This is a genomic window from Actinocorallia aurea (assembly GCF_054783995.1).
Window position 1 is genome coordinate 112958 of the sequence record NZ_BAAGPQ010000002.1, and the last position, 111458, is coordinate 224415.

General features: G+C 71.8%; 103 protein-coding genes and 1 pseudogene (2 of these 104 running past the window's edge). 55 read left to right on the forward strand and 49 right to left on the reverse strand.

Annotation, left to right across the window (positions count from 1 at the left end):
* From ACYVOM_RS00725 to ACYVOM_RS00735, 3 genes are all read right to left on the reverse strand, one after another.
* On the reverse strand, nucleotides 1-501 hold the 5' portion of the coding sequence (locus ACYVOM_RS00725) for a carbohydrate ABC transporter permease (protein ID WP_460301205.1). 333 nt of this gene lie to the left of the window's left edge; the window shows 501 of its 834 coding nt (coding positions 1-501); its start codon is at nucleotides 499-501; its stop codon lies off the left edge, out of view.
* Nucleotides 498-1403 carry a carbohydrate ABC transporter permease gene (locus ACYVOM_RS00730; protein WP_460301206.1) on the reverse strand — a complete coding sequence of 302 codons (906 nt, stop codon included), beginning with the start codon at nucleotides 1401-1403 and terminating at the stop codon, nucleotides 498-500. The genes ACYVOM_RS00725 and ACYVOM_RS00730 overlap by 4 nt, the downstream gene beginning before the upstream one ends.
* Before the next feature lie 85 nt (nucleotides 1404-1488).
* Complete coding sequence (locus ACYVOM_RS00735; protein WP_460301207.1) at nucleotides 1489-2784, reverse strand: ABC transporter substrate-binding protein; 1296 nt, start codon at nucleotides 2782-2784, stop codon at nucleotides 1489-1491.
* A gap of 192 nt (nucleotides 2785-2976) precedes the next feature.
* On the opposite strand from ACYVOM_RS00735, the gene ACYVOM_RS00740 reads away from it, so the two are divergent.
* The gene (locus tag ACYVOM_RS00740; protein WP_460301208.1) at nucleotides 2977-3135 is read left to right on the forward strand and encodes a hypothetical protein; all 159 of its coding nucleotides are present in this window, start codon (nucleotides 2977-2979) and stop codon (nucleotides 3133-3135) included.
* A gap of 47 nt (nucleotides 3136-3182) precedes the next feature.
* Entirely contained in the window at nucleotides 3183-4226 is a 1044-nt protein-coding gene (locus tag ACYVOM_RS00745; protein ID WP_460301209.1) for a thiolase C-terminal domain-containing protein, read from the forward strand.
* Between the two features lie 118 nt (nucleotides 4227-4344).
* On the opposite strand, the gene ACYVOM_RS00750 is transcribed toward ACYVOM_RS00745, so the two are convergent.
* Nucleotides 4345-5007: a TetR/AcrR family transcriptional regulator gene (locus tag ACYVOM_RS00750; protein ID WP_460301210.1), complete on the reverse strand. Its 663-nt coding sequence runs from the start codon at nucleotides 5005-5007 to the stop codon at nucleotides 4345-4347.
* Between the two features lie 99 nt (nucleotides 5008-5106).
* The gene (locus ACYVOM_RS00755; protein WP_460301211.1) at nucleotides 5107-5400 is read right to left on the reverse strand and encodes a Dabb family protein; all 294 of its coding nucleotides are present in this window, start codon (nucleotides 5398-5400) and stop codon (nucleotides 5107-5109) included.
* Nucleotides 5401-5532: 132 nt separating this feature from the next.
* On the opposite strand from ACYVOM_RS00755, the gene ACYVOM_RS00760 reads away from it, so the two are divergent.
* Nucleotides 5533-6591 (forward strand): LLM class flavin-dependent oxidoreductase, encoded by a 1059-nt coding sequence (locus ACYVOM_RS00760; protein ID WP_460301212.1) that lies wholly within the window; start codon nucleotides 5533-5535, stop codon nucleotides 6589-6591.
* 30 nt (nucleotides 6592-6621) lie between these two features.
* Nucleotides 6622-8160 carry an AMP-binding protein gene (locus tag ACYVOM_RS00765; RefSeq protein WP_460301213.1) on the forward strand — a complete coding sequence of 513 codons (1539 nt, stop codon included), beginning with the start codon at nucleotides 6622-6624 and terminating at the stop codon, nucleotides 8158-8160.
* A gap of 221 nt (nucleotides 8161-8381) precedes the next feature.
* Here the strand turns inward: ACYVOM_RS00765 and ACYVOM_RS00770 are convergent, their stop codons facing one another.
* Entirely contained in the window at nucleotides 8382-9317 is a 936-nt protein-coding gene (locus tag ACYVOM_RS00770) for a cyclase family protein (RefSeq protein ID WP_460302325.1), read from the reverse strand.
* A 27-nt stretch (nucleotides 9318-9344) separates the two neighbouring features.
* Between ACYVOM_RS00770 and ACYVOM_RS00775 the strand changes: the two genes are divergently transcribed.
* Nucleotides 9345-10499 (forward strand): serine hydrolase domain-containing protein, encoded by a 1155-nt coding sequence (locus ACYVOM_RS00775; protein ID WP_460301214.1) that lies wholly within the window; start codon nucleotides 9345-9347, stop codon nucleotides 10497-10499.
* Nucleotides 10500-10524: 25 nt separating this feature from the next.
* Here ACYVOM_RS00775 and ACYVOM_RS00780 read toward each other — a convergent pair whose 3' ends face one another.
* The gene (locus tag ACYVOM_RS00780; protein WP_460301215.1) at nucleotides 10525-11268 is read right to left on the reverse strand and encodes an SDR family NAD(P)-dependent oxidoreductase; all 744 of its coding nucleotides are present in this window, start codon (nucleotides 11266-11268) and stop codon (nucleotides 10525-10527) included.
* Nucleotides 11265-11903 carry a cysteine hydrolase family protein gene (locus tag ACYVOM_RS00785; RefSeq protein WP_460301216.1) on the reverse strand — a complete coding sequence of 213 codons (639 nt, stop codon included), beginning with the start codon at nucleotides 11901-11903 and terminating at the stop codon, nucleotides 11265-11267. Before ACYVOM_RS00785 ends, ACYVOM_RS00780 begins: the two co-directional genes overlap by 4 nt.
* Nucleotides 11904-11979: 76 nt before the next feature.
* Here ACYVOM_RS00785 and ACYVOM_RS00790 point away from each other — a divergent pair, with 76 nt between their 5' ends.
* Genes ACYVOM_RS00790 through ACYVOM_RS00810 form a run of 5 tightly spaced genes read left to right on the forward strand, consistent with a single transcriptional unit; the run spans nucleotide 11980 to nucleotide 17261 of the window.
* Entirely contained in the window at nucleotides 11980-12369 is a 390-nt protein-coding gene (locus ACYVOM_RS00790; RefSeq protein ID WP_460301217.1) for a Zn-ribbon domain-containing OB-fold protein, read from the forward strand.
* Nucleotides 12366-12704, forward strand: a complete 339-nt coding sequence (locus ACYVOM_RS00795; RefSeq protein ID WP_460301218.1) for a VOC family protein — start codon at nucleotides 12366-12368, stop codon at nucleotides 12702-12704. The genes ACYVOM_RS00790 and ACYVOM_RS00795 overlap by 4 nt, the downstream gene beginning before the upstream one ends.
* Nucleotides 12705-12741: 37 nt before the next feature.
* Nucleotides 12742-14307 (forward strand): class I adenylate-forming enzyme family protein, encoded by a 1566-nt coding sequence (locus tag ACYVOM_RS00800; RefSeq protein WP_460301219.1) that lies wholly within the window; start codon nucleotides 12742-12744, stop codon nucleotides 14305-14307.
* Complete coding sequence (locus ACYVOM_RS00805; protein ID WP_460301220.1) at nucleotides 14308-16500, forward strand: acetate--CoA ligase family protein; 2193 nt, start codon at nucleotides 14308-14310, stop codon at nucleotides 16498-16500.
* Entirely contained in the window at nucleotides 16500-17261 is a 762-nt protein-coding gene (locus ACYVOM_RS00810) for a glucose 1-dehydrogenase (protein ID WP_460301221.1), read from the forward strand. Before ACYVOM_RS00805 ends, ACYVOM_RS00810 begins: the two co-directional genes overlap by 1 nt.
* A 77-nt stretch (nucleotides 17262-17338) precedes the next feature.
* Here the strand turns inward: ACYVOM_RS00810 and ACYVOM_RS00815 are convergent, their stop codons facing one another.
* Entirely contained in the window at nucleotides 17339-18214 is an 876-nt protein-coding gene (locus ACYVOM_RS00815; protein ID WP_460301222.1) for a hypothetical protein, read from the reverse strand.
* A 60-nt stretch (nucleotides 18215-18274) separates the two neighbouring features.
* On the opposite strand from ACYVOM_RS00815, the gene ACYVOM_RS00820 reads away from it, so the two are divergent.
* A complete protein-coding gene (locus tag ACYVOM_RS00820; protein WP_460301223.1) occupies nucleotides 18275-18976 on the forward strand; it encodes an endonuclease V in 702 nt (233 codons plus the stop codon).
* A 10-nt stretch (nucleotides 18977-18986) separates the two neighbouring features.
* On the opposite strand, the gene ACYVOM_RS00825 is transcribed toward ACYVOM_RS00820, so the two are convergent.
* Nucleotides 18987-20378 (reverse strand): amidase, encoded by a 1392-nt coding sequence (locus ACYVOM_RS00825; protein ID WP_460301224.1) that lies wholly within the window; start codon nucleotides 20376-20378, stop codon nucleotides 18987-18989.
* 95 nt (nucleotides 20379-20473) lie between these two features.
* Here ACYVOM_RS00825 and ACYVOM_RS00830 point away from each other — a divergent pair, with 95 nt between their 5' ends.
* A complete protein-coding gene (locus ACYVOM_RS00830) occupies nucleotides 20474-21067 on the forward strand; it encodes a TetR/AcrR family transcriptional regulator (RefSeq protein WP_460301225.1) in 594 nt (197 codons plus the stop codon).
* Here the strand turns inward: ACYVOM_RS00830 and ACYVOM_RS00835 are convergent.
* From ACYVOM_RS00835 to ACYVOM_RS00855, 5 genes are read right to left on the reverse strand one after another with little or no spacing between them, the layout of a single operon-like run.
* Nucleotides 21040-21900 carry a TIGR03619 family F420-dependent LLM class oxidoreductase gene (locus ACYVOM_RS00835; protein ID WP_460301226.1) on the reverse strand — a complete coding sequence of 287 codons (861 nt, stop codon included), beginning with the start codon at nucleotides 21898-21900 and terminating at the stop codon, nucleotides 21040-21042. The two genes, ACYVOM_RS00830 and ACYVOM_RS00835, sit on opposite strands and share 28 nt — an antisense overlap.
* 13 nt (nucleotides 21901-21913) lie before the next feature.
* Entirely contained in the window at nucleotides 21914-23512 is a 1599-nt protein-coding gene (locus ACYVOM_RS00840) for a hydantoinase B/oxoprolinase family protein (RefSeq protein ID WP_460301227.1), read from the reverse strand.
* Entirely contained in the window at nucleotides 23509-25665 is a 2157-nt protein-coding gene (locus tag ACYVOM_RS00845; protein WP_460301228.1) for a hydantoinase/oxoprolinase family protein, read from the reverse strand. The genes ACYVOM_RS00840 and ACYVOM_RS00845 overlap by 4 nt, the downstream gene beginning before the upstream one ends.
* Nucleotides 25662-26603 carry an acyl-CoA dehydrogenase family protein gene (locus ACYVOM_RS00850; RefSeq protein WP_460301229.1) on the reverse strand — a complete coding sequence of 314 codons (942 nt, stop codon included), beginning with the start codon at nucleotides 26601-26603 and terminating at the stop codon, nucleotides 25662-25664. Before ACYVOM_RS00850 ends, ACYVOM_RS00845 begins: the two co-directional genes overlap by 4 nt.
* A complete protein-coding gene (locus tag ACYVOM_RS00855; protein ID WP_460301230.1) occupies nucleotides 26600-27721 on the reverse strand; it encodes an acyl-CoA dehydrogenase family protein in 1122 nt (373 codons plus the stop codon). Before ACYVOM_RS00855 ends, ACYVOM_RS00850 begins: the two co-directional genes overlap by 4 nt.
* A 44-nt stretch (nucleotides 27722-27765) precedes the next feature.
* Between ACYVOM_RS00855 and ACYVOM_RS00860 the strand changes: the two genes are divergently transcribed.
* Nucleotides 27766-28539: an SDR family oxidoreductase gene (locus ACYVOM_RS00860; RefSeq protein ID WP_460301231.1), complete on the forward strand. Its 774-nt coding sequence runs from the start codon at nucleotides 27766-27768 to the stop codon at nucleotides 28537-28539.
* Nucleotides 28540-28635: 96 nt separating this feature from the next.
* Here the strand turns inward: ACYVOM_RS00860 and ACYVOM_RS00865 are convergent, their stop codons facing one another.
* Complete coding sequence (locus ACYVOM_RS00865) at nucleotides 28636-29034, reverse strand: CBS domain-containing protein (protein ID WP_460301232.1); 399 nt, start codon at nucleotides 29032-29034, stop codon at nucleotides 28636-28638.
* A 487-nt stretch (nucleotides 29035-29521) separates the two neighbouring features.
* On the opposite strand from ACYVOM_RS00865, the gene ACYVOM_RS00870 reads away from it, so the two are divergent.
* The gene (locus tag ACYVOM_RS00870; protein WP_460301233.1) at nucleotides 29522-29752 is read left to right on the forward strand and encodes a hypothetical protein; all 231 of its coding nucleotides are present in this window, start codon (nucleotides 29522-29524) and stop codon (nucleotides 29750-29752) included.
* Between the two features lie 45 nt (nucleotides 29753-29797).
* On the opposite strand, the gene ACYVOM_RS00875 is transcribed toward ACYVOM_RS00870, so the two are convergent.
* Nucleotides 29798-30898 carry an alcohol dehydrogenase catalytic domain-containing protein gene (locus ACYVOM_RS00875; RefSeq protein ID WP_460301234.1) on the reverse strand — a complete coding sequence of 367 codons (1101 nt, stop codon included), beginning with the start codon at nucleotides 30896-30898 and terminating at the stop codon, nucleotides 29798-29800.
* Nucleotides 30899-31015: 117 nt separating this feature from the next.
* Between ACYVOM_RS00875 and ACYVOM_RS00880 the strand changes: the two genes are divergently transcribed.
* The 4 genes from ACYVOM_RS00880 to ACYVOM_RS00895 are packed head-to-tail and all read left to right on the forward strand — an operon-like array spanning nucleotide 31016 to nucleotide 36512.
* The gene (locus tag ACYVOM_RS00880) at nucleotides 31016-32254 is read left to right on the forward strand and encodes an ABC transporter substrate-binding protein (protein ID WP_460301235.1); all 1239 of its coding nucleotides are present in this window, start codon (nucleotides 31016-31018) and stop codon (nucleotides 32252-32254) included.
* Nucleotides 32255-32303: 49 nt separating this feature from the next.
* Nucleotides 32304-35045, forward strand: a complete 2742-nt coding sequence (locus tag ACYVOM_RS00885; RefSeq protein ID WP_460301236.1) for an ABC transporter permease subunit — start codon at nucleotides 32304-32306, stop codon at nucleotides 35043-35045.
* Nucleotides 35042-35785 (forward strand): ABC transporter ATP-binding protein, encoded by a 744-nt coding sequence (locus ACYVOM_RS00890; RefSeq protein WP_460301237.1) that lies wholly within the window; start codon nucleotides 35042-35044, stop codon nucleotides 35783-35785. The genes ACYVOM_RS00885 and ACYVOM_RS00890 overlap by 4 nt, the downstream gene beginning before the upstream one ends.
* A 55-nt stretch (nucleotides 35786-35840) precedes the next feature.
* The gene (locus ACYVOM_RS00895) at nucleotides 35841-36512 is read left to right on the forward strand and encodes a PaaI family thioesterase (RefSeq protein ID WP_460301238.1); all 672 of its coding nucleotides are present in this window, start codon (nucleotides 35841-35843) and stop codon (nucleotides 36510-36512) included.
* Here ACYVOM_RS00895 and ACYVOM_RS00900 read toward each other — a convergent pair whose 3' ends face one another.
* Nucleotides 36513-37391, reverse strand: coding sequence for a TIGR03619 family F420-dependent LLM class oxidoreductase (locus tag ACYVOM_RS00900; protein WP_460301239.1), 879 nt, complete (start codon nucleotides 37389-37391; stop codon nucleotides 36513-36515).
* A gap of 44 nt (nucleotides 37392-37435) precedes the next feature.
* Between ACYVOM_RS00900 and ACYVOM_RS00905 the strand changes: the two genes are divergently transcribed.
* The 6 genes from ACYVOM_RS00905 (at nucleotide 37436) to ACYVOM_RS00930 (ending at nucleotide 43126) form a co-directional block, all read left to right on the forward strand.
* Nucleotides 37436-38260 (forward strand): alpha/beta fold hydrolase, encoded by an 825-nt coding sequence (locus ACYVOM_RS00905; RefSeq protein WP_460301240.1) that lies wholly within the window; start codon nucleotides 37436-37438, stop codon nucleotides 38258-38260.
* Nucleotides 38261-38364: 104 nt separating this feature from the next.
* On the forward strand, nucleotides 38365-39051 hold the full coding sequence (locus tag ACYVOM_RS00910; RefSeq protein WP_460301241.1) for a hypothetical protein: 687 nt from the start codon (nucleotides 38365-38367) through the stop codon (nucleotides 39049-39051).
* A gap of 127 nt (nucleotides 39052-39178) precedes the next feature.
* The gene (locus ACYVOM_RS00915; protein ID WP_460301242.1) at nucleotides 39179-40249 is read left to right on the forward strand and encodes a hypothetical protein; all 1071 of its coding nucleotides are present in this window, start codon (nucleotides 39179-39181) and stop codon (nucleotides 40247-40249) included.
* A gap of 211 nt (nucleotides 40250-40460) precedes the next feature.
* Nucleotides 40461-41711 (forward strand): LLM class flavin-dependent oxidoreductase, encoded by a 1251-nt coding sequence (locus ACYVOM_RS00920; protein ID WP_460301243.1) that lies wholly within the window; start codon nucleotides 40461-40463, stop codon nucleotides 41709-41711.
* A 27-nt stretch (nucleotides 41712-41738) separates the two neighbouring features.
* Entirely contained in the window at nucleotides 41739-42620 is an 882-nt protein-coding gene (locus ACYVOM_RS00925) for a TIGR03619 family F420-dependent LLM class oxidoreductase (protein WP_460301244.1), read from the forward strand.
* Nucleotides 42621-42676: 56 nt separating this feature from the next.
* Nucleotides 42677-43126 carry a hypothetical protein gene (locus ACYVOM_RS00930; protein ID WP_460301245.1) on the forward strand — a complete coding sequence of 150 codons (450 nt, stop codon included), beginning with the start codon at nucleotides 42677-42679 and terminating at the stop codon, nucleotides 43124-43126.
* 14 nt (nucleotides 43127-43140) lie between these two features.
* Here the strand turns inward: ACYVOM_RS00930 and ACYVOM_RS00935 are convergent.
* A pseudogene (locus ACYVOM_RS00935) lies at nucleotides 43141-44339 on the reverse strand (RNA-guided endonuclease InsQ/TnpB family protein).
* Nucleotides 44340-44475: 136 nt separating this feature from the next.
* On the opposite strand from ACYVOM_RS00935, the gene ACYVOM_RS00940 reads away from it, so the two are divergent.
* From ACYVOM_RS00940 to ACYVOM_RS00965, 6 genes are all read left to right on the forward strand, one after another.
* Nucleotides 44476-45222, forward strand: coding sequence for a HipA family kinase (locus ACYVOM_RS00940; protein ID WP_460301246.1), 747 nt, complete (start codon nucleotides 44476-44478; stop codon nucleotides 45220-45222).
* Nucleotides 45219-45587, forward strand: a complete 369-nt coding sequence (locus ACYVOM_RS00945) for a DUF3037 domain-containing protein (RefSeq protein ID WP_460301247.1) — start codon at nucleotides 45219-45221, stop codon at nucleotides 45585-45587. Before ACYVOM_RS00940 ends, ACYVOM_RS00945 begins: the two co-directional genes overlap by 4 nt.
* On the forward strand, nucleotides 45584-46396 hold the full coding sequence (locus ACYVOM_RS00950) for an SDR family oxidoreductase (protein ID WP_460301248.1): 813 nt from the start codon (nucleotides 45584-45586) through the stop codon (nucleotides 46394-46396). Before ACYVOM_RS00945 ends, ACYVOM_RS00950 begins: the two co-directional genes overlap by 4 nt.
* A 176-nt stretch (nucleotides 46397-46572) precedes the next feature.
* Entirely contained in the window at nucleotides 46573-47619 is a 1047-nt protein-coding gene (locus tag ACYVOM_RS00955) for an iron-siderophore ABC transporter substrate-binding protein (protein ID WP_460301249.1), read from the forward strand.
* Nucleotides 47620-47628: 9 nt separating this feature from the next.
* Nucleotides 47629-48666 carry a FecCD family ABC transporter permease gene (locus ACYVOM_RS00960; RefSeq protein ID WP_460301250.1) on the forward strand — a complete coding sequence of 346 codons (1038 nt, stop codon included), beginning with the start codon at nucleotides 47629-47631 and terminating at the stop codon, nucleotides 48664-48666.
* Nucleotides 48663-49721, forward strand: a complete 1059-nt coding sequence (locus tag ACYVOM_RS00965) for a FecCD family ABC transporter permease (RefSeq protein WP_460301251.1) — start codon at nucleotides 48663-48665, stop codon at nucleotides 49719-49721. Before ACYVOM_RS00960 ends, ACYVOM_RS00965 begins: the two co-directional genes overlap by 4 nt.
* Before the next feature lie 11 nt (nucleotides 49722-49732).
* Here the strand turns inward: ACYVOM_RS00965 and ACYVOM_RS00970 are convergent, their stop codons facing one another.
* A complete protein-coding gene (locus ACYVOM_RS00970; RefSeq protein WP_460301252.1) occupies nucleotides 49733-50860 on the reverse strand; it encodes a hypothetical protein in 1128 nt (375 codons plus the stop codon).
* A gap of 140 nt (nucleotides 50861-51000) precedes the next feature.
* Between ACYVOM_RS00970 and ACYVOM_RS00975 the strand changes: the two genes are divergently transcribed.
* Nucleotides 51001-51495, forward strand: coding sequence for a hypothetical protein (locus ACYVOM_RS00975; RefSeq protein ID WP_460301253.1), 495 nt, complete (start codon nucleotides 51001-51003; stop codon nucleotides 51493-51495).
* Nucleotides 51496-51556: 61 nt separating this feature from the next.
* On the opposite strand, the gene ACYVOM_RS00980 is transcribed toward ACYVOM_RS00975, so the two are convergent.
* Nucleotides 51557-52390 carry a class I SAM-dependent methyltransferase gene (locus tag ACYVOM_RS00980; RefSeq protein ID WP_460301254.1) on the reverse strand — a complete coding sequence of 278 codons (834 nt, stop codon included), beginning with the start codon at nucleotides 52388-52390 and terminating at the stop codon, nucleotides 51557-51559.
* A gap of 87 nt (nucleotides 52391-52477) precedes the next feature.
* Here ACYVOM_RS00980 and ACYVOM_RS00985 point away from each other — a divergent pair, with 87 nt between their 5' ends.
* Nucleotides 52478-53140, forward strand: coding sequence for a winged helix-turn-helix transcriptional regulator (locus ACYVOM_RS00985; RefSeq protein ID WP_460301255.1), 663 nt, complete (start codon nucleotides 52478-52480; stop codon nucleotides 53138-53140).
* 61 nt (nucleotides 53141-53201) lie between these two features.
* The gene (locus ACYVOM_RS00990; protein WP_460301256.1) at nucleotides 53202-53456 is read left to right on the forward strand and encodes a hypothetical protein; all 255 of its coding nucleotides are present in this window, start codon (nucleotides 53202-53204) and stop codon (nucleotides 53454-53456) included.
* A 22-nt stretch (nucleotides 53457-53478) separates the two neighbouring features.
* Here ACYVOM_RS00990 and ACYVOM_RS00995 read toward each other — a convergent pair whose 3' ends face one another.
* On the reverse strand, nucleotides 53479-54057 hold the full coding sequence (locus tag ACYVOM_RS00995; RefSeq protein ID WP_460301257.1) for a hypothetical protein: 579 nt from the start codon (nucleotides 54055-54057) through the stop codon (nucleotides 53479-53481).
* Nucleotides 54058-54152: 95 nt separating this feature from the next.
* On the reverse strand, nucleotides 54153-54701 hold the full coding sequence (locus ACYVOM_RS01000) for a hypothetical protein (RefSeq protein WP_460301258.1): 549 nt from the start codon (nucleotides 54699-54701) through the stop codon (nucleotides 54153-54155).
* Between the two features lie 132 nt (nucleotides 54702-54833).
* Here ACYVOM_RS01000 and ACYVOM_RS01005 point away from each other — a divergent pair, with 132 nt between their 5' ends.
* Genes ACYVOM_RS01005 through ACYVOM_RS01015 form a run of 3 tightly spaced genes read left to right on the forward strand, consistent with a single transcriptional unit; the run spans nucleotide 54834 to nucleotide 58205 of the window.
* Nucleotides 54834-56030 carry a sensor histidine kinase gene (locus ACYVOM_RS01005; protein WP_460301259.1) on the forward strand — a complete coding sequence of 399 codons (1197 nt, stop codon included), beginning with the start codon at nucleotides 54834-54836 and terminating at the stop codon, nucleotides 56028-56030.
* A gap of 2 nt (nucleotides 56031-56032) precedes the next feature.
* Nucleotides 56033-56743 (forward strand): response regulator, encoded by a 711-nt coding sequence (locus ACYVOM_RS01010; protein ID WP_460302326.1) that lies wholly within the window; start codon nucleotides 56033-56035, stop codon nucleotides 56741-56743.
* 43 nt (nucleotides 56744-56786) lie between these two features.
* Nucleotides 56787-58205 (forward strand): aldehyde dehydrogenase family protein, encoded by a 1419-nt coding sequence (locus ACYVOM_RS01015; RefSeq protein ID WP_460301260.1) that lies wholly within the window; start codon nucleotides 56787-56789, stop codon nucleotides 58203-58205.
* 68 nt (nucleotides 58206-58273) lie between these two features.
* On the opposite strand, the gene ACYVOM_RS01020 is transcribed toward ACYVOM_RS01015, so the two are convergent.
* Nucleotides 58274-59203, reverse strand: a complete 930-nt coding sequence (locus ACYVOM_RS01020) for a trypsin-like serine peptidase (protein WP_460301261.1) — start codon at nucleotides 59201-59203, stop codon at nucleotides 58274-58276.
* Between the two features lie 81 nt (nucleotides 59204-59284).
* Between ACYVOM_RS01020 and dxr the strand changes: the two genes are divergently transcribed.
* The 3 genes from dxr (at nucleotide 59285) to ACYVOM_RS01035 (ending at nucleotide 62641) form a co-directional block, all read left to right on the forward strand.
* A complete protein-coding gene (dxr, locus tag ACYVOM_RS01025) occupies nucleotides 59285-60532 on the forward strand; it encodes a 1-deoxy-D-xylulose-5-phosphate reductoisomerase (RefSeq protein ID WP_460301262.1) in 1248 nt (415 codons plus the stop codon).
* A gap of 4 nt (nucleotides 60533-60536) precedes the next feature.
* Nucleotides 60537-61712: a flavodoxin-dependent (E)-4-hydroxy-3-methylbut-2-enyl-diphosphate synthase gene (gene ispG, locus ACYVOM_RS01030; RefSeq protein WP_460301263.1), complete on the forward strand. Its 1176-nt coding sequence runs from the start codon at nucleotides 60537-60539 to the stop codon at nucleotides 61710-61712.
* Between the two features lie 86 nt (nucleotides 61713-61798).
* Nucleotides 61799-62641 (forward strand): GNAT family N-acetyltransferase, encoded by an 843-nt coding sequence (locus ACYVOM_RS01035; protein WP_460302327.1) that lies wholly within the window; start codon nucleotides 61799-61801, stop codon nucleotides 62639-62641.
* A 6-nt stretch (nucleotides 62642-62647) separates the two neighbouring features.
* On the opposite strand, the gene ACYVOM_RS01040 is transcribed toward ACYVOM_RS01035, so the two are convergent.
* The 3 genes from ACYVOM_RS01040 to ACYVOM_RS01050 form a co-directional block, all read right to left on the reverse strand.
* Complete coding sequence (locus ACYVOM_RS01040; RefSeq protein WP_460301264.1) at nucleotides 62648-64264, reverse strand: alpha/beta hydrolase; 1617 nt, start codon at nucleotides 64262-64264, stop codon at nucleotides 62648-62650.
* Nucleotides 64265-64374: 110 nt separating this feature from the next.
* Nucleotides 64375-65757, reverse strand: coding sequence for a serine/threonine-protein kinase (locus ACYVOM_RS01045; protein ID WP_460301265.1), 1383 nt, complete (start codon nucleotides 65755-65757; stop codon nucleotides 64375-64377).
* Nucleotides 65758-65842: 85 nt separating this feature from the next.
* Complete coding sequence (locus ACYVOM_RS01050; RefSeq protein ID WP_460301266.1) at nucleotides 65843-67198, reverse strand: PucR family transcriptional regulator; 1356 nt, start codon at nucleotides 67196-67198, stop codon at nucleotides 65843-65845.
* Nucleotides 67199-67306: 108 nt separating this feature from the next.
* Between ACYVOM_RS01050 and gabT the strand changes: the two genes are divergently transcribed.
* Nucleotides 67307-68653 carry a 4-aminobutyrate--2-oxoglutarate transaminase gene (gene gabT / locus ACYVOM_RS01055; protein ID WP_460301267.1) on the forward strand — a complete coding sequence of 449 codons (1347 nt, stop codon included), beginning with the start codon at nucleotides 67307-67309 and terminating at the stop codon, nucleotides 68651-68653.
* 476 nt (nucleotides 68654-69129) lie between these two features.
* On the opposite strand, the gene ACYVOM_RS01060 is transcribed toward gabT, so the two are convergent.
* Both ACYVOM_RS01060 and ACYVOM_RS01065 read right to left on the reverse strand, forming a co-directional pair.
* On the reverse strand, nucleotides 69130-70302 hold the full coding sequence (locus tag ACYVOM_RS01060) for an extracellular solute-binding protein (RefSeq protein WP_460301268.1): 1173 nt from the start codon (nucleotides 70300-70302) through the stop codon (nucleotides 69130-69132).
* Between the two features lie 241 nt (nucleotides 70303-70543).
* A complete protein-coding gene (locus ACYVOM_RS01065; protein ID WP_460301269.1) occupies nucleotides 70544-70846 on the reverse strand; it encodes a hypothetical protein in 303 nt (100 codons plus the stop codon).
* 233 nt (nucleotides 70847-71079) lie between these two features.
* Here ACYVOM_RS01065 and ACYVOM_RS01070 point away from each other — a divergent pair, with 233 nt between their 5' ends.
* Complete coding sequence (locus ACYVOM_RS01070) at nucleotides 71080-72414, forward strand: CoA transferase (RefSeq protein ID WP_460301270.1); 1335 nt, start codon at nucleotides 71080-71082, stop codon at nucleotides 72412-72414.
* Nucleotides 72415-72639: 225 nt separating this feature from the next.
* A complete protein-coding gene (locus ACYVOM_RS01075; RefSeq protein ID WP_460301271.1) occupies nucleotides 72640-73752 on the forward strand; it encodes an RlpA-like double-psi beta-barrel domain-containing protein in 1113 nt (370 codons plus the stop codon).
* Nucleotides 73753-73757: 5 nt separating this feature from the next.
* On the opposite strand, the gene ACYVOM_RS01080 is transcribed toward ACYVOM_RS01075, so the two are convergent.
* Nucleotides 73758-75365 carry a PucR family transcriptional regulator gene (locus ACYVOM_RS01080; protein WP_460301272.1) on the reverse strand — a complete coding sequence of 536 codons (1608 nt, stop codon included), beginning with the start codon at nucleotides 75363-75365 and terminating at the stop codon, nucleotides 73758-73760.
* A 107-nt stretch (nucleotides 75366-75472) separates the two neighbouring features.
* Here ACYVOM_RS01080 and ACYVOM_RS01085 point away from each other — a divergent pair, with 107 nt between their 5' ends.
* Both ACYVOM_RS01085 and ACYVOM_RS01090 read left to right on the forward strand, forming a co-directional pair.
* Nucleotides 75473-76756: an aspartate aminotransferase family protein gene (locus ACYVOM_RS01085; protein WP_460301273.1), complete on the forward strand. Its 1284-nt coding sequence runs from the start codon at nucleotides 75473-75475 to the stop codon at nucleotides 76754-76756.
* Nucleotides 76756-78246, forward strand: a complete 1491-nt coding sequence (locus ACYVOM_RS01090) for a CoA-acylating methylmalonate-semialdehyde dehydrogenase (protein WP_460301274.1) — start codon at nucleotides 76756-76758, stop codon at nucleotides 78244-78246. The genes ACYVOM_RS01085 and ACYVOM_RS01090 overlap by 1 nt, the downstream gene beginning before the upstream one ends.
* A 39-nt stretch (nucleotides 78247-78285) precedes the next feature.
* Here ACYVOM_RS01090 and ACYVOM_RS01095 read toward each other — a convergent pair whose 3' ends face one another.
* Complete coding sequence (locus tag ACYVOM_RS01095; RefSeq protein ID WP_460301275.1) at nucleotides 78286-79449, reverse strand: alpha/beta hydrolase family protein; 1164 nt, start codon at nucleotides 79447-79449, stop codon at nucleotides 78286-78288.
* Between the two features lie 183 nt (nucleotides 79450-79632).
* Here ACYVOM_RS01095 and ACYVOM_RS01100 point away from each other — a divergent pair, with 183 nt between their 5' ends.
* From ACYVOM_RS01100 to ACYVOM_RS01120, 5 genes are all read left to right on the forward strand, one after another.
* Nucleotides 79633-80679 carry a GDSL-type esterase/lipase family protein gene (locus ACYVOM_RS01100; protein ID WP_460301276.1) on the forward strand — a complete coding sequence of 349 codons (1047 nt, stop codon included), beginning with the start codon at nucleotides 79633-79635 and terminating at the stop codon, nucleotides 80677-80679.
* Between the two features lie 231 nt (nucleotides 80680-80910).
* A complete protein-coding gene (locus ACYVOM_RS01105; protein ID WP_460301277.1) occupies nucleotides 80911-83013 on the forward strand; it encodes a serine/threonine-protein kinase in 2103 nt (700 codons plus the stop codon).
* A 32-nt stretch (nucleotides 83014-83045) separates the two neighbouring features.
* Complete coding sequence (locus ACYVOM_RS01110) at nucleotides 83046-83990, forward strand: PP2C family protein-serine/threonine phosphatase (protein WP_460301278.1); 945 nt, start codon at nucleotides 83046-83048, stop codon at nucleotides 83988-83990.
* Nucleotides 83987-85432, forward strand: a complete 1446-nt coding sequence (locus ACYVOM_RS01115; RefSeq protein WP_460301279.1) for a hypothetical protein — start codon at nucleotides 83987-83989, stop codon at nucleotides 85430-85432. Before ACYVOM_RS01110 ends, ACYVOM_RS01115 begins: the two co-directional genes overlap by 4 nt.
* A gap of 101 nt (nucleotides 85433-85533) precedes the next feature.
* Nucleotides 85534-86355 (forward strand): glutamate ABC transporter substrate-binding protein, encoded by an 822-nt coding sequence (locus ACYVOM_RS01120; protein ID WP_460301280.1) that lies wholly within the window; start codon nucleotides 85534-85536, stop codon nucleotides 86353-86355.
* Here ACYVOM_RS01120 and ACYVOM_RS01125 read toward each other — a convergent pair.
* From ACYVOM_RS01125 to ACYVOM_RS01155, 7 genes are all read right to left on the reverse strand, one after another.
* Complete coding sequence (locus ACYVOM_RS01125) at nucleotides 86352-86942, reverse strand: GTP-binding protein (protein WP_460301281.1); 591 nt, start codon at nucleotides 86940-86942, stop codon at nucleotides 86352-86354. The two genes, ACYVOM_RS01120 and ACYVOM_RS01125, sit on opposite strands and share 4 nt — an antisense overlap.
* Nucleotides 86923-87312 carry a DUF742 domain-containing protein gene (locus ACYVOM_RS01130; protein WP_319816947.1) on the reverse strand — a complete coding sequence of 130 codons (390 nt, stop codon included), beginning with the start codon at nucleotides 87310-87312 and terminating at the stop codon, nucleotides 86923-86925. Before ACYVOM_RS01130 ends, ACYVOM_RS01125 begins: the two co-directional genes overlap by 20 nt.
* Nucleotides 87309-87716, reverse strand: coding sequence for a roadblock/LC7 domain-containing protein (locus tag ACYVOM_RS01135; RefSeq protein ID WP_460301282.1), 408 nt, complete (start codon nucleotides 87714-87716; stop codon nucleotides 87309-87311). The genes ACYVOM_RS01130 and ACYVOM_RS01135 overlap by 4 nt, the downstream gene beginning before the upstream one ends.
* Nucleotides 87716-89950, reverse strand: coding sequence for a sensor histidine kinase (locus tag ACYVOM_RS01140; RefSeq protein ID WP_460301283.1), 2235 nt, complete (start codon nucleotides 89948-89950; stop codon nucleotides 87716-87718). The genes ACYVOM_RS01135 and ACYVOM_RS01140 overlap by 1 nt, the downstream gene beginning before the upstream one ends.
* A gap of 241 nt (nucleotides 89951-90191) precedes the next feature.
* Nucleotides 90192-91706 (reverse strand): prenyltransferase/squalene oxidase repeat-containing protein, encoded by a 1515-nt coding sequence (locus ACYVOM_RS01145; RefSeq protein WP_460301284.1) that lies wholly within the window; start codon nucleotides 91704-91706, stop codon nucleotides 90192-90194.
* A complete protein-coding gene (locus ACYVOM_RS01150; protein ID WP_460301285.1) occupies nucleotides 91703-92545 on the reverse strand; it encodes a terpene synthase family protein in 843 nt (280 codons plus the stop codon). Before ACYVOM_RS01150 ends, ACYVOM_RS01145 begins: the two co-directional genes overlap by 4 nt.
* Nucleotides 92546-92579: 34 nt before the next feature.
* Nucleotides 92580-93830, reverse strand: coding sequence for a cytochrome P450 (locus ACYVOM_RS01155; protein WP_460301286.1), 1251 nt, complete (start codon nucleotides 93828-93830; stop codon nucleotides 92580-92582).
* A gap of 449 nt (nucleotides 93831-94279) precedes the next feature.
* Between ACYVOM_RS01155 and ACYVOM_RS01160 the strand changes: the two genes are divergently transcribed.
* On the forward strand, nucleotides 94280-95299 hold the full coding sequence (locus tag ACYVOM_RS01160; protein ID WP_460301287.1) for a polyprenyl synthetase family protein: 1020 nt from the start codon (nucleotides 94280-94282) through the stop codon (nucleotides 95297-95299).
* A gap of 56 nt (nucleotides 95300-95355) precedes the next feature.
* On the opposite strand, the gene ACYVOM_RS01165 is transcribed toward ACYVOM_RS01160, so the two are convergent.
* The 3 genes from ACYVOM_RS01165 to ACYVOM_RS01175 form a co-directional block, all read right to left on the reverse strand.
* Nucleotides 95356-95736 carry a DUF742 domain-containing protein gene (locus ACYVOM_RS01165; protein WP_460301288.1) on the reverse strand — a complete coding sequence of 127 codons (381 nt, stop codon included), beginning with the start codon at nucleotides 95734-95736 and terminating at the stop codon, nucleotides 95356-95358.
* Nucleotides 95723-98023 carry a nitrate- and nitrite sensing domain-containing protein gene (locus ACYVOM_RS01170; protein ID WP_460301289.1) on the reverse strand — a complete coding sequence of 767 codons (2301 nt, stop codon included), beginning with the start codon at nucleotides 98021-98023 and terminating at the stop codon, nucleotides 95723-95725. The genes ACYVOM_RS01165 and ACYVOM_RS01170 overlap by 14 nt, the downstream gene beginning before the upstream one ends.
* A gap of 320 nt (nucleotides 98024-98343) precedes the next feature.
* Nucleotides 98344-98802: a winged helix-turn-helix domain-containing protein gene (locus ACYVOM_RS01175; protein WP_460301290.1), complete on the reverse strand. Its 459-nt coding sequence runs from the start codon at nucleotides 98800-98802 to the stop codon at nucleotides 98344-98346.
* A 73-nt stretch (nucleotides 98803-98875) separates the two neighbouring features.
* Here ACYVOM_RS01175 and ACYVOM_RS01180 point away from each other — a divergent pair, with 73 nt between their 5' ends.
* The 3 genes from ACYVOM_RS01180 (at nucleotide 98876) to ACYVOM_RS01190 (ending at nucleotide 101236) form a co-directional block, all read left to right on the forward strand.
* The gene (locus ACYVOM_RS01180) at nucleotides 98876-99409 is read left to right on the forward strand and encodes a PH domain-containing protein (RefSeq protein ID WP_460301291.1); all 534 of its coding nucleotides are present in this window, start codon (nucleotides 98876-98878) and stop codon (nucleotides 99407-99409) included.
* Nucleotides 99410-99521: 112 nt separating this feature from the next.
* Nucleotides 99522-99956 carry a hypothetical protein gene (locus tag ACYVOM_RS01185; RefSeq protein ID WP_460301292.1) on the forward strand — a complete coding sequence of 145 codons (435 nt, stop codon included), beginning with the start codon at nucleotides 99522-99524 and terminating at the stop codon, nucleotides 99954-99956.
* Nucleotides 99956-101236: a hypothetical protein gene (locus tag ACYVOM_RS01190; protein ID WP_460301293.1), complete on the forward strand. Its 1281-nt coding sequence runs from the start codon at nucleotides 99956-99958 to the stop codon at nucleotides 101234-101236. The genes ACYVOM_RS01185 and ACYVOM_RS01190 overlap by 1 nt, the downstream gene beginning before the upstream one ends.
* Before the next feature lie 111 nt (nucleotides 101237-101347).
* On the opposite strand, the gene ACYVOM_RS01195 is transcribed toward ACYVOM_RS01190, so the two are convergent.
* The 5 genes from ACYVOM_RS01195 to ACYVOM_RS01215 all read right to left on the reverse strand — a co-directional run bounded on the left by ACYVOM_RS01195 (nucleotide 101348) and on the right by ACYVOM_RS01215 (nucleotide 106808).
* Nucleotides 101348-102757 (reverse strand): NAD(P)/FAD-dependent oxidoreductase, encoded by a 1410-nt coding sequence (locus ACYVOM_RS01195; RefSeq protein WP_460301294.1) that lies wholly within the window; start codon nucleotides 102755-102757, stop codon nucleotides 101348-101350.
* A gap of 87 nt (nucleotides 102758-102844) precedes the next feature.
* A complete protein-coding gene (locus ACYVOM_RS01200; protein ID WP_460301295.1) occupies nucleotides 102845-103630 on the reverse strand; it encodes an ABC transporter permease in 786 nt (261 codons plus the stop codon).
* Entirely contained in the window at nucleotides 103627-104481 is an 855-nt protein-coding gene (locus ACYVOM_RS01205; RefSeq protein WP_460301296.1) for an ABC transporter permease, read from the reverse strand. The genes ACYVOM_RS01200 and ACYVOM_RS01205 overlap by 4 nt, the downstream gene beginning before the upstream one ends.
* A 1-nt stretch (nucleotide 104482) precedes the next feature.
* Nucleotides 104483-105694 (reverse strand): polyamine ABC transporter substrate-binding protein, encoded by a 1212-nt coding sequence (locus ACYVOM_RS01210; RefSeq protein ID WP_460301297.1) that lies wholly within the window; start codon nucleotides 105692-105694, stop codon nucleotides 104483-104485.
* A gap of 4 nt (nucleotides 105695-105698) precedes the next feature.
* The gene (locus tag ACYVOM_RS01215) at nucleotides 105699-106808 is read right to left on the reverse strand and encodes an ABC transporter ATP-binding protein (protein ID WP_460301298.1); all 1110 of its coding nucleotides are present in this window, start codon (nucleotides 106806-106808) and stop codon (nucleotides 105699-105701) included.
* A 104-nt stretch (nucleotides 106809-106912) separates the two neighbouring features.
* Here ACYVOM_RS01215 and ACYVOM_RS01220 point away from each other — a divergent pair, with 104 nt between their 5' ends.
* Nucleotides 106913-108154 carry an RNA-guided endonuclease InsQ/TnpB family protein gene (locus tag ACYVOM_RS01220; RefSeq protein ID WP_460301299.1) on the forward strand — a complete coding sequence of 414 codons (1242 nt, stop codon included), beginning with the start codon at nucleotides 106913-106915 and terminating at the stop codon, nucleotides 108152-108154.
* Between the two features lie 152 nt (nucleotides 108155-108306).
* Here ACYVOM_RS01220 and ACYVOM_RS01225 read toward each other — a convergent pair whose 3' ends face one another.
* Nucleotides 108307-109743, reverse strand: a complete 1437-nt coding sequence (locus ACYVOM_RS01225) for a gamma-aminobutyraldehyde dehydrogenase (RefSeq protein WP_460301300.1) — start codon at nucleotides 109741-109743, stop codon at nucleotides 108307-108309.
* 226 nt (nucleotides 109744-109969) lie between these two features.
* On the opposite strand from ACYVOM_RS01225, the gene ACYVOM_RS01230 reads away from it, so the two are divergent.
* Entirely contained in the window at nucleotides 109970-110440 is a 471-nt protein-coding gene (locus ACYVOM_RS01230) for an Lrp/AsnC family transcriptional regulator (protein WP_460301301.1), read from the forward strand.
* Here ACYVOM_RS01230 and ACYVOM_RS01235 read toward each other — a convergent pair.
* Nucleotides 110437-110865, reverse strand: coding sequence for an HIT family protein (locus tag ACYVOM_RS01235; protein WP_460301302.1), 429 nt, complete (start codon nucleotides 110863-110865; stop codon nucleotides 110437-110439). The two genes, ACYVOM_RS01230 and ACYVOM_RS01235, sit on opposite strands and share 4 nt — an antisense overlap.
* Before the next feature lie 39 nt (nucleotides 110866-110904).
* Nucleotides 110905-111458 carry the 3' portion of a DivIVA domain-containing protein gene (locus ACYVOM_RS01240; protein ID WP_460301303.1) on the reverse strand. Its footprint extends 142 nt past the window's final position, so only the last 554 of its 696 coding nucleotides appear in the window; its start codon lies off the right edge, out of view — the gene reads right to left on this strand; it ends in the stop codon at nucleotides 110905-110907.

A 111458-nucleotide genomic window follows, 5' to 3' on the forward strand; every position in this document is an offset into this window, starting at 1 on the left:
GATCGCCTGCTCGGCGTACTGGCGCATGAAGAAGACGCCGAACGCGTTGACCAGGAAGGGCAGGATGACGGCCTGCAACTGGTCGGTCCAGCCGAGCTTCACCATCATGATGTAGAGCGGGATGATGCCCATCTGCTGGAGCGGCACCGCCATCGTCAGCAGGACGGTGACGAGCAGCCCGTCGCGGCCCTTGAACCGCAGCTTCGCGAACGCGAAGCCGGCGAGGGTGCTGAGCACGACCACCGAGACCGTCACCGTGGTGGCGATGATCGCGGAGTTGGTGAGGCCGAGGACGAAGTTGGCGTCCCGCATGTCCCACAGGCGCTCGAGGTTCTCGCCCAGGTTGCCGCCCGGCAGCAGCGGCGGCGGCACCTGGCCGACGACGTCGTTGCCCCGGGTGGCGATGATGAACATCCAGTAGATCGGGAACGCCGAGAGGATCAGCGCGAAGGCGAGCGCGATCCGCGTGAGCACCGTCGCCTTGGGGAGGTTGTCTTTCACTTGGTGCCCCCGATCCGGCGGGTGAACGTGAAGCTGATGAGGGAGACCAGGACGATGAGCAGGAACAGCATCCAGGCCACCGCCGAGGCGTAGCCGTATTCACGCTCGCGGAACGCCATCTCGTACATGTACATGGCGATCGTCTGGAACTGACCCAGCGAGCCGCCGCCGACGTCGCCCTGCGCGAACATGACGGGCTCGGTGAACAGCGACAGTCCGCCGATCGTCGAGGTCAGCGTCGTGAAGATGATCGCGGGCTTGAGCATCGGGATCGTGATCTGCCAGAACTGCCTGCGCGAGGAGGCTCCGTCGATCGACGCGGCCTCATAGAGGTCGCGCGGAATGGCCTGCATCGCGGCCAGGTAGATGAGCGCGTTGTAGCCGGCCCAGCGCCAGTCGACCATCACCGAAATGGCGGTCCACGACGACCACTTCTCGGCCTTCCAGTCGAGGCCCTCCGTGCCGAGGAGCCAGTTGAAGGCACCGTAGTCACGGGCGAAGAGCTGGCCGAAGACCACCGCCACGGCGACGATCGAGGTCACCATCGGGACGAGGACGCCGAGCCGGTACAGCAACCGGAACCGCATCCGCTTGTTCAGCGCGTTGGCCAGCATGAGGGCCAGGAGGAGCTGGGGGATCGTCGCCATGACGAACATGCCCAGCGTGTTGATCACCGAGTTCCAGAAGTCGGCGTCGCCGATCAGCTCGGTGTAGTTCTCGAACCCGATCCACTCCCGGTCTCCGGCGAGTTCCCAGTCGTGCAGCGACACCCAGACGGTGAAGCCGAGCGGGAAGAGCCCGAAGATGGAGAAGAGGATGAAGTACGGGGAGACCAGGAAATACGGTGCGGCCTTCAGGTCGAACCAGGTGGTGACCCGGGCCAGGGGCCGGTTCTGCGTCATCGGCATGCCTTTCGCGGACATGAGAAACGGCGCCGCCCTTCATCGAGGGGAGTGGGGCGACGCCGTCTCTCAGGGGCCGGGAGTGTTACTCAGACTTCTTCCGGCCGTCCTCGATCGCCTTGGTCCAGCCGTCGGCAGGCGAGACCTGCCCCTGGCCGATGGCGATCAGGATGTCCTCGAAGACGGTCCGGACCGAGACGTTCTCGACACCGAGCTGGACCGGCTGGAGGTTGCTGGCGCCCGCGGCGAAGATCTGGCCGACGGGGGCGTCGTTGAAGTAGTCGTTCTTGGCGTCGGCGACCTGCGGGTCCTTGAGGGCCTCAGGAGAGGTCGGCAGCGCGTTGACGGCCTTGAACGCGGTGATCTGCGACTCGGGGCTGGTCAGGAACTTGGCCAGCTCAGCGGCCTCCTTCGGGTGCTCGGACTGCTTGGGCACCGCGAGGTAGGAGCCGCCCCAGTTGCCGCCGCCGCCGGGAACCGAAGCGACGTCCCACTTGTCGGCGTAGGCGTCGCCGGAGTTCTCCTTGATGACGCCGAGCATCCAGGCCGGGCAGGCCATGGTCGCGAAGGAGTCCTTCTTGAAGCCGGTCTGCCACTCGGGGGTGAACGCCTTCAGGCCCGCGGACAGGTCCTTGAGGCCGTTCACGGTGTCGAACGCGGTCCTGACGGCCGGGTTCTTGTCCGCGACGTAGGCGTTCGCGTTGTCGAAGTAGGTGTAGTTGCCGTTCTTCGGCGCCTCCTGCGACAGGATCGCGTTGTACAGCGCGGCCGGGCCGTCGACGAACTTGGTGCCTTCGACCTTGCCCTGGAACTTCTCACCGGTCGACTTGTAGTCGGCCCAGGACGGCCAGAGCTTGCTGACCTCGTCGCGCTCGGTCGGCAGGCCGGCCTTCTCGAACAGGTCGGTGCGGTAGCACATCGCGAGGCCGCCGACGTCGGTGCCGAGCGCCATCAGGCTCTTGCCGTCGAGGCTCTTGCCGAGGTCGTACTTCCACTTGATGAACTTCGACTCCAGCTCGGCGCCGCCGTAGGAGTTGAAGTCGATGAACTTGTCGGCCTGGCCGCGGAGGCTGGTGAGGATGCCCTCCTCCAGCGCCACGACGTCGCCCGCGCCGCTGCCGGTCTCCAGGTACTGCAGGAGCTTGGGCACGTAGACCTTCTCGTGCTCCTTCTCGTTGCGGTGCTCGATCTTGATGCCGGGGTGCGCGGCCTCGTACTGCGTGAACAGCTCGTCGTAGCCGAAGGCGCCGAAGGTGTCGACGGTCAGCGTGATGTCGCCGCCGGAGGCCGAGTCGTCGTCCGACCCGCCGCAGGCGGTGCCGGCGACCAGGACGCCCGCGAGCACCGCGGCGAACGCGGCGGATTTACGGCTGAACTTCATGGGGGTGTTCCTCCCGGGGTGGGGATGAGGGGTGGTGGTCTGTGGGAGCGCTCCCACGCATCTCAGCCCCACATCACCCGTGGCGTCAAGTGTCCGATATGTAAACGTTACTTTTCGTTTCATCGCAGGGCCGACGGTTATTCACCCAAGCAAGCGCTTGCCCCAAGAACCTTTTCGCGTTAGCGTGCTGGCATGCCCTCGGGACTGTTCTTCCAGGTGATCGCGAAGCTCTCCCGGACCCGGGCCCGCCGCCCGCGGTGGATGGATCGCGCCCCTTCCGCCGCGGGCGGCGTCAGTTCCACCGCGGACGCACGCCGCGTCTCCGCTTTCGCGTCCGGCCGGCTCCCGTGACCGCGCGCCAGTCCTTTTCGGACAGGGCTGCGGTGACCGGAATCGGCATGTCAGAAATTACCCGCAGTTCGGGAGTGACTCCGCTCGCGCTCGCGCTCACCGCCTCCCGGGCCGCCCTCGCCGACGCCGGGATCGACCGCCCCGACGCGATCTTGAGCTACCACCTCGGCGACTCCGCGCCGGTCCTGTACGTGGCCCGTGAGCTGGGGATCTCCGAGATCGGCTGGCACAACGAGCTTTACGGCGGAGGCACCCAGTGCGCCTCGATCCTCGGCGACGCCGCGCAGCTCGTCGCGTCCGGGATCGCGAGGTCGGTGCTGGTCTACCGGGCGCTCAACGGGCGGTCGGGCAAGCGGATGAACAACCTCGGCCTGAAACTGGGCGAGGGCGCCGAAGAGCAGTTCACGCACCCCTACGGAATGGCCGGCCCGGTCCACCAGTTCGCGCTCGCCGCCCAGCGGTATCTGCACGAAAGAGGGCTGACCGAAAACCATCTGTCCGCGGTCGTCCGGCGCTCGCGCGCGAACGCGCTGGGCAATTCCCGGGCGCTGGTCCGCAAGGACTTCAGCCACGCCGACTACCTCGCGGAGCCGGTGATCGCCTCACCGCTGCGGCGCGCGGACTGCTGCCAGGAGACCGACGCGGCGTGCGCGCTCGTGGTCTCCGCGCCGCGTCCCGGCGCCCCGCTGATCCGCGCCGTCGTGCGCGGCGGCGGCCCCGGCTGCTCGACGATGGACCGCGCCGAGGACGTCACCCGCACCTTCGGCCACTACCTGGCCGGGCCGCTGTACGAGGCGGCCGGCATGAAGCCGTCCGACATCGGCGTGGGACTGCTCTACGACGCCTACAGCTGGCTCGTGCCGCGCCAGCTGGAGGACTTCGGCCTCCTCGCCCGCGAGGACCTCGCCGACGGCCTGGAGGACGCCCTGGACCGCGTCAACCCGCACGGCGGCCTCCTGTCGGAGGGGTACGTGCACGGGCTCAACAACACCGCGGAGGCGGTGCGGCAGGTGCGCGCAGGCGCGGGCCCCGCCCTGGTGACGGGCTTCGGCGGCTCCTACGGCTCGGCCGCGATCCTCGTCCCGGGCTGACCGCCCGCGGACTCAGCCTGCGGGCTCGGCATGCGGAGACTCGGGAGAGCCCTGCCGCGGACGCGCGAAGTCCTGCCGCCGGATCGGCGACGGGACCGCGAAGCGCGCGAGCGAATCGTCAGTGCGTGACGATGCCGTCGAAGAGGACCTTGAGGTAGTGCTCGGCGAGGCCCTCGGTGTCGAGGCGGCCGCCGGGCTTGAACCAGCGCACCGCGACCCAGATCGTGTCGCGGATCATCCGGTAGGTGAGCTTGGGGTCGATGTCCTCGCGGAACAGGCCGCTCTTCTGACCCTCGGCCAGGGCGGTGACCCACATCTTCTCGACGTCGTCCTCGGCCTTGGTGAGGTAGGCGAAGCGCTCCTGGTTCTTCAGGTAGTTCCAGTCGTTCTGCATCACCGTGATCGCCGCGCGGTGCGGCTCCAGGGTGCCGAACGCGATGCGCACCAGCGCGGAGATCACCTCGCGCGGGGTGCCGCCCCGCTCGATCGCCGCGCGGTTGGCCGCCATCAGCTCGTCGAAGAAGGAGGACAGGATCTCGTCCACGATCGACTCCTTGGAGTCGAAGTGGTGGTAGAGGCTGCCCGACAGGATGCCCGCCTCGTCGGCGATGTTCCGGACCGTCGTGGCCTGGAAACCCTTCCTGGCGAACAGCTCGGCCGCCAGGCGCACCAGATGCTCGCGCCTCTCGGAGGCCAGCGCCTGGCCGCCCCGCGCCCGCCGGCGTCCGCCGGACGCCTCGCCGGAGCCCTTGGCGCGTCCGCTGCTCGTCGTCGTAGTCACCCCCTCATTATGCCGCGATGGCCAAGTGCTTGTTCGGGAACACAGATTGTCATCATGTTAAATCCAGAGCAAGCGCTTGTTAAGAGGTGTCAGGGTGTCTCAGGAAACTACTTCGTACTGGACCCTGGCCAGGTCCGCCGCGATCGGCGCGACGCACGCCTCGATGAACGCCTGGTGGGCGGGATGGTCGCGGTAGGTGACGAAGCTCTCATCGTCGTCGAAGTCGGCGACCAGGACGAAGTCCTTGTTCCCCGGGTTGCGGCCCGGCCCGAACTCGTAGCGCCGGATCTGCGGGATCCGCTCGGGCAGCTTGGCGAGCTCGGCCGGGACCGCCGCCTTCTGCTCGTCGGTGGCCTCGGGCTTCCAGGTGAACATCACAACGTGCCTGATCATGCGTCCAAGCGTAGGACCCGCGCGCGCATCGGCCGCACGCCCCGGGGCTCGCGGAGCCTCGCCGGGAGCCCCACCGACTGCTACGCTACCAAGCGAGCGCTTGTTTATTCACCGTAAGGAGCGTCCAGACCCATGAAGTTCTCGACCTTCCATCTCTTTCACCGCTTTCCCGGGCAGAGCGCGAAGGAGGTGTACGACTACCAGATCGAGGTGGTCGAACTCCTCGAGGAGCTGGGGTTCGACGGCGTGTGGGTCGCCGAGCACCACTTCCGCGACTACGGCCAGGTCAACAACATCTTCACGCTGCTGGCCAACCTCGCCGCGCGGACCGAGAAACTGCGGCTCGGCACCGGGATCGTCGTGCTTCCGCTGCACAACCCGATCCACGTGGCCGAAGAGGCGGCGATGGTCGACCTGCTGTCGAACGGCCGGCTCCAGCTCGGCGTCGGACGCGGGTACCAGAGCGTGGAGTTCGAGTCGTTCGGGTTGTCCCTCAGCGAGGCGCGCGACAGGTTCGACGAGGCCCTGGCGATGATCCTTGACCTGTGGACCGGCGAGGACGTCCACTTCCAGGGCAAGTACTACGGGTCGGGCAACCCGATCACCCTGCAGCCGAAGCCCTTGCAGACCCCGCACCCGCCCGTCCACGTCGCCGCGGTCTCCCCCGACACCGTCGAGATCTACGCGGCCCGGGGCCTGCCCATCCTCGCCGACCCCGCCGCGCCCTTCCGCAAGATCGCCAAGGCCGCCGAGACCTGGCACGCGACGGCCGCCGCCAACGGCGTGGACACCTCCGCCGTCGAACTCGTCGCCTCCCGCGCGGTGTACGTCGCGCCGACGATCGAGCAGGCCAAGGCCGACCAGGCGCGGTTCGAGGAGGGCTTCGACCGCAGCCGGATCTTCAACGCGCAGAGCGCCCCCATCGACTCCAAGACCGGCGAGGTCGCCAAGGGCTTCGAGTTCTGGCAGGACAAGTACCTCAAGGGCGGCTCGGTCGGCAACGACTTCCGCTGGGAGCAGCTGGAGGTCATCGGCGACCCCGAGCGCGTCATCGCCCAGATCCAGATGGTCAAGGAGATGGGCTTCTCCAACCTCATGTGCGACTTCGGCTCCACCCGGCAGGTCCCGATCGAGGACATGCGCAAGACCCTGCGCTTCTTCGCCGCCGAGGTCATGCCGGCGTTCCGGTAGCCCGTCCCTTCACGCGCGAGGAGGCGCTCCTTGTCCAACCCCCAGAAGGCTCCCGTCCACGAGCTGACCCTCGGCGACGTCCTCGGCGAGCACCGGCGCGGCAGGCCCTTGGGCGACGCGGCCGTCGACGGCGCCGTCCGCCTCACCTATCCCGCCCTGGACGCCCGGGTGAACCGCCTCGCCGGAGCACTGGCCGGGGCCGGGGTGCAGCGCGGCGAGCGGGTGCTGTGGCTCGGCCAGAACTCGTTCCGGATCCTTGAGCTGCTGCTGGCCTGCGGCAGGCTCGGCGCGGTCCTGTGCCCGGCCAACTGGCGGCAGACCGCCGACGAGATGGCGTTCATCCTCGCCGACCTGGAGCCGAAGGTCGTCGTTTGGGAGGACTCCCAGGCGAACTCCGAGGCCGTCGCGCAGGCGCGCGAGGAGAGCACGGGCAAGGCCGTGTGGGTGCAGGCGGGGCTGGAGTACGAGGAGTTCCTCGCCGCCCACCCGGACGCCGAGCCCCCGACTCCGGTGGACGGAGGCGAGCCTGTGCTCGCGCTCTACACCGCGGCCTTCGACGGACGCCCCCACGCCGCCCTGCTGTCGCACCGCGCGCTCATCGCGCACGCCGAGGCGCTGCTGCACCAGCGCGAGATGCGCGACGGGTTCGCCTACCTGGCCTGCGGGCCGATGTTCCACGTCGGCACCACCATGTTCGTGCTGGCGACCTTCCTGCTCGGCGGCAAGAACGTCTTCACGCCCGCCTACGAGCCCAAGGAGGTGTGCCGGCTCATCGACGCCGAGAAGTGCACCCAGGCGTTCCTGTTCGGGCCGATGATCGACGGTCTCGTCGCGGCCAACGCCGAAGGCGCGTACGACCTGTCGTCCCTGCGCTTCGTCTCCCACTCCCCCGAGTGGGACGCGATGACCACCGTCGACGACTCGCCGTGGTGCACGTCCAAGATGGGCGGGTACGGGCAGACCGAGGTCGGCGGCATGCTGACCTTCCTCGGCCTCGCCCCGGGCGGTGCGGGACCGGCGGGACGCGCGGGCACGCTGGCCGCGATCCGGCTGCTGGACGCAGGCGGCCGGGAGGTCGCGCCGGGCGAGGTCGGCGAGATCTGCGCGCGCGGCTGGGCGGTCTTCAGCGGCTACCACAACCGGCCCGAGCTGAACGCGGCCAAGTTCCGCGGCGGCTGGCACCACACCGGCGACCTGGGCCGCCGCGAGCCCGACGGCACCCTCACGTTCATCGGCCCGAAGCTGCGGATGATCAAGTCGGCCAACGAGAACGTGTACCCGGCCGAGGTCGAGCGGGCGCTGAAGAGCCACCCGTCGATCGCCGACGCCGCCGTCATCGGCGTGCCGGACGAGCGGTTCGGCCAGACGGTGAAGGCCGTCGTCGTCCTCGCCGAGGGCGCCTCGGAGACCGAGGAGTCGGTCATCGACCACGTCCGCGGCGAGATCGCCTCCTACAAGAAGCCCCGCTACGTCGCCTTCGTCACCGAGATCCCCAAAAAGGGCTACACCCCCGACTACGACGCCCTCGACGCCGCCCACGGCGGAGGCGGCTACCCCGGCGAGTCCTGACCGCGCCCCGTGCCGGACCGCACTCACGGGCCCGGCACAGACGCACTTCAAGCCCCCGGCTCCGGGGCCTGCGGGCCGGGCTCGTCCGGCCCGCAGGCGTTCGAGAACTCGGCTCCGCTTGGGCGCACGAACGCCGGACCCTGCTCACCGGGCCCGGCACAGGCACTTCGGGAACCCGGCGTGTGCGCCGGGCCCGTCGTGGGACGGGTCGGCGGCGGACGTCACAGGAGGGCGAGCGGGGTGATCGGGCTCGCGGTGCCTCCTTCGATGTTCAGAGGGGCGGCGACGAAGAGGAAGTGGGTGCGGTGCGCCTCGGCGAGCTCTTCGAGCCACAGCATCTCGGCCAGGTGGATGCCGTGGCGCCACAGGAAGAGCAGGTGGAGGTCGTCGTCCAAGGACTCGTCGGCTCCTTGGTGGGCGTTGAGCGCGCTGATCGCCGAGTTGTCGGAGGCGACCATGGCGATGTCGCGCTCGGCGAGCCAGCGGCCCGCCTCCGCCGAGAGGCCCGGCTGGCCGGACCAGTACTTCTCCGGCGACTCCGCCCACGCGAGCGGCCAGCCCGTCCGGACCACGGCGACGTCGCCGGGGCGCACCTCGACCCCGCACGCCTCAAGGTCGGCGACCGTGATGCGCTCTTCGGCGGCCAGATAAGGGACGCCGCGCAAGGCGGGGATGTCGAAGAACGACGCGCGGGCGACCACAGGCCCCGACTTGTCTATGCCGCACCGCGTGGCCCCGTAAGAGCGGACGCGGGAGGCGGGATGCCCGTTGTAGAGGGAGTCCCCGGCCCACATGTGGCACAGCGCGTCCATGTGTGTGGTGGTGCCGTGCGGGGTGACGATGATGGCGTCGTCGGCCATGCGCAGCCCCGCCCCGACGGGCCTGGTGCCCGCCACGTAGTCGGCGCCGTCAACCGACATGAAGTGCTGGGGCAGGGGCCGCCCGCGCAGGTGCGGGACCGTGGTCGGCGCGGGCCCCGAGGTCGATCCCTTGATCGGCAGGGAGAGCGGCAGGACGCGCCCCTCGGTGACGGTCCCGACGGCGGCGAGCACCACTTCGGGAGTCAGCAGGTTAAGTGCCCCTTTTTCATCATTCACTCCCCAACGGCCCCAATTATTCGATGTCTGGGGGGTTTGCAGCCCTTCGGGCGGTGTCATGATGTGGCGACCTTTCGAGGAGGAGAGATGGGCGTCGTCGAGGGACACTGCGATCCGGCCTTCCAGGCGGTCCGCGACGTGTTCGAGGAGCAGTTCGCGGAGGGCCGGCAGCTCGGCGCGGCGGTGGCCGTGACCGTCGGCGGGCGGCCGGTCGTGGACCTGTGGGGCGGCACCGCCGACCGGCGCACCGGGCGGGCCTGGGAGCGCGGCACGCGCTGTGTCGCGTTCTCCTGCACCAAGGCCGTCACCGCCACGGCGGCGCTGCTGCTGGCCGAGCGCGGCGAGGTCGACCTGACCGCGCCCGTCACCGGCTGGTGGCCGGAGTTCGGCGTGCGGGGCAAGGAGGAGACGACGGGTGAGCACCTGCTCACCCACCAGGGCGGCCTGCCCGCCTTCGACCGGCCGGTCTCCCCCGAGGAGGCCGCCGACCCCGCTGCGATGGCCGCCCTCCTCGCCGCGCAGGCCCCGGAGTGGACGCCCGGCGACGGGCACGGCTACCACGCGCTCACCTACGGCTGGCTGGCGGGCGAGATCGTCCGGCGGCACGCGGGCACCACCGTGGGCGAGTTCGTGCGGCGCGAGTTCGCGCCCGACCTGTGGATCGGCGCACCGCCCGAGGTCATCGCCGAGGCCGCCAGGCTCGGCGGACGCCCCGTGCCGTCCGGCGGCGCGGACCCGGTGGCCCGCGCCAAGAACGACGACCTGCTGCACCGGATGGCCGAGGCCTACATGGACCCGACATCGCGGATGAACCGGGCGCTGCACAACCCCCGTACGTCCTTCAACAACCCGGTGGTCCTGGCGGGCGGCTGGCCCGCCGCGGGCATGCTCGCCGCGCCCCGCGACCTCGCCGCCTTCTACGACAGGCTCGTGCGCGGCGAGATCCTGAAGCCGGAGACCCTCGCCGACGCCACCCGCGTCCGCGTGCACGGCCCCGACCGCACCCTCCTGGTGAACACCGCGTTCGGCCTGGGCTACATGCGGCCTAACGTGAACTTCCGGGTCCCCGCCGAAGGCCGTGCGGCGGCGTTCGGCCACTCGGGCGCGGGCGGCTCGCTCGGCCTCGGCGACCCGGCCGCCGGGCTGGCCTTCGCGTTCGTCCCCAACCTCATGGGCGACGCGATCGGCGGCGACCTTCGCTCGTACGAGCTGCTGAAGGCCGCCTACGCGTCCCTGGCCTGAGCCTCCGGGCGTCACTGCCCCGCCCTCAGTGCATGGTGATGCCGCCGCTGACCGACAGGGTCTGGCCCGTGATGTAGCCGGCCCTGTCGGTGCAGAGGTAGGCGATCAGGCCCGCGACGTCCTCCGGCGTGCCGATCCGCCTGAGCGGGATGCCCCTGGCGAGCTTGTCCAGGAGGTCGGGATGGCCCTTGGCGACCTCGCGGACCATGGGGGTGTCGGTGGGTCCGGGGCAGACGACGTTGCTCGTCACGCCGCCCCGGGCCGCCTCCCTGGCGAGGGACTTGGCGAGGCCGAACAGGCCCGCCTTCGTCGCGCCGTAGGCCCCCTCGCCGCCCGAGCCCGCGCGGGCGCCGTCGCTGGAGACGAAGACGAGACGGCCCCAGCCGCGCTCGACCATGCCGGGCAGCAGGGCCTTGGTGAGCTGCATGGGGGCGCGCAGGTTGACCTTCCACATGAGGTCCCAGTGCGCCGGGTCGCTCTCGGTGAACGGCTCGACGATCGAGATCCCCGCGTTGTGCACCAGGACGTCGACGGGCCCGGCGCGCTCGGCCAGCGCGTCGATCGAGGTGGGGTCGGCGAGGTCGACGGCGAGGCCCTCGGCGTCGGGGAGCTCCTTGGCGAAGGCCGTCGCCGCGTCGGCGTTCAGGTCGGCGACCAGGACGCGCGCGCCGAGGGCGGCGAGGTCGCGGCAGATCGCGCGGCCGATGCCGCCCGCGCCGCCGGTGACCAGGGCGGTGCGGCCGGGCAGGTCGAGTCCGGGGAAGGTCATGATGCGGCGCTCCGGTCGAGCCAGGCCTCGGCGAGGTCGTCGGCGGTCGTGCGGGTGGCGAGCAGGGAGATGGTGTGCGCCAGGACGGCGTCGCCGTGCTCGGCGGGGATGCCCGCGACCGCGTCCACGGGGACGACGACGCGGTAGCCGAGCGCGACGGCCTCCGAGGCGAGCCCGGGGATCGCGAGGTTCAGGGAGACGCCGACGCCGACGACCGTGCTGACGCCGAGGGAGCGCAGCACCTGGTCGAGCGTGGTGCCGGTGAAGGGCGTGAAGCCGTGGTAGCGGCGGTTCTCCAGGTCCGAGGGGTCGGCCAGCTCGGGCAGCACCTCGATCGCCGCGGTGCCCTCCAGCATGTGCGCGGGGTCGCGCAGGAGGTTGCGCAGGAAGGGCGTGTTGTCGGTGTGGCTGCCGGCGCGGTCGGCGCGGAAGGCCGCGGTGCACTGGACGACGGGCACGCCCGCGGCGCGGGCGGCGGCGAGGACGCGGGCCGCGGCGGCGACGGTGCCGCGCTCGGCGCAGATCTCGCGCAGGCCGGGGAACTTGGCGAGGTCGCCGAGGACGCCGCGCTGCATCTCCATGACCAGGACTGCGGTGTGGCCGGGGGCGGCGAGTTCGCTGAGATCGAGGGGCACACCGGCAATCTACGCGCCCTAGCGCTTGCTTGGGTAGCCCTTGTCGACCAACCAAGCGTGCGCTAGTTTGGCCGCGATGGACCCCGCACGCCCCGCCCCCGCGCCGAGCCCGCTGACAGAGCCCTACTGGGCGGCCTGCCGGCGGGGCGAACTGGCATTGCAGCGCTGCGCCGACTGCGCCCGGTTCGTCCACTTCCCCGAGGCTTCCTGCCCTTACTGCGGAGGCACGAACCTGCCGTTCGAGCCGGTTTCCGGACACGGCGGCGTGCACACGTTCACCACGGTCCACCGGACGTTCCTGCCGGGCTTCGCCCCGCCCTACACCGTCGCCTGGATCGACCTCGACGAGGGCGCGCGCGCCTTCGGCACCCTGCACGCCGCCGAACCCGCGATCGGGATGCGCGTCCGCGTCTGCTTCGACGACCTACCGGGCTTCGGCCCCATCCCCTCCTGGAGGCCCGCGTGACCCGCGTCGGCAACGTCATGTACCCCGCCAAGGACCTCGCCGCGGCCGTCGCCTTCTACCGCGACGGGCTCGGCCTCACCGTCAAGTTCGCCGACGGCGACCGCTTCGCCGCCCTCGACGGCGGCGGCACCACCTTCGCGCTCGTCGGCGCCGAAGAGGACCTCGCCGGAGCCGTCGCCGCCTCCTTCAAGGTCGAGGACGTGCCCGCCACCGTCGCGCGCCTCACCTCCGCAGGCGCCGAGCTCGTCCGCGGGCCGGAGGAGGGACCGCACGAAGTGCGCGCCCTTCTGCGCGACCCGGCCGGGAACCCCTTCGTCGTCTACGCCGCCCGCTAGTCCCCTCCCCGCCCCTTCCCCCGGAAAGGAGACCGCTGTGACGCACTCCCCGTTCTCCAACTACGCCTACGCCATCCTCACGGCGAACGCCCTGCGCACCCCAGGCAAGACCGCGCTCACCTACTGCGGCACACGCTCCTTCACCTACGAGGAGCTGAACCGGAACGTCAACCGGGTCGCGCACGCGCTGCTCGCGGCGGGCGTCGCACCGGGCGTCCGGGTCGCGTCGCTCATGAACGAGACCCTGCACGTCGCCGAGGTGTACCTCGCGCAGATGAAGATCGGGTCGGTCGTCTCCGCGCTGAACCCCTACTGGCCGCTGGACACCCTGCGGCAGGTCGTGGCGGCGTCGGAGGCGACGGTGTTCGTCTACGACGCCACGGTCGAGGAGGCCGTCGGGCGGATCCGCGGGGAGCTGCCGGGCGTCAAGCTGTGGATCAAGGTCGGCGGACCCGGCGAGGAGGCCGTCGACCTCGACGCGCTGGCCGCCACCGCCTCCGAGGAGGAGCCCCCTTACGGCGGCCACGGCTCGGACCCCCTCGCGCTCTTCTACACCAGCGGGACCACGGGGCTGCCCAAGCCCGTCGTGCACACCCACTTCTCCGCGATCTCCATCGCGCAGATCTGGACCGACGTGGCGACGGCCGAGGACTCCGTCACCGGGACCGGCGCCATCATCTGGGGCATCGGCTTCCCCGCGCTCGTCGGACCCGCCTTCTACGCGGGCCAGAAGCTCGTCCTGGAGCAGGACTGGAGCCCCGCCACCTTCACCCAGGTGGTGCCCCGCGAGCGCGTCACGCACGTGTCGGTCATCCCGTCGTTCTTCTCGGCGCTGCTCGGCAGCGACGACCACGAGAGCGCCGACCTGTCGTCCCTCCGGGCCATCATCCTCGGCGGGGAGCCTCTGCTGCCGGCCTTGCGCGACCGCATCAAGGCCCGCTTCCCCGACGCCGCCATCTACTCGTACTACGGCCAGACCGAAGCGCCCTACACGGTGTTCGGAAGGCAGGACGACGGCTCCCAGCCCATCACGGCCTCCGGGCGCGCCCGCAAGGGCTGCGCGGTGAAGGTAACCGGCCCGGACGGGGAGAGGCTCGTCGGCGAGGTCGGCGAGATCAACCTGACCGGCCCGAACATGATGACCGGCTACGACGGACTGCCGGAGAAGACCGCCGAGTCCCTGCACGACGGCTGGTTCGTCGGCGGCGACCTCGGGATCATCACCGAGGACGGCACGCTGTCCGTCCTCGGGCGGCGCGACGACGCCATCCTCAAGGGCGGCCAGTGGTCGCAGCCCGCGCAGATCGAGGAGAAGGCCGTCGAGGTGCCTGGCGTGGCCGAGGCGGGCGCGGTGGGCGTCCCCGCGCACGCCGAGAGCGGCGCGGCCGAGCAGAAGATCCTCCTCGCGGTCGTGCCGCGCGCCGGGGCCGAGCTGGACGGGGACGCCGTCCTCGCCGCGCTCGCCGCGACGCTGCCCGCGCACCAGGTGCCCGACGCGGTCGTCGTCGCCGCCGAACTCCCGCACACCACCGACGGGTCGGGCGGCCCCGGCAAGCTGCTGCGCCGGGGCATCCGCGACGAGTTCGCCGAGGTGCTCGGCTAGATGGGGAACCTTCCCGCAAACGGGCAGCCGCCCTCCGGGCATCTTCCGGAACACGCGGTCAAGGCGCTCGTCTCCGGCTTCGGCGTGCGCGTCCCACGCGGCGCGCACGTGCCCGCGGACGGGGATGTGCGCGCCGCCGCGGCGGAGCTGACGCCGCCGCTGGTCGTCAAGGCCTACGGACCTGAGCTGCTGCACAAGAGCGACGCGGGCGCGGTCGCGCTCGGCAACGCGTCGGCCGAGGAGGCGGCGGAGGCCGCCGCCGCGATGCTCGCGCGCGGGGTGTCCGCCGAAGGGTTCCTCGTCGAGGAGCAGGCCGCGCCGGGCGTCGAGGTCATCATCGGCGCGGTCCGCGATCCGGCCTTCGGGCCGGTGCTGCTCGTCGGGCTCGGCGGCGTCCTCACCGAGGTGATGGACGACGCGGCCCTGCGGCTGCTGCCCGTCACCGAGGCCGACGTGCGCGCGATGCTCGCCGAACTGCGCGGCAGGGCCCTGCTGGAGGGCTTCCGGGGCCGTCCTGGCGTGGACGTGGACGCGCTGGTCGCCACGGTCCTCGCGGTCGCCGACGCGCTGGGCTCGCCCGCCTTCGAGGGATTCGCCGAGTTCGAGCTGAACCCCGTCATCTGCTCGCCCGAAGGGGCCGTCGCGGTCGACGCGCGGCTCGTTCCGGGGGCCGCGGCGGGGACCTCCCGGGAAAGCGAAGAGGGGACGAGCCACCGCGCCGCGGCCGTCCCCTCGCAAAGAGGGACGCGCGAGACTCCCAAGGTGGACCCTAACCAAAAGGTGACATTCGACGCACTGTTCGCGCCGCGGGCGGTCGCGGTGGTCGGGGCGTCCACGAAGAAGCCGAACTTCGGGAACATGTTCCTCGGCTTCTACCAGAAGGTCTTCTCCGGACCCATCTACGCGGTCCACCCTACGGCCCCGTCCATCGACGGCGTCCCGTGCGTGAAGTCCCTCGCGGAAGCCGACGTGGACTACGCGCTCGTCGCCGTGCCGGCGTCCCAGTGCGCCGAAGTCGTCGCCCAGGCCTCCGGCATCCCGTTCGTCCAGGTGATGAGCGGCGGCTTCGGCGAGACCGGGGACTCCTCGGCCGAAGCCGCACTGCTCGCCGCGGTGCCCGAGGGAACACGGCTGCTCGGGCCGAACTGCATGGGCGTGTACTCCCCCGCCGGAGGACAGACCTTCCTCGGCGGCGCGCAGGGGCCTCCCGGAAGCGTCTCGGTGGTCTCCCAGTCCGGAGGGCTCGCAGGAGAAGTCATCAAGGTGGGCGAGCGCAGGGGGCTGGCCTACTCCAAGGTCGCCACCGTCGGGAACAGCCTCGACGTCACACCCGCCGACCTCCTCGCCTACCTCGGCCAGGACCCCTCGACGACCGCCATCGGCCTCTACCTGGAAGACCCGAGAGACGGCGTCGCCCTGCGCGCCGCCCTGGCGGACTGCCCCAAGCCCGTCGTGGCGCTCGTCGGAGGGCGCAGCGCCCAAGGACGCGAAGCCGCGGCGTCGCACACCGGCGGCATGATCGGCGACGGGCGGGTGTGGAACGCGCTCTCCCGGCAGACCGGCCTCGCCCTCGTCACCAGCCAGGACGACCTCGTCGGCGTCCTCGACTTCTTCGACCGGCACGCCGGACGGCCAGTGCCGCGGGACACCGAAGGCGTCCTGGTCATCGGGCCGTCCGGCGGGGCCAGCGTCCTCGCCGCCGACGCGTTCGACACCGCGGGACTGCGCCTCGACGGCTTCCCCGCCCCCGCCCGGGACGCGCTCCGCGCCCTCGGCCTCGGCGCGGGCACCTCCCTGGCGAACCCGCTGGAAGTACCCGTCGGGCCGCGCGCCGACCCCGCGCTCGTCTCCCGGGCCGTCACCGCGATCCTGGAGCACCGCGCCTACCCCGACGTCGTCGCGCACGTCAACGCGCAGAGCTTCTTCACCTTCGGCGACAGCGCCGAACCCCTCCTCGCCTACACGCGGGCCATCGCCGACCTCCAACGCGCGCTGCCGCACACCCGCGTCACCCTCGTGCTGCGCAACGGCGAATGCGCGCCCGCCGGCGTCGAGGACGCCGTCCGCGCCGCCGCCCGCGAAGGAGGCGTCCCCCTCTTCCGCGGCATGGAGGCCGCGGCATCCGCGATCACCGCCGCGGCGGCCGCCCTGCGCGGCCCCCGGCACCCCCGGCAACCGAACGGAGACCACTGATGGGCCAGCTCGACGGGAAGGTCGTCCTCATCTCCGGAGGGGCGCGCGGCATGGGCAAGTCCCACGTGAAGCGCCTCACCTCCGAAGGAGCGAAAGTCGTCTTCGGCGACGTCCTCGAAGAGGAAGGCGCCGCCCTCGCCGCCGACCTGGGCGACAGCGCCGTCTTCACCCGCATGGACGTCACCCGGCCCGAAGACTGGGAGACCGCGGTCTCCCTCGCCGTGAAGACCTACGGCGGCCTCCACGCGCTCGTCAACAACGCCGGCGTCATCAAGGTGAAGAACATCGAGGACATGGAACTCGCCGAGTTCCAGCGCGTCCTGGAGATCAACCTCGTCGGACAGTGGCTCGGCATCAAGGCGGTCATCCCCACCCTCCGCGACAACGGCGGCGCCATCGTCAACATCAGCTCCACCGAGGGCTTCGTCTCCTCCGCCGGCTACTCCGCCTACAGCGCCAGCAAGTTCGGCGTCCGCGGCCTCACCAAGACCGCCGCCCGCGAACTCGGCAAATACAACATCCGCGTCAACTCCGTCCACCCCGGCGGCATCTTCACCGCCATGTCCCTCGACCCCGACGTCGTCGCCCAGGCCGCCCCCAAAGCCGACGCCTTCCTCGCCAACCTCCCCCTCGGCCGTATGGGCAACACCCGCGAAGTCTCCGGCCTCATCACCTACCTCGTCTCCGACGACTCCTCCTACGTCACCGGCGCCGAGATCGTCATCGACGGCGGCATGATCACCGGTGCCGGATTCAGCTGAGAGATCCTGGACCGGGCCCTTCGCGCATGACCCGCCGGGATGCGCGAAGGGCCCGGGGCCTCGTCCGGGTCGCCCGCTCACCTGCCAGCGGAGTGGGCGCCGGGCCCGGCTGGAAGGCGAACGACGGCGGTGCCGGCCTGGGACTCGCCGAACTCCCAGGCCGCGACGAGGGAGCAGCCGAGGTCCTCCAGCACGTGGTTCAAGGCCCAGTGGCCGGTGCCGCAGTAGGAGGCGCCCTCGCTCCGCGCGTCGTCGTCGCCGAGGCACAGCAGGCGGAGATGGTCGCGGAGGCCGGGATACGTGACGGCGCCCAGCCTCTCCTCCCAGGGCTCCTCGGCGCGGCGGGACCGCGTCATCGGGACCAGGTGGCCGGGGCCGCGCCCGGTGAACGTCGCGGCCCGCATCGCGTCGGTGAGCGTGCCGTCGGTGGCCACGCGCAGCAGCACCGTCAGCCAGCCGTTCAGTTTCCCGGCCCCCTTGCCCGTCAGGTCGACCCCGTGCCGGGCCAGCAGCGGTCCCAGATCCGCGCCGTGCACCAGCGCCTCCCCTCCCTCACCGAACGCTGAGACGGCCCGCAGGTCGGCGGCGAAGACGTCGTCGAACGGCCGGGGGCCCTTGTGCCCGCCTTCGCCCCACGGACCCGATCCGGCCAGGAGGTCGGGGTCGAGGCAGAACAGCGAACCGCCCAGGTCGAACCGCCACGCGAAGGGCGAGAACGGGTACTCCTCCGCGTCCGGGTCCGGCAGCCGTGTCGGCTCCCGGCCGGTCAGGGCCTCGGGGGTCGCCCAAGGACTGGGGAACAGGAACTCGTCGAAGGGATCCGAGGCGTGGTACACGCCGTATACGGCGCCGTCGTCGGTGGCCGGTGGCGCGCCCAGCAGGATCTCGAAGGCGCCGCTCAGGGCGTCGTCCCAGCCTTCGGCGGAAGTCTCCGGGGGCGTCTCGGTGATCATGCGGGGGCTCCTCGATGCCGTGTCATCAACGGCACCATAGGGGTCCTTTAGGGTCGAAGGATGGAGATCGCCGGGACTTACGCACGGCCGGGAAGCGTCGCGGAGGCCGAGGCGCTCCAAGTGGAGCTCAGGGAGCGGCTGCGCTTCCCGCCCCTGCGGGACGCGCCCGCCACCGTCGCGGGCCTGGACGTGGCGTACTCCGGGGACGGGGAGGGGGACGACGGGCTTGTGGCGGCGGCCGTCGTCGTCTTGGACGCGCGCACCTTCCGGGTCCTTGATGCGGCCGTGGCCGTGGAGCGGCCTTCGTTTCCGTACGTGCCGGGGCTCTTCGCGTTCCGGGAGGTGCCCGCTCTGCTTTCGGCGCTACGGGGGCTCGGGAAGGTGGCGCCGGACGTGCTCGTGTGCGACGGGCACGGGCTGGCGCATCCGCGGCGGTTCGGGCTCGCGTGCCACCTCGGGCTGCTGACCGGGCGGCCCACCTTCGGGGTCGCCAAGACGCCGCTGCTTCCGTCGGCCGCTCCGGGGGACGAACGCGGGGCGTCCACGCCGCTGCTCCTGGAGGGTGAAGAGGTGGGGCGGACGCTGCGTACGCAGACGGGGATCCGGCCCGTGCACGTCTCCCCCGGGCACCTCATCGACCTGGACTCCTGCGTCCGCCTCACGCTCGCCCTCACGCCCCGCTACCGGCTGCCCGAGACCACCCGGACAGCCGACGCGTGGTCTCGGGACGCCTTGAAGAAGGCGCTCTCCGCCTCTCCTTAACGCAAGACCCCTACAGCGCGGGCGTGCGGTCGTGCCAGCGCTCGGCCTCCTGGAGTTGGGCGGCGAGGGTGAGGAGGGTGCGTTCGTCGCTGTCGTGGGCGAGGAACTGGGCGCCGATCGGGAGGCCGTTGGAGGAGAAGCCCGCGGGGACGCTCACCGCGGGCCAGCCGAGGACGTTCCAGGGCCAGGCCAGGGGGCACAGGGCGGCGACGCCGGACTGGGTGCGCCGGTAGCCGGCCCCGTCGAACGCGCCCACACGCGACGGGAGGTGCGCGGTCGTCGGGGTGAGGACGACGTCGGCGGCGGCGAAGATGCGGCCGACGCGGCGGCGCAGGTACGGGTCGAGTTTCCGGGCGAGGGGCAGCAGCCGCCGTCCGGCGATCCGGCCGATCCTCGCCTCCACCTCGGTGCGCGCCTCCGGCTCCGGGTCGGGCATCGAGTCGAGCCACTCCGCGACGCCCGTGGTGCCGCGCGGCACGAGGCCGAGCGCGACGGGGCCGTAGTCGGGGTCGGCGGGGAACACCTTGTGGCCGAGGTCGGTGAGGACGCGGGCCATGCGCTCGATCGCCGCGCGGATCTCCGGGTCGATGCCGCCGGGCACGCCCCAGGCCGTCCGGAAGGAGACGGCGACGCGCAGCCGGCGCGGGGTGCTCCGGGCCGCGTCCACGAACGGGGTGCGGGGAGGGTCGAGCCGGTAGACGTCGTCCGGGTGGCTGCCCGACAGGACGTCGAGGAGGAGCGCGGCGTCTTCGACGGTCCGGGCGAGGGGGCCCCAGACCGTCAGGCCGTGGAAGGGGTCGGTGTGCGGGTAGCCGGAGACCCTGCCGCGCTGGGGTTTGACGCCGACGAGGTTGGTCCACGCGGCCGGGATGCGGATGGAGCCCGCGCCGTCGGAGCCGACGGCTGCGGCGACCATGCCGGCCGCGACCGCCGCGGCGGACCCGCCGGAGGAGCCGCCCGGCGTGTAGCCGAGCTTCCACGGGTTGCGGGCCGCGCCGAAGCCGGGCGACTCGCTGAACGGCCACAGCCCGATCTCGCAGGTGCGGGTCTTGCCGATGATGATCGCGCCCGCCGCGCGGAGCCTGCGGACCTGCTCGGCGTCCCGGACCGCGGGCCGGTGGGCGCCCTTCACGGCGAACGGAGTGGTCTCGCCTTCGAGGTCCGTGTCGTCCTTGACCGCGACGGGCACCCCGAGCAGCGGCAGCCGCTCCCCCGCGGCGATCCGCCGGTCGGCCTCAGCGGCCTCCTGGAGGGCCTGCTCACCGCGCACGACCCGGAAGGCCCCGACCCGCTCGTCGACCGCCGCGACACGGCTCAGGGCCGCCTCGACGAGCTCCGTGGCGCTCGCCTCGCCCTTCGCGACCAGCCCCGCCTGCTCGGCCAGCCCGGGATACCCGCCCATGAAAGCCTCCTCGTTCGTTCGAACGAACGATAAACTGGCGACGGCCCTTCGCGGAAGGCCCAGAACGGCCCGGAGCCCCTGAGAGGATGGCCGCCATGAGCAGCGACACGCGGGAGAGGATCCTGGGCGCCACGCTGCGGCTGGTCGCCGAGGACGGCGTCGGCGCGGTCACGAACCGGCGGGTCGCGGCGGAGGCCGGGGTCTCGCTCGGCACGCTGACGTACCACTTCCCCGCGCAGGGCGATCTGCTGCACGCCGCGCTGACCCGGTTCGTGGACACCGAGATCGAGCGGATCTCCGCGCTGGCCCTGGCGTTCTCGCACGCCGCCCTGACCCCGCAGGAGGCCGCCGCCGAGGTGGAGCGCGCCATCGTCGCGCTCGCCGGGACCCGCGAGCAGATCGCCACCCTGGAACTGCACCTCCAGGCCGCCCGGCACCCTTCGCTCCAGGAGGCCGCCGCCCGCTCGGTCGCCGCCTACGACGCGCTCGCCGCCGCGATCCTCGACGCCCTGGGCGTGCCCGAACCGGGACGGCACGCCCCCGTCGTCGTCAGCCTCCTCTACGGCCTCGCCATCCGCCGGCTGTCCACCGGCGACCCCAAGGGCGAGGGCACGGCCGCCGCCCTCACCACCCTGCTCACCGGCGTCCTCTCGGCCGCGGGTCAGGACGGGGGCGGGGTCACGCCGTAGGACTCGGCGAAGGGGGCGAGGGAGGCCACGGCGTCGCGGGAGCGGGTCCAGGGACGGACGATGAGGCGGTCGACGCCCAGCGACTCCCAGACGGGGACTTCGTCGGGGGTCCGCATCTCGTAGGCGTGGACGGTGACTTCGTACGGGGGGCGGTTCGTGCGGTCGACTTCGGCCTTGTCCCTGAGGTCACGTAGGAGGGCGAGTCTCGGGGCGATGGCCTCGGGGGTCTGGGGCATGCTGATCCAGCCGTCGTTGCGGGCGGCGCGGCGCAGTGCCGCGTCGGACTCGCCGCCGACGGTCACCGGGATGAGCGGCTGGACGGGCTTGGGCTCGAACGCGACCTCGGGGACGGTGAAGTGGCGGCCCTCGTGCGCGACGACGGGCTCGGTCCACAGCCGCCGGGACAGGTCGAGGGCCTCGTCGAGACGCGAGCCGCGGGTCCGGAAGTCCACGCCCGCCGCGTCCCATTCGCCCCGGTACCAGCCGCTGCCGACGCCCACGATGGCGCGCCCGTCCGAGAGGTGGTCCAGCGTGGCGAAAGCGCGCGCGCTGATGAGCGGGTGCCTCAGCCCGTACAGGTACACGGCGGTGCCGAGCCGCACATGGCGGGTCACGGCGGCGAGGTGGGACAGGTAGCCGAGGGCGTCGAACAGAGGGGTGCGCGGGTTGATGCCGGGGTCGGAGGTCCCCGGATAGTTCGCGGTGGACAGGTCGGTGGTGAAGACCAGGTGCTCGGGGATCCATACGGAGTCGAAGCCGAGCCGGTCCGCCTCGACCGCCAGGGGCTTCCACAGCGCCGGGTGGACGAGGCCGAGGGGTATGCCGAATCTCAAGGGTGCGTCCGTCCTACGAGTCGCCGGTGATGCGTCCGTCTGCGAGGTCGCGGGCCCGGTCGGCCTCCGCGCGCCCGGACGGCGCCCCGTACCCGCCGCCGCCCGACGTCTCCAGGACGAAGGCCTCCCCTGCCCGCAAAGGCTGCCGGGTCGCTTTGGTGTCGAGGGGTTCGCGCGTGCCGTCGGGCAGTTCCCGGAAGTAGCCTCCGGCCCGTCCGGGCAGGCCGCCTTCTGCTCCGGGAGGCGGCCGGTGCAGGCGGTCTCCCCGGGTGTCGACGCGTGCGTCCTCCAGAAGGCGGATGACCGTACGGGTGCCGAGTCCGCCGCGCCGGGTGCCGTCGCCTCCGGAGTCGGGGATCAGCTCGACGGCTTCGATCCGCACCGGGAGCCGCGCCTCGACCGGCTCGACCTGCGCGATGATGTTGCGCCCGCCGCCGAACAGCGCGCCCGTCGCGTCGGGGCCGTCGCGATCCGCGCCCGCGCCCATCCCGCCGAGGTCGAACGACATGTGCAGCCACGGCCGGTCCGCCCCGCTCAGGCTGAACCCCTGGAGGATGCCGGACGCGGCGACTCCCCGGCCCGGCAGCGCGCGGGTGAGCGCCGCGAAGATCGCCTCCTCCGCCGCCGCGACCGTGCCGAACCTTCCGCCGCCCGGATACGGCCGGGTGCAGTGCACGAGGCTGCCTTCGGGCATCACGACGTCCAGCGGGGCGAAGCACCCCTCGTTGAGCGGCAGCGCCGGATCGACGTAGCAGCGCAGCGCGTACATGACGCCGCCGAGCGTCTGGGAGAAGCCTGAGTTCACCGGAAGCGGCACCTGGCCGTCGGTGCCGGTGAAGTCGATCCTCGCACCGCCGCCCGCCAGGGTGACCGCGACGCGGACGGTCAGCCCGTCGTCGAGCGTGTAGGAGCCGACGTACGTCCCGTCGGGGATCTCGGCCAGCGACGCGCGCATCAGGCGCTCGGTGTCGGCGAGGTAGGCCGAGACGGCGTCGGCGAACCGCTCGTCGATCAGCTCCTCGACCCGCCGCGCGGCCACGTTGGCCCCGGCGATCAGCGCCCGCAGGTCGCCGACGAGCTTGTCGGGGGTCCGCGAGTTCGCCGCGAGGATCGCCACGACGTCGTCGACGAGCCCCGCGGCGGTGGCGATCCGGACCGGCGGCAGTTGGACGCCCTCCAGGAACACGTCGGTGGCGTCGGAGGCCATGCCCCCGGCCGACAGCCCCGAGAGGTCGGCGACGTGGATGAGCGTCCCGGTGAAGTACGCGGCCTCGCCGCCGGTGAAGACCGGGCGGAACACCAGCAGGTCGTTGGCGTGGATGCCGCCCTGGTAGACGTCGTTCATGAGGAACACGTCGCCGGGCACCATGTCCGCGGCAGGGAAGCGGCGCAGCAGGTACGGGAGGGCGCTGCGCAGGGACGCGCACTGGATGATCGCGGTGGACGTCGAGTGCGCGATGAGCCTTCCGCCCGCGTCCAGGACCGCCGCGGCGGCGTCGGCGCCCTCGACGATGAAGGTCGAGTAGGCCGAGCGCACCACGACGATGCTGGCCTCCTCGGCGGCCGTGCACAGCGCGTTGCGCAGGATCTCGGCGGTCAGGTCGTCGCTCACGGGGCCTCCTCGGTGAGCCGTTCCAGCAGGGTGGCGCCCTCGGGGGTCGCGGTCGCCCGCCAGCCCGGGGGGACGAGGACCGAGCACTGGGCGTCGGTGAGGATGCGGGGGCCGGGCAGGGGCTCGCCCGGCACGCAGGACGCGCGGGGCTGCGCCGGGATCTCCCGGGCCGCCCCGTCGAGGTGCACCGTGCGGGGCGTCTCGACGGCCGGTACGGGTTCGGCGGGCGCGGCGGGAGGGTGCGGCGCGACCACGGTGACGCGTACGCGCGCGGTGGTCAGCTCCGCCGGATCGCGCAGAGGAATCCCGTAGGACTCCTCGTACTTCTTGTAGAAGTTCTCGGTCACCTGCGCGATGAGCGCCGAGGTGAGCGGTCCGGGCGGGAGGTCGACGGTGAAGGCGTGGGCCTGCCCTATGAAGCGCATCCCGACCGACCGTGTGACCTCGCCGCCTTCGCGGGCCGACAGGTCGCCCCGCGCGGCGATCTCCAGCGAGTCGAGGAGGGCGCCGAGCCCTTCCAGGGCCTCTTCGGTGAGGGAGGCGGTGTCTTCGGCCGCACTGTGCCCGGACGCATGAGAACCCGGCTTCGCCGGGGCGCCCGAGCACAGTGCGGTGACCGGGCGCAGGAAGGTGCGGGCGTGCTCCACCGACAGGTCGGCGCGCAGGAGGCCGGCGGCCGAGCCGACGCCGGAGTTCGCCGGGACGAGCACCCGGCTGATCCCGAACCGTTCGGCGAGCCGGGCCGCGTGGGTGGGCGCGGCGCCGCCCAAGGCGACGAGGGTGTACCCGCGCGGGTCTATGCCGCGCCGTACGGTGACGACATGGACGGCCGTCCCCATCTGCGCGTTGGCGATGTCGTGCACGGCGGCCGCGGCGGTGGCCGTGTCGACGCCGAGCGGGTCGGCCACCTTGCGCATGGCCTCTTCGGCGAGTTCCCTCGACAGCGGGAACGCGAACTCGTCCGGGGACAGGTAGCCGAGGATGAGGTTGGCGTCGGTGACGGTCGGGTCGAGGCCGCCGCGCCCGTAGCAGGCGGGTCCGGGGTCCGCGCCCGCCGACCGGGGGCCGACCCGGAGCGTCCCGCCGGACACCGACGCGATGGAGCCGCCTCCGGCGCCTACCTCGGCGAGGTCGATCGCGGGGATCTTGATGGGCACGCCCGACCCCGGCCTGCGTCCGCCGAAGCTGCCCTTGCCGCCGACCTGGAACTCGTGGGTGATGCCGGGCCGGCCGCCGCGCACGAGCCCTGCCTTGGCGGTCGTGCCTCCCATGTCGAAGGAGATGAGGTCGGCGAGCCCGCGGGCCGCGCCCGCGTCGGCCGCGGCGATGACGCCCGCCGCGGGCCCGGACTCGATGGTCCGTACGGCCAGTGCGGCGGCGATCTCGGCGGGCAGCACCCCGCCCGCTGACTCCATCACCTGGACGGGGGCGGTGATGCCGAGTTGGTGCAGCCGTTCGGTGAGCCGGCGCAGGTAGGAGTCCATGACCGGCCCGACATAGGCGGACATGAGAGTCGTGGTGGCCCGTTCGTACTCGCCCATCTCGGGCCAGACGTCACTGGAGAGCACGACGGGCACGTCGCCCAGGCGGGCCCGGAGGATCTCCCCGAGCCGTCGCTCGTGGGCGGGCTCGGCGTAGGAGTGCAGGAGGCAGACCGCGACGGCCGCGACGCCCAGGGCGGCGATCTCCTCGCCGACGCGGGCCGCGCCTTCCTCGTCCAAGGGCGCGACTTCGCTCCCGTCCGCGCCTATCCTGCCGTCCACCTGGAACGTGTGCGTCAGCGGCACGGGCGGGTCGGGCTGCACGAAGCCGAGGTCGAAGCGCTCCTCCTCGACCCGGGCCTGGCGGCCGAGCGCGAGCAGCGCCCGGAAGCCGCCGCTGGTGACGAACGCGACGGGCACGCCGCGCCGCTCCAGGATGACGTTCGTGGCCAGCGTCGTCGCATGGACGAACCGGGTCACCTCGCCCGGGTCCACCTCGGCCAAGGCGAGGACTTCGCTGACACCCCGGAGAAGGCCGTCGCCCGGGTCGTCCGGCGTGGTCAGCGTCTTGACGACGTGGACGCGTCCGTCCGCGTCGGCCAGCACCACGTCGGTGAAGGTGCCGCCGACGTCCGTCGCGACGGTGCAGCCCCGCCCGCCGGCGCCCGTCACCGGTCGCCCAGGAGCGCCGCCCGCATCCGCGCCCTGTGGTGGCCGGGATCGCCCCAGGCCGGGACCAGCGCCCACACCCTCGACAGCCACAGGTGCAGGTCGAGTTCGTCGGTGTAGCCGATCGCGCCGTGCACCTGGAGCGCGACGCGGGCCGCCCGGTGGGCCGCCTCGGCGACCGCGACCTTGGCGGCCGACACGTCGCGGGCGGTGTCCGGGCCGGGGTGCGCGAGCGCATAGGCCGCGCGGTGCACGAGCGGCTCGGCGAAGCGCAGGCCCACCGAGACGTCGGCGAGCAGGTGCTTGACGGCCTGGAACGAGCCGATGGCCTTGCCGAACTGCCTGCGCTGCGCGGCGTAGGCGACGGCGGCGTCCAGGAGGTGGTCGCCGAGCCCGAGGAGCTGGGCGGAGACCGCCACTGACGCGTGGTCGGCGGCGGCTCCTCCCGGCGCGGTCTCCCCCGCGACGGTCGACAGCCGCCGCGTCCCGTCCGCCGAAGCCGCCTCGACGGGTGAGGCGGTGGCCTCCTCGGGCAGCAGGAGCAGGTCGGCGATGTCGGCGTCGAGCAGGTAGGGGTTCTCCGCGCACCGGACCGAGGCCGCCGCCTCCCCCGCGGCGATCCGCGCAAGCCAGGGCGAGCCCTTCGGCAGCAGGAGCGGCGCGGCGACGGCGGTCTCGACGAGCGGGCCGGGCACGCAGAAGCGGCCGATCTCCACCCAGGCGAGCACGGTGTCGAGGGGGGTGAGGCCGAGGCCGCCCTGATCCTCGGGCACTATGGCGCCGAGCAGGCCGAGCCCGGCGAGCGCGGTCCAGGCATCCCCGCGGCGCACCGACGGGTCGGTGCGCGCGGCGCGGACGAGCGCGGGCGGGCAGGCCTTGGCGAGGGCGTCGGCGACGGTCGCGGCCAGCAGCCGCTGGTCCTCGGTGAAGGCGAATCTCATCGGGGCAGCCCCAGCACTCGTTCGGCGATGATGTTGCGCTGGATCTCGTTCGTCCCGGCGTAGATCGGGCCGGCGAGCGCGAACAGGAACCCGTCCATCCAGCGGTCGGCGAGGGCGGCGGCGGGCCCGCGCAGGGCCAGCGCCAGCTCGTGCAGCTTCAGGTCCAGCTCGGACCAGAAGACCTTCATCAGGGACGACGCCGGGCCCAGCTCGATGCCCTCCTCCAGGCGCGCCACGGCGGCCCAGGTGTAGAGGCGGTAGGCGTCGGCGTCGGACCAGGCGCTCACCGCGGCGTCCCGGAGGGCCTGGTCGCCGGACTCGCGCGCCAAGGCCAGGAGCCTGTCGGCGACGGCCATGAACCGTCCCGGGCTCCGCAAGGTGAGGCCCCGCTCAGACGACGTGGTGGCCATCGCCACCGACCAGCCCTTGCCGACGCCGCCGAGGACCTGTGACGCGGGCACGTACACGTCGTCGAAGAAGATCTCCGCGAAGCCGGTCTCCCCGTCGAGCTGGGCGACAGGCCGGACGGTGATGCCGGGGGCGTCCAGAGGGAAGAGGTAGTAGGTGAGGCCGTGGTGGCGCTCGGAGGCGGGGTCGGAGCGGAACAGGCCGAAGCCCCAGTCGGCGAACACCGCGCGGGAGCTCCACGTCTTCTGGCCGTTCAGCCGCCAGCCGTCGCCGTCGGGGGTGGCGGTGGCGCGCAGGGAGGCGAGGTCGCTGCCGGACTCCGGCTCGGACCAGGCCTGCGCCCAGACCTCCTCCGCGGTCGCCATCTTCGGGAGGAACCGGGCCTTCTGCTCGGGGGTGCCCCAGTGCAGAATCGTCGGCGCGAGCAGGAAGATGCCGTTCTGGCTGACCCTTCCGGGCGCGCCGGAGGCCCAGTACTCCTCCTCGCAGATGAGCCATTCGACGAGCCCTGCCGCGCGCCCGCCGTATTCGGCGGGCCAGGACGGGACGCTCAGCCGGGCCTCGGCGAGCGCGCTTTCCCACTCCCGGTGCCGGGCGAAGCCTTCGGCGGTGTCCATCGACGGGAGGGGCTCGGCGGGCACATGGGCGGCGAGCCACTCCCTGACCTCGGCGCGGAGCGCCTGCTGGGCGGGTGTGAAGGTGAGATCCACGTCCGCACGGTACCAAACAAGCAATCGCTTGGTACAGTGCGCGCATGGTGCTCGAAGACAGGATCGCGGTCATCACCGGGGCCGGACCGGGGCTCGGCAGGACCCTCGCCCGGCTCATGGCGCAGGAGGGCGCGAAGGTGGTCGTCGCCGCCCGGACGCCCGCGTCGCTGGAGGCGATCGCGGCCGAGACCGGCGCCCTCGCCGTGCCGACCGACGTGACCGACCCCGAGGCGGTCCAGGCGCTCGCCGCCACGGCGCACGAGCGGTTCGGGCGGATCGACGTCCTGGTCAACGCCGCCTTCCCGGGCACGCACCGCAAGAACGTGCTCGACATGGACGCCGCCTACCTGGCGAAGTGGCGCGAAGTCGTCGACATCGCCGCGTACGGAACTCTTCTGGCGTGCCGGTATATAGCGCCGTACATGGTCGCGCAGGGGTCAGGCTCGATCGTGAACATCACCTCGATGTCCAGCCGCTCCGGCTACGCGGGCCGCAGCGACTACGCCGCCGGAAAGGCCGCCGTCCACCTTCTGTCGCACTGCCTGGCCGACGAGCTCGGCCCGCACGGCGTCCGCGTCAACTGCGTCGCCCCCGGGTGGATCGCCAGCCCCGTCCTCGACGACTGGACGGCCACCCGCGCCGCCGCCGAAGGCACCACCTTCGAGGCGGTCCGCGCCCGCGACACCGCCGCCATGGCCCTCCGCCGCATCGCTTCCGAGGAGGACATAGCCCGAGCCGTCCTCCACTTCGCAAGCGACGCCTCCGCCACCACCACGGGCGCCGTCCTGGACGTCAACGGCGGCCAGCACTTCGCCTGATCGAACTGCGCCGCCTCCGGCGTCGCGTGATGGGGCGTTTGGGATCCCGGGCACTGCCCCTCCGGCCCCAGGGGCCTACGGGGCAGCGCCGTGGCTTCAACTCGTTCCCATGTAGATCTTGTGGCAGAAATCGGCGAGTTCGGTGTCGGGCAGGTGCTTGGCCAGGTCGGCCTCGCTGATCATGCCGACGATCGAGTCGTTCTCGATCACGGGCAGCCGCCGGATGCGGTGCTTCTCCATGATCTCCAGCGCCTCCGCGACGGTCGCGGTCGGCGGGCACGAGTACAGCCCGCCCGCGAGATCGGCCGCCGTGACCTTCGCCGGATCATGCCCCTCGGCGACGCACTTCAGCACGATGTCCCGATCGGTGAGTATCCCCTCGTACCGCCCCGACGCCCCCACGATCGGCAGCGCCCCCACGCCCTCCTCGCGCATGACCTGCGCCGCCCGATCCAGCGTCTCGTGCCCCTCGATGGTCCGCGCCCCCGGACTCATCAGATCCCGAGCATTCCTCTCGTTCCCCATGGCCTCCCCCAAACCTCGTTTTTCCCTTCATCACTCACCGCCCTACCCGACCCGCCCCCCACTACCCCCAACAACCTTCCACAAACCCGGAGATCCCCCAACCAACCCAACAAAAGCCACCACCCCCACAGAACCCACAATTCCCCCAATCCCAATTCTCATTTCCCCAATCAATCGACAAACCAGCCCACCCCAATCCCGAAAAACTCGATTTAGCCAACGAATTCCATCAACCGTCACTACAGTCCCACCCATGCCCGTTTCCACAGCGCACGAGGCACGGACGCTTCTCGTCAAAGAGAACCCGGACCTCGTGCACCATTTCTGCGCCCAACTCGTTTCTGGGCAACGTCTGCGGTGCGCTCGATTCCCTGCCGGACCCCGAAAAGGCGGGTCGGTACCAAACCTCATGGTCGGTGCGCTCGATGAGGCCGGCCGCGACTACGTGGAAATCCTGATGAAGCAGCAGCCCTTCAGCTACAGCAGCCCCTGGACCGACTCCCTGCGCGCCGAAGGCGCCATCAAGAGCACCGCCATGGCCGTGATCAAGGTTCTCCAGGCGCGGGACATCCTGGTCACCCAGCCCGCGCGTGAGCGCATCCTCGCCTGCGAGGACGGCGACCAGCTCGACCGGTGGCTGGAGCGGGCCGTGACCGCCGCCGGCGTCGACGAGCTCTTCGTCGACTGACGCAAGCGGGTGTGGGCGGCGTTTGTGGCGCCGCCCAGCGGGTGGTCAGAAGGTGATGATGGAGCGGGCGACCTGGCCGGAGCGGACTCGGGTGACGGCGTCGTTGACGGCGTCGAGGGCGACGCGTTCGGTGGCCAGGGAGTCGAGGTTGAGGCGGCCCTGGCGGTAGAGGTCGACGAGGAGGGGGAGGTCGCGGGCGGGGTTGGCGTCGCCGCCCTGGGTGCCCATGAGGCGGCGGGAGGAGAAGAGGGCCGAGGTGGGGATGTCGAGGGAGGGGGCGGAGGGGCTGCCGACCATGACCGTGGTGCCGCCGGGCTGGGTGGCGGTGAAGGCCGCGGTGAGTGCGGCGGGGTGTCCGGTGACGTCGAAGGCGTAGTCGACGCCGCCGCGGGCGATCTCGCCGACCTGCTTGGGAAGGTCTTCGGAGAGGATCGTGTGGGTGGCGCCGAACTCCTTGGCGAGTTCGAGCTTGCCGGGCAGCAGGTCGGCGGCGATGACGGTCGTGGCGCCGGCGAGGACCGCGCCCTGGATCACGTTGAGGCCGACTCCGCCCGCGCCGACGACCAGCACCGACGATCCCGGCTCGACCTTCGCGGTGTTGAGCACCGCGCCCACTCCGGTGACGACGCCGCAGGCGGTCAGGGAGAGGAGGTCGAGCGGCACGTCCTTGGCGACCTTGACGCACATCGGCTCGGTGACGACCGCGTATTCGGCGAACGACCCGATGCCGATGTAGGGGGTGACGGCCTCCCCGTCGAGGGACAGGCGGGTGGAGCCGTCGGGCATCATGCCCATGATCGCGGCCATCCGGGACTTGCCCGAGCACAGGTGGACGCGTCCCCGGGAGCAGTTGCGGCACCGTCCGCACGGCCCGTTCATCGCCACGATGACGTGGTCGCCCTCTTTCACCCCGGTGACGCCGGGCCCGACGGCGGCGACGACGCCCGCGCTCTCGTGCCCGGGGATGACGGGGAGCTTCCTGACGACGGGGCTCTTGCCGTCCAAGGTCTTCAGATCCGAGCCGCAGATGCCGGACGCCGCGATCTTGACCAGGACCTCGCCGGCCCGCGGTTCCTGCACGTCGACGGAAAGGATCTCCAAGGGGGCGCCGAACTCGCGGAGCACGGCGGCGCGCATAGTCGTCATACCGAGCACCGTAACACCAAGCACTTGCTTGGTACGAGCCCTCGACGTACCCTCCGGATCAAGCGAGCGCTAGGTCAGTTAGCGCGAACTCCGTACGGGAGTCCCCTCCATATGCGCATGAAAACTCGGGCCGCGGTCGCCGTGGCCATCACCGCGAGCCTCCTCACGGCCTGCACGACGACCGAGAACACCGGCACGGGCGACGCGTCCGCCGGAGTCACCGACACCACCATCAAGATCGGCGGCATCCTCACCAAGACCAGCGCCACCGGGTACTCGACGGGCGCGGCCGAGATCGGGGCGAAGGCCCGTTTCGAACGTGCCAACGCCGAGGGCGGCGTGGGCGGTCGCAAGATCGAGTTCGCCGGCGCCGAGGACGACGGGATGGACCCGGCCAAGGGCACGGCCGCCGCGCAGAAGCTGGTCCAGAAGGACGAGGTGTTCGCGATCGTCCCGGTCAGCTCGCCGCAGTTCGGCGGCGGCGACTTCCTGGAGCAGCAGGGCGTCCCGTGGTTCGGCTGGGCGACGGGCCCGCAGTGGTGCGGCAAGAAGTCGGCCTTCGGCTACAACGGCTGCCTCGCGCCCTCCCCTGGCGGATCCACCCAGACGTGGTGGGGCTCGCAGGTCGCCGCGGAACTGGGCGGCGCGGAGGGCAAGTCCGCCTGGATCCAGGGCACCGACTCCACGGCGTCCAAGACCGGCGTCGACAACATCGGGCTGTCGTTCAGCGCCGCCGGGTTCGAGCTCGCCGGCAAGTCCGCGGCGATCCCCGCGACCGCGCCGCCGCAGGACTGGCTCCCCTACGTCAACAAGATCATGAAGGCCGAGGGCGGCGCCCCCGACGTCGTCGTGTCGATCATGGCCGGGGCCAAGCTCAACGCCGGGCTGTTCGGCGCGCTGCGCAAGGCCGGGTACAAGGGCGCGATCAGCGACGCGACCAGCTACGACCCGGTGGTGCTCAAGGACCCCGCGCTCAAGGCGGGCCTGGAGGGCGTGCTGTCGTCGCCGCAGTTCGAGCCGTTCGAGTCCACGATGCCCGAGGTCGTGCGGATGAAGGAGGACATCACCAAGGCCTCCGGCGGCGGCGCGGTGGAGTTCACCCAGCACATGGCCGTCGGCTACTGGGCCGCCGACGTGTTCCTCGCGATCGCCGCGAAGGCGGGCAAGGACCTGACGCGGGAGTCGTTCCTCGCCGCGGCCGAGAACTTCACCTACGAGAACCCCGGGTTCGGGCGGATCGAGTACCCGAAGGACAAGAAGGAGCCCAACGGCTGCGGCGCGCTCGTCCAGCTGAAGGGTGACGCCTTCGAGGTCGCCCAGCAGCTCAAGTGCACCCCCAACACCCCGCTGAAGTAGTGCCTCCGGCGCCGCCCCGCGGGGCGGCGCCGACCCCTCGGGAGCCGTCTTGACCGAATTCCTCGGACTGGTGCTCAGCGGACTCGTGACCGGCGCGATCTTCGCCCTGCTCGGTTCCGGCCTGACCCTCTCCTACGCCGCCACCGGCGTCTTCAACTTCGCGCACGGCGCGGTCGGCTTCGTCGCCGCGCTGCTGTACTTCGAACTCACCGCGGGCGCGGGCTGGCCGACCTGGCCGGCCGCCGTCCTCACCGTCGGCCTGTTCGCCCCGCTCCTCGGCTGGGCGCTGCACCGGCTGATGTTCCGGGGCCTGGCGGCGGCCGGGGAGACCCAGGCGATCGTCGCGACGATCGGCCTGCTCATCGCGCTGCCCGCGCTGGGCCTCTGGCTGGTGGAGGTGCTCGGGCTGCCGTCGGTCACCGAGGGCGCCTCGCCGCGCGGGCTCGGCCCGCAGCCGCCCACCACGTTCGAGCCGCTGGACGGGGTGCGCCTGGACTCCGACCAGCTCCTGGTGTTCGCGCTCGCCGCGCTCGCCGCCGCCGGGCTGTGGCTGGTCATGCGGCACACCCCGCTCGGGCTGCGCATGCGCGCGACCGTCGACCAGCGGTCCCTGGCGGGCTGGCGCGGGGTCGACGCCGACGCCGCGTCCGCCCAGGCGTGGATGCTGTCCTCCGGTCTCGCCGCGCTGGCCGGGGTGCTCGCCGTCCCGGCGCTCGGCCTCGACCAGAGCGCGTTCACCGTCCTGATGTTCACCGCCGCGACGGCCTCGGTGTTCGGCCGCCTGCGCTCGATCCCCTGGACGTTCGCCGCGGGCCTCGCCCTCGGCGTCGTGCAGAACCTCGTCGCCGGATACGGCGGCTCGCTCACCGAGCAGGTGACGGGCTTGGCCACGGGTGTCCCGGCGCTGCTCCTGCTCGTCGGCCTCGTGGTGCTGAACCGCTCGCGCGCGCGGGTCGCGGGCACCGTCGCCGAGGACGCGCCCCCGCCCGACTACCTCGCGGACCTGCCGCGCCTGCGGCGGATGCTGCCGTGGGCGGTGGTCGGCGGCGCGGGCCTCGTCTGGGTGCTGTTCCTCGCGGGCGACTACTGGGCGGGCCTGGTCGCGACCGGCCTGGTGTTCTCGCTCATCTTCTGCTCGTTCGTGGTGGTGACGGGCGTCGGCGGGATGGTGAACCTCGCGCAGGCGTCGTTCGCCGCGCTCGCCGCGCTGACCGCCGGGGTCCTCCTCGGGCACGGCCTGCCGTTCGGGCTCGCCGCCGCGCTGGGCGTGCTCGCGGCGGTGGCGGCGGGCCTGATCGTCGCGCTTCCGGCGCTGCGCCTGGGCGGCAAGGTCCTCGCGCTGGCGACGCTGGCGCTCGGCCTGCTCGCCGACCAGGTCCTCTTCCAGATCGACGCGTTCAGCAACGGCACCCAAGGGTGGAGCTTCCCCGCGATCGTGCTCGGGCCGACCGACACCGGCGATCCGCGCACCAGGATCGTGCTGCTGCTCGCGGTGATCGCGGTCGTGGCGCTGCTGGTCCGCAACCTGGAGCGGTCCCCGTCCGGGCGGGCGATCCTCGCGGTCCGCTCGGCGCCGACCGCGGCGCAGGCGGCCGGGGTCTCCGCGGTGCGGACCAAGCTGACGCTCTTCGCGGTCGCGGCAGGGATCTGCGGCCTCGGCGGGGTCCTGTTCGCCACGTTCAAGGGCCAGATCTACGCCAGCGACATGCACGTCAACCTCGGATTCCTCTGGCTCGCGGTGGTCGTGCTCCAGGGCGTCCGGCGGATCGGCGGGGCGGTGGTCGGCGGCCTCATCGTCGGCGTCTCGCACGAGGTCCTGTCGTACGTCACCGACTCCACGCACGTCGAGGCGATCCTCTTCGGCCTCGGCGGCATGATCCTCGCCCGGCACCCCGACGGCGTCCTGTCCCAGTTCGCCGAGCAGCGGTACCGGCGGCGGCACGCGGCGGCCGTCGAGGAGGCGCGGGCGCGGGAGGCGCGGGAGGCCGACGCGGCCGCGCCCGCTGAGCCCGCCGAGAACGCGCAGGACGGAGTCGCGCAGGACGGAGCGCGGGACGGAGCCGTGGACGACGCCGCGCTCGTCCTCGAAGGGGTCGTCGCCGGGTACGGGGACACGACCGTGCTGCGCGGCGTCGACCTTGCGGTGCGGGCGGGCGAGGTCGTGGCACTCCTCGGCGCGAACGGCGCAGGCAAGTCGACGGCTTGTGCCGTCGCCGTGGGCGCGGTGGCCCCGGCGTCCGGGCGGGTCCTGCTCGGCGGCGCCGACGTCACCGGCGCCTCCCCGTTCAGACGCGCCCGCGAAGGCATCTACCTGGCTCCCGAAGGCAGAGGGATCTTCCCAGGGCTGACCGTGGAGGAGAACCTGACGCTCTGGCTGCCTTCGGCGTCGGACAGGGCTCAGGCCTACGAGCGGTTCCCCCGGCTCGCCGAGCGCAGGGACCTGCACGCGGGTTCGCTGTCCGGCGGGGAACAGCAGATCCTCGCCCTCGCCCCGGCGCTCGTCCGGCCGCCGAAGGTGCTCATCGCCGACGAGCCGTCGCTCGGGCTCGCCCCGCTCGTGGTCCGGCAGGTCTTCGAGCTGTTCGGTGAGCTGCGCGAGAAGGGCGTCGCCCTGCTCGTGGTGGAGGAGAAGGCCCACGAGGCCCTGGAGATCGCCGACACCGTCGCGTACATGGGCCAGGGCAGGATCACCTGGCGCGGGCCGCGCGCCGACGTCGACGCCGACGAGCTGGCCGCCGCCTATCTGGGCATCCGGCCGGCCGCGAGCCCGGTCGAGGAGGGAAGCGCATGAGCCTGGAGCTCAAGGAGATCAGCGTCAGCTTCGGAGGGGTGCGGGCGCTCAGCGACGTGTCCTTCGGCGTGGCCGCGGGCCAGGTCTGCGGGGTGATCGGGCCGAACGGCGCGGGCAAGACGACCCTGTTCGACGTGGTCACGGGGCTGCGCCGGCCGGACGGCGGCCACGTCAGGGTGGACGGCGCGGACGTCACCGGGCGCGGCGCGGTGCGGCGGGCCCGCGAGGGGATGGCCCGGACGTTCCAGCGCCCGCAGGTGTTCGGCCGCCTCACCGTCCTGGACAACGTGCTGACGGCGCTGGAATGGCACGGCGGGGGCGGCGGCCTGGCCGCGGACCTGCTGGCGCTGCCGTCGCGGCGCGCGCGGGAGAGGGCGCGCCGGGCGCGGGCCGAGGCGGCGCTGGAGCGCTGCGGCATCGCCGACCTCGCCGGGCTGTACGCGGCGGAGCTGCCGATAGGGCGGCGCCGCCTCGTGGAGCTGGCCCGCGCGCTGGCCGACGATCCGAAGATCCTGCTGCTGGACGAGCCGACGTCGGGCCTCGACCCGGCGCAGGCCGCCGTGTTCGCCGACGTCCTGTCCTCGGTCGACGCCACGGTGCTCCTGGTGGAGCACGACGTCGGCTTCGTGATGGACACCTGCGAGCGGATCGTCGTGCTCGACCTCGGCAAGGTCATCGCCGAGGGCACCCCCGCCGAGGTGCGCGAGGACCCGGCGGTACGGGCCGCGTACCTGGGCTGAGCCCGAGGTTGTCTAGAATGCGGTTCTAGGAACCCCAGGTGCAGGAGTGACCCCCATGACGACCGCTCTCCCCCCGACCGTCTATCCGCAGGACCGGGCGTTCCTCGGTGAGGAGCGGGTCGCCGTGCGCGCGCGCCTCGCCGAGGAGGTGCGCGCCCTCATTGACGCCACCGTGCTCACCGACGTGCCCGACGCCGAGATCGACGCGATCGCCGGCGAGGTCAGGGAACTGACCGACCGGCTGAACGCCGCCCGCCTCGCCGCCGCGCCGATGGCCGAGACCCCGGCCGACGGCCTGGCCGCCAGCGGGATGTCGCGCCAGCTCGGCAACCCCGTCACCGGCGCGGTCAACCCGGTCGCGCCGCCGATTCCGTGCGAGGTGCTGCCGGACGGCTCGGTCCGCTCGGAGTTCACGCTCGACGAGGTCTACGAGGGCCCGCCCGGCCTCGTGCACGGCGGGATCAGCGCCGCGGTCCTCGACCAGCTGCTCGGCATGACCTCGGGACTGTCGGGCATCCCCGGTTTCACCGCCACGCTGGACCTGCGCTACCGCAGGCCGACGCCGCTGCGCGTGCCGCTCACGCTGCACGCCGAGATCTCCCGGCGCGAGGGCCGCAAGAGCTGGGCCGAGGGGCGGATCACCACGCCGGACGGCAAGGTGACGGTCGAGGCGACGGCCATGTTCGTCACCCCGCTGCACCTGATGCCCGGGGAGCAGGACGCCTGATCAGCGGGCCAGGAAGCGGGTGTGGGCGTCGAGCTCGCGCAGCACGGCGTCGCGGGTCCCGGACCGCACCCGCAGGACGGCCTCGGGAAGGCCGAGCCGGGCGAAGTGGTCGAGTTTGCCCGGGTTCGGCAGGGTGCCGAAGGGGATGACGACCGCCGTCTCCGGGTCCCGTCCCGCCGCCTCGTAGGCGGCGGCGAGCTTCGGCAGCGCCTCGGTGATCCCGGCGCCGCCGATCGGCATCCAGCCGTCGCCGTGCGCGGCGATCGCGGCGAAGAGCTTCGGGCCGCCGCCCCCGCCGAGCAGGACCGGCACGTCGGCCTTCGGCCAGGCCCAGCTCGGGCCGAAGGACACGTGGTCGCCTTTGTAGGAGGCGATCTCGTCGCGCCACAGCGCGCGCATCGCCTCGATCCGCTCGCCGACGAGGGCGCGCCGCTCGTGCCAGACGACGCCGTGGTCGGCGGCCTCCTCGACGTTCCACCCGTATCCGGCGCCCAGCACGAACCTGCCCCCGGACAGGTGCTGAAGGGTCGCGACCGCCTTGGCCGTCACGATCGGCTCGCGCTGCGCCAGGAGCGCGATGCCCGTGCCGAGCGTCAGCGTGGACGTGACGGACGCGGCCATGGCCAGGGAGACGAACGGGTCGAGGGTGCGCGCGTACGACTCCGAGAGGGTCTCGTCCCCTGAGGTGCCGCGCAGGAATCCTGAGGCGCCCACCCCCGACGTCTCCAAGGTGGCCGCCGGAGGGGTCAGCCGGGACGTCGGGATGTGGGTGTGCTCGGGGAGGTACAGGGAAGAGAAGCCGCGTTCTTCGACGGCGATGGCCAGCTCGTGGGGCGGCATGGTCTGATCGGTGGCGAACATCGTGATGCCGAGGCGCATATCCGCTACCCTACCAAGCAATTGCTTGCTCAAGGAGGCCGTCCATGCCGTTCGCCGAAGTCCGCGACGTCCGCCTCTTCTACACCGACGACGGCCCCCGCGACGCCGACGTCCTGCTGCTCGTGCACGGCATGGGCGCCGACTCCCACGACTGGGTGTGGCATCTGCCCGACCTCGCGAAGGACTTCCGCGTCATCGCCCCCGACCTGCGCGGGCACGGCTACAGCTCCGTCCCGGCCGAGGGCAACGTGCCGCGCGAGATGGCCGCGGACCTCGCCGCGCTGCTCGCCCGTCTCGGCGTGGAGCGCGCGGTCGCCGTCGGGCACTCGCTCGGCGGCCAGGTGGTGAGCGTGCTCGCGGTCGAGCACCCGGCGCTGGTGCGCGGCGTCGTCGCCGTCGACCCGGGCTACGGGCTGCACGAGGACATCGCGTCCTTCATGTCCGGCTACGCCGACGGCCTGCGCGCGAACACCCACGAGACCGCCCTCGCGATGGACGCGACCCTCTACACCCCGGCGACTCCCCCGGTGGTCAAGACCTGGCACGAGCGCAAGCTGCTGGGCACCGCCCCGCACGTCCTCGCCGAGGTCTTCACCGCCCTGTTCGTCGCCGACGGCCAGTTCGGCGTCCGCCCGCAGTCCGAGGCCTACCTCGCGGGCCGGACCCAGCCCGTCCTCGCCCTGTGGGCCGACCCCGAGCGCGCGGCCTGGGAGCGCGACGCGCTCGGCGCGGAGACCCACGTCTTCCCCGGCAACGGCCACCGCCTGCACGAGGAGCGCCCAGCCGAGTTCCTGCACGTCCTGCGCACCTGGCTCACCCAACTCGCCCGCCGCGAGCACAAGGCGGCCAAGGCGGCCGCACAGCAGTAACAGAAGAAATGTCGTTATCGTCCAGAAATCCAATTGCCTGACATGGTCTGGTGTGAGGCATCACGATATCGCCCCCGCTTCCGAAGATCATGGAGGGCAGCCGGATGCCCCGCAGACTCCTCAGCGCGCTCCTCTGCGCCGCGACCGCCCTCGCGCTCGCCGTACCCGGCGGCGCGACGGCAGTCGCGCCCGAGCGCGCCGCCAAGGCCCGGCCCGCCTCGCTCACGTTCGGCAAGAAGACGGTGACCGACAACGGGTCCGTGTGGGCGACCGTCAGGCTCACCGCCCCCGCGCCCTCGGGAGGCGCTCGCGTCTCCGTGACGGCGAAGAAGAACGCGTGGGCGAAGGTCCCCTCGTCGGTGCGGGTCGCCGCGGGCCGCGAGAGCGCGAAGTTCCGCATCACCACGAAGTCCGGCGCCGAATACCACGACATCCGCGTCACCGCCGCGTTGAACGGCGGCAAGGCGGCCGGGACGCTCCGGGTGTCGGCGAAGGTGTACCTGGCCGGGATCGAGGTGCGCCACGACGGAGTCGATCCCATGCTCCGGGTCCGCCTCAACCAGAACGCCCCCAAGGGCGGGACGATCGTGCGGCTGGAGACGGAGTTCGGTCCCGAGCAGAGCGTCAAGGTGCCCTGGGGCAGATCCGGGGAGATCGCCCACCCCACCCGGCCCTTCGAGAGCGAGGAGATCAAGGTGAAGGTCCGCGTGTGGGCCGGCGGCGTCACCCGCACCGCCACCGTGACCTTCCCTCGCATCCCCGTCGTCGTGGCCCCGCCGGACGCACGGTGACACGAACCGCCCGATGACCGACGCGGCGGACAGGTCGTTATCTTCCGTTAATCCGTTCGCCTGGACAGGGATCGCGATCAAGCGGAAAGATGCCCTGTTTGCTCACGAAGATCATGGAGGCGGTCGGATGTCCCGTCAGCTCAAGAGAGTGTTCATCGGCGGCGCGGTCGCCGTGGCGCTCGCCGTCTCGGGCGGCACGGCCGTCGCCGCGACGGGCGGCGGCAACCTCGAAGCCGTCGCCGAAGCCGTGCACCTGCGCGCGGCCAAACCCAAGCCCGCCGCGCTGACGTTCGCCGCCAACCCGCTGGTCGGCGGCAAGAAGACCACCGCGACGATCAAGCTCACCGCCGCCGCCCCCGCGGGCGGCGTCAAGGTGGCCCTCACGTCGAAGAACGCCGCGTTCGTCAAGGTCCCGACGTTCGTCAAGGTGAAGGCCGGCCAGAAGACGGCGAAGTTCACCGTCACCACCAAGACGACCGCCAAGAAGCGCGCGGTGGCCATCACCGCCGCCCTCAACGGCAAGAAGCTCGTCAAGAAGCTGACGCTGCGGCCGAAGATCTGGGTGGCCTCGCTGGCGTTCGGCAACGCCGCCCCCGTCGGCGGCACCGTGGTCACCGCCACGGTGGGGCTCAACGCGGCGGCGCCCGCGGCCGGCCGTACCGTGCTGCTCACCTCCGGCTCGTACCTGGCGGAGGTGCCGTACTCGGTGAAGATCGCCGCGGGCGCGAAGAAGGCGACGTTCAAGATCACCACCAACGGGGTCAACGCCGCGACCGGCGTCAAGATCGGGGTGAGCCTGGGCGGCGTCAAGCTGAGCAAGACGCTCACCGTGATGCCAGACGACTGCGTCAACGCCGCCAACCCCGCTGGGTACGCGCTGACCGAGTTCCACCTGCACTTCGACGCGATCGTGGACTCCTCCATCGGCCGCGCCGAGGGCCTGGTCGGCAACATCGACATCGACAAGCCGGCCCCGAACTGCGGGATCACGATCCAGCTCAGCTCGACCCTTCCGGGGAACCTCACGTTCAACAACGGCGGCAAGGCAGTCGTCCCGGCCGGGCAGACCACCGCGCGGTTCTGGATGGGCTACACCGAGGTCCAGGTGCTGACGCCGTTCCAGGTGATCGCCGCGCTGAACGGCCAGACGCTCAACTCGATCGAGCGCAATCTCGGCCCGAAGGGCATGGGCAACTGATCCGGGCCCGCCGCGTGACCGCAGGCCCCCGTTCCGCACCGGGAACGGGGGCCTGCGGCATTTCGGCCGGGCCTTTGCGCACCGCCGAAGTGTGCGGCGGGTCACATCGGGGGAAGTAATCGCCCAAGCGCTTGCTTGTTCAGGCGGCCACTGCCAGACTTGCGGCAGCCGAATCCGGCTCGGACGCCGTCGACCGCGAGGAGCATGCGCCGTGAAGTTCTCGATCTTCCTCAACCCGCAGATACCGGGTTCGGGCTGGGCCGCCGAGGAGAACGCGGTGGCCAAGCGGCCGATCGGCCGGGACGTGGAGTCGTACCAGAACCTGCTGAACGAGGTCCGCGAGATCGCCGTGCTCGCCGACCAGGTCGGGTTCCACGCGCTCATGATGACCGAGCACCACTTCCACTCCGAGGGCTTCGAGTTCTCGGTGAACCCGCTGATGTTCCTCACCGACCTCGCCGCCCGCACCGAGCGCATCCTGCTCGCCCCGCTGGGCATCGTGCTCCCCGCCTGGGACCCGATCCGCGCGGCCGAGGACGTCGCCCTGCTCGACCACTTCTCCAAGGGCCGCCTGCGCCTGGGCGTCGCGCGCGGCTACCAGAACCGCTGGATGCAGGTCCTCGGCCAGCGCTGGGACGCCGTCGCCGCCCGCTCGGACGGCTCGGCCACCGACAACCGCAACTTCGACGTCTTCGGCGAAGTCCTGAAGATCATGAAGCTGGCCTGGTCCGAGGACCTCCTGCGCTACAAGAGCGACGTCCTCGACTACGAGGTGCCGAAGCCCTTCTCCGGCATCGAGGGCTGGCCCGCCGGCGACTGGACCCGCAAGTTCGGCACCCCCGGCGAGATCGACGACGAGGGCGTCATCCAGGGCATCTCGGTCTGCCCGAAGCCGTACCAGTACCCGCACCCGGAGCTGTGGCAGCCGTTCACCGTCTCCGACCGCTCGGTCATCCGCGCCGCGCAGGAGGGCATCCTCCCCTGGATGTTCACCCCGAACCCCGACGAGCACGCCAAGAAGGCCAAGCTCTACCAGGACGAGTGCGCGAAGCTCGGCAAGATCTACAAGCTCGGTGAGCACACCGGCATCCTGAAGATCGTGGGCATGGCCGACACCAAGGAACAGGCCATCGAGACCTTCGGCAAGGGCATGCAGAAGGACTTCGCGTCCTTCTTCGGCCCGTTCGGCTACCTGGAGGTCCTCCGCAAGAAGGAGGACGACAAGTTCAAGCCGATCAGCGCCGAGAAGGGCGACTTCAAGCGCATGAACGACGTCGAGATGGCCCTCCTGGGCACGCCCGACGACGTCAAGCGCGGCATCCAGCGCATGCTCGACCGGATGCCCGACCTCGAGTGGTTCGGCCTGTTCATGCAGGGCCAGCAGGGCGTCCTGCCGCTCGACACGGTCAAGCGGAACCTGGAGATGTTCGCCGAGCACGTCATCCCCGAGTTCTCGGACTGACCCGCCTTCGAGAAGAGACCGGAAAAGATGCGCTTCTGGCTCGGTTCGTCGTTCGCCGACGCCGACGAGTACGTGCCGCTGGCCCAGGCGGCCGACCGCCTGGGCTACGACACCGTCACCCTGTCCGACCACATCTTCTACGCCGACTACGAGGCGAAGTACCCGTACTCCAAGACGGGCGCGCCGCCTTACGAGCCGGAGACGCACTGGCCGGACGTGTGGGTGACGATCGGCGCGATGTCGGCGGTCACCGAGCGGGTGAAGTTCGCGCCGAACGTCTACATTCCGGTCGCGCGGGACTTCTTCACCGTCGCCAAGGCGGTCTCCACCGCGGCGTACCTCTCGAACGAGCGGGTGCGCTTCGCGGCGGGCGTCGGCTGGTGCAAGGACGAGTTCCTGCAGACCGGGCAGGACTTCCACACCCGGGGCCGCAGGTTCGACGAGATGATCCCCGCGCTGCAGGAGGTGTGGCGCGGGGGCGAGGTCGAGCACCACGGCGAGTTCTTCGACTTCGGCCCCCTGCGGATCGCGCCGGTGCCGCGCGCGCCCGTCCCCGTCTACATCGGCGGGGACAGCGACGTCGCGCTGCGCCGGGCGGCCCGCATCGGGGACGGCTGGATCGGCAACCGGGTCTACCGGGAGGACGACCTGGAGGCGCTTCTGGTGCGCCTGGAAGGCTTCCTTGCCGAGCAGGGCCGCTCCTTGGACGGCTTCGACGTGGTCGCGCCGATCGGCGCGATGCCGTCGGCCGAGCTGTACCGCAAGTGGCGCGACCGGGGCGTCGCCTCGACGCTGGCCGCGCCCTGGTGGACGGCCACGCCGCAGGAGCGGGAGAAGTTCGGCGACGGGGTGGAGCTCAAGATCGCCACCATGGAGCGGTTCGCCGAAGAAGTGCTCGCCAAGGTGTGAACCACAAGGAACCACCACGCATCGAACCTCCCGGACTTCACCAAGATTGGGAGCAAATGCGCACTTTTGCCGCTGTCGCCGTCGCCTCAGCCGTCGCCCTGGCCCCGCTCGCGGTCACCTCCCCCGCGAGCGCGGCCGGGGTCTGCACCACCGACAAGATGCCCTCGTTCAAGAAGGTCATCGACGTCCGGCCCGGCGGCGTGGGCAAGGTCACCAGGAAGCACCCGTACGGAGCGCTCAGCGGCCGGTACACCAAGCGCAAGTACATCGAGGAGGTCGACATGTACGTCCACGTGCCGACCGGCAAGAAGAAGACCGTGCTGTTCGCCAAGAACGCCCAGATCTGCGTGCTCTACACCTCCGACGTCGGCGGCGTGAAGATGAAGCGCACCGGGCTCAAGGGCCTGGCCAAGGCCGTCGACCACCCCGCCATGAACCCCCAGTGGGGCCTGAGGTTCAACGGCAAGGGCCGGATCACCGTGGCCTACCAGATCTACATGCCTTGACTTCCTCCGCCGCCCTAAAGGGCGGGGATTCCTTCCCTCGCGGGTCGGGGTTCCTGCTTCGTCGCGGTCTGCCCCGGGGATGTCCCCGCCGGTCTCACGTCCGCTCCACAGGCGAGCACGGCCAGCCCGGCCGCTCTGATGTTCTTGGCGGCGTTGTGGTCCCGGTCATGCCGGGCGCCGCAGGAAGGGCACTGCCAGTGGCGAGTGCTCAAGTCGAGACGGGACAGCAGGTGCCCGCAACCCGAGCACGTCTTGCTGGACGGATACCACCGGTCGATCACCACAAACCGGCGTCCCGCCAAGAGCGCCTTGTGTTCAAGCATGGCCCGGAACTCGCCCCAGCCCGTCTGGGAGATCGAGCGGGCCAGACTCCGGTTCTTGACCATGCCCGCCACGTTCAGGTCCTCGACCGCGATCACGTCGAAGCGGCGGATCAGATCGGTGCTGACCTTGTGGAGAAAGTCCCGGCGTGCGTCGGCGACGCGGGAGTGCTGGCGGGCGACCTTGCGGCGGGCCTTGGCCCGGTTCGCCGACCCCTTCTTCTTACGGGCCATCATCCGCTGGTAGCGCTTCAGCCGCCGTTCGTGCCGGTCCATGTGGCGGGGGTGGGCGATGTGCTCGCCGTCGCTGGTGACCGCGAAGTCCTTCAACCCAAGGTCGACGCCGACCGCCTGCCCGGTCTCGGGCAGAGGGGCGGGGTCGTCCATGTCGACGGCGAACGTCACGAACCAGCGGTCGTCCGGCTCCCGGGACACGACCACCATGGTCGGGTTCAACGCGGCGAGATCCAGGTGGGGCCAGGACCACGCGACACGAAGCGGGCTGCCGGTCTTGGCCAGCCACAGTTCACCGTCCCGCATCCGGAACGCCGACCGGGTGTAGTGCGCGGACTGACGGCCGTGCCGCGACTTGAAACGCGGGTAGCGAGCACGCCCCGCGAAGAAACTCTGGAACGCGACGTGCTGATGCCGCAGCGTCTGCTGCAAAGGCACCGACGACACCTCGTTCAGGAACGCGAACTCGGCTGTCTTCTTCAACACCGTGAGGGCCGCGTCGGTCTCCCTGTAGAGGTCGTCTTGCCCTCGCCGTGGTAACGGGCGTGCCGCTCAGCAAGAGTCTGGTTCCACACAAGGCGGACGCACCCGAATGTGCGGTTCAGCACCGCTTCCTGTTCGGGGTCCGGGTACGCCCGGCACTTGAACGCCGACCTCACGAAAAAGACCTTACACAGGAGGCTTACATCTGTAAGCCGGTGCGGCGATGCGCCGCGTTTCCCCCCGCCCTGAAGGACGGGACATCCACGCTGTAGGTGAATGGTGACCCGGCGCCCGCACCAGTAGCCTTGGCGGGTGTTGCCGATAGTCCAAGCCACCCGGTACGTCCTGCCGCTCCGTGAGGGCGGCTCCCTTCCCGGGCTCGTCGAAGCCGCCGATCTGGGCACCTATGTCGCGAAGTTCACCGGCGCGGGGCAGGGCCGCAAGGCCCTCAACGCCGAGATCATCGCCGGCGAGCTGGCCCGCCGCCTCGGCTTCGACGTGCCCGACCTGGTCATCCTGGAGTTCGATCCGGTGATGGCCAAGCACGAACCGGACGAGGAGGTCCAGGACCTCCTGGACGCCTCCCCCGGCTGGAACCTCGGCGTGGACTTCCTGCCCGGCTCCCTCGGCTACGACCCGCTCGCCTGGACCCCTTCGGCGGAGTTCGCGAGCCGCGTCCTGTGGTTCGACGCCTTCATCGGCAACGTCGACCGCAGCTGGCGCAACCCCAACATGCTGGTCTGGCACGGCGACGTCTGGCTCATCGACCACGGCGCGAGCCTGTACTTCCACCACGCGTGGAAGTCCGCCGACAAGCTCCTGAAGCGGCCCTACGACGTCGACGACCACGTGTTCAAGCCGTGGGCGTCCGACGTGAAGGGCGCCGAGGCCGTCCTGCTGCCGAAGATCACCGAGGAGGTGCTGCGCGAGGTCGTCGGGCTGATCCCCGAGCGCTGGCTGGCCGGCGAGCCCGGCTTCGACGACGCCGAAGCCGTCCGCGAGGCCTACGTCCGCCACCTGCTCGCCCGTGCCGCCGACCCGAGAGCGTGGCTCCCGTGAACCCTTACGAGTACTCGGTCCTGCGGTTCATCCCCGACCTCGTCCGGGGCGAGTGCCTCAACGTCGGGGTCGTCGTCTACTGCCAGAAGAGTGACTACCTGGGCGTCAGGTTCACCTTCGACGAGGCGCGGCTCGCCGCGTTCGCCCCTGCGGCCCCGCTGGCGGAACTGCGCCGCGCCCTCGACGGCATCAGCGCGCACTGCACCGGCGACGAGCACGCCGCGGGCGAGTCGCTCGGCAAGCGCTTCCGCTGGCTCACCGCCCCCCGCAGCACCATCGTCCAGCCCGGCCCCGTCCACCCCGGCATGACGGGCGATCCGGACGGCACGCTCGACCATCTCTTCGAAAGGCTGGTCCGGTCATGATCGGTGTCACGGGGGCGACGGGGAACATCGGCGGGCGCGTCGCGCGACTGCTCACCGAGGCGGGCCACCCGGTCCGGCTGCTCGTGCGGGACGCCTCGCGCGCGCCGGAACTGCCGGGCGCGGAGGTCGCCGGAGGCTGCGACTACGCCAACGCCGAGGCACTCACCGAGGCGTTCACAGGGGTCTCCACGCTGTTCCTCGTCTCGGCGAAAGAGGCCGCGAACCGGGTGGAGCAGCACAGGACGGCGGTGGACGCGGCGCGGGAGGCCGGGGTGCGGCACCTCGTCTACCTGTCGTTCCTCTCGGCCGCGCCCGACGCCACCTTCACGTTCGCGCGCGACCACCACGCGACCGAGCAGTACATCAAGTCCTCCGGCCTCGACTTCACGTTCCTGCGCCCCAGCCTGTACCTGGAGGCCCTCGCCGCGTTCCCGATCGACGGGGTCATCAAGGGCCCGGCCGACCAGGGGCGCTGCGCGTTCGTCGCGCAGGACGACGTGGCGGCGGTCGCCGCCGCGATCCTGGCGAACCCGGAGGTGCACCGCGGCCGCAGGTACGACGTGACGGGCCCCGAAGCCCTCACGATGGCCAAGGCGGCCCTGCTCCTCGGCGTCGACTACGTGGACGAGACCCTTGAGGACGCCTACGCCTCCCGCGACATCTACGGCGCCCCCGCCTGGGAGGTCGAGGGCTGGGTGACGTCCTACCAGGCCATCGCCACGGGCGAGATGTCCGTCGTGAGCCGCACCGTCGAGCGCGCCACGGGGCGTCCGGCGACGAGCCTCGCCGCCTGGCTCGCCGCGCGCTGACGCGCCGGGGTCCTCCCATACGGACCAAGTTAGGTGAACCTAATCTCGACTTGCCCGACCATGACAAGTTAGCTTAGGCTCACCTAACCGGCCCTTGCGGTCGGCTGTTCCTCCCGTTTGCGGTCGGTCTCTTTCCGGCCGCGCGGGTGCAAGGCCCCCTGAGATTTAGGACCCCCATGCTCACCCTCCGTTCCCTGCGCCGTCCCGCCGTCGTGGCCGCCGCCACCGCGTCGCTCGCCCTCCTGCTGAGCGCCTGCGGCTCCGCCGAGAACGACCCGAAGGACACCGCGGCCTCCCCCGCCGCCGCGGCGTTCCCCGTCACCATCACCAGCTCGCTCGGCGACGCCGTCATCACCGAGGAGCCGGAGCGCATCGTCACGCTCGGCCAGGGCGCCGCCGAGACCGCGATCGCGCTCGGCCACGTCCCGGTCGGCGTCGAGGACTACGCGTGGGGCAGCGACGACACCGGCTACCTCCCGTGGGTCCACGAAGCCATCACCGCCAAGGGCGCCGAACTGCCCAAGGAGTTCACCGGCGGCGAGGAGCTCGACATCGAGGCCATCGTCGAGCTCGACCCCGACCTCATCCTCGCCCCGTGGTCCGGCGTCACCAAGGAGCAGTTCGACCTGCTGAGCGACATCGCCCCCGTCGTCGCCTACCCGGGCGCGGCGTGGAGCACCCCGTGGCAGGACGAGATCAACATCGTCGCCAAGGCGCTCGGGCAGCCCGACAAGGGCGCGGACCTCATCGCCGACATCAAGAAGCAGCTCGCCGACGCCGCCGCCACCCGGCCGGACTACGCGAAGTACCAGTTCTCCTACATCTACAACACCGGACCGGGCACCCTCGGCGTCTTCTTCCCGACCGAGCAGCGCGCCGAGATGGTCGCCGCCCTCGGCCTGAAGCCCGACCCGATCGTCGACACCTTCGAGGAGGTCGAGGGCACCGAGTCCGCGACCATCGGCCTGGAGAACGCCAACAAGCTCAAGGACACCGACGTCATCTTCACGTTCTATAGCGACGCGAAGAACCGCGAGGAGATCGAGGCGCAGCCGCTGTACAAGGCGATCCCGGCGATCAAGAACGGCGCCATCGTGGCCCCGACCGAGCAGCCGTTCGTCACCGCCTCCTCGATGATCAACCCGCTGACGGTGCCGTGGGCCATCGAGCGCTTCCTGCCGATGATCGACGAGGCCGTCGCCAAGGCCGAAGCCGCCCAGTAAGCACCGCGCATGACCGCACCCGCGATCACGCCGTCGCGCGGCACCGGACGACAAGGTCCCGGTGCCGCGCGGCTGGCGTTCTCCCTCCTGCTCGCGCTCGCGCTGCTGGCCGCGGCGCTGCTCGCCAGCGTCATGTACGGCAGCCTCCCCACCTCGTTCGGCGCGGTGCTCGACGTGCTGCGCGGCCACGGCGACCCGTATCTCACGACCGTCGTGGAGAGCCGCTACCCGCGGACCGTCCTCGGCGTCCTGGCCGGGGCGTCGCTGGCCGTCGCGGGCTGCCTCATGCAGGGCGTCACCCGCAACCCGCTCGCCGAACCCGGGATGCTCGGCATCACCGCGGGGGCGTCGGCGAGCATCGTCGCCGCCTCGGCCTACCTGGGGATGTCCGGGCAGCTGGCGACGCTGCTGTGGTCGCTGCCCGGGGCGCTGTTCGCCGGGCTCGTCGTCTACGTCGTCGGGACGCGCGGCGGCGGCGCCGGAATGGTGCGGCTGGTGCTCACCGGGGCCGTGCTCTCGGCGATCCTCTCGGCGTTCATCCAGGCGGTGACGCTCAGCAACCCGAAGGTCTTCGACAGCTACCGGTACTGGGTCGTCGGCTCGCTCGCCGGGCGCGGCTTCGACGTGTTCTGGACGGTGCTGCCGCTGGCCGCGGCGGGCCTGGTCGTCGCGCTGCTGCTCGGCCGCTCGCTCAACACCGTGGCGCTCGGCGACGACTCGGCGACCGCCCTCGGCGCGAAACCCGCGCGGATCAAGGCGGCGGGGCTGCTCGCCGCGACCGCGCTCGGCGCGGCGGCCACCGCGGCGGTCGGGCCCATCGCCTTCGTCGGGCTGGCCGTCCCGCATGTGGTGCGGGCGCTCGTCGGCGTCGACTTCCGGCTCCAGCTGTGGTTCTGCGCGCTGCTCGGGCCGTCGCTGCTGCTGGGCGCCGACGTCATCGGACGGCTCGTGCTGCGGCCGCAGGAGCTCATGGTCGGTGTGGTGACCGCGTTCGTGGGCGCGCCCGCACTGCTGATCGCCGTGCGCAGGATGAGGAGGTCGGTGTGAACGCCAAGGCAGCGGCCCCGGCCGGACAGCGCCTCGTCCGGCTCGCTCCGGGAGTCGCCTTTCCCGTCCGCCCGCGCAGCCTTTACGCGGGGCTGCTCATCGTCGTGCTTCTCCTGGCCGCCTCTGTGGCCACCCTTACGCTCGGCCGCCTCGGCATCGCCTTGGCCGACCTTCCCGGAGCCGTCTTCGGGGGCGAGGCCACCGGCAAGGACGCCTTCGTGCTGAACCGGCTGCGCGGCCCCCGGCTGGCGACGGCAGCCGCCGTCGGCGCGGCCTTCGGCCTGTCGGGGGCGCTGTTCCAGTCGGTCACCCGCAACCCGCTCGGCTCCCCCGACGTCATCGGCCTCGGCGCCGGGGCGGGCGCGGGCGCCGCGGTGACCGCGCTGCTGCTCCCCGAGGTGCTGCCCGTCCCGTTGGGCGCGGTGCTGGGCGCGGCCCTGGCGATGCTGCTCGTCTACCTCGCGACCGGCACGGGCTTCCGCAGCCCCGGCCGGCTCGTCGTCGCGGGCATCGGCGTCGCCGCCATCGCGAACGCCCTTATCGAGTACGTCGTCTACGCGGTGGAGCGCGACAAGGCGGGCGTCCTCAAGGCCTACGTCAACGGCAGCCTCAACGCCTCCGGCTGGGACGACGCCGCCACCGCCGCCGTCGCCCTCGCCGCCTGCGCCCCGTTCACCGTCGCCCTCGCCCGGAGACTGGCGATCGTGGAGATGGGCGACGAGACCGCGGAGTCACTCGGCGCGGCCCCGGGCCGCACCAAGACCGTCGCGGTCCTCGCCTCGATCGCCCTGTCCGGCGCGGCGGTGGCGGCCGCGGGACCCATCGCCTTCCTCGCCCTCTGCGCGCCCCAGATCACCAAACGCCTCACCCGCGCCTCCGGCCCCCACCTTCTGCTGTCCTCCCTGACCGGCGCGCTCCTCCTCATCGCCGCCGACCTCGCCTCCCAGCACCTCCCCCTCTTCCCCGACCTCCCCGTCGGCATCTACACCATGGCCCTGGGCGGCACCTACCTCGCCTACCTCCTCCTCCACGAATGGCGCCGCGGCGCCCTGTGACGGAGGCCCGGTCACAAGAGCAGGTCGCGGAGCTGCTGCCACATGTCGTCGACCTCGGGGACTTTCCGCCAACGCGCGGAGAGCCTCAGGATCTCGGACAAGTAGCCGTCCAGGCGGGCCGAGGAGACCAAAGGGGCCACTCGCACCAAAGGGGCCATCAGTTCGGCGGCCAGCAGGGGCTGGGAGGCGCCCAAGGCGGACTGCACCTGACGAGCGTGGTAGTTGGCTCCGAGCAAGGGAGCCAGGGGCGAAATCAGGGTGACGGCCTCGGTGAGCACGCTGCGCGCGGCATCCCAGTCGCCTTGCTCGTAGAGCGCGACGCCGACTCCACCTGTCATGTCAGCGCATTCCAGGGCGGGCAGGTGGTCCGCGCCGAGTTGCTGCGCCCGCGTCAGATGCGTGGCGGAGGCCCGCTTCTCGTTGAGAAGACCCAGCGCCCTGCCGAGCTGCATGTGCGCTTGCGCCTCCCTTCCCGGGGAGGCATCGGGAACCGTCAGCGCCCGGCGTGCGTATTGCTGGCCACGGTGCCCATCGCCCGCATAGGCACAGAACATCGCCAGGTTGTTGAGGGCGAGCACCTGCTTGTCGCCGTCGCCCGCGGCATGCGCGTATGCCACAGCGGTACGAGCTATCGCCTCGGCCTCGGGGAGGCCGGCCGAGTCGTAGTGGACCAGCGCGACCTGCCTGGCCAGCGACGACGCCGAACTCAGAAGCCGAGGATCCCTGCTTTCGGAGACGGCCTTCCGGACCCTTCCCAGATGCCTGGTCGCGGACCGCAGAGAAGCGGATCCACCGGAGTCGAACAGGGACTTGTTCACTCTGTCCGTAAGCAGGTCCACGTAAGCGGGATCGCGATACGGGTCCGGGTCGGCGTTCGGGACCAGCGGCACGCTCGCCATGCCTGCGATGAATTCGCGTCGTTTCACTTCGGCCTCATCGAGCTTCCGACGTATTACTACTTCATAGCCTACGCGCCCCAACATGTCAGAAAGCTTTCTAAAGCCGACATCTTGTTTCCCGTGCACCACAAGGGACACCCAGGCCTGCGTACGCCCCCACACTTTTCCCAGACAAGTCTGGGTCCATCCCCGATCGCGCATGATCATCGTGATCGCCTCGGAAAGATCGTGGGTCTCCATGGGCGAAGACTACAAGAAATAAGCCGACCAGCCAGAAACCATTATAAGCATTCCTTATAAGGCATTGGAGATAGCCCCAACCGGACAACAGGATAAGCCCTGATCGGCATTCAGCCGACGAAAGACCGGAGGAACGGGACATGGTTCATGAGAGGGCGCCGGAGATGTCGCGGGGGCCGGAGCGGGGGGCTGTTCCGGTGGGCCTGAGGGAAGGGGACGAGCTGCGGATCGAGACGCTGGCCGCGCCGGACGTGCCGGCGACGGTGCGGGCGATGCTGCGGATTCGGCTCCAGGGCTGGCGCGTGGCCGGAGAGGCGGCGGACGCGATCGAACTCGCGGCCTCGGAATTGATGACGAATGCCTGTTCCGCCACACCATCCCGGGTCGTCGCCTTTCGCGCGGTATTTCGGGTGCGCTCCGGCGACCTCTGGATCGGCGCCTGGGACGGATCCGCGGAGCAGCCCGTGCCGCGGCGAATCGAGCTCACCCTCGACGCGATCGACGGCCTCCCCGAGGAGCACGAGTTCGGCGGCTGGGGACTCTCCCTCGTTCTCGCGACGGCCTTGGAGACGGGAGCCGTCAGGACACGTCCCGGCAAATGGGTGTACGCGGTCTTCGGGGCCGGAACGCGGTGAGGGCCGGCCGGAAGCCCGGTCGGCCCTCTTTCCTCCCCGTTCGTGCCCCGTCGCCGTGGGGTCAGGGCTTGGCCTTCTCGGCGGTGAGCAGGAGGTACTCCCATTCCATGGGGGCGCCCGCGGAGAGATGGCGGCGGCCCAGGTCGGCGAGGGCGTCGTCGAGGGCCGCGACCCGGGACGGGTCGGCGGCGATCGCCCTGTAGGTGGTGATGGTGGGGCCGTAGTGGGATTTGAAGTAGTCGCGGAAGGACTCCGGGGTCTCGAAGACCGGGACCTCGAGGGTGCGGCGCACGGCGGTGGCGTGGGTGACGGCGTCGCCGAGGAGGGCGTCGACGTGGGCGTAGTCGCCCCACAAGGGGGGCGGCTGGACGCCGGGCGGGGGCGGCGGGGCGTAGGGGCGCATGGCTGCGAACATCTGGCCGATGAAGCCCTCGGGGGTCCAGCTCAGCAGGGCGATCGTGCCGCCGGGGCGGCAGACGCGCAGCAGCTCGGCGGCCGCGCGCTCGTGGTGGGGGGCGAACATGACGCCGACGCAGGAGAGGACGGCGTCGAAGGAGTCGTCGTCGAACGGGAGCGCCTCGGCGTCGGCCTCGCGCCACTCCAGGGCCAGTCCCTCGGCGTCGGCCTTCTTCCGTCCGGCCGCCAGCAGCTCCGGGGTGAGGTCGCTCGCGACCACCCGCGCCCCCGTGCGGGCCGCCGGGATCGCCGCGTTGCCCGATCCCGCCGCGACGTCCAGGACGGTGTCGCCCGGCCCGACTCCGGCCGCGGCCACCAGCACCGGGCCCAGATCCGCGATGACCTCCTCGGCGAGCGCCGCGTAGTCGCCGAGCGCCCACATCGTCCGGTGCCGCGCCTTCAGTTCCCCGTCTTCGGGGCCTTGCCTGCTCGTGTCCATGACTCGACGGTAGAAAGCCGCCACCGGGGCGCTCCAGTACAAGATGTGTACTGGAACGGCGACGCGAGGCCGTCCTACGCTCCCCGCATGGGAGCCTCCTATCACCAGTTCTGCCCGGTCGCCAAGGCGATGGAGCTGCTCGACGAGCGCTGGACGATGCTCGTCGTGCGCGAGATGCTGCTCGGCAGCCGGACCTTCAGCGACCTGCGCCGGGGAGTGCCCCGCATGTCGCCTTCGCTGCTGTCGAAGCGGCTTCAGCAGCTCGTCCGGGCGGGCATCGCCGTCAAGCAGGCCGACGGCGGCTACGACCTCACCGAGGCGGGCCGCGACCTCCTGCCGGTCGTGGACTCGCTCGCGGCGTGGGGCGGCAGGTGGATCGGCCGGATCGGCGACGCCGACCTCGACCCCCGCCTCCTGATGTGGGACCTGCACCGCCGCGTCGACCACGCCGCCGTCCCCGACGGCCGGACCGTCGTCCTCTTCCGCTTCCCCGACGCGCCCCCGCGCGACCGCGACTGGTGGCTCGTCATCACCGCCGACCACACCGACGTCTGCGACACCGACCCGGGCCACGGCGTGGCCGTCACCCTCACCGCCCCGCTCCGCCACATGGTCGACCTCTGGCGCGGCGCCCTCACCTGGCCCGCCGCCCTCCGAGACGGAGGCGTCTCCCTGCACGGCCCGGAACCCCTCCGCCGCGCCCTTCCCACCTGGTTCCTCCTCCCCTCCTACTCAGCCCCCGCCCCCTGACGCCTCCGCCGCTCCTTCGCGTTGCACGTCCGGCCTCAAGTGGCCCGCGGCTGGCGCCCCCTTGCCCTCGCTGCTTCACTGCGGCGAACCCGAGGAGGACTTCCATGCGCGCAGCGGCGTTCCTTGTCGCGTCCCTCACCGCGGCACTGGCGGCCGCGTCCTCCTCGGCGGCCCCCGCCCGGTCTCCAGCGCCGAGCGCGGCTCCGGCCTCCCCGCCGAGATCGAGGCGTTGACGCCGGAAGAGCTCTACGCCGCCGTCCGCACCACCGCCGCGGACCTCGCCGCGGGCCGCGTCTCCCCCAAGCCCCCGATCTGACCACCGCCGCCGGGCGGCGGGATCAGCGGACGATGTCGTGGCGCATGGCGGTGAAGGTCCGGGCGATGTCGATGAGGTCCTCCTCTTGGGCTCCGGCGCTGGGGAAGACGATGGCTCCGGCGGTGGTCTCGTCTGACCAGGAGCAGAGGATCTCGCCGTCCTCGGGGGTCTGGGTCCAGCCGCAGAGGGTCTTGCCGCCCAGGGGGCCCGGCTCGACGTCCCTGTCGAGGACGGTCGAGGTGGACAGGCCGCCCAGGGCCTCCTCTACCAGCCGCAGCCGGCGTTCCTCGGCCTTGCCCGGAGCCGCGTCGGCGGCGAGGACGAGCGCGTGGTGCAGGTCGTCGCCCGCGTCCACGTCGGGGACGCGGTAGCGGGCGAGGAGGGCCTTCTGGCCGGGGGCCAGCGCGCCGGGGTCGTAGCGGTCGTCCACGAACCTCACCCGGACGAGGCCGCCCGCCTCCTTGGGACGGGTCACGTGCCGCTCGCCGGGAGGCGACTTCGGCTCCTTCGGCTCGGGCGGCTCGGGGTACTCCATGACGCATCCGGTGAGCAGCAGTGCCGCCGCCAGTCCCGTCCCGACGAGCCTTCGCCGTCCGCCCACGCCGCCTCCCCAGAACAAGGTGTGCGGTTCATCCCATCGCGGCGTCCCGGACGGAAGAAGGGACCGCTGTCCCCCGCCGTCCGGGACGGCCCGGGTCAGGCCGCGACGCGGACGGCCCGGGAAGGCGCGGTGTAGAGGGCGCGCAGCAGCAGGATCCAGAAGAGGCCTGCGAGGGCGGGGCCGCCGAACTGGCTGAGCGGGATCAGCAGGAACCACAGGAAGCCGAGGCCGAGGGCGTACGGACGGGGGAAGCCGGCCCGCCAGAGGGTGACGGCCATGGTGAGGAGGCCGAACAGCAGCGCGGCGTTGGCCGGGACGGCGACCGCGGGGAACCAGGGGTAGTCCTCGTCGTGCAGGTTCGACGCGGTCGAGCCGACGGCGAGGAGCACATGGCCCACGGCGACCGCGCCCGCGGCGATCGCGGTGGCCCGCGAGCCGCGTCGGCCCAGCGCGAGCAGCGGGGGGATCAGCAGGGCGAGGCCCGCGGCGAGGAAGCCGAGGGCGACGTGCTCGCTGCCCTTCAGCTCGGGGATCGTGTCCGAGGGCCAGCCGACCAGGACGACGCCGAGGCCGATGAGCGAGGCGCCGCCGAGGAGCGCGGTCGCGGCGACGAGGGCGGACGGGCGGTTCACATGCGCGTTCATGGCTCCGAACCTAGGAACCGGCGTGTCCCGGGCGCATCCGTCGCGCCCCGGCGACCGCGTAGGCCGCCCGGCCTACCCCGTTCATCCCCTGGGATGACGGATTCGTCCCGCCTCGCCCGGTACCTTCGGCCCGTGCAGCACCAGGCACCGGCCGATCCGCCGGACCCGACCGGCCCCCGACCGCGGGCGGCCCGACGGCTCCTCTCCCGTCTCGTCCCGCGCCCGCCGTCCCGCGCCGACCTGGCGCTCGCCGCGCTGCTGGCGGCGTGGGCGGTGGCCGAGATCCCGCAGCCCTGGACCCACCGGCTCTGGCCGGACCTCGTCTTCGCCTTCGCGGTGACCGTGCCGCTCGCCCTGCGCAGGCGCGCCCCGCTCACCGTCCTGGCGCTCGCGGTGGCCGGGCTGCTGCTGCGCGCGGCGACGGCGGACGGCTCGCCCGCGACCGTCGCGCCGTTCCCGTCGATCCTCGTCGGGGTGTTCTCCGTCGCGCTCCACATCGCGTCCCTGCCGCGCGCGGCGGCGGGCTTCGCTCTCGCGGCGGGCGGCATGACGGGAGCGGAGTTCCTGCACTTCTACGGCGCCGAGGTGGAGCCGTCGTCGCTGGTCGTCCTGTTCTTCTTCGTGGGCGGCGCGTGGGCGGCCGGGCGGCTGCTGCGCGGGCGGGAGGCCGCGGTGCTGGCGGCCGAGGACCGGGTGCGGGAGCGGGCCGAGGAGGCCGTCGCCGCCGAACGGCTGCGGATCGCGCGGGAGCTGCACGACGTCGTCGCGCACTCCCTTTCGGTCATCGCGGTCAACGCGGGCGCGGCCAGCGAGGTCGGGCGGGTCGACCCGGAGCGGGCGCGCGGCCACATGGACGCGGTCGCCGCGACGGCCCGGGAGGCCCTCGCCGAGATGAGGCTGGTGCTGGAGGCGCTGCGCGCTGACGGCGACGAAGGGCTCGCCCCGCAGCCGACCCTCGACCTTCTGCCCGACCTCGTGGCGCGCGCCTGCGCCGACGGCCTTCCCGTCCGCCTGGCCGAGGACGGGGAGCGCCGCGACCTTTCGGCGGGCCTGGAGCTCGCGGTCTACCGGATCGTCCAGGAGGCCCTGACGAACGTCCGCAAGCACGCGGGCCCCGTCGCGACCGATGTCCGCGTGACGTACGGCGCGGCCGGCGTCGAGGTGGAGGTCCACAACGCGCGGGGCGCGGCGGAGCCGTCCGGGGAGCCCGGGTACGGCCTCGCCGGGATGCGCGAGCGCACCCGCCTCTACGGTGGCTCCTTGACGGCAGGCCCTACGCCGGACGGCGGCCACCTCGTCCTTGCCCGGCTCCCCCTGGAGACCCTGTGAGCGTGATCCGCATCCTCGTCGCCGACGACCACGCCCTGGCCAGGTCGGGGCTCGCCGCGATGCTCGGCGTGCAGCCCGACATGGAGATCGCCGGGGAGGCCGCCGACGGGCTCCAGGCGGTCGCCGAGACCCGGCGGCTGGAACCCGACGTGGTGCTCATGGACATCCGAATGCCGGGATTGGACGGTATCGAGGCGACCCGCCGGATCCGGGCGGCCGGCGCGGTGAAACCGGCGGTCCTCGTCCTCACCACGTTCGACCTCGACCGGTACGTCTACGAGGCGCTGCGCGCGGGCGCGTCGGGCTTCCTGCTGAAGGACGCCCCGCCCGGCCAGCTCGCCGAGGCGGTCCGGACGGTCGCGGCGGGGCAGTCGCTGCTGGCCCCGGCCGTCACCCGGCGGCTGATCGAGCGCTTCCTCTCCGTCCCGCCTTCGGGCGGCGACGGGCTCACACCCCTGACCGAGCGGGAACGCGAGGTCCTCACGCTGCTCGCGCGGGGCGCGTCCAACGCCGAGATCGCGGGCGGGCTGCACCTGTCGGAGGCGACGGTGAAGACCCATGTCTCCCGCATCCTCGCCAAGACGGGGCTGCGCGACCGTGTCGCCGCCGTCGTCTTCGCCTATGAGCAGGGCCTCGTCCGGGCGGGCGACCCCGGGGGCGGCTCCGGGCCGGCTTCCGGAGGCGGGCCATTGTGGAGCGGGCGGCGTCCATAGTGGACAGTGGGCGGTCCGGGGGCCGCGGGGTTAGCGTGGAGGTATGAGCGCTACTCCTTTCTGGTTGGCCGGGCGGGCCGCCCTGGGTGATGACGAGATCGTCGTGACGCACGCGTGGGACGGGCGGGAGGTCGGCCGCGCGTCCGTGCCCACCGAGGCCCAGGTCGAGGAGGCCGTGGCCGCGGCGCACGCGGTCCGCAAGGAGGCCGCGGCCCTGCCGATCCACGTGCGCGCCGAGGCCCTCGCGCACGTCGCGCGCCGCCTGGAGGAGCGCAAGGAGGAGATCGCCCGGCTGATCACCGGCGAGAACGGCAAGCCGCTGCTGTGGGCGCGCGGCGAGGTCGGCCGCGCGATCTCGGTGTTCCGGTTCGCCGCCGAGGAGGCGCGGCGCTGGAGCGGCACCGCTATGCGGCTCGACACCGACCCGGCCGCCGAAGGCCGCCTCGCCTACGTGGCGAAGGTGCCGCACGGCGCCGTGCTGGCGATCACCCCGTTCAACTTCCCGCTGAACCTCACCGCGCACAAGGTCGCGCCCGCGATCGCGGTCGGCGCCCCGGTGATCGTGAAGCCCGCGCCGAAGACCCCGCTGTCGGCGCTGGTCCTGGGTGAGATCCTCGCCGAGACGGACCTGCCGAAGGGCATGGTCTCGGTCCTTCCCGTGCCGAACGACCGCGCCGCGGCCCTCACCTCCGACGACCGCCTGCCGGTCGTGTCGTTCACCGGCTCCGGCCCCGTCGGCTACGCCATCCAGGACTCCGTGCCGCGCAAGCACGTGGTGCTGGAGCTCGGCGGCAACGCCGCGGCGGTCGTCTGCGGCGACGCCGACCTCGACTGGGCCGCCAAGCGCACCGCCCTCTTCTCCAACTACCAGGCGGGCCAGTCCTGCATCGCCGTCCAGCGGGTCTACGCCGTGGGCGACGTCTATGACGCGTTCGTGCCGAAGCTCGTCGCCGAGGTCGAGTCCCTCGTCACCGGCGACCCGTGGGACGACGCCACCCAGGTCGGCCCGCTCGTCGACGAGGACGCCGCGAAGCGCGTCGAGGCCTGGGTCGAGGAGTCCGGCGCCACCATCCTCACCGGCGGCAAGCGCGAGGGCGCGAGCTACGCCCCGACGGTCCTGGCCGACGTGCCGGAGACCGCCAGGGTGTCCTGCGAGGAGATCTTCGGCCCCGTCCTGCTCGTCGAGCGGGTCGCCGACGTCGACGCGGCCTTCGCCAAGGTCAACGACTCCCGGTACGGGCTCCAGGCGGGCGTCTTCACCCGCAGCCTCGACGTGGCGTTCAAGGCGCAGCGCGAGCTCGAGGTCGGCGGTGTGATCATCGGCGACGTCCCGTCCTACCGCGCCGACCAGATGCCGTACGGCGGCGTCAAGAAGTCCGGCGTCGGCCGCGAGGGCGTCGCCAGCACGATGGCCGACTACACCTTCGACAAGGTCATGGTGCTGACCGGCCTGGAGCTGTGAGAGCGTGCCGGGAAGGGCAGTGCCCGCCCTTCCCGGCCCCTACTCCGCCGTTCACGCCGCCCGTGCACCTACAGGCGCTCCATGCGGACGTACAGCCGGCGGATCGCGTCGCCGAAGTACGGCCCGTACATGGTGACGCCGTCGTCGGCGTACTTGAAGCTGCTGATCGAGGCGATGGTCCCGGTGCCCGAGCGCGGGTCGAAGCCGGTGAACCAGGGGCCGCCGCTGGAGCCCTGGGTGAGGTCGCAGTGCAGCCCCTGGGCGACCGTCGCGTGGTGCGGGTCGGGCTGGGGCCTCCCGGCACAGTAGGCGAGCCGTTCGCCGTCGTACCTGCCTTCGGCCGGGTAGCCGAACGCGTGCACCGGGCGGCCGCGCGGGACGCCGAAGGCGACGGCGTTGGCGCCCATGAGGTCGGCGACGTGTCCGCTGCGCGAGGAGTGCAGCGCGATCATCGCCACGTCGTAGTCGTCGTCTCCCGATGACGCCCACTGGTCGGGCACCGCCATGAGCCGAGCGGTGAAGCCGCCTTCCGGGCCGCCGCCCTCCCGGTAGGCCGGCACGAAGATCCAGTTGTCGGCCCACCGGCCGCCGGTGCCGAGCGCGCAGTGTCCCGCGGTGACGACGAGATCGCGGCTGGCGCTGCGCACGACCGCGCCCGAGCACAGGTAGTCCTTGCCGTCCATCGTGAAGAAGACCTTCCCGACCGACGGGACGACGCCGCCGTCGAGCGGCCACACCGCGCCGTGGCTCTGCCGGGCCGGCGGCGCGCCGCCCGCGGTCCCGCGCCGGTGCGCGCGGGGCACGACGGGGCTGACCGCGCCGACCATCCTGTCGGCGGTCCAGTAGCGCAGGACCCTCGCGCGGTGCGCCTTGCCCGAAGGCAGGACGTGCGAGACCACGGGTTCGGAGGACGGGATCGCGGTCCCCCCTGCGGGCGCCATCGGCGAAAGACCGACCAGTACGGCGGCGCACGCCGCGATCCAGCCCTCCTTACCCATGACGAGACAGTGTGCAGCACTCGACGTGTTCGCGTGACTACTTTTGGTGAACTTGCATGACGGGTGCGTCCCCCCGGCAGAATGAGGGCGCGCGGTCGGCGATCGAGGAGGGTGTTTTCAGTGGCGGAGACAGGAGCCCCCGGGGGCGTCAAGGAGATCGTCGTCCTCGGTTCGACCGGATCCATCGGCACGCAGGCCCTCGACATCGCCCGGCGCGAGCCCGGCCGCTTCCGGGTCGTCGGCCTGGCCGCGGGCGGCGCGAAGGTCGAGCTGCTGGCCGCCCAGGCGCTGGAGTTCCAGCCCGAGGTGGTGGCGGTGGCCAAGGCGACCGCGGCGCAGGACCTCCAGCTCGCCTTCTACGCCGAGGCCGCCAAGCGCGGGTTCAGCAAGGGCGAGTACCGCATCCCCAAGATCCTCGCGGGGCCGGAGGCGGTGGCCGAGGTCGCCGCGCACCCGTGCGACGTCGTCCTCAACGGAGTGACGGGCGCGCTGGGCCTCGCCTCGACGCTCGCCGCGCTCGACGCCGGCAGCACGCTCGCCCTCGCCAACAAGGAGTCGCTCATCGTGGGCGGCCCGCTGGTGAAGGCCAAGGCGAAGCCCGGCCAGATCGTGCCGGTCGACTCCGAGCACTCCGCGCTCGCCCAGTGCCTCGTCGGAGGGCGGGCCGAGGAGGTGCGCCGCCTGGTCGTCACCGCGAGCGGCGGGCCGTTCCGCGGCAGGACGCGGGCGGAACTGGAGAAGGTCACCGTCCAGGACGCCCTCGCGCATCCGACCTGGGCGATGGGCCCGGTCATCACGGTGAATTCCGCCACGTTGGTGAACAAGGGCCTTGAGGTGATCGAGGCGCATCTCCTCTTCGACATCCCCTTCGACCGGATCACGGTGATGGTGCATCCGCAGTCCGTCATCCACTCGATGGTGGAATTCGTCGACGGTTCCACCCTCGCCCAGGCCAGCCCGCCGGACATGCGGCTGCCGATCGCGCTGGGCCTGACGTGGCCCGACCGCATCGACCGGCCCGAGTACGGGGTGGACTGGACCCAGGCCCACACCTGGGAGCTCTTCCCCCTGGACGACGAGGCGTTCCCGGCCGTCCAGCTCGCCCGCCAGGTCGGCGCGGAGGGCGGGACCTCACCCGCTGTCTACAACGCGGCGAACGAAGAGTGCGTGGATGCTTTCCTCAAAGGCCACATCTCATTTCCTTCCATAGTGGATACCGTCTCGGATATCGTCTCCGCACATCAGACAATCCGGACGCCAACGCTCGAAGACGTGCTCACGGCCGATCAGTGGGCTCGCGAGAGCACGCGGCAACGACTGACACAATAGGAACATGAGCGTCGAACTCGGTCTGCCGAAGATCCGCCCCCAGGCCCCTCAGGTCGCCACCCGCCGCAAGTCGCGTCAGATCATGGTCGGGAGCGTGCCGGTGGGCGGCGACGCCCCCGTCTCCGTCCAGTCGATGACCACCACCCTCACCTCGGACGTGAACGCGACCCTCCAGCAGATCGCGGAGCTCACGGCCTCCGGCTGCCAGATCGTCCGGGTCGCCTGCCCGTCGCAGGACGACGCCGATGCGCTGCCGCTGATCGCCAAGAAGTCCCCGATCCCGGTCATCGCCGACATCCACTTCCAGCCCAAGTACGTCTTCGCGGCCATCGACGCCGGCTGCGCGGCCGTCCGGGTCAACCCCGGCAACATCAAGAAGTTCGACGACAAGGTCGGCGAGATCGCCAAGGCGGCCACCGCCGCCGGGGTGCCGATCCGCATCGGCGTCAACGCCGGATCGCTCGACAAGCGGCTCCTGGAGAAGTACGGCAAGGCCACGCCCGAGGCGCTCGTCGAGTCCGCGCTGTGGGAGTGCTCGCTGTTCGAGGAGCACGGCTTCCAGGACATCAAGATCTCCGTGAAGCACAACGACCCGGTCGTCATGATCGAGGCCTACCGGCAGCTCGCCGCCAAGTGCGACTACCCGCTGCACCTGGGCGTCACCGAGGCCGGCCCCGCCTTCCAGGGCACCATCAAGTCGGCCGTCGCCTTCGGCGCGCTGCTCTCGCAGGGCATCGGCGACACCATCCGCGTCTCCCTGTCGGCCCCGCCGGTCGAGGAGATCAAGGTCGGCAACCAGATCCTGGAGTCCCTCGGCCTGCGCGAGCGCGGCCTGGAGATCGTCTCCTGCCCGGCCTGCGGCCGCGCCCAGGTAGACGTCTACTCCCTGGCCGACCGCGTCACCGCGGCCCTCGAAGGCTTCCCGATGCCGCTGCGCGTCGCCGTCATGGGCTGCGTCGTCAACGGCCCGGGCGAGGCCCGCGAAGCCGACCTCGGCGTCGCCTCCGGCAACGGCAAGGGCCAGATCTTCGTCAAGGGCGAGGTCATCAAGACCGTCCCCGAGGACCAGATCGTGGAGACCCTCGTCGAAGAGGCCATGCGGATCGCCGAAGAGGCGGGCATCGACGTCGATCTCGACGACGACTCCGGCCCCGGCGTCTCGGTCACGACCAAGGCCTGACGGCCGCCCGGGGCCTCCCCGCCGCGGCCTGAGGATTAGGCTGGTGGGGTAAAGCGCCGAGTACGTCAGGTGGTTCCTCGATGCGGATGCTGGGTTCCCTCCCGGTGCGGGTCCTCGACGACCGGCACCGGGCTGAGGCCTTGGCGATCCTCGACGCCGACCCGGTCGGCAACGTGTTCGTCGCCTCCCGGGTCCACCAGGCCGGGCTCGACCCCGCCCGGCTGGGCGCGCAGGTGTGGGGGTACTGGCACGAGGGCCGCCTGGAGTCCCTGTGCTACGCGGGCGCGAACCTCATCCCGGTGAACGCCGGATCGCACGCGATCCGGGCGTTCGCCGAACGCGCCCGCGGCCAGGGCCGCCGGTGCAGCTCGATCGTCGGGCCCGTCCCGGCCATCCGGGAGATGTGGGAGCTCCTGGAGCCGTTCTGGGGGCCGCCGCGCACGATCCGCCCGATCCAGCCGGTCATGTCCACCTCGGCGCCGAGCGAATTCCCCGCCGACCCTTATGTCCGGCGCGCGACGATGGCCGACTTCGAGACGCTCTACCCCGCCTGCGTGGCCATGTTCACCGAGGAAGTCGGCGTCTCCCCCGACACCGGGGACGGCGGCATGCTCTACCGCGCCAGGGTCGCCGAACTCATCAGGGCGGGCCGGTCGTTCGCCCGGATCGAGGGCGGCCGGGTCCTGTTCAAGGCCGAGATCGGGGCGATCACCCCGTACGCCTGCCAGGTCCAGGGTGTCTGGGTGCATCCCGAATCGCGCGGGCAGGGCCTGTCGGAGTTCGGCATGTCGTCCGTCGTCGCGCTCTCCCTGCGCGACATCGCGCCCGTCGTCACGCTGTACGTCAACGACTTCAACGTCAGGGCGCGCGCCGCCTACCGCAGGGTCGGCTTCGTGGAGGTCGACCAGTTCATGAGCGTCCTGTTCTGAGCGCCGTCAGCGGCCCGGGAAGCCTCCCAGGCGGGCCTCGGCCGCCAGCCTCTCGGCGGAGGCCGCACGCGTCACCGGGACGGGTTCAGGGAGCGCCGGCACCCGGGTCGTCCTGGCCTCCGGGACGGCGCCGGTGAGCAGGTAGCGCTCGAAGATCTTGTCCACCGCCCTGTTGCCGCGCTGGACGATCCCGTGGGTGAGGCCGCCTTCCTCCACCACGAGGCGGCCGCCCAGGCGGCGGCGCATCTCCGGCCCGCCCCCGAACGGCGTCGCGGCGTCCAGGGTCGCCTGGAAGAGCAGGACGGGCGGCAGACCCGCGCGGCGGCGGATCTCCACCGGACGTCCCGGCGCCGCCTTCCAGTACTTGCAGGGCAGGTTGTACCAGGCGTTGCTCCACGTCATGAACGGGTAGCGGCGGGCCATCGCGGCATGGTCGCGACGCCAGCGCGACCAGCGGGACGGCCAAGGCGCGTCGGTGCACTGGGTGCCGGTGTAGACGGCGTAGCCGCCCGACTCCTTCTGCGCGCCGAGATGCTGGTAGGCGACGGCGAGTCCCTTGTCCTCCCCCGCCTTGCGGGCCTGGAGCGCCTGGCCGAGCAGCGGCCACACCCCGTCTCCCGCGCGGTACCCGGCGGCGAGGAAGGTGTCGTCGAGCTCGTCAGGGCCGATCCGGGTGGGGCCTGCGGGCGCGTCGGCGGCGGCGAGCTTCGGGCCGATGCTCGCGCTGATCGGCCTGCGGGCGAGCGCCGCGCGCGTCCGCCGGTAGAAGGCGCCGACCTCGGCACGGGTCCTGCCCACCCCGAAGACGTCGTGGTGGCGGGCCACCCAGGCGAAGAACAGGCCGATGTTGCGGTCGAACGTCCGGTTCTGCCGGAGGTTGGCCTCGTACCAGACGCCCACGGGGGAGACATTGGAGTCCAGGACCATGCGGCCGACGCGGCGGGGGTGCAGGGTCGCGTAGACGGCGCCCAGGTAGGTGCCGTAGGAGACGCCGAAGAAGTTCAGCCGGCTCTCCCCGAGCGCCTTGCGGATCGCCTCCATGTCGCCGACGGTGTCCGTCGTCTTCAGGTGGTCGAGCAGGCCGCCGTACTTGGCGTCGCACGCCTCGGCGTAGGCGCGGGCCCGCTTCTTCCAGTAAGCGAAGTCCTCAGGGGTGCGGGGGTTGTAGTCGCGCCGGACGGGGTCGAAATGCCGGGGCAGACAGCTCATCTGCGCGCTTCCGCCGGTGCCGCGCGGGTCGAACCCGACGATGTCGTAGGCCTCCCGGACCTTCTCGGACGCCCTCCCGGCCACGGCCACCGCGAAGTCCGTCCCGGTCCCTCCCGGACCTCCCGGATTCACCAGCAGCGTCCCCCGAGGACGCCCCCCGGCCGCCGGAATCCTCGACAGCGCGAGCTCGAACCTCTTCCCGTTCGGCCTCCGCCGGTCCAACGGCACCGCGAGCTTCGCGCACTCGACGGTCACCCCCTTGAGCGGCTCGAACAGCTCGGCGAACGCGGGCAGAGCGGACTTGCACGGCTTCCACGCGATCGCCCCCGGCACCGCCTGCGCCGCGCTCCCCCCGGCCGCCACGGCCCCCGCCGCCAGCAGCACCCCGACACCCACGACACCCCGAGTCCTCATGCGCCCGATGCTCTCCCGCCCCCCAGGCCCCCGCCTCCCGGAAAACGAACAGATGGCGAACCCTGACGCTCCCTTTCCCGTCGGGCCCCTGGACTCCTCGGGAGCGGACGTCAGCCCCCCGCGGTCTTCTTCTCCCGACTCAGCATCACGCCCGAGACGAGGGCGAAGGCGAAGAAGACGTAGAGCGGATCGAACAGGAGCTCCAGGTACCACGGGAGCCCGCGCCACAGCACCTCCAGCGCGGGATACGCCGCGACGGCCACGACGAAGCCGCCGACCCTCCGCCACCTCACGGACATGGTTACGGCGAAGACGAAGAAGGCCGCGAAGGCCGCCTCCACGAAGGCCAGCGCCACCCGCCACAGCGCCGTGTCGCCGCCGATGTCCGCGACGAGCGGCAGCCTCTCGGCGACCGGGGTCCGGTGCAGCACGTAGGACAGGACGCCGCCCGTGACCAGGCCGGCAAGGGCCAGCGCGGCGGCGGGACCGCCGGGCTCGGCCGGGGCGTCGGCCTTCGCGGGCCCGGTACCGGCTCGGGTGCTCGGCGGCCCGCTCTCCGGCGCGGACGCCGCCCGCGGCGGGCTCGGCTCCTCGTCCCGTCCCGCCTCGGCCGTCTGCGGGGTCTTCGTACGAGGCTGGTCCTGGGTGATCGCGTCCTGGGTGATCGCGTCCTGGGTGATCGCGTCGAGCGCGGACGCGATCTCGGCCGCCGAACCCGCACGGCCCGCGGGGTCCTTCGCCAGCAGCCGCAGGACCAGTGCGTCGAGTTCGCGGGGGATGTCCGGGCGCCGTGACCTCATCGAAGGCGGAGACTCGTTCAGGTGCCGGTTCATCAGCACGTGCTGGGACGTCCCCGGGAAGGGCGGGCCGCCGGTGAGCAGCGCGTACAGGGTGCACCCGAACGCGTAGAGGTCGGTCCGCGCGTCCGGCTCCTCGGCCCGGTACTGCTCGGGGGCCATGTACGCGGGCGTGCCCATGACGGCTCCGGGGGTGGTGAGCGTCATCGTGGCGTCGTCCTGCCGGGAGATCCCGAAGTCGCAGATCTTGACGCCCCCGCCGCTCAGCTCCATCAGGTTGGCGGGCTTGATGTCGCGGTGGACCACACCGTGGGCGTGCGCGTAGGCGAGCGCGTCGGCCACCCGGGCCATGAGGGAGACGGCGCGGTCCACCGGGAGCCCGGAAGGATGCCGTTCGAGCAGCGCCTTGAAGTCGGTGCCTTGGAGCAGCTGCATGACGAAGAAGGGCCGGCCGTCGTGCGCGCCGATGTCGTAGACGGCAGTGATGCCGGGGTGTTCGAGGCGGGCGACGGTCCGCGCCTCACGGGTGAACCGCGCGCTCAGGTGCGTGTTCTCCTGGAGTCCCGCGAGCACGATCTTGATGGCCACCGGGCGGCCCAGGTCGAGGTCGTCGGCGGCCCAGACCTCGCCCATGCCGCCGCGGCCCAGCAGGGCGGTCAGCTTGTACCTGCCGCTGAGTTCGGTTCCTTCCCGCACTCTCCCGCCCTTCCGCGCTGGGGGCCGGGCCCGCGGGGATGCGCAGGCCCGCGCGTCGCGGATCAAGAATAGGGCGCAGGAGCGGCTAAGGCGGGCTGGAACCTTCGGTGAGGGTGAGGGCGATCCAGAGTTCGGCGCGGGCCGTGGGGTCGTCGAGGTCACGGGAGAGGAGGTCGGCGGCGCGGCGCATCCTGTGGCGGAGGGTGTGGCGGTGGACGCCGAGGGCGCGGGCGGCGGGATCGCCCTGGCCGTGATGGGCCAGGTAGGCGTGCAGGGAGGCTCTGAGGGTGGGGTCCAGGGGGGCGAGGAGCCGGACGGCGGCTTCGCGGGCCGGGTCGCCGAGCTGGCCCAGGACGCCGCCGGGGAGGTCGGTGTGGCGGCGGACTCCCTCGGCGGGGCGGGCGCGCTCGGCCTGGGTGAGGGAGCGGGCGGCGTCGGTGAGCGGGACGGGATCGCCGACCCCCACCGGGCCCGCGGCCAGCGCCAGGGCGGCGACGCGGTCGGTGAGGGCGTCGGGGGCGATGACCGCGGTGAGGGCGCCGTGCGGGACGGCGAGGCAGCGGTCGGCTGCCGGGTCGCCTTCCAGGGCGTCGGCGGTGTCGGGGCCGCACAGCAGGACGCGGACGGGCTCCTCGGGGAAATGCGGCGGCTTGCCGAGCAGGAGGCCGCCGAGCGCCTCGCGCACCTTGTCCTCGCTGGTCTCCGAGCGCAGGCTCAGCAGCGAGACCGCCGCTCCGACGACGGTGTGCGCGACCGGGCGGAGCCGGTCCGGCGTGCCGACCGCGAGGTAGGCGCGCGGCCTGCGGCCGAGGCCGACGGGCTGCACCACGACGGGACCGGGCAGCGCGAGGCTCGCCGCGCCGGCCAGCCGCGGGAGCTCCACGGCGATCTCCGGGGCCCGCGCGCGGGCCGAGTCCGGCGCGGCGTGGGTCGGCTCCCCCGCGGGGTCGAGGAGCAGCGCCCAGCCGCGCAGCACCCGGGCGAGGACGGACAGCACCGCGTCCGGCCCGCGCAAGGCCGCCCGGGCGAGTTCCCGCTGCGCCTTCTCCGCCCGCGTGACGTCCTCGTACTGCTCGGCGGCAAGCATCCGGGACACCGCCTTGCCCACGGCGACGAACGGGGTCGGCCGGGGCACTTCGAGCAGCGGCAGCCCGTGCCGGACCGCGGCCTCCACAAGGGCCTCCGGCACCCTGTCGTGGCCGAGTCCCACCCCGAACCCCAGGCCCGCGACGTCCCGGCCGACGAGACGGGCCACGTAGGCCTCGGCGTCGTCCAGGCGCATCCCCGTGGTGAGGACGAGTTCGCCGCCCTCCAGGAACGGGGTCGGGTCGGTCAGCTCGCTCACCGCGACCCAGCGGACCGGGACGTCGAGAGGGGCGTCGGTGCGCAGGATCAGCCGCAGCGAGGGCAGGGCCGCCACCGCGGCGAGAGTCGGAGCCATGATCGTCCAGGGCGGGCGCGGGAATGTTCCAGGGTGGCCGGTCCGGAGCGCCGTGTTGTCCGGAGTGGACCGTCCCCAGCCTAGGTCTTCCCGCCTATCGTCGGTCCCATGAGTGAGCCTTTGACCGGCGGGCCGGGCCTGCCGCAGCAGCGCAAGATCGTCACCGAGATCCCCGGTCCGAAGTCGCGGGCCCTCCAGGAGCGCCGCCTCAAGGCGGTGCCCCCGGGCGTCGGCTCGACCCTGCCGGTCTACACCGTCGCGGCGGGCGGCGGCGTGCTCGTCGACGTCGACGGCAACAGCCTGATCGACTTCGGGTCCGGCATCGCCGTCACCAACGTCGGCAACGCCCACCCCGAGGTCGTCCGCCGGGTCCAGCAGCAGGTCGCGGCGTTCACCCACACCTGCTTCATGGTCACCCCGTACGAGCCGTACGTCGAGGTGTGCGAGCGGTTGAACGCGCTCACCCCCGGCGACCACGAGAAGCGGACGATCCTCGTCAACTCCGGCGCCGAAGCCGTCGAGAACGCGGTGAAGATCGCCCGGTACGCCACCAAGCGCCCCGCCATCGTGGTGTTCGACCACGGCTACCACGGCCGCACCCTGCTCACCATGACGCTCACGGCGAAGAACATGCCGTACAAGGAGGGTTTCGGCCCGTACGCCCCCGAGGTGTACCGGGTCCCCATGGCCTACCCGTACCGGTCGGCCGAGGACGGGCCCGCCACCGCCGCCCACGTCATCGACCAGATCTCCACGCAGATCGGCGCGCACAACGTCGCCGCCGTGCTGGTCGAGCCGATCCTCGGCGAGGGCGGCTTCATCGAGCCGTCGCCCGGCTTCCTGCCCGCGATCGCCGAATTCGCCAAGGACAACGGCATCCTCTTCATCGCCGACGAGATCCAGACGGGCTTCGGCCGCACCGGGAACCTCTTCGCCTGCGAGCACGAGGGCATCGTCCCCGACCTGATCACGACCGCCAAGGGCATCGCCGGCGGGCTCCCCCTCGCCGCCGTCACCGGCCGCGCCGAGATCATGGACGCCGTCCACGGCGGCGGCCTCGGCGGCACCTACGGCGGCAACCCGCTCGCCTGCGAAGCCGCCCTCGCCGTCTTCGACGCCCTCGACACCGACGAGATCACCGCGCGGGCCGGCCGCATCGGCGAGATCATGCTGCCCGCGCTGCGCGCCCTCGCCGCCGAGGACCCCCGCATCGGGGACGTCCGGGGACGCGGCGCCATGATCGCGATCGAACTCGTCGAGCCCGGCACGACCGAGCCCGACGCCGCCCTCGCCGGCGCCATCGCCAAGGCCTGCCACGCCAAGGGCCTCATCGTCCTCACTACGGGCACCTACGGCAACGTCCTGCGGTTCCTGCCGCCGCTCGTCATCCCCGAGGACCTCCTGCGCGAGGGCCTCGGCCTCCTGACCGACGCCATCACCGAGAGCCGCGGCTGACCGCCTCCGACCACGCGAGAAGCCCCCGCCCGGGCAGGGACACGGCGAGTTTGCCCAGTCCTGACCGGGCCCATTCCCCGTCCACAAGTTCTGGCACGTACAAAGGAGGAGAACCGAGGAACGGTCACCGCAGGAGGGGAGAGCAAATGAGCCGCACGACCAGCCGACAGGACCTGGTCTTCGGCGCCGGCGCTCAAGCCCGCATGCCGCACGGCTCAGGGGTGTTCGCGCACGCTCTCATCGGCGTGCCCGCCTCGCGACCCGGCGATGACCGTTCACGGTTCCCCGGAAGGACATGAGTCCGACCGGAGGAGGCAAGTACCTCACTGGATAAGCGGGGCCCCTGGCTTTCGGGGGGTTGGCCAGGGGCCTCCGCTCCCACAAAAAAGGACACGGCGCGGCGGTTCTCGCCCACGTGTCCCCGAGACGGGCCTGACTGGGGGCGGTCGGGCCCGTCTCTTCTTGCTTTGTGGGGGTCAGGACCGGGTGGTGATTCTGGACCAGGTCTGGGTCCAGGTGGTCCAGTCGGTGCAGTCTTCGCAGTCGGTGGGGGGGAGGGGGAAGATCAGGGAGGCGAGGTAGGGACGGTCGGTGGCGTGGTAGGCGGTGCAGAAGCCGGGGCGGAGGGTGGCGCAGGCTTCGGGGTTGGCGGGGGCGACGCCCTTCCAGGCGGCCATGGCGCTCTGGACCGCGGGTGAGGAGGCCCAGTCGAGCCAGCGGTACATGCAGCCCGGGTGGCGGGCCGTCGCGCTCATCATCCAGGCGTTCGCCCAGCCGGTGCGGCCCTCGCGCGGCGCGGCCTCGGCGACCGGCAGGCCGCCCTTCAGCAGCACGTCGAGCGTGTGCGCGTCGGCCATCTCCAGCGCGGCGCCGCCCGTCGCCAGCGCCTCGACGGGCTCGGAGCCGTCACGCCAGACCTCGCGGACGTGGGGGCGCTGCGCGGCCAGCACCTCGGCCACGGCGTCGAGCTGCGGCGCGGTCAGCGCGAACGGGTCCTCGATCTCCAGCTTGGGCCGCCGCTCCTTGAGGAACAGCGCGGCGAGGCCGAGCGTCACCGGGGAGTCCCGCCACAGCACGCCGCCCCGGTGCGCCTCCGCCGGCGTGAACAGCTCGCCCCAGGACGTCGGGGCCACGGCCCGCGGATCGTAGAGCAGGAGATCGGCGCCCCAGGCGTTCGGCACCCCGTAGACGGCGTCCTCGCCCTTCTCGTCGTCATCGTCGTCCTCGGCCTTCACCGTGACGAGCGCGCGCAGCTCCGGGGCGATCGAGCGCAGCGCGGGCACCAGACCGGTGTTGAGCGGAGCCGCGTCTCCCCCTTGGATGAGCTCGCCCGCGACCTCGACTGGCACCAGCCCCCCGTCGTAGCCGCCCTCCGCCACCTTGTCGCGCACCTCCTTGGCGGTGCCGACCGTGCGGACCGTGACAGCGCAGCCCGTCTCCTTCTCGAACGGCGTCACCCAGTCGGCGGCCTGGTCGACGCCGCCCCGCTCGGCGTACCCGGAGGGGGCGACGAGCGTGAGCGCGCCCTCGACCGGAGCGAGGGACGCCGCGGCGGTGGCGGCGCCGCGCGGCCGGGGGGCCTCGCCGCTGCACCCCGCGAGCGCGAGCGCCAGAGCGGCGCCGACTGCGGAAGCCCGAAGAAGACTCATGAACGCGCAGCCTAACCCCGCACCGCCCCTGTGATCGAACGTCAACGACTTGCGGATGGCGCACACCAGCGGACGTCGACCGTCCAATGCGGGCTCTAGGGGGAGGTGACGACCCCGGAGGGCGGGCGGGCCACCGGGCGGGCGCGCTCGCGAGGGGCTTGCCGGAGGAAACGAGCGCGTCCGCGTCGCCCTCCGGGGTCGTCTTTGGCCGTCGGCGAGGCCGGGCCGGGGGAACAACGGGTCACCTTGCAGGGTCACCCGGCCATGTCGCCAACGGCACCCGCCGCACCGGAGGAGCGCCGAGCCGGAGGAAGCTCGCCGCGTCCCGGAGCGCCGGGGGTTCGGACTGGATGAGGTCTATGCGTGCGACGAGGCGTGCGACGTCCGCGGCCTCGACGAAGTCGCCGATGTCGCGTTCGCGGGGAGGCAGCGCCCACCAGCTCCGGGTCAGCGGACCGAACCAGATGGTCCACCTCGGATATCTGCGGACCAGGAAGGACAGTTCCGCGGCATGTTCCGAAGTGAGCTCTTCCGCGTCCGGCATGCCCGCTCCCCTTTCCCCGTCATTGTCGAGTGTGTCCAGAGAAACAATTCAGGTCAAGTGTTGTAGGAATGTTCCGCAATGCCGTGGGATACCGGAAAACCGCTTACCGGAGCGGCGGTTCACGAGCTCCACGAAATGGCTTGCGCGGAGTTGTCGCCGGATGGCTCACGGCCGGACCGTGCCGGACGGTGATTCGGCGGCCGGGGGACGGGAAGACCGCCCAAGTGAAGGACATGAGCGAAGAGCAGACCGCGTGGTTGCTCGGCCTCGCGGAACTCCCCCCGGTTCCCGTCTCGTTCGGCGGGGCCACCGACCTGCTCCCCTCGGTGTACGACGTCGGCACCGTCGCGTCGGCCAGCGTCGGCGCCGCGACGGCCGCCGCGGCGCTGCTGTGGGAGCTGCGGGGCGGGCCGCCCGCCGTCGCCACCGTCGACCGCGGCCACGCCGGACTGGCGTTCCTGTCGGAGCGGGTGTTCAAGATCGCGGGACGGCCGCTGCAGCTGTGGGCCGAACTCTCCGGCGACTACCGCGCCCGCGACGGCTGGGTCAGGCTGCACTGCAACTTCCCGACACATGAGGCCGCCGCCTTGCGCGCGCTGGGCTGCTCGCCGGAGCCCGAGGCCGTGGCGCGGGCCTGCTCCGCGCTCGGCGCGGTCGAGGTGGAGGAGGCGGTGCTGGCCGCCGGAGGCGCCGCGGCGGCGCTGCGGGACCGCGAGGAGTGGGCGGCCTTCCCGCACGGCCCGCTCGTCGCGCTGAGCCGCGTCGGCGACGGGCCAGTGGTGCGCCCACCGACCGCCGGGATGCCCATGGAGGGCCTGCGGGTGCTGGATCTGACCCGCGTCATCGCCGGCCCCGTCGCGACCCGCCTGCTGGCCGCCTACGGGGCCGACGTGCTGCACGTGGGCGCGCCCGCGGTGCCCGAGGTGCCCGGCCTGGTCCTGGACATGACGTTCGGCAAGCGGGTGTGCCGCCTCGACCTGAAGACCCCCGAAGGCCGCGCCGACCTGCGCGCCCTCATCGCCGACGCGGACGTCCTCGTGCAGGGGTACCGGCCCGGCGCGCTCGCCGCCCTCGGTTTCGGCCCCGGCGACCTGCGCGCGCTCAACCCGTCGCTGGTGACGGTCGACGTGCAGGCCTACGAGCCGGGCACGCCCTGGGCCGGGCGGCGCGGATTCGACAGCCTCGTGCAGTTCGCGACGGGCATCTCCGCCGAGTCGATGCGCGCGGCGGGCGCCGACGCCCCCGGCGCGCTGCCCGCCCAGGCGCTCGACCACGCCACCGGGTACCTGGGCGCGCTCACCGCGATGGGCGGCCTCGTGCACCGCGCGGCGAGCGGCGGATCGTGGCACGGCACCGTGTCGCTGGCCGGGACCGCCCGCTGGCTCGACGGGCTCGGGCGGACCGCCGCCAAACCCGCCGGGACGCCGCCCGACGACGTGCTCGCCGCGATGGACAGCCCGCACGGGGTGCTCACCTTCGTCCTGCCGCCGGGCATGGTCGGCGATTTCCGGCCGCATTGGGACACGCCGCCTCCGGGCGACGACCTGGACCCTCCGGAGTGGGTGTGAAAACCATTATTGCAGCCACCTCGTTATCTGTTCCCCTTTCTCTCCCCCCGAGGCAAGGAATAGCTGTCCCGCAGTTCCGTTGACGTCATTGATTTCGGGGGAGATCGCTTGTTCGCACATGTTCGGGGACCACACGGGTCCCGCCGCCCCGCACTCGTCCGCACCGCGCTCGTCCGCACCGCGCTCAGGCACACGGCACTCAGGCACACCGCACTCAGTCGCTCCGTGCTAGCGCGCTCCGCCGCGGTGCTCTCCGGGGGCCTCGCCGCGGTCCTCGCGGCGGCCTCGCCGGCCGCGGCGGCACCGCGCCCGCCGCACGGCCCGGAAGCACGCCCGCCCGCCCTGACCGCCGACCCCACCACCCCCGCCCAGCCCGACTCGCCCACTCGACCCGCCCAGCCCGACCAACCCGACCGAACCGATCAGCCCGCCTCGCCCGCCCGACCCGACTTGCCCGACCCCGCCGCGCCCGACCCTGCCATCGACTACGCGCCCTACCCGGTGCTGTATCTGGAACTGGAGCCCGACCCCGACCCGTTCCCCGCCGACCTGTTCGGCGCGCCCGATCCGGACCGGCCCGACACGGACCGGCCCGATCCCGACCTGCCCGACCCGAACCCGTCCGACCCCGACCGATCCGAGGCCGATCCGTCCGACCTTGACCCGTCCGAGGCCAATCCGTCCGATCCGGACCCGTCCGATCCGGACTCATCCGATCCGGACCCATCCGGCCTCGACCCGTCCGACGCCGACCCGGACGAGCCGCGGGGGCCGGACGGCGGGGAAACGGGACCCGATGTGCCCGGGAAGCCTGATCCGGACGAGGCCGAGCCGGACGAACCCGGCAAGCCAGATGAGCCTGGTAAGCCGGATGAGCCTGGTAAGCCCGAGAAGCCGGAGAAGCCTGACCCCAGGCCTCGGATGCCGGCCGGGATGAGCGTGGCCACGTCGTTCTGGGACGCGGCGACCGCTTCGGGCAGGCCGATGCGGTACCGGACGCTGGCGAGCCCGTACTGGCCGCTCGGCACGAAGGTCAAGATCACCCACGCGGGCCGCAGCGCCGTCGGGTACGTGGAGGATTTCGGGCCCGCGCAGTGGGCGGTCCGCCAGCACCGGCCCCCGGCGATCGTGGACCTGTCGGAGAAGATGATGGCCCGCCTGACGGGCCGCCGCTCGCACGCCGTCAAGGTCCGCTTCGAGGTGCTGCGCTGGGGCAAGGGCCGCCGCTACAAGACCGGAGGCGTCGGCTACGCCCTCGCCATGGGCCTGCGCCACCGCCACCGCGACCGCGACGACACCCGCGGGGACGAGCACAGGGACCGGTCGGACGACCGCTGAGCGGCTCAGTCCTCGGCGGGGCGGCGGACCGAGGCGAGCGCGAGGAGCGCCACGTGCAGGGACGCGCAGGTCTCCACGTCGTCGAGGTCGGTGTCCAGGACCCGTTCGATCCGGCGGAGCCGCTCGTACAGGGCCGGCCGCGAAAGGTGCGCGCGCTGCGCGGCCTCGGCCTTGTTGCGCCCCGCGGCGAGATAGACGCCGAGGATGCCCGTGAGGTCGGCTTTGCGCTGCGCGTCGTACTCCAGCAGCGGTCCGAGTTCGCGCTCCACGAAGGTCTGCAGCCTGGCGTCGTCGCGCAGCAGGTGCAGCAGGCCGCGCAGCCGCAGGTCGGGCAGCCGGTAGAAGGGCAGGTCGCCGGCCCCGCGCGAGGCCACGTCGGCGACCTGCTCGGCCTCCAGGAACGAGCGCCGCACGTCGCGCACCGACTCGACGACCGAGCCGCACGCCACGACGGTGTCGGGAGCCTTCTCACGGAGCGCGCCCGCCATCGCGGTGAGGGTCCGGTCGACCTGGGCGCGGTGCGGGAGCGAGGCGAGCACGCCGACGCGCGCCTGCCCGGTGCCCTCGCCGAGCACGCCGACGAGCGCGGCGAGGCCCGCGCTCCGGGCGGCCGCCGCGGTGGCCTCGGCGAGGTCGGCGAGCGCCTCGGGGGCGCACCGTCCGCGCGGCCTGACCACGACGCCGAGCAGCCTGCGCCCCGAGAGCTGGACGCCCAGGGCGCGGGCGCGCGCGGCGGCCTCCTGCGGGTCGGAGTAGGCGTGCGCGAGGATCGCGCTGATGATCGTGCCGTGCGCCTGCCGCTCCAGGGAGGCCTCGTGCCTGTCCAGCAGCCTGCCGAGCGCCAGCGTGGTCGCGGCCCGCTCCACCAGGACGATCTCGCGCGGGGTCGGGGGCGCGCCCGCCTGCACGATGAGCCGCCCCCAGTCCTCCCCGCGCGCGCCGACCATGGTGACGAGCCAGCCGCTCGTCTCGTCGTAGGCCGTCCGCTCGGCGGAGCGCACCGCGCGCGAGCGCGTCTCCCACAGCGCGAGCAGCTCGCCCGGGTCGCGGCCCGCGGTGTCGGCGGCGAGCACCTGGTGCGACAGGTTCTCCAGCACCGCGGGACGGCCGGCGAAGACCGCGACCTGCCTGATGACCTCGTCCGGGCCCGCGCCCTCGACGCTGAGCTGGGTGAAGGCCTCGTGCAGTTGGTCGGACGCGCGCAGCTCCTCCAGCTGGGCGTCCAGGATCATCGCGTGGACGGCCTCGGTGACGTCGACGAAGAGGGTCTCGCGCTCCAGCGCGATCACCGGGACACCGAGCCGCTCGGCCTCCTCGACCAGCGCCCGGGGCAGCTCGCCCTGGTAGCGCCTGCCGAGTTCCACGATGAGGCCGCTCACCCCGACGTCGGCGAGGGCGGCCACGTAGTCCCGCAGCCGGGACGCCTCGTCGGGCAGCGCGATCCCGGTCGTGAGGACGAGTTCGCCGCCGCGCAGCAGCGGGGCGATGTCGGCGATCTCGGCGACGTGGACCCAGCGCACACGCCGGTCGAGGCGGTCGCCGCCGGCCACCACCCGGGGCCTGCCGCGCCGCACGGGATCGAGGCCGAGGATGTCGGCGAGCGTGGGCAGCATCGCCTCATCATCCTAGGTGACCTGCGTGAACATGCTGTAAAGCCTTCAGTCGATTCGCCGACATGTTGCAGGTGGCCCCGGCTCCCCCGCCAGCCGAGACTGGCACCATGTCGGAACTCCTGGCGCGGCACCGCGCGGTCATGCCCCACTGGATGAGCCTCTACTACGACCAGCCCATCGAGATCGCGGGCGGCAAGGGCAACCACGTCGTCGACTCCGACGGGAAGTCCTACCTCGACTTCTTCGCGGGCATCCTCACCAACATGATCGGCTACGACGTCGCCGAGGTGCGCGAGGCCGTCGAGCGGCAGATCGCGACGGGCGTCGTGCACACGTCCACGGTGTACCTGCTGCGCGGCCAGGTCGAGCTGGCCGAGAAGATCGCCCGCCTTTCCGGCATCCCGGACGCCAAGGTGTTCTTCACCAACTCCGGCACCGAGGCCAACGAGCTGGCGCTGCTGCTGGCGACTGTCGCGCGGCGCAGCAACCAGGTCCTGGCGATGCGCCAGAGCTACCACGGCAAGTCGTTCGGCGCGACCGCCGTGACGTCGAACCGAGCCTGGAAGAACAACGGCCTCAGCCCGTTCAACGTGAGCTTCCTGCACGGCGCCGACCGGCACCTGCCGCAGTTCGCGCGGCTGTCCGACCACGACTACACGGCGGTGTGCGTCGAGGACCTCCGGCATGTCCTGGCGACGTCCACCGGCGGCGACGTGGCCGCGCTGATCGCCGAGCCGATCCAGGGCGTCGGCGGGTTCACCATGGCCCCCGACGGCCTTTTCGCGGCCTACAAGGAGGTGCTGGACGAGCACGGCATCCTTTTCATCGCCGACGAGGTCCAGACGGGGTGGGGCCGCACCGGCGAGAACTTCTGGGGCATCGCGGGCCACGGCGTCGTCCCGGACGCGATGACGTTCGCCAAGGGCCTCGGCAACGGCTTCGCCATCGGCGGCGTGGTCGCGCGCGGCGACCTGATGGACGGCCCGCACGCGGTCGGCCTCGCCACGTTCGGCGGCAACCCCATCTCGACGGCCGCCGCGAACGCCACCCTCGACTACGTGCTCGACCACGACCTCCAGGCCAACGCCGCGGCCCGCGGCGCCGAGATCATCACCGGCCTGCGCGAGGCAGCCCCGCGCTTCCCGTTCGTCGGCGACGTGCGCGGCAAGGGCCTGATGTTCGCCCTGGAGCTCGTGGACCCCGAGACCCGCCGCCCCGACCCGGCGCGCGCGACGGCGATGATGGAGGCGACGAAGGCCCGGGGCCTGCTCGTCGGCAAGGGCGGCCTGTACGGTAACGCCATGCGGATGGCTCCGCCGCTCACCCTCACGCAGGCCGAGGCCGCCGACGGCCTGCGCATCCTCGTCGAGTCGCTGGAGGCGATCGCCTGATGGGTAAGCACGTCACGCACTGGATCAACGGCAAGGCCTGGAGTGGCACCGCCCAGCGCGCCGGAGACATCTACAACCCCGCGACCGGAGCCGTCACCGGCACCGTCGACTTCGCCTCGGCGGCCGACGTGGCCGAGGCCGTCGCGTCCGCCAAGGCCGCGTTCCCCGGCTGGCGCGACACCTCCCTCGCCCAGCGCGCGAAGATCCTGTTCCGCTTCCGCGAGCTGCTCGTGCGCGACTCCGCGGAGCTCGCCGCACTGGTGTCCGCCGAGCACGGCAAGGTGCTGTCGGACGCCGCGGGCGAGGTCGCGCGCGGCCTGGAGGTCGTGGAGTTCGCCTGCGGCATCCCGCACCTGCTGAAGGGCGGCTTCTCCGAGAACGTCTCCAGCAGGGTCGACGCCTACTCGATCCACCAGCCGCTCGGCGTCGTCGCCGGGATCACCCCGTTCAACTTCCCGGCGATGGTGCCGATGTGGATGTTCCCGATCGCGATCGCCTGTGGGAACACCTTCGTGCTGAAGCCATCGGAGAAGGACCCCTCGGCGGCGTTGAAGATCGCGGAGCTGTGGGCGGAGGCGGGGCTGCCCGAGGGCGTCTTCACCGTCGTGCACGGCGACAAGACCGCGGTGGACGCGCTGCTGGAGCACCCCGACGTCAAGGCGGTCTCCTTCGTGGGCTCGACCCCGATCGCGCGCTACATCTACGAGACCGCGGCCCGCCACGGCAAGCGGGTGCAGGCGCTCGGCGGCGCGAAGAACCACATGCTGGTGCTGCCCGACGCCGACCTCGACCTCGCCGCCGACGCCGCGGTGAACGCCGGGTTCGGCTCGGCGGGCGAGCGCTGCATGGCCATCTCGGTGCTGGTCGCGGTCGACCCCGTGGGCGACGAGCTGGTCGCCAAGATCTCCGAGAGGGTCGCCGGGCTCGTCACCGGCCCCGGCGACGACCCCGCCTCGGAGATGGGCCCGCTCGTCACCCGGCAGCACCGCGACAAGGTCGCCTCCTACCTGACGTCGTCGGTCGAGCAGGGCGCGACGCTCGCCGTGGACGGTCGCGAGGGGCTGCCGTCGGGCGACGGCTTCTGGCTGCGCCCGACCCTCATCGACGGCGTCACCGCCGACATGGACTGCTACAAGGACGAGATCTTCGGCCCCGTCCTGTCCGTCGTCCGGGTGGGCAGCTTCGACGAGGGCATGGCGCTCATCGACGCCAACCCCTACGGCAACGGCACCGCGATCTTCACCAACGACGGCGGCGCCGCCCGGCGCTTCCAGAACGAGGTGGAGGTCGGGATGGTCGGCGTCAACGTGCCGATCCCCGTGCCGATGGCCTACTACAGCTTCGGCGGCTGGAAGGCCAGCCTGTTCGGCGACAGCCACGCGCACGGCACCGAGGGCGTCCACTTCTACACCCGCACCAAGGCGGTGACGGCCCGCTGGCTCGACCCGTCGCACGGCGGCGTGAACCTGGGCTTCCCCACCAACGGCTGACGGAGCGCGCGCCGGGCCCCGCGCGGGGGCCGGCGCGCCTCAACCGAGCGGGCCCGGCCTGCCGAGCATGCCCGGGTAGTGGTGCACCGCCTCGTCCAGCCAGTCGAAGACCCGCTGGTCGAAGCGCGAGCGGTTCCACAACTCCAGCGGCCCCGCGGTGCCCTCGCCGCGGGTGAACACGGTGAAGGTCTTCGGGCAGTCCAGCGCCTGGAAGAACTGCGCGGCCCGGTGCGAGAACAGGTCGGCCTCGGCCGCCGCCACGAACGTCGGGCAGGCGATCGAGCCCGCGACGTCCGACAGCCGGTAGCGCGCCAGGTCGGCCACGTAGTCGCCGAGGTCCGCGAAGCCGTGCGCCCACATCCCGGCGCCCCGGTACAGCCACGCCATGACGGGATCGGCGAGCGCCTCCTCGCTCGGCGGATCGGCGCCGAGGTCCCACGGTCCCGGGTCGGTGACGAGGGCGGCGACCTCGGGGAAGGCCGCCGCGGTGCGGGCCGCGAGGAACCCGCCGAACCCGATGCCGAACAGCGCGATCCGGTCCGGGTCGACTTCCGGGCGGCGTCGGAGGAACGCCATCACCGGGGCCATCACGTACTCCCAGTCCGGCCGCATCGGCAGCCCGAGTTCGATGAGCGCGTGGCCCTGGCCGGGGCCGTCCAGGAGCAGGCAGTGGTAGCCGCGGCGGACCGCGGGCAGGCCGTGGGCGGCCCACCGCTCGTGCGCGTTCGTGCCGACGCCGCCGACCGACACCACCACAGGACGCCGCTCCGGCTCATCGCCGACTTCCTGGGCCGGGCAGAGGTACCCGCGCAGCTTGACCGACTCGTAGGGGATCTCGACCTCCCGCAGCTTGCGCAGCTCGGCGAACCTGCGGAAGGCCTCCTCCTCGCGGCGGAACCCCTGCGCGAGCCGTGGGTCCACCGGGGTGCCGTACAGCGGGTAGCACGCCGTCCGGTAGTAGGTGGACGCCCTGAGCCACGCGTCCGCGGCGCTGATGTAGTGGCTCCTGTCGTCGCTCACCGCCGCCCACTCCGCGACGGTGTCGCCCAGCGCCGTCCAGGAGCGGTACCAGCTCGCCGCGTCCCCCTCGGCGACCGCCGCGGCGGCCGACTGGCACTCGCCGAACTCCGCGGCCCCGCGCGGGATCATCGTGAGCGCGCGCGCCGCGAACTGCTGGAGCAGCGGATCATCGAACAGACGCATGCCCAGCCCCTACCCTGCGTACATGGGGTCGATGCCGCGGGTGACGATACCGCGGCCGGGCCGTCCGGGGGCGGGCGGGGGAATCGGGGGGCGGCGTTGGGGTGGACGGCGGGGCACCGCGCGATGATGGTCGGTCCGTGCCCGGGGAGCGAGTTCCCGCCTCCGGGGTTCGGAGGGCGCACGGTGCGCCAGGTGGTGCTGCTGCACCGGGGCGGTACGCGGCTGCGGGTGTGGTTCAGCAACCGGTTCGGACGCTCCGCGCTGCGGCTGGGTCCGGCCAGGGCGGCCCGGCACCTGGGCGGCGGACGGGTCGCGATGGGCGGGGCGGCCCTGGTGTTCGGGGGGCTCGCCGAGGTGGAGATCCCGCCGGGCATCGAGGTCGTCAGCGATCCCGTCGACCTCGCCGTGCCCGACGGGGCCGAGCTCGCCGTCACGGTCGCGGTCGGCGAGGACGGCGGGGCCGCCACGAAGCATCCCGAAGGGCTCCAGACCGGCTACGTCCGCAAGGACGCCGCCGTGGACGCCCCGTGCCTCGCCGGCGCCGAGGAGTTCTCCGAGCTGCACTGGATCCGGGGCGTCGACCTGTGCGGGGTGCCCGCGCCGGGCGAGCCGGTCATCGTGGCGTTCGGCGACTCGCTCACCGACGGGTCGGGCACCACGCCGGGCGCGCACCAGCGCTACCCCGACCACCTGTGGCGGCGGCTCGGCGCGCGGGTGCTCAACACCGGGATCGGCGGGAACCGGCTGCTGGCCAACGGGTTCGGCCCGGCCGGGATGCTGCGCTTCGCCGACGACGCTCTCGCGGTGCCCGGCGCGACCCACGTGATCATCGCGCTGGGCGTCAACGACCTGGGGCTGGCCGGGTCGGCGGGGCAGCGGGAGGTGGCCGCGGCCGAGCTGATCGCCGGCTACACCGCGCTGGCCGCGCGGGCGCGCGAGGCGGGGGTGGTGCCGGTCGGCGCGACGCTGCCGCCGTTCGGCGGGGTGGTCCACCCCGGCTGGCACACCGCGCGGGGCGAGAAGACCCGCACGGAGTTCAACGCGTGGATGCGGGCGGCGGCCTCCTCCGGCGTCTTCGCCGGCCACCTCGACATGGACCGGGCGCTGCGCGATCCGGCCCGGCCCGCGCTGCTGCGCGACGACCTGCACTTCGGCGACGGGCTGCACCCGAACGACGACGGCGCGCGGGCCATCGCCGAGGCGGTCTCCCCCGCCGCGTTCGGACTCTGACGAGGTGAATCCCCCGGGAAGTCACTTTCCACGAGTTTCCGGCCGGAGCCGGAACCGCACTTTCACCCGTCCGCGACCCCGCGGTTTTTCGCATGATGCCCACCTGATTGAACCTGTTGCGGGAATCTCGCATCCAAAGAGAAAAGCAGTGGTCACGCACAGTGCAGCGGCGGAGGCGGGGTGGGGGCAAACAGTACCGAAAGGCGAAGCTTGTCCGATAATGGGGAATTGATGGACCACAAGCCGACCGTCGCGGACGACGGTTTCCCCAGGACGGGATCGATCAAGCCGCCCGCGGCTTGGACGACCCCCGCTCCGCCCGGTAACACGAGCGGCAGATCCCGCCGGGGTCTGCTGGGCGCGGGGCTCGTCGAGGTTCCTCCGGTGCCTTACCGGGACCCAGCCGAGGCCGTGCTGGAGAACCCGGTCGTCGCCGAGCGGCGGCGGTTCTGCCGCTGCGGCGAACCCGTCGGGCGCGGCAAGGCAGGCGGCCCGGGGCGGGCCGAAGGCTTCTGCCCCAGGTGCGGCGCGGCCTATTCGTTCGTGCCGAAGCTGCGGGCGGGCGAACTCGTCGGCGGCCAGTACGAGGTGCTCGGCTGCCTCGCCCACGGCGGGCTCGGCTGGGTCTACCTCGCGCGCGACCGCAACGTGAACGACCGCTGGGTCGTGCTCAAGGGGCTGCTGGACACCGACGACCCCGCCGCGGGCGCCGTCGCCGCGGCCGAGAAGGCGTTCCTCGCCGAGGTCGAGCACCCCAACATCGTCCGGATCTACAACTTCGTCCAGCATCCAGAACCCCGCACGTTCGCCATGGTCGGCTACATCGTCATGGAGTACGTCGGCGGGCGGTCGCTCAAGGACGTCCTGCTGGAGCACCGCGACAAGCACGGCCAGGACACCGCGCTGCCCCTCGGACAGGCCATCGCCTACGCCCTGGAGGTCCTGCGGGCCATGGGGTACCTGCACGCCCTCGGCCTCCTGTACTGCGACCTCAAGCCCGACAACGCCATCCAGGCCGAGGAGCAGCTGAAGCTCATCGACCTCGGCGGGGTCCGCCGCATGGACGACTTCACCTCCGCGATCTACGGCACCGTCGGCTACCAGGCGCCCGAGATCGCCGGGCTCGGCCCGTCGGTGGCCTCCGACCTGTTCACCGTCGGCCGCACCCTCGCCGTCCTCAGCTTCCCCTTCCGGCACTTCACCACCAGCTACCTCGCCGACCTCCCGCCGCGCGACCAGATCGACGTGCTGCGCGAGCACGAGTCCTACGACAGGTTCCTGCGCCGCGCGACCTCCCGCGACCCCTTCGCCAGGTTCACCGACGCCGTCGAGATGGCCGAGCAGCTCACCGGCGTCCTGCGCGAGGTGCTCTCGGCCGAGGACGGCGAGCCGCGGCCCGCACCGTCCACGCTGTTCGGGCCCGAGCGCCGGACCGTCTCGGCGGAACTGGACCCCGGGCGGGCCGCGGCGGCCCTGCCCGTCCCGGTCCTCACCCCGACCGGCGACGGCGTGCCCGCGCCCGCCGCCGGCGACGACGACCCGGTGGCCGTCCTCACCGCGCTCGCCGGCGCGGCGGGCCCCGGCGCGCCGGCCGACCTGCTGCTGCGCAGGGCCATCGCGCACATCGAGCTGGGCGGCCGCGACGAGGCCCGCCAGGTCCTCGCCGGACTGCCCCAGGGCGACTGGCGCGCCGACTGGTGCCAGGCCATGGCCGCGCTGGCCGCGGGCGAGGCAGCCGAGGCGCGCACCCGGTTCGACGCCCTGTACTCGCTGCTCCCCGGCGAACTCGCCCCCAAGCTCGGCCTCGCCTTCTGCTGCGAGCTGCTCGGCGACCTGCCCGCGGCCGAGCGCTACTACGAGGCCGTGTGGCGGACCGGCCGCTCCCACGTCAGCGCCGCCTTCGGCCTGTCGCGGGTGCGCCTGGCGGCGGGCGACCGCGCCGGTGCCGTCGGCACGCTCGACTCGGTCCCCCCGGTCTCCAGCCAGCGCCAGGCCGCCGGCATGTCCGCCGTACGGGCCCTCATCCTCGGCCGCTCCCCCGCGCAGCTGGCCGAGCAGGACCTCCTGGACGCCGGACGCCGCCTCGACCGGCTCAGGCTCGACGCCGAACGGCACGGCAGGCTCGCCGCCGACGTCCTCGGCGCCGCCCTCGGCTGGGTCCTCGCCGGGCACACCTCGGCCTCCGTCCTGCTCGGCTACCCCCTCACCGAGCGCGGGCTGCGGAGCGGGCTGGAGCGGACCTACCGGACCCTCGCCCGCCTCTGCGACGACACCCCGGAACGCCACAGGCTGATCACCCGTGCCAACGCCGTTCGGCCGAGAACACTCCTGTGACCAGCCCGCCAGCTCCCAGCGAACGGAACGACATGCACTGCCCGATCTGCTCCGCAACGGTCCTGCCCGGTGATGTGTTCTGTGAGGCCTGCGGCCACCGCCTCGACGGGCGGGACGGAGCCGAGGGCGGCGAGTCCCGGCGCTCACCGACCGACCACGCGGAGATCGACCTCGGCCACGACGCGGCCGCGGTCACCGACCGCGGGCTGCGGCACCCCACCAACCAGGACGGCATGGCCCTCGCGCGCACCCCTGCCGGGATCGTCACGGTCCTCGCCGACGGCGTCTCGGCCTCGCCCCGACCCGAGGAGGCCTCCCGCGCCGCGGTGGAGACCGGCCTCGCCGTCCTCACCGCAGAACTGGAAGCCGGCGCCGACCCCCGCGACGCGACCCGCACCGCGGCCCTGGCCGCCGCCAAGGCCGTCGCCGCCCTCACCGCCGAGCGGACCTCCGCCCCCGCCTGCACCTACATCTCCGCGGTCACCGGGAGGTCCGGCGACCGCGACGTCATCACCCTCGGCTGGATCGGCGACAGCCGCGCCTACTGGGTGGGCGCGACCGGCGACGAACTGCTCACCGAGGACGACTCCTGGGCCGAATACGTGATCTCGCACGGGATGATGTCCGAGGAGGAGGCCTACGCCGACCGCCGCGCGCACATGCTCGTCGGCTGGATGGGCGCCGACGCCCGCGAGATCGACGTGCACGTCCTGGTCTACGAGCCCGAGGTCCCCGGCGCCCTCATCGTCTGCACCGACGGCCTGTGGAACTACATGGCCTCGCCGATCGCCATGGCCGCCGCCGTCGCCGACCCGCTCGCCGACCCCGTCTCCGGGCCGCTCACCGGACCGCGCGGGAAACGGCGCACCCCGCTGTCGGTCGCCCGCGAACTCGTCAGGACCGCGCTGCACGGCGGCGGCCACGACAACATCACCGTCGCCGTCGTCCCCGTCGAGGCGGGCGGACTCGACCTGTGACCGCGCCGAGGGCCGCAGGAGCGCCGCCGCGGGCGGAGACGACCGCGGCGTCCCCGGGCGCGCGGGCCCTGCCCGCCGAGGCCGCCGGGCGCCTGGGCCTGCCCCGGCGGCGCGGCAGGCTGCGCGCGCCCCGCACCGTCCCGGCCCGCCTCTGGCTGTGGACCGCCGCGGTCGCCGTCGGGGTCGCCGCGCTGTTCTGGGCGATCCACGCGGGCGTGGCCGAAGCCCGCGAGGGACTGCGGGTCGTCGGGCGCGGCGCCGGACCCCAGGCCGTCAAGACCGGCGACCTGTACCTGGCGCTCAGCGGCATGGACGCGCAGCTCGCCGGGGTCCTGCTCGTCGGCCGCGAGCACACCCTCGGCCAGGGCAGGGACGTGTCGCTGGCGATCTACGAGCAGCGACGCAAGGAGGCGGGCAAGGCCCTCCTGGAGACCTTCGAGATCACGAGCCAGGACGAGCAGGGGGTCAAGACCGTCCAGTCCGTGCTCAACGGCCTCGGCGAGTACGAGCGGCTCGCCGCCCGCGCGATCGTGCTCGACGAGCGGACCAGGCACGCCGCCGGACCGCCGCCCCGCGAGGTCCTCGCCGTCTACCGGCGGGCCACCGACCTCATGCACACCGAACTGCTGCCGCAGGCCTACAACCTGACGCTGGAGAGCGCCGCGATCGTCCGGCGCACCTACGTCTCGGAGACGGCCCGCGCCACCGACGCCCTCATCCGCGTCGGCGTCGCCGCCGCCGTCCTGCTCGCCCTGCTCGCGGCCCTCCAGATCGGCCTCTCGCGCCGGTTCCGGCGGACCGTGAACCCGCCGCTGGCGCTGGCCACCGCCGCCGTCCTCGCGCTGTCCGGCCTCGCGCTGGCCTCGCTCGCCCGCTCCTCGGCCCACCTGCGCGAGGCCAAGGAGGAGGGGTTCGACCACGCCCTGACCTACACCCGGACCCGCGCGATCAGCAGCACCGCCGCGGCCGACCAGCTCCGCTGGCTGCTCGACCCCGACCGGGCCGAGACCTACGAGCAGGTGTACTTCGACACGTCCCAGACCATCGCCTACGTCCCGGCCGGCAACCTGGAGGCCTACTACGCGGCGATCGCCAAGGCCCCGGTCAAGGGCGGCTTCCTCCAGGACGCCGACGCCTCCGACCCCGTCCTGGTGCGCTACCGGGCCTTCCAGAAGTCCGACCGGGCCCTGCGCGACCTCGTCGGCGCGGGCAGGACCAGGCAGGCGATCGTGCTGCGCACCGGAAGCGCCGTAGGCACCTACGACGCCTACGACCTGGAACTCTCCAAGCTCGTCGGCGCGGGCAAGGCCGCGTTCGGCGACGGCATCGCGCAGGGCGAGGAGGACCTCGAAGACTGGAACACCGGCCTGCCCGCGGCGGCCCTCGTCGTCCTCGCGCTGGTCCTGCTCGGCGTCCGGCCCCGCCTCGCGGAGTTCCGGTGAGCGCGCCCCGCTGTGAGTCACCCCGCCAGGGGGCCCCGCAGGGGCGTCCGACACGAACGTCATCCAGCGTCCGGCGCGGCCGGAGGAGAGGACCACGGACCATGGGAAGCGGGCCGCGCCGCCTGCTCGCGGCGGTGCTGGCGGGCGCGCTCGCGCTCGGCGCCGGCGGGTGCGCCGAAGAGGGGCTCAAGGGCATCGAGGGCAAGAAGACCCTGCGGATCGGGGTGAAGTTCGACCAGCCGGGCATCGGCCAGCAGACCGCCGACGGCGGATTCGAGGGCTTCGACGTGGACGTCGCCCGGTATGTCGCGAACTACCTGGGCGCCGAGCCCGACTTCGTGTCGATCACCTCGGGCGACCGCGAACGGCTCCTGCGCGAGCGGAAGGTCGACCTCGTGGTCGCCTCGTACTCGATCACGCCCGACCGGCGCCTCGACGTCAACTTCGCCGGGCCGTACATCATCGGCCACCAGGACATCATGGTCCGCGAGGACGACGCCGACATCCACAGCGTGCACGACCTGCGCGGCAAGCGGCTGTGCAAGACGAGCGGCTCCATCTCCTGGCAGCGCGTCACCGTGGAGCTCGGGATCAAGGCGAGGCTGGTGTCCGCCACCACCTACGGCCAGTGCGTGGAGATGCTGGAGGCCGGCGAACTCGACGCGCTCACCACCGACGACGTCATCCTCGCCGGCTTCGCCCTCCGCAGGCCCGAGGCGTTCCGCCTGGTCAACGCCAAGTTCACCGACGAGAAGTACGGCATCGGCATCCACAAGGACGACATCGGCGGATGCGAGGCGGTCAACCGCGCCCTGACCAAGATGTACCAGGACGGGACCGCCGAGAAACTGCTGACCCGGTGGTTCCAGCCGACCGGGCTGGAGACCACCGGGCATGTCCCGCAGTTCGAGGGGTGCAGCTAGCGGGCCGCCCGCTGGCGCATCGCGTGCTGCACCAGGGTGATGAGGACCTCCTTGGAGGACTCCTTGGAGCGGGCGTCGCAGAGCAGGATCGGGATCTCCGGGGGGATCTGGAGCGCCTGCTTGACGTCCGCCACCTCGTAGCGCTGGGCGCCCTCGAAGCAGTTGACGGCGACGATGAAGGGGGTGCCGCGGCGCTCGAAGTAGTCGATCGCCGGGAAGCAGTCGGCCAGCCGACGGGTGTCGGCGAGCACGACCGCGCCGAGGGCGCCGAGGGCGACCTCGTCCCACATGAACCAGAACCGCTCCTGCCCGGGCGTGCCGAACAGGTAGAGCACGAACTCCTCGCCGAAGGTGATCCGGCCGAAGTCCATCGCGACGGTCGTCGTCTTCTTCTCCTCGACGCCGTCGATGTGGTCGACGCCGACACCGCGGTCGGTCAGGATCTCCTCGGTGCGCAGCGGTTTGGTCTCCGAGACCGTGCCGACGAGGGTCGTCTTGCCCGCACCGAAACCGCCCGCGACGAGGATCTTGATCGCGGTCGGCATCCGGCGGCGTGTTCCCGGAGCGCTAGAGGGCGCGGAGGCCATCGATCACCGCCTGGTACATCCTGAGGTCCTGCATGTCGATCTCCGGTGTGGGTTCCTGGACGGTGACGTGACCCTTGTCGAGAAGGTCGCCCAGCAGCACCCGGACCGTCCCCGAGGGGAGGTCGAGGTGCGCTGTCAGCTCCGCCACCGACATCATCGTCTGAGCTAGGCGGAGGATCGCCAGGTGCTCGGGCCCGAGCCCGATCACATGCGCCGGGACGGGTCCCGTCGCCTCCACCAGGGTGATCAGGTCGAAGGTGCCGCGGACGGGCTGAAGCCGTCCGCCGGTCATCACGTACGGCCTGACGAGGGGACCGGCGCCGTCGTCGGTCCAGCGGTCGGGATCCTGGCCCTCCGGCGGATAGCTCACGCCGACTCCGTCACCCGCGCCGGGGTGGAGAGATGGTGGCCGAGCTTGGTGACCATCATCGCCATCTCGTAGGCGATGAGGCCGACGTCCGCGTCCTCGGTGCTCAGCACGGCCAGGCAGGCGCCCTGACCGGCCACGGTGACGAGGAGGAACGCCGACCTCATCTCCACGATGGTCTGGCGCACCGCGCCGCCGCCGAACCTCTCGCCCGCGCCCTTGGCAAGGCTCTGGATTCCCGCGGACACCGCCGAAAGGTGCTCGGCGTCGTCGCGGCCGATTCCGTGCGACTGGGCCATGAGCAGGCCGTCGGCCGAGAGCACGATGGCGTGCTCGGCCTCGTTGACCCGCTTGACCAGGTCGTCCAACAGCCACGCCAGATCGGCGCCGGCTCCGGTCTTCTGCATCACTCGGTCTCACTCTCAACGGAGGCGGCCCTGCCGCGCAGTGTGCCGCTCTGGAACGCGCCCACGATCCTTCGGATCTCCTCGGGCGAACGGCCTGGATCGTCTTCGACGGAAGTCTCGGCGGGCTCGTCCCGCAACTGGGAGGCGAGGCTGGCCTGCGGAACCCGCACCGGCAGACCCGACAGCGTCGTCGGGGACTGCGGCGGCTCCTCGGCCGCCTGAGGCGCGTTGGCCGACGGCGCCTCCACGGGCGCGGGCGGGGGAACCAGGGCGGGGGCGGTGAACAGCTCCCCGTTCCGGCTCGGCGAGTCTGTGCTCTCCGGCATGGACGCCCCGACGACCGTCAGAGGCTTCGACGGCGCGCCGGTCTCTCCTTCCTCGATGAGTTCCCGCGGAATGATGACCACCGCGGTCGTGCCCTTGTAGGGCGAACGCTTGAGCATCACCTGGATGCCGTACCGCTCGGCGAGCTTGCCGACCACGTAGAGGCCGAGTTGGACCGAGCTGGAGAGGTTGAACTCCGGGGGGTCGGCGATCCGCTGGTTGATCAGTTCGAGGTTCTCGTCCGACATGCCGAGCCCGCGGTCCTCGACCTCGATCGCGTAGCCCGACGCCACCATGTGGCCGGAGATCTGCGCGTAGGTGTAGGGCGGCGAGAACGACACCGCGTTCTCGATGAGCTCGGCGAGCAGGTGCGCGATGTCGGCGACGGCCCGGCCGACGAGGTGGACCTCGTCGATCGGCATCACGGTGACGCGCGTGTAGTCCTCGACCTCGGAGACCGCGGAGCGGACCACGTCCACCATGGGCACCGGACGGCGCCAGCCGCGCGCCGGGGTCGCGCCGGAAAGGATGATCAGGTTCTCGGCGTTGCGCCGCATACGGGTCGCGAGGTGGTCGATCTTGAAGAGGTCCTCGAGTTCCTCGGTGTCGATCTCGCGCCGCTCCATGACGTCCAGCAGGGTCAGCTGCCGGTGCACGAGGGCCTGGGTGCGGCGGGCCAGCGACAGGAGGATGTCACGGATGCCGCGGCGCAGCTCGGCCTGCTCCACGGCGGTGCGGACCGCGGTCTCCTGCACGAGGTTGAACGCCTGGCCCACCTGGCCGATGTCGTCGTCACCGAACTCCAGCGGCGGCGCCTCGGCCTGGACGTCGAGGGTCTCGCCGTGGCCGAGCCGCTCGACGACGCTGGGCAGCCGGACCTCGGCGAGCTCGTTCGCCGCCTCCTTCAGCCGCTCCAGCTGCTGCACCAGGTGCCGCGCCGTGGTGACCGACAGGACGACGGACGCGACGACCGCGAGGAAGCCCAGACCACCGGCGAGGATCAGGCGGATGATGACGCCCGTGGCGATCGGCACCGAGTCGCTGACGAGCTCGTCACCGCCGCCGCGCATGATCGCGTAGGTCTTGTTGAACCAGGCCTCCGAGGCCGTGCTCCACTCGGCGAGGGTGACGACGCGGATCGGCTTCTTCGGGTTCTGCAGGTTGACGAGCTGCGTCTCCAGGGTGGTCGCCTGCTGGCGCTCAGGGCTCGCGTTGATCTCCTCCGCGGCCTTGGGGAAGGGCTCGGCCAGGTTCTGGGCGACCTCGGCGTAGGCGTGGTCCTGCGCGCCGACCAGCTTCAGGAAGTCGTTGTACTCCTCCAGGGTGAACCTGCCGCTCGACAGGACCTTGGACACCAGCGCGTCCTCCTGCGAGAACAGCTCGCGGGCCCGGTTGACGCTCACCAGCGTGCGGGTGTTGGCGGCGAAGTCGTCGTCGTCGAGGGTCGCCATGCCGTCGTACACGCGGAACATCGTGGTGACCGCGTCGGTGTACAGCTTGCTGCCGTGTCCGACGTACTGGTCGCTGGGGCTGTCGAACCACTGGCGGGCCTGCTCCAGGCTCGTCAGCGCCGTGAAGGACGCGTCGATCCTGTCTTCGAGCCTGTCGGAGGCGGCCAGGCGCACCGTGGTCGAGTCGGCGAGGCGCCGGTACTCGACCGCCGCGGCGTCGGTCTCCGCCCGCTTGTCCTTGACGGCCTTGAGGTTCGCCGGGGTGCGCTGGCCCGCGTAGATCATCGACAGCCGGCGCTCCTCCTGGAGCTTGATGACGAGGACGTCACCGGGCGTCGAGATCCGCTGGTCCATCTGCTGGACCCAGAGCAGGTTGACGCCTTCACGCAGGGTGACCCATGCGGCGAAGACCCACAGCGCGGCGAGCGAGAGCAGCAGTGCCGTGATTTTGGTCCGCACCCGAGAATTGCGGAGGCGCATATTACAGCCGCTCCATCGCACATAGACAGGGGGAGCGCCGAACTCAGCCCGACGTCCCGTTAACAAAGTCGAATCAACACGGCCCTGGATGTGCGGTACCGATTCCGATCGACGGTCAGACACGATAGCAACCCCAGTAGGGGAGCATCGCAGTAAACGACAACATCACAGCATCTTCCAGATAAGTCGCAGAAATGCGTTCCGGAGTATGAGGATGCTTCTACGTGACCAACACGTCGTCCAGGCGTCGCGACGGCCCGAGGACGCGCTCGGCGAGGCGTCGCGCGGCCAGCACGGTCGCCTCGACGATCGCCTCCGGGAGGTAGAGGTCCTTGTCGTGCCACAGCGCGGGGTGGTCGGCGCCCGCCTTCGCGAGGTACGCCGCGCCGGCGGCCGCGTCGGTGTCTCCGGGGCCCGTCTCGGGGTCGGCGAGGAGCAGGATGTGGAGGGCCATCGCGGTCTCCTCCGCGGTCGCGCCCCAGACTCCCCAGCCTCCCTCGGCCCGCCGGGTGGCGCGCACCCAGGAGACCGCCTTGGCGACGGTCCCGGCGCTCTCCGGGCCGCCGTACTCGGCGAGGGCGAGTGCCGCGGACATCGTCGCGTAGTACGGGGAGACGTGCCAGCGGTCGTCCCAGAAGCCCTCGGGGCGCTGGGTCTCGCGCAGGAACGCGGCGGCCTTGGCGGCAGCCTCCCCGTAGCGGGGGTCGGCGTACCGGGAACCGGCGCGGTGCGCGAGGGCATGGCCGACGGCCTCTAGGACGTGCGCGTTGGTCGTCACCGACCTGCCCTGCTCGCCGGGCCACGTGCAGAAATGCGTCTCGGTCGCGTAGCCGAGCAGCGCGTCCGGCGGGATCGGGCTGCCGACCAGGGCGAGCGCGTACAGCGCGCCGGAGGTCGTGTCGGCGTCCGTCGGCAGGCCCGCGGCGCAGGCGGCGCCGTGCTCGCCCATCGGCCCGGCGAGGCTGAGCACCAGTTCGGGGTGGACGGCGAACGACAGGCCCGCGCGGGCGAGCGCGACGAGCACCCAGCCGCGCTCGAAGACGGTGAGGGGCAGTCCCGGCGCGACGGGCCCGCCGTACTGGCGGGCGGCGGTCTCCAGGAACCTGCGCGCCGGGTCGTGCGCGGGAGGCTCGACCGGGCCGAGCCACGCCGCGGTCGCCGCGGGCGCGGCCCCGACGGTGCCGGTCACCTCCACCGGGGCGGTGGCCAGCCGGACCGCGCCGGGGCCGAGGACCTCCAGCGCGTGCAGCAGTTTGACCGGCAGCGGCTCCCCGCTCTCGGCGAGGCCGCGCACCAGGTCGAGCGCGCCGTCGTCCAGCGCGGCGGGCGCGGGCAGCGCGTCCGGCCGCCGGGCGTTGACCGCCCTGATGAGCGACGCGGAGATCAGTTCGATCGCCGGCATGTCGGGCAGCGGAGGCAGCTCGGTGAGGAGGGCGCGCGCGAACACCAGCCCGCGCTCCGCGGCCCGGGTCTCCCGCGCGCCTCCGGCGGACAGGAGCGCGTCCACGGCACTGAGCGTCTGCACGATGCGGTAGCCGGGCCCGTCCTCCGGCCCCCAGCCCCCGTCGGGCCGCTGAGCCTCCAGGAGGTAGGCGAGGCGCGCCTCGTGCCCGGTGAGCCAGGGCGTCAGCGCGACGAGCCTGCCGGTCTCGTAGACCGACGGCGAGGACCGGCCCCAGGGCTGGGCGAGCAGGCCGTCGACGAGCTCCTGGGCCCGCGCGTCGAGGCCGCTCACAGCTCGGCCCCCCAGTAGTCGGTGATGCCGTAGAAGCCCGAGCAGAACTCCATCTGGCGGCGCATGTAGCCGCCGTGCTCGGGCGGCAGCGGCGCGAGCAGGCGGCGGGCTTCGGCCATCAGCTCCTCGATGCGCTCCTCGACGGCGGTCTTGTCGGTGCCGGGCAGCAGCAGCGCGTTGAGGTCGCCCCACTTGAGGTCGCGCTCGTAGGTGCCGAGGTCGTTCAGCAGCCGGATGACGCGCTGGACGACCCGGCTCGCGTCGCGCAGCGCCGGGAAGTCCCCGGTGGCCCCGTTGGCGATCCAGTGCGCGAAGAAGACGAAGGAGAAGCCGAGGTTGTCGGCGTTGGCGAGGTAGCCGTCGAGGTCCGGGCGCGGCCCTTCGGACTTCCAGCGCCACTCCAGCGCCATGCCGTCGAGCATGACGTGCAGCTCGTCCCGCCAGATCGCGCGGAGGGCCGGGTCGTCGGGCAGGTCGTCGCGCAGTTCGGCGAGGAACGCGGTCAGCTCGTCGTCCGGCCCCGCCTCGGCGGCGGCGACCGCCTTGACGCGGGCGATCAGCCCGGCCACCTCGTCCTCGGACTTGGCCTGGTAGTCGACCAGCCAGTCGAGGCCGAACGCCCACAGGCAGGTCTTGTTGGCCGCGTCGAGCTGGTCGGCCCCGTACCAGGGGCCGGCGAACGCGGCGGCCTGGGCGAGCGTGCCGTAGAGGGCGGGGTCGAACTCGGGCTTGTCGTAGAGGCCCGGGTACTTCGCGGCCCACCCGCGCATCCGCCGCTGGGCCTGGCCCGAGACGGCGGCGGCGATGCCGCAGCCCCGGGCGTCGAGCAGGTCGTTCACCGCACGTCCTCGTGCTTCGTGGCCGGTCCGCCGGTCAGCGGGCCGGCCTGACGGTCATCATCACGCGTTCCAGCGGCCGCAGGGTCGCGCCGACCACCGGGGTCGGCTGCTCCGGCGTCACCGAGGTGAGCCGGAAGCGGCTGACGAACCCGGCGAGCAGCGCCAGCGCCTCCACGGCGAACAGGTGGTTGCCGATGCAGATGTGCGCTCCCCCGCCGAACGGGAAGTAGGCGTAGCGGTGCGGGGCCGGGGCGCCGGGCGCGAACCGCTCGGGATCGAACTCCTCGGGCCGGTCCCAGAACAGCGGGCTGCGCTGGGTGAGGTACGGGCTGATCAGGATGTCGGCGCCCTTGGGGATGCGGGTGCCCTCGATCACGTCCTCGCCCAGCGCGATCCGGCTGAACAGCCAGCCGACGGGCATGTAGCGCAGGAGTTCGTCGATGACCTGCTTGGTGTAGACGAGCTTCGGCAGGTGCTCGGGCGTGACCCGGTCGGATCCGACGACCTCGTCCACCTCGGCGCACAGCTTCGCGTAAACCTCGGGGTTCTCCCACAGGATCGGCATCGCCCACACCATCGCCGAGACCGTGGTCTCGCTGGCCGCGCCGTACACGCCGGAGAAGTTGTCGCGCAGCCACTTGGGCGAGGCGGGCAGGCCGTGCGGGTCGGGAGCGCCGAGCAGGAGCGTCAGGAGGTCGTCGTCGCCCTCTTCGGGCGTGGCCTCGGCGACGGCGTACATGTGCTTGTCGAAGGTCTTGATGGCGTCGTTGAACGCCTTGTCCTTCGGCCGCGGGACCCAGCCGGGCAGGAACGGGGTGACCACGCGCGGAATCATCGACGGGATGATCGCGTTGGTGGCCTCGGCGAGGTCGTCCACCTGCTCGCGGCTGATCCGCTGGCCGAAGATGACGCCGACGATCGCCTTGGTGACGATGGAGGCCATCAGGTCAAGGGCGTCGACGGGGGCGCCGGTGCGGGCCGCCTCTTCAATGGGGTCGAGGCCCTCGTTGATGAAGCCGGTGATGTCGGACTGGATCTGCTTGATGTGCCGGGCGGCGAACATCGGCTGGATGATCCGGCGACTGTGCATCCAGGCCTCCTCGTTCTGGCCGAGGATGCCGTCGCCGAAAAGGGCTTTCAGGGGCGCGTAGAACATGCCGCCGCGGGCGTAGTTGCTCTGGTTGGCGCGCAGGATGTGCTGGAGGTGCTCGGGCTTGGTCACCAGGTAGGGGCTGAGGACCTTGGCGTCGAGCTTGACGATGTCGCCGGCCGCCTGCCTGCCCAATTCCTCGAAGGTCCCCAGAGGGTCGCGGAGAAAGCTTGGAATGTCACGGTAGACGGGCAGCTTTCGCGCTTCCCGAGCTGGACTCAGTGCGGTATCCAGAGCCATTCTTCGGTGCCTCTTTCCTGAGCGGCTGTCAGCCCTACCCCGGAGCAGACCAGACCAGGATGAACCCGACAAGTCCGGAGTGTTTCATGATCCACAGGGCGGATCAAGCCACCTTCAACCTGACAAGTCGGACATGTTCCTGTGACCTCCCACACATCTGAATACACCACGTGATGCATGATCAACTCTCTGCGACCATCATTTATCGGAATGACTCTCCGCGACCACGCGATCATCGAAAGATACTTACAACAATGAAACCAAGAAATGGTTTCATTCGATGATCGTTGTTTGGCACGCTGGAAAATCCGGCGTCATGGCAAGTCGTAGGAAAGGGCCGCGTGATGACCCAGCAGACGCTCGTACCCGGAGTCGCCGGGATCCTCGCGGACACCCGCCGGTGGATGCGCCCCGCCATGCAGGACGCGGCCGACAGACTGCATCCGGGACCCCGGCAGGTCTCCGGATTCACCTTCGGCTGGCGCGAGGCGGACGGCACTCCGCGTGACGGCGACGGCGGCAAGGGCGTCCGGCCCGCCCTCGCCGGGCTCGCCGCGACCGCCGCGGGCGGCCGCCCCGAGGACGCCGCGCCCGGCGCCGTCGCCGTGGAGTTCGTGCACGCCTTCTCACTCGTGCACGACGACATCATGGACGGCGACGAGCTGCGCAGACACCGGCAGACCGCGTGGAAGGCCTACGGGATCGGCGCCGCCGTGCTCGCGGGCGACGGCCTGCTCGCGCTCGCCCTCGACACCCTCGCCCGAACCGGCGACGCCGCGGCCGTCACGCGCCTGACCGGGGTCCTCGTGGAACTCGTCAACGGGCAGGCCGCCGACACCGCGTTCGAAGACCGCCCCTGGTCCGGGCCCCAGGCCGTCACCGTCGAGGAGTACACCGCGATGGCGATGGGGAAGACCGCGTCCCTGCTCGGCTGCGCCGCATCGGTCGGTTGGCTCCTGGGCGGCGGGGACACCTCGGGCGCCGGCCTCATGGACCGAATGGGCCGCCACCTGGGGCTCGCCTTCCAGGCCGTCGACGACGTGCTGGGCATCTGGGGCGATCCGGCTGTCACGGGCAAGGCCGTCCACAACGACCTGCGGCAGGGCAAGAAGAGCCTCCCGGTCGTCGCCGCGCTGACCACCGGCGCGGACGACCTCGCCGACCTGCTGGCCGGCCGCCCGGACGATGACGCGCGGGCCGTTCGCGCCGCCGAGCTCATCGAGAAGGCGGGCGGGCGGCGCTTCACCGAGGACCTTGCAGAACGGGAGTTCACCGCGGCCCTGGCGCTCATCGAGGAGATCGGCACGGAGTCGGCCCCCGGCCTGCGCGCCGTCGCCGAGTACGTCGTGCGCCGCCGCGCCTGAAGAAAGACCGATCCGAGCCTGGCCCGAGCTCGATCCGCGCCGCGCGGCCGCGCCGGTCAGAGGGCGCGCAGGCCGTCGAGGACGCTCTGGAGCAGGGCGCGGTCGGTGTGCGGACGGACCGGGCCCGGTCGACGCGCCACTTCCAGCAGCCCGAGATGGATGAGCTCCCCCGCCAGCACTTTCACGACGCCCAGGGGCAGGCCGAGGTCGGACGCGAGGTCGGCCAGCACCGAGGGGGCCCGGCAGAGCGCGAGCAGTCGGGTGTCCTCCCGCGAGAGCCTGCTCCCCCACGGCGGTTCGCGGCCTGTGGCCCGCAGCAGGGTCACCACGTCCAGGGGGGTCGCGCCCCGGGGCCGGGTGCGGCCCCGGGTGAACGCGTAGGACCGCACCACGGGCCCCGCGTCGTCGTCGACCCAGCGTTCGTCAAACCTCGCCATCGCCGGCCTCCGGTCCGCCCCGGCCCGGCTTGCGCCGCGTCCGGCGCGGCAGATCGTCACCGCGGCCCGTCCCGCGCGCCGGACGCGGCGGCACGACCTGGCCGTTCGTCATCGGCTCCGCGGGCGGCGGCTCGGGGAAGAGGCCGCGGCCGATCCCCGGCGCGGCGGGCGGCTCGGGGAAGTCCGAGCGCCGCGGCGCGGTGTTCTCCGGGGCGACCGGGGAAGCCGGCGCACCCGGCGTGAACTCGGCGGTGAACCTTCCAGGCGCGTACCTGCCGTTCAGGCCGGTGCGGGGCGCCTCGCCCGGCACCGCGGCCTGCTCCAGCGCGGGCATCTGGCCCGAGGGCAGCCGGTCGTTGATCTGCGACTCCGGCACCACGAGGCGGTGCGGGATGAGCACGATCGCGGTGACGCCCCCGTAGGCCGACGGCTGGACCGTCACCCGGATGCCGTGCCGCGCGGCGAGCCGCGAGACGACGAACAGGCCGAGCCTGTCGCTGTCGGCGAGGTCGAAGTCGGGCACCTCGATCAGGCGCCGGTTGAGCTCGGCGAACTCCTCCGGCGTCAGGCCCACGCCCCGGTCGACGATCTCGACGGCGAAGCCGTTGCCTACCGCCTCGCCGTGCACCAGCACCTCGGTGGGCGGCGGCGAGTAGGCGGTGCCGTTCTCGATCAGCTCGGCCAGCAGGTGGATGACGTCGGTGACCGCGGCGCCGGCCAGCGCGACCGGCGCGTTGCAGGAGACCTCGACGCGCGTGTAGTCCTCGACCTCGGCGACCGCGCCGCGCAGCACGTCGGAGAAGTGGACGGGACGGCTCCACGCCCGCGCGGGCGCGGCCCCCGAGAGGATGATGAGGCCTTCGGCGTGCCGCCGCATGCGGGTGGTGAGGTGGTCGAGCTGGAACAGGTCGTTCAGGGTGTCGGGGTCGGGCGCGCGCCGCTCCAGCGCGTCGAGCATGCGCAGTTGGCGGTGCAGGAGCGACTGGCTGCGCCAGGCGAGGTTCAGGAAGACCCGGCTGATGCCGTCGCGCAGGTGCGCCTCGCCGATCGCCGCCTCGAGGGCGGTGCGCCGGACCATGCCGAGCGCCTCGCCGACCGCGGCGACCTCGGTGGTGCGGCTCTCGGAGCCGGGTGGCGGCAGCTCGGCCGACAGGTCGACCTTCTCGCCGCGGCGCAGCCTGCTGACGACCCAGGGCAGCCGGTGCTCGGCGAGTTCGCGGGCGGAGGCCTGCAGGCCCTTGATGTCGCGGGCGAGGCCGCGGCTGAGCAGGAGGCTCAGCACGATCGACAGGATGACGGCCAGCAGCCCGAGGCCGCCGGCGAGCCACAGCCGGAAGTAGACGCCCTCGGTGATCTCGTCGGCCTCGGCGCGCAGCTTGCCCGACGCGGCCTCCATCTGCGGGTCCCAGACGGCCATCAGAGCCGTCACGGTGGGCTCCCAGCCCTGGAGGACGGCCTTGGGCAGCTTCGGAGCCCCCACGGCCTTCTGGACGGCGATCTCAAGGCCCATGAGCTGCTTGTAGCTCGGGTCCTCCGTGATGGCCAGGCCGTGCGGCTGGAGGTCGGCGCCGAGGCGGCCGATGGACATCTGGGTCATCTGGGTGTGGCCCATGAACCAGATGCCGAAGTCCTGGCTCTGCGGCACCGTCATCCTGCCGGACTTGCCGGCCGCGATCGGCGCGACCAGGGCGTCCTCGCGGAGGATGAACTCCCGCGCCCACGAGAAGGAGACCAGCGCCTCGGACTTCTCGTAGACCCGGACCGTGTCGGAGATGAGCAGGTCGTTCACCGCGGTCAGGCCCGCGAGGATGATCGGGCTGATCCCGGCCACCGCCTCGGCGGGCGCCAGGACGCCCGAGTCGACTCCCGCGCGCACTTCGGGCAGGGCGTCGAGCGCTTGGGTGAACACGGCGAGGAGCTTGGTGGCGTCGGCGTCCGAGGCGTCGCGGACGTCCTCGCTGAGCGCCTTGGCGCGGAAGGTCTCCTCGGCCTCGTCGACCGCGGCGCGCGCGGTGTTCAGCCGCTGGAAGGACGGTCCGCCCATCCCCTGGCCGCCCGCGAGGTGCAGGCCGCTCTGGCGGCGCTCGTCCTGGAGCGCCGTGACGAGGGCCCTGCCGGGGTCGCCGACGCCGTCGTACACGGTCTGGAGGCGGTAGGTGTCGACCGCGTCCGACAGCGTCACGCGTGCGGTGAACGCCCACAGCACGATGAGCGAGAGCACGGGAATGACCAGAAGCAGGGCGATCCTACTGCGGACGCCGAACGTCCGAGGCTTGGGCGAAGCCATGACACCTACGCAATCTTTCGATAGCCGTCATCTCACCGCCCCCTGGGGATCATCGTGCCCCTGCACGTGCAGCCGGGTCAACATTGATTCCTGTTAACATTTGAGGCTCTTGTTAACAGTGATGGACGAGAGCCGCCCAGGCCAAATCGACTCGGACTTTTCGCACGAAAACTCCGCGTCATCGGACGACCGAAACCGGACGGCCGCGAAAATGTCACGAAAAGAGCACACCCGCCTCGGCCGGCCGCGACAGAAGATCGCCCGGCGAGCGCGAAGGGGACGCGAAGATCGTCTTAACGCGCACCCGGTCGCCTTTTCCGTCAGCGACGCGTGTACATGTACCCCAGGCGGCGCACGGTGACGATGCGGTCGCGGTAGGGGCCGAGCTTTCCGCGCAGCCGGTGGATGTGCACGTCGACCGTGCGCACCGACCCCGCCTCGGAGTAGCCCCACACGGCCCGCAGCAGCTGGACCCGCGAGTGCACCCGGCCGGGGCTCGCCGTGAGGTGCGCGAGCAGCTCGAACTCCTGGTAGGTGAGGGGGATCTTCCGGCCGTCCACGTGGGCCGACCGCGAGACCTCGTCGACGGTGAGCCCGTCGTGCACGATCCTGGTGTCGTCGGGGAGAACGGGCGGCCCTTCGGCCTCCCTGTTCAGGGGCACGATGTGACCGACTATGACGAGAGCGCTGTCGGTGCCCTCCATGGGGACCACTCCGAGCAGCTGACCCTGGTCGGCGGGGATGCCCTCCACTTTCGCGGCGGCAGTCATGGCGTCCATGAATGGATATTACACACTAACTTGGTCGAGTATATAGAGTTACAGCGGCTTTCCCGTGTGCGATCCTGGACACGTGGGCTTCAACGACGTGATGGTCGTGCGCGACAAGTCAAGGTCCAGGACGATCCGGCACTACCTCATGGACGATGAGGAGCAGGTCATCGCGGTGCGCCGGCACCCCGCGGCCCTCCTGCGGCCGGTGGCCGAGGTCTTCGGCGGGCTCATCCTCGCCGGCGTGCTCAGCCGCTACTTCGGCGGCGGCATCCTCACCCTCATCGTGTGGTTCGGCTGGCTCTACCTCGTGGGGCGCCTGCTCTGGCGGGTGCTCACCTGGTCGGTGGAGTTCTTCATCGTCACCGAGCGGCGCCTGATGTACATCCAGGGACTCATCAGCAGGCGGGTCGGCATGATCCCGCTGAAGAAGGTCACCGACATCAAACTGGAGCGCCCGATCCAGGGCCAGTTCCTCGACTACGGCACCTTCGTGATGGAGAGCGCGGGCGACGACCAGGCTTTCCGCGAAGTCACCTACATGCCCTACCCCGAGCAGCTCTACTTCGACATCTCATCGATGATCTTCCCGTCGCTCGACGAGGCGGGCGACTGATCCGGCGCCCCGGGAGCGCCCCGCGTCCCTGGGCCGTCTCCTTACCCCACCGGTATCCCCCTTTACCTAAACTGGCGCTCGTTCCATGCCCCCGAGCCAGTGGAGTTCCGACGTGCTTCGCGCCCGCGCCCTCCTGCCCGTCCTCGCGCTGTCCCTCCTCGCCGCGACCGCCTGCGGCAACGAGACGGACCCCGCCCCCGCCGCGAGTTCCCCGGCCGCGGTCGCCCCCTCCGCGTCGGACACCGGCACGCCCGCGGCGACGGACACCGCAGCCCCCGCGTTCGACGGCGAGGACATCTCGGTCACCATCACCGGGAGCAAGGTGGCGCCCCGCCCGGCCGTCCGCGAGGTCGCCAAGGGCACGGCGATCCGCCTCACCGTCACCACCGACGCCGACGACGAACTGCACGTCCACGGCTACGACAAGGAACTCGAACTGAAGGCCGGCGTGCCCGGCACCCTGGAGTTCACCGCCGACGTGACCGGCCGGTTCGAGGTCGAGACCCACGGCTCCGGCCTGCTGCTGTTCACCCTCCAGGTGTCCTGATGGTCCTCGCCCACGGGATCGGCGGGCGACAGGACCTGCCGATCCCGCTGGAGTACCTCATGGTCGGCGCGGCGCTCGCCGTCCTGATCTCCTTCGCCGCGCTCGGGCTCACCTGGCAGAGGTCGAAGTTCCGCCCCGAGGCCGGACGCCCGGTGCCCGCGGGCCTCCAGGCGTTCGCCGACGCCCGCGCCACCCGGATCGTGCTGCGGCTGATCGGCGTGCTCGGCGCGCTCGCCACCGCGGTCGTGGCCGCGCTGGGACCGTCCGGCAACGCCAACCCGGCGCCCTGGACGATCTACGTGATCTTCTGGGTCGGCCTCGTCCCGCTCTCGCTGGCCTTCGGCCCGGTGTGGCGGCTGCTGAACCCGCTGCGCGCCGTGCACGGCGGGATCGCGCTGCTCAGCGGGGGCAGGCCGCTGGCCGAACTGCCCAAGTGGGTCGGCTACTGGCCCGCCGCTTTCGGCCTGCTCGCCTTCACCTGGATGGAGCTCGTCGCCCCGGACCGCGTCGAAGGGTGGGCGCTGCTCACCTGGTACGCGGTCTACGCCTCGATCATGATCGTCGGCTCCACGGTGTTCGGCGCCGGCTTCTTCGACAAGGCCGACCCGTTCGAGGTCTACTCGGCCTTCATCGGCCGGATGGCCCCTCTCGGCCGCCGCTCCGACGGCAGGCTCGTGTTCCGCAACCCGTTCGACGGACTGGCCGGGCTGGCCGCGGCGCCCGGCATCGTCGCGGTCATGTGCGTGATGCTCGGCTCGACCGCCTACGACGGGTTCACCCGGTCACCGTGGTGGGTGGGCCAGGTCCAGGACGGGCCGGTCGCGCCGGTCCTGATGAGCACGTTCGGCCTCCTCACCGTGATCCTGTTCGTCGCGGCGACCTACTGGCTGTGCACCCGGCCGATCGGCCGGGACGCCCCCGGCGCGCTCGCCCACTCCCTCATCCCGATCGCCGTCGGCTACCTCGTCGCGCACTACTTCTCGCTGCTGTTCTACAGCGGCCAGAGCGCCGTGCTGCTGTGGTCCGACCCCTTCGGGACCAACGCCGACTACCTCGGCGTCGGCGACTTCGCGGTGGACTTCGAGCTGCTGCCCGTCTGGCTGCTCGCGGTGATCCGCGCGGGAGGCGTCGTCACCGGGCACGTGCTGGGCGTCTTCGCCGCGCATGACAAGGCGGTCGCGCTCCTGCCCACCCGCCGCGCGCTGACCGGGCAGCTTCCTCTGCTGCTCCTCATGGTCGTCTACACCGTCGGCGGTCTCTTCCTCCTGTTCGCGACCTGACCTTCGAGACCTGCCTTCGAGACCTGCCTTCGAGACCTGCCATCGGCACACGCCTTCGGGAGCATGACGGCCGGGGACCCCATCGGGTCCCCGGCCGTCACCGCTCCCGGGTCACGAGTCGAAGCCGAGACCGATCTTGTCGAGCGTGCGCAGCCACAGGTTGCGCCTGCCCTGGTTGGCGTCCGCGCGGGCGATCGACCAGCGGGTGAGCTGGATCGCGCCGAACCGGAAAGGCTCGGGCGGGAACGGCAGCGGCTTGGTGCGGACCATGTCGAGCCGCATCCGCGGGGTCCGCTCCCCCGGCGCGAGCCCGACCCCGAGGTGGTCGAGGATCACGTCCGCGCCGAACCGGGCCGCGCCGACGCCGAGGCCGGTGTAGCCCGTCGCGTAGGCGAGGCGGCCGCCCATGGCGGTGCCGTAGAACGCGCAGAAGCGGCTGCACGTGTCGATCACCCCGCCCCAGGCGTGGGTGAAGGCGACCCCCTCCAGCTGCGGGTAGGTGCGGAAGAAGTGCGACGACAATCGCGCGAACGTCTCCGGGCGGGACTCCAGCTCGTGGCGCAGCCCGTTGCGGAAGTGGTAGATCGCGTCGTAGCCGCCCCACAGGATGCGGTTGTCGGCCGTCAGCCGGTAGTAGTGGAACTGGTTGGCCGAGTCGCCGATGCCCTGGCGGTTGCGCCAGCCGAGCGAGTCCAGCCGAACCTCGCTCAGCGGCTCGGTCATGAGGGCGTAGTCGTAGACGGGGACCACGTAGTGCTTGAGCCGCTTGAGCAGCGGCGGGAAGACCCCGGTGCCGAGCGCGACCCGGCCGGCGCGGATCCCTCCGTAGGAGGTCCGCAGCCAGACGCCGTTGCGCGCCTCTGTCATCTCGGTGACGGGGGTCCGCTCGAAGATCCGGACGCCGAGGGCCGCGCAGGCGTCCCGCAGGCCCCAGGCGAGCTTCGCGGGGTGCAGCATCGCCGCGCCGTCGACGTCCCACAGGCCGCCGAGGTAGGTGGGCGAGTCGACCTCCGCGCGGACGGCGTCGCGGTCGAGCAGGCGCACGTCGTGGCCGAGCCGGGCTCCGTGCTCGGCCTCCTCGGCGAGGTCGGCGAGCTGCCAGTCCTCGGTGGCGACGTGCAGTTCCCCGGTGAACTCGAAGTCGCAGTCGATGCCGTACCGGGTGACCGCGTCGGCGATGCCCTGGAGGTTCTCCTTGCCGAGCCGCTCCAGCTCGCCGATCTGCGCCGGCCAGCGCTCCATGCCGTTCCACAGGCCGTGGGTGAGGGACGCGGCGCAGAATCCGCCGTTGCGCCCTGAGGCGGCGCCGCCCACGCGGTCGGCCTCGACGAGGACCACGTCCAGGGACGGGTCGCGCTCCTTGGCCATGAGGGCGGTCCAGAGGCCGGTGTAGCCTCCGCCGATCACGGCCAGGTCGCAGGTGGTCGTCTCCACCAGCGAGGGATGGGGCTCGGGACGAGCCGGGTCTTCGAGCCAGTAAGGAGCCGGCTCTGCTTGCGCCAGTGCCTTCAGCGCATTCACGTTTCCCTTCTCCTGTGTCCCCTGGGCCGCCGCCGGGGTCCGCCCTCTTCAGGCGGTGCGTTCCCCGGCGGCGACTAGGGTCACTTCTCAGGTTGTTCTGCGTCGGCGTGCCGCCACGAGGTTGTAGAGCGCGATCAGCACACCGACCGCGAAGATCAACGTGCCCATGACGTTGACCTGGGGCGGAGTCCCCGTTCTCGTGGAACTCCATACCCACAGCGGGAACGTTACCGTCGACCCGCTGGTGAAATTGGTGATCACGAAGTCGTCGATGGACAGGGCGAAGGCGAGCATCGCCCCTGCCATGACGCCCGGCATGATCATCGGCAGGGTCACGAGCCGGAAGGTCTCCCAGCCCGACGCCCCGAGGTCGGCCGCGGCCTCCTCCAGAGAGGGGTCGAGGCCGACCACCCGTGCCCGGACCGTCACCGCGACGAACGCGATCGAGAACATCACGTGCGCCAGCAGGATGGTGACGAACCCGCGCGGGGTGTTCAGCTGCACGAACATCGCCAGGAGCGAGGAGCCCATGACGAGTTCGGGCGTCGAGATGGCGGCGAACAGCACGATGTTCGCCGCGCCCTGGCCCCGGAACCGGAAGCGGCCCAGCGCCAGCCCGACCATGGTGCCGATCACCGTCGTGACCACCGTGCTGAGCAGCGCGATGAGCAGCGAGTTGACCAGCGCCTGGGTGAGGTCCTGCTTCTCGAACAGGCGGGCGTACCACTTGAACGTGAAGCCCTCCCAGACGAAGTTCTGCTTCGTCGTGGTGTCGTTGAAGCCGAAGGCGATCATGACCGCGATGGGCAGGATCAGCCAGGCGATCACGACCAGCGTGTAGAGGTGGAGGAGGCGTCCCTTGAAGATCCTCATCGGCCCGCCGCCTCCAGGACGTCCTTGGTGCCGAGCAGCCGGGCGTACAGGAAGATCCCGACGAGCAGGGCGCCCATCAGCGTGAACGACAGCGCCGAGGCCATCGGGTAGTCGCTGTTGGTGAAGTACTCGGTGTAGATGACGTTGCCGATCATCACGTTGCCCGTGCCGCCGAGCACGTCGGCGTTGACGTAGTCGGCGGTGACCGGGATGAAGGTCATCACCACCCCGGCGAACACGCCGGGCAGCGACAGCGGCAGGACCACCCGCAGGAACGTCTGGACGCGCGAGGCGTACAGGTCCCTGGCCGCCTCCAGGAGCCGGACGTCGACCTTCTCCAGCGCCACGTAGATCGGCAGCACCATGAACGGCAGGAAGTTGTAGGTCAGGCCCGAGATCACCGCGAAGGTCGTGCCGAGGACGTGGAAGTCCTCCGGCAGCAGCCCCCAGTTCTTGAACGTGCCGAGGAAGATCCCGTCGTCGGCGAGCACGAACTTCCACGACACCGTGCGCAGGATGAACGACACGAAGAACGGCAGCAGCATCAGGAACAGGTAGGTCGACTTGTTCCGGCCCGCCTTGAAGGCGATCCAGTAGGCCGCCGGGTAGGCCAGCGCGACGCAGCCCGCCGTCGCCAGCAGCCCGTACCAGAGGGACCTCGCGAACTTGTCGCTGTAGGTCGAGATGCCCTCGGTGTAGTTCTGCCAGTGGAACGTGAAGGCCAGGCCGTCGATCAGGTTGCCCTCCATCAGGGAGAAGGAGAGCATCATGATGATCGGCACCGCGAAGAACGCGGTCAGCCAGAGGCCTCCCGGCAGGATCAGGAGGTAGGGGGTGAGACGCCTCCGCACCTTACGAGCCCTGCGGGATCGGAGTGAAGACGCTCTGGTACTGCTCCTTCTCGGCCTGGGTGAGGGTCCGGTAGCGGCGCAGCTTCGCCATGTCTGCCGCGGTCGGGAAGACCAGCGGGCTGTCGGTGAGCGACTGGAGGGTCTCCTTGTCCTCGCCGGTCGCCGCGTCGGCGTCCTGCTGGATGAAGTCCTTGGCCGCCGGGACGGGCGTGATGTAGTTGATGTACTCCGTCAGCGTGGCGTTCGCGCGCGGGTCGTAGAGCCAGTTCATGAGCTCCAGCGCGTCCACCGGGTTCTCGGCGGTCGACGGGATGCACAGGTTGTCGGTCCAGATCGTGCCGCCCTCTTCGGGGATCACGAACTTCACCTCGGGGCCGGCGAGGCTGTAGGCGTCGCCGGACCACGCCATGGTGATCCACACGTCGCCCTTGGTGACCGCCTCGATGTAGTCCTGGGTGTAGTACTTGCGCACCAGCGGGCGCTGCTCGCGCAGCTTGGCGGCGGCCTTCGCCCAGTCCTCGGGGGTGGACTTCTCCGGGTCGGTGCCGGTCAGGAACATGCCGACGTTGCCGAGCTCCTGGGAGTCGCCCATCATGCCGATCTTGCCCTCGTACTTGGGGTCGAGGAGGTCGGCCCACTTGGTGATGGGCTCCTTGACGTACTTGGTGTTGTAGGCGATGCCGGTGATGCCCGAGGTGTAGGGGATCGTGAACGTGTTGTCCGGGTCGTAAGACGGGTTCTTGAACGACGCGCCGGCGTTCGCCGCGAAGTTCGGCAGCTTGGCGTGGTCCAGCGGCACGAGGTAGCCGAGCTGGCGGCACTGCTCCAGCTGGATGCCGTTCGACATGACCATCAGGTCGTAGCCGATCGACTGCTTCGCCCGCAGCGGGGCCTCGATCTTGCCGAACCACTCGGCGTTCTCGTTGATGACCTCGTCGTAGGTCACCTCGATGCCGGTCGCCTTGGTGAACGCCTTGAGCGTCGCGTGGTCGTCCTCCATGTAGCCGACCCAGTTCGCCCACTTGAGCTTGCCGCTCTTGGTCTTGCCGGCCCAGTACTTCTCGACCTCGGACTGCGTCACGTTCTGCTTGCCGCCCTGGCCCTCGACACCGCACGCCGCCGCGGCCATGCCGACGGCGCCGACGCCCATGAGGCGCAGGAAGTCGCGGCGGTGGGTGAGTCCACGGCGCAGCAGGGGGTTGATCTCGTTCATTGCTTCAGGCTCCGATCGCGTAGGAGTGCCGCGGTTCCCACGACAGCCAGACGCTGTCCCCCCGTACGGCGATGTCGTTGGCGTTTGAGGCGTTCTGGGTGAAGACGACGACGTCCGTCCCGGTGGACGTGCGGACGTTGTAGTTGGTGCTGGTGCCGAGGTAGACGACTTCGGTGACGGTGCCGCGCAGCCTGCTGCCGTCGGCGCCGGGCTCCTCGACGCGCATGTCGATCTTCTCGGGCCGGACCGTCAGCTCCAGGTCGGCTCCGACGGCCGCGCCCTCGGTGGGGACGACGATGCGCTCGTCCTCCCCGACCCCGATGACGGCGACGCCGTCGCGCAGTTCGGTGACCTTGCCGGACAGCAGGTTGGAGGTGCCGATGAAGCCGGCGACGAACTTCGACGCCGGGTGCTCGTAGATGTCGCGCGGGCTGCCGAGCTGCTCGACCCGCCCGTCGCTCATGACCGCGATCCGGTCCGACATCGTCAGCGCCTCGCCCTGGTCGTGGGTGACGAAGACGAAGGTGATGCCGACCTCGCGCTGGATCCGTTTCAGCTCCACCTGCATGCTCTGGCGCAGTTTGAGGTCGAGCGCGGCGAGCGGCTCGTCGAGCAGGAGCGCGCGCGGATTGTTCACCAGCGCGCGGGCGAGCGCGACGCGCTGCTGCTGGCCGCCGGACAGCTCCGCGGGGCGGCGCTTCTCCCGCCCGGCCAGGCCCACGATCTCCAGCATCTCGCCGACCTTGCCGGCCGCCTCCGCCTTCGAGACGCCCTTGCGGCGCAGCCCGAACGCGACGTTGTCGGCGACGCTCATGTGCGGGAACAGCGCGTACGACTGGAACACCATGTTCACGTCGCGTTTGTTCGGCGGCACTCCCGTCACGTCCTTGCCGTGCAGGCGCACCTCTCCGGACGTCGGCTCGTCGAACCCGGCGATCATCCGCATCGTCGTCGTCTTGCCGCAGCCGGACGGCCCGAGCAAGGAGAAGAACTCCCCTTCCCCGATCCGCATGTCGACGCCCTTGACCGCCTGGACGATCTCGCCGTCCGAGGTGAACTCCTTGACGAGCCCGACCAGTTCGATGGCGGGGAGAACGGACTGGGTCTCCGTCATCTGGTGCGCGGCGTGGAGGCCCCCGTCTTCAGGCAGGGGGTGAAGCGCCGCTCCCTCCCTTCACAGCTCGTGTTTCCACGTGTTCTTTTGGTAATGTGCGGGCCATGGGACGGCAGGTGAAGCGGGCTTACCGATACCGCTTCTATCCGACGGATGCGCAGGCCGTGGAACTCTCGCGCACGTTCGGATGCGTTCGCCTGGTCTACAACCGAGCCCTGGAGGAGCGAACCCGCGCCTACCGGGACGAGGGCCGCCGCACCTCCTACGCGGACTCGTCGGCGATGCTGACCGGGTGGAAACGCACCGAGGAACTCGCGTTTCTGGGCGACGTGTCGTGCGTGCCGTTGCAGCAGACGCTCCGCCACCTCCAGTGCGCGTTCGTGAACTTCTGGAGCAAGAGGGCGAAGTACCCGGTCTTCAAATCGAGAAAGAAGTCGCGCGCGTCTGCCGAGTACACCCGTTCTGCGTTCAGGTTCAGGGACGTCAGGCTGACCCTGGCGAAGCTGGACGGGGCGTTGGACATCGTGTGGTCCCGGCCGCTCCCCGAAGGAGCCAGGCCTTCCACGGTGACGGTGTCCCAGGACTCGGCGGGCCGCTGGTTCGTGTCGTTGCTCTGCGAGGACACGATCACGACCCTTCCACCCGGCGGACATGCGGTCGGAGTGGATGCGGGCCTGTCCTCTTTGGTGACGCTTTCGACGGGCGAAAAGATCGCCAACCCCCGGCACGAGCGGCGGAGTCGACGCCGACTGGCCAAAGCGCAACGGGAGCTGTCCCGCCGGACCGAAGGCAGCAGAAACCGGGAGAAAGCCCGCCTTAAGGTAACCCGTGTGCATGCTCGGATCGCCGACCGCAGGCGGGACTTCCTTCACAAGCTGACCACTCGACTCATCCGTGAGAACCAAACGGTCGTGATCGAGGACCTCGCGGTCCGCAACCTGTTGAAGAACCGCACGCTGACCCGCGCCATCAGCGATGCCGCCTGGCGCCAGATGCGGAGCATGTTGGAGTACAAGGCGGCCTGGTACGGCCGGGAACTGGTCGTAGTGGACCGCTGGTTGCCCAGCTCCAAACTGTGCTCGGTATGCGGCGACCGGGTGCCGAAGATGCCGCTGCACGTCCGAAACTGGACCTGCGGCCCATGCGGGAGCACCCACGACCGCGACGTCAACGCGGCACGCAATCTTCTCGCCGCCGGGCTGGCGGAGAGACGAAACGCCTGTGGAGCCGGTGTAGGACCTCAAGGGCGCGAGCCTGGCGGGCGGCTGGCGGTGAAGCAGGAAACCCGACCCGCGAGGGAAGGAATCCCTGCCCTTCAGGGCGGTGGGGGAAGCCAATACCACTAATCCCTTCGGGGGGTCGTGCGCTCGGAGGGGTGCGGGGGCTCACCCGGCTCCGTGGTGCGATCGTGCTCAGGGGGTAGGGCGGGGTCCGGGGGGACCCTGCGTCCGCGCCGTCCTGAGGCGGCGCGGACGAATGGTTTTATATCCGACTTTTGTTACCGGCCGATGTAGTGCATGACGTGCTTGATCCGGGTGTAGTCCTCAAAGCCGTACATCGAAAGATCCTTGCCGTAGCCGGAGTGCTTGAAGCCGCCGTGCGGCATCTCCGAGACGAAGGGGATATGGGTGTTGACCCAGACGACGCCGAAGTCCAGGCGGCGCGTCATCCGCATCGCCCGGCCGTGGTCCCTCGTCCAGACACTGGACGACAGGCCGTACTGGACGCCGTTGGCCCAGCGGACCGCCTCGTCCTCGTCCGAGAACGACTGGACCGTCATGACGGGGCCGAAGATCTCCTCCTGGACGTGCTCGTCGTCCTGGCGCAGGCCCGAGATGACCGTCGGGGCGAAGAAATAGCCCTTGTCGCCGACCCTGGCGCCGCCGGTCTCGACCGTCGCGTGGCCGGGCACCCGGTCGAGGAAGCCCTGGACGCGGGCGAGCTGGTTCGCGTTGTTGACCGGGCCGAAGTAGGCCTCCGGGTCGTCCGGGCCCGCGGTCTTCAGCGCCGCCGCGGCCTCCGCGAGCGCCGCGGTGAAGTCGGCGGCGATCCGCTCCGACACCAGGACGCGGGTCGCCGCGGTGCAGTCCTGGCCCGCGTTGAACAGGCCGGAGCCGGCGATGCCCTCGGCCGCGGCGGCGATGTCGGCGTCGTCGAAGACCACGACCGGGGCCTTGCCGCCCAGCTCCAGGTGGACCCGCTTGAGGTCGCGCGCGGCCGAGGCCGCCACCTCCTTGCCCGCCCGGACCGAACCGGTGATGGACACCATCTGCGGAGTCGGGTGCTCCACCAGCGCGCGGCCCGTCTCCCGGTCCCCGGTGACGACGTTCAGCACGCCCGGCGGCAGGAACTCCGCGGCGATCTCGGCCAGCAGCAGCGTCGAGACCGGCGTCGTGTCGGACGGCTTGAGCACCACGGTGTTGCCCGCCGCGATGGCCGGGGCGAACTTCCACACCGCCATCATCATCGGGTAGTTCCACGGCGCGACCTGCCCGACGACGCCGATCGGCTCGCGCCGGATCGAGGACGTGTGGTCGGCCAGGTACTCGCCCGACGAGCGGCCCTCCAGGACCCGGGCCGCGCCCGCGAAGAACCGGATGTTGTCGACCATCGGGCCGATCTCCTCGTCCAGCGTCAGCTGGTAAGGCTTGCCGGTGTTCTTCACCTCGGCCTTGGCGATCTCCTCGCCGCGCGCCTCGACCGCGTCGGCGATCTTCAGCAGCGCGAGGCTCCGCTCCTTGGGCGTGGCGTCGCGCCAGCCCTCGAACGCCTGCGAGGCCGCCGCGTAGGCGGCGTCCAGGTCGGCCCTGCCCGAGACCGGAGCCTCGGCGTAGGCCTCGCCCGTGCTCGGGTCGACGACATCGGAGCAGGCGCCGCCCGCCGCATCGACGTACTCGCCGTTGACGAAGTTGCGCAGTCGCGCCTTGCCGGTCATCTTCGACCTCCGCAGCCGTTCCCGTAATCGCTCGACTTTCGCAGAGCACCCCGATGGGGACAAGTGATTCCGTTGTTACAATCGGATTTCACGACGGAATCGCGCGACAAGGGCGTGATTGGTTGCTGTAATAGGCAGCCGCCCACCCCGGTTCGGGAGTCCTCCCCTCCCGTCGGGAAGGCTGTGCGGCGCACGTCACCCCTGGCCAGACGGGAGGATGGGACCCATGAGCGAGCCCCCGCGCCCAGCCCGCGTCCAGCTCGACGCGATCTCCAAGCAGATCATCGAGCAGCTCCAGCAGGACGGGCGGCGCTCCTATGCGGCGATCGGCAAGGCCGTCGGACTCTCCGAGGCCGCCGTCCGCCAGCGCGTCCAGCGGCTTCTGGACGCCGGCGTCATGCAGATCGTGGCGGTCACCGATCCGCTGATGCTCGGCTTCAACCGCCAGGTGATGATCGGCGTGCGGTGCGAGGGCGACCTGAACCGGGTCGCCGACGACCTCGCGGCCATCTCCGAGATCGACTACGTCGTCGTCACCGCGGGCTCCTTCGACCTCATGGTCGAACTCGTCGCCGAGACCGACGACCAGCTCCTGGAGATCCTCGGCCGCATCCGCTCCGTGCCGTCGGTCGTCAGCACCGAGAGCTTCGTCTACCTGAAGCTCCGCAAGCAGACCTACACCTGGGGCACCCGCTAACGGCCCTCAGCGGGCTCCAGCGCCCCGGTGATCCGCCGGGCGAACTCCGCCTGCTCGGCCTCCGACTCGTACCGCTGACGGGGCCAGAAGAAGCCGCGCAGGCCGTCCTTGCGGTTGCGCGGCACCACGTGCGCGTGCAGATGCGGCACGCTCTGGCTCACCCGGTTGTTCATCGCCACGAACGTCCCCGCCGCGCCCAGCCCCGTCTCGACGGCCCCGGCGAGCCGCCGCACGAGCCCGAAGAACGGCGCCACCTCGTCCACCGGCAGATCCGTCAACGTCTCATGATGCGCCCGCGGCACCACCAGCGTGTGCCCCTTGAACACCGGCCGCGCGTCGAGGAACGCCACCCCCTCGGGCACGTCGAGCACGATGTGCGCCGGAACCTCTCCCGCGATGATCTGGCAGAACACGCACTCGCTCATGCCGACCCACCCTAAGCGCCGGTCACGGCGCATCCGGGGTCAGGGGTTGGCGCGGCCCGCGAGCACGTCCGGCTCGGACGGCTCAGACGGCTCATCCTGATCGGAGGGCTCATCCGGCCCGGACGGCTCGTCTCCCTCGGCGTCCGCCTCCGGCGCGGTGCCGTCGGGGTCGGCTTCGGTGTCCGCGGCGGCGGGAGGCGCGGGTTCCGGGGGACTCGGCTGGAGGTGGTCGAGGGCGGCGGCGAGTTCGTCGAGGAAGCGGTCGACGTCGGGTTCGGCGTAGCCGGGGCGGAGGGCGGTGCCGGCGAAGACCGCCTCGCGCACCGCGCGGCCGGAGACGGCGGGGCCCTCACCGCGCAGACCCGCGAGGACCCGGTCGAGGAAGGCGTCGACGTCCTGCTCGCGGTAGGCGGCGCGCACCCGGGTGACCGGGAACTCCGCCTCCGACACCCACCGCACCAGCCACGGGACCTGGCCGGACACCGTCTCGGTGTAGGGGTCGGCCTCGCCGCGCTCGCGGTGCTCCAACTGGCGCACGTACTCCAGCAGCGCGGCGTCCACGGCCTGCCGGTCGTACCCGTGCAGGACGACGC

Coding starts and splice junctions, on each gene's coding strand:
- ACYVOM_RS00730 (WP_460301206.1), bottom strand. CDS start 1,403: ATGACGCAGAACCGGCCCCTGGCCCGGGTCACCACCTGGTTCGACCTG.
- ACYVOM_RS00735 (WP_460301207.1), bottom strand. CDS start 2,784: ATGAAGTTCAGCCGTAAATCCGCCGCGTTCGCCGCGGTGCTCGCGGGC.
- ACYVOM_RS00740 (WP_460301208.1), top strand. CDS start 2,977: ATGCCCTCGGGACTGTTCTTCCAGGTGATCGCGAAGCTCTCCCGGACC.
- ACYVOM_RS00745 (WP_460301209.1), top strand. CDS start 3,183: ATGTCAGAAATTACCCGCAGTTCGGGAGTGACTCCGCTCGCGCTCGCG.
- ACYVOM_RS00755 (WP_460301211.1), bottom strand. CDS start 5,400: ATGATCAGGCACGTTGTGATGTTCACCTGGAAGCCCGAGGCCACCGAC.
- ACYVOM_RS00760 (WP_460301212.1), top strand. CDS start 5,533: ATGAAGTTCTCGACCTTCCATCTCTTTCACCGCTTTCCCGGGCAGAGC.
- ACYVOM_RS00770 (WP_460302325.1), bottom strand. CDS start 9,317: ATGACACCGCCCGAAGGGCTGCAAACCCCCCAGACATCGAATAATTGG.
- ACYVOM_RS00775 (WP_460301214.1), top strand. CDS start 9,345: ATGGGCGTCGTCGAGGGACACTGCGATCCGGCCTTCCAGGCGGTCCGC.
- ACYVOM_RS00780 (WP_460301215.1), bottom strand. CDS start 11,268: ATGACCTTCCCCGGACTCGACCTGCCCGGCCGCACCGCCCTGGTCACC.
- ACYVOM_RS00790 (WP_460301217.1), top strand. CDS start 11,980: ATGGACCCCGCACGCCCCGCCCCCGCGCCGAGCCCGCTGACAGAGCCC.
- ACYVOM_RS00805 (WP_460301220.1), top strand. CDS start 14,308: ATGGGGAACCTTCCCGCAAACGGGCAGCCGCCCTCCGGGCATCTTCCG.
- ACYVOM_RS00810 (WP_460301221.1), top strand. CDS start 16,500: ATGGGCCAGCTCGACGGGAAGGTCGTCCTCATCTCCGGAGGGGCGCGC.
- ACYVOM_RS00815 (WP_460301222.1), bottom strand. CDS start 18,214: ATGATCACCGAGACGCCCCCGGAGACTTCCGCCGAAGGCTGGGACGAC.
- ACYVOM_RS00820 (WP_460301223.1), top strand. CDS start 18,275: ATGGAGATCGCCGGGACTTACGCACGGCCGGGAAGCGTCGCGGAGGCC.
- ACYVOM_RS00825 (WP_460301224.1), bottom strand. CDS start 20,378: ATGGGCGGGTATCCCGGGCTGGCCGAGCAGGCGGGGCTGGTCGCGAAG.
- ACYVOM_RS00830 (WP_460301225.1), top strand. CDS start 20,474: ATGAGCAGCGACACGCGGGAGAGGATCCTGGGCGCCACGCTGCGGCTG.
- ACYVOM_RS00850 (WP_460301229.1), bottom strand. CDS start 26,603: ATGAGATTCGCCTTCACCGAGGACCAGCGGCTGCTGGCCGCGACCGTC.
- ACYVOM_RS00860 (WP_460301231.1), top strand. CDS start 27,766: ATGGTGCTCGAAGACAGGATCGCGGTCATCACCGGGGCCGGACCGGGG.
- ACYVOM_RS00865 (WP_460301232.1), bottom strand. CDS start 29,034: ATGAGTCCGGGGGCGCGGACCATCGAGGGGCACGAGACGCTGGATCGG.
- ACYVOM_RS00870 (WP_460301233.1), top strand. CDS start 29,522: ATGAAGCAGCAGCCCTTCAGCTACAGCAGCCCCTGGACCGACTCCCTG.
- ACYVOM_RS00875 (WP_460301234.1), bottom strand. CDS start 30,898: ATGACGACTATGCGCGCCGCCGTGCTCCGCGAGTTCGGCGCCCCCTTG.
- ACYVOM_RS00880 (WP_460301235.1), top strand. CDS start 31,016: ATGAAAACTCGGGCCGCGGTCGCCGTGGCCATCACCGCGAGCCTCCTC.
- ACYVOM_RS00890 (WP_460301237.1), top strand. CDS start 35,042: ATGAGCCTGGAGCTCAAGGAGATCAGCGTCAGCTTCGGAGGGGTGCGG.
- ACYVOM_RS00895 (WP_460301238.1), top strand. CDS start 35,841: ATGACGACCGCTCTCCCCCCGACCGTCTATCCGCAGGACCGGGCGTTC.
- ACYVOM_RS00900 (WP_460301239.1), bottom strand. CDS start 37,391: ATGCGCCTCGGCATCACGATGTTCGCCACCGATCAGACCATGCCGCCC.
- ACYVOM_RS00905 (WP_460301240.1), top strand. CDS start 37,436: ATGCCGTTCGCCGAAGTCCGCGACGTCCGCCTCTTCTACACCGACGAC.
- ACYVOM_RS00910 (WP_460301241.1), top strand. CDS start 38,365: ATGCCCCGCAGACTCCTCAGCGCGCTCCTCTGCGCCGCGACCGCCCTC.
- ACYVOM_RS00915 (WP_460301242.1), top strand. CDS start 39,179: ATGTCCCGTCAGCTCAAGAGAGTGTTCATCGGCGGCGCGGTCGCCGTG.
- ACYVOM_RS00925 (WP_460301244.1), top strand. CDS start 41,739: ATGCGCTTCTGGCTCGGTTCGTCGTTCGCCGACGCCGACGAGTACGTG.
- ACYVOM_RS00930 (WP_460301245.1), top strand. CDS start 42,677: ATGCGCACTTTTGCCGCTGTCGCCGTCGCCTCAGCCGTCGCCCTGGCC.
- ACYVOM_RS00950 (WP_460301248.1), top strand. CDS start 45,584: ATGATCGGTGTCACGGGGGCGACGGGGAACATCGGCGGGCGCGTCGCG.
- ACYVOM_RS00955 (WP_460301249.1), top strand. CDS start 46,573: ATGCTCACCCTCCGTTCCCTGCGCCGTCCCGCCGTCGTGGCCGCCGCC.
- ACYVOM_RS00960 (WP_460301250.1), top strand. CDS start 47,629: ATGACCGCACCCGCGATCACGCCGTCGCGCGGCACCGGACGACAAGGT.
- ACYVOM_RS00970 (WP_460301252.1), bottom strand. CDS start 50,860: ATGGAGACCCACGATCTTTCCGAGGCGATCACGATGATCATGCGCGAT.
- ACYVOM_RS00975 (WP_460301253.1), top strand. CDS start 51,001: ATGGTTCATGAGAGGGCGCCGGAGATGTCGCGGGGGCCGGAGCGGGGG.
- ACYVOM_RS00980 (WP_460301254.1), bottom strand. CDS start 52,390: ATGGACACGAGCAGGCAAGGCCCCGAAGACGGGGAACTGAAGGCGCGG.
- ACYVOM_RS00985 (WP_460301255.1), top strand. CDS start 52,478: ATGGGAGCCTCCTATCACCAGTTCTGCCCGGTCGCCAAGGCGATGGAG.
- ACYVOM_RS01000 (WP_460301258.1), bottom strand. CDS start 54,701: ATGAACGCGCATGTGAACCGCCCGTCCGCCCTCGTCGCCGCGACCGCG.
- ACYVOM_RS01015 (WP_460301260.1), top strand. CDS start 56,787: ATGAGCGCTACTCCTTTCTGGTTGGCCGGGCGGGCCGCCCTGGGTGAT.
- ACYVOM_RS01020 (WP_460301261.1), bottom strand. CDS start 59,203: ATGGGTAAGGAGGGCTGGATCGCGGCGTGCGCCGCCGTACTGGTCGGT.
- dxr (WP_460301262.1), top strand. CDS start 59,285: ATGAGGGCGCGCGGTCGGCGATCGAGGAGGGTGTTTTCAGTGGCGGAG.
- ispG (WP_460301263.1), top strand. CDS start 60,537: ATGAGCGTCGAACTCGGTCTGCCGAAGATCCGCCCCCAGGCCCCTCAG.
- ACYVOM_RS01035 (WP_460302327.1), top strand. CDS start 61,799: ATGCTGGGTTCCCTCCCGGTGCGGGTCCTCGACGACCGGCACCGGGCT.
- ACYVOM_RS01040 (WP_460301264.1), bottom strand. CDS start 64,264: ATGAGGACTCGGGGTGTCGTGGGTGTCGGGGTGCTGCTGGCGGCGGGG.
- ACYVOM_RS01050 (WP_460301266.1), bottom strand. CDS start 67,198: ATGGCTCCGACTCTCGCCGCGGTGGCGGCCCTGCCCTCGCTGCGGCTG.
- gabT (WP_460301267.1), top strand. CDS start 67,307: ATGAGTGAGCCTTTGACCGGCGGGCCGGGCCTGCCGCAGCAGCGCAAG.
- ACYVOM_RS01060 (WP_460301268.1), bottom strand. CDS start 70,302: ATGAGTCTTCTTCGGGCTTCCGCAGTCGGCGCCGCTCTGGCGCTCGCG.
- ACYVOM_RS01065 (WP_460301269.1), bottom strand. CDS start 70,846: ATGCCGGACGCGGAAGAGCTCACTTCGGAACATGCCGCGGAACTGTCC.
- ACYVOM_RS01070 (WP_460301270.1), top strand. CDS start 71,080: ATGAGCGAAGAGCAGACCGCGTGGTTGCTCGGCCTCGCGGAACTCCCC.
- ACYVOM_RS01080 (WP_460301272.1), bottom strand. CDS start 75,365: ATGCTGCCCACGCTCGCCGACATCCTCGGCCTCGATCCCGTGCGGCGC.
- ACYVOM_RS01085 (WP_460301273.1), top strand. CDS start 75,473: ATGTCGGAACTCCTGGCGCGGCACCGCGCGGTCATGCCCCACTGGATG.
- ACYVOM_RS01090 (WP_460301274.1), top strand. CDS start 76,756: ATGGGTAAGCACGTCACGCACTGGATCAACGGCAAGGCCTGGAGTGGC.
- ACYVOM_RS01095 (WP_460301275.1), bottom strand. CDS start 79,449: ATGCGTCTGTTCGATGATCCGCTGCTCCAGCAGTTCGCGGCGCGCGCG.
- ACYVOM_RS01105 (WP_460301277.1), top strand. CDS start 80,911: ATGGACCACAAGCCGACCGTCGCGGACGACGGTTTCCCCAGGACGGGA.
- ACYVOM_RS01110 (WP_460301278.1), top strand. CDS start 83,046: ATGCACTGCCCGATCTGCTCCGCAACGGTCCTGCCCGGTGATGTGTTC.
- ACYVOM_RS01120 (WP_460301280.1), top strand. CDS start 85,534: ATGGGAAGCGGGCCGCGCCGCCTGCTCGCGGCGGTGCTGGCGGGCGCG.
- ACYVOM_RS01125 (WP_460301281.1), bottom strand. CDS start 86,942: ATGGCCTCCGCGCCCTCTAGCGCTCCGGGAACACGCCGCCGGATGCCG.
- ACYVOM_RS01135 (WP_460301282.1), bottom strand. CDS start 87,716: ATGCAGAAGACCGGAGCCGGCGCCGATCTGGCGTGGCTGTTGGACGAC.
- ACYVOM_RS01160 (WP_460301287.1), top strand. CDS start 94,280: ATGACCCAGCAGACGCTCGTACCCGGAGTCGCCGGGATCCTCGCGGAC.
- ACYVOM_RS01165 (WP_460301288.1), bottom strand. CDS start 95,736: ATGGCGAGGTTTGACGAACGCTGGGTCGACGACGACGCGGGGCCCGTG.
- ACYVOM_RS01170 (WP_460301289.1), bottom strand. CDS start 98,023: ATGGCTTCGCCCAAGCCTCGGACGTTCGGCGTCCGCAGTAGGATCGCC.
- ACYVOM_RS01175 (WP_460301290.1), bottom strand. CDS start 98,802: ATGGACGCCATGACTGCCGCCGCGAAAGTGGAGGGCATCCCCGCCGAC.
- ACYVOM_RS01190 (WP_460301293.1), top strand. CDS start 99,956: ATGGTCCTCGCCCACGGGATCGGCGGGCGACAGGACCTGCCGATCCCG.
- ACYVOM_RS01200 (WP_460301295.1), bottom strand. CDS start 103,630: ATGAGGATCTTCAAGGGACGCCTCCTCCACCTCTACACGCTGGTCGTG.
- ACYVOM_RS01210 (WP_460301297.1), bottom strand. CDS start 105,694: ATGAACGAGATCAACCCCCTGCTGCGCCGTGGACTCACCCACCGCCGC.
- ACYVOM_RS01215 (WP_460301298.1), bottom strand. CDS start 106,808: ATGACGGAGACCCAGTCCGTTCTCCCCGCCATCGAACTGGTCGGGCTC.
- ACYVOM_RS01220 (WP_460301299.1), top strand. CDS start 106,913: ATGGGACGGCAGGTGAAGCGGGCTTACCGATACCGCTTCTATCCGACG.
- ACYVOM_RS01225 (WP_460301300.1), bottom strand. CDS start 109,743: ATGACCGGCAAGGCGCGACTGCGCAACTTCGTCAACGGCGAGTACGTC.
- ACYVOM_RS01230 (WP_460301301.1), top strand. CDS start 109,970: ATGAGCGAGCCCCCGCGCCCAGCCCGCGTCCAGCTCGACGCGATCTCC.
- ACYVOM_RS01235 (WP_460301302.1), bottom strand. CDS start 110,865: ATGAGCGAGTGCGTGTTCTGCCAGATCATCGCGGGAGAGGTTCCGGCG.